Consider the following 115,343-nt stretch of genomic DNA (forward strand, 5'->3'; position numbering starts at 1 on the left):
TGCTGATCCCACGCATGGGCCTGATCGGGGCGGCGTGGGCATGCGCCCTCAGTTTTGGCGCGGGCCTGATCGGGTCGTGGCTATTGGGCCTGCGCACCCTGCCCTTGCCCGTCCCTGCTGCGGATCTCGCCAAAACAGCCCTGTGTACAGCCGCGATGATGGCCGTAATCGCCACTCTGCCGTCACATGGCGGCATCATCGAACTGGTGCTAAAATCAGCCACAGGCGCGATTATTTACGGATTTTGCGCGTATTTTTGCAATTTGCACGGTATTCGGGCACACTTACTAAGATTTTATAATCTATTTCGCGCTAAATTCGGCGTATGATCATGCACGACACCCGCCTCGATATCGAAGCGACGCTGATTTTCAACAGCGTGCATGAGCGCGTGACCCCGCGCCTGTCGGTACTTATCCCGTTTTTCCGCGAATCCCCTGCCGAACTGATGAAGGCGCTGAATGCCATTGCCGGTGACGTGCGCGATGAGGTCGAGGTCGTTCTGCTGGATGACGGATCACGCCGTCCGGACCTGAGCCTTGAGGTCATGGACCTGCTCGATACCCTGAATATCGCCATCTGTTTTATCGAGCTTAAGCACAATGTCGGCCGCGCCAAGGGCCGCAATCGTCTGGTGGATGCCGCGCGTGGGGCCTATGTGCTATTTCTCGATGCCGACATGCTGCCGGATCAGGACAATTTTCTGGAGCGTTGGGTCGATATGACCCGCGCTGAGGCCCCCGTCGTGTTTGGCGGGTTTTCGTTGCTGAAGGCCCCGAAATCCAAAGCCTTTGCCCTCCATGCCCAGATGGCCGGCCACAGCGACTGCCTGGATGCCGCTGAGCGCTTGAAATCGCCTGAAAAATATGTGTTCACGTCGAACCTGCTGGTGCGCAAGGACGTGTTTAAAACCCATGACTTTGACCCGGAGTTCCGTGGCTGGGGCTGGGAAGACGTCGAATGGGCCATGCGCGTCTCGGCCGATTTCGGCATTGATCATATCGACAACACAGCCACCCACATGGGCCTTGATACCGCCGATGTCCTGCTGTCGAAATATGAGCAGTCCGGCGCCAATTTCGCCCGCGTGGTGCGTAAGCACCCTGAGATCGTCACCCGTTATCCCAGCTATAAGATGGCCCGCCTGATCAAGGCGTTACCGTTTGGCAAGGTGCTGCGTGGCCTGCTGAAATCGACAGTGCAAAGCCAAAGCCTGCCGCTGAAAGCCCGCGCGTTTGCCCTGCGGCTCTTTCGCGCCAGCATCTATGCAAACGCCCTATGAGCGAGGCCATCTATAGCGCCGACCGCTCGCTGTACGGCAAATTGCGGCGGCGGGTATCAAAGCTGATCTATCGTAAACCGGCCCGCCTTGAAGGGCTGAAACGCCCCCTGATCACCTTTAGCTTTGATGATGCCCCGCAGTCTGCGCTCACCGAAGGGGCGCAGATTCTGGAAGCTTACGGCGCGCGTGGCACCTATTTTATCTCGACCGGTCTGATGGGTAATGAAAGCCATCTGGGAAAGTACCTCACCGGCAATGAAGTGCGCCAACTTGCCGATCGCGGCCATGAAATCGCCTGCCACACCTATGAGCATCTTGATTGTGGACGGGCGGATGCCAAAACCATTGCCCAAAGTCTGGCGCACAACCGCGCCGCGTTAGCGGCTTTGGGTATCACCGGCATCAGCACCTTCGCCTATCCGTATGGCGATGTCTCGCCTCAGGCCAAAGCGGTACTAAACAATACCTACACTTCGGCCCGCGCCCTGCATCACGGCCTGATCACCACCGGCACCGACCTCAATCAGGCCCCGGCCATCGGTATCGAAGGCGCTGATGGCGAAGCCAACGGCCTCAAATGGTTAGAGGCCGCCCGCGCCACTCCGGATAGCTGGCTGGTGCTCTACACCCACGATGTCCGCGAAACCCCAAGCACCTGGGGCTGCACCATCAAAACCTTTGAAAGCCTTGTGAAGGCCGCACGCGACCATGATTTTGAGATTGTCACCTATGCCAAAGGGATCAGGCGGGCGGCCTGATATGGCGGGCAAAAAAGGCCAGTTCAAACGCCACCAGCCGACGGTAGTTATCACGCAGTAAATCCGTCGCACACGGGGCGCCTGTATCCGTCAGCGCCACCAGCCCCAGTTCCACAGCCTCGCTGATCAGATGGGTCGTCTGCGTCTTTGACAGGCCAAACTGCGCGGCAATCGCCGACCGGCTGGGGCAAGGCACGTTGCGGAAATCAGCGTGCATGATGGCAAAAATCAACGGCGCCGCCCCTTCGCGGCCCCGGAAAAACGGATGGAACTGCGGCATGGCCTCCGCCATAGCCGGGCCCAGCGCAAACTCTTCTCCACCAGTAGCCCATACCCGCACCACCATATCTTCATCATCCAACAGGGTCTGGCTGTAGCGGGCACGCGGATGAAGAATATCAAGGCTGACCGCCGCGCACATGACCCGGCGCCGCACAAAGGCCAATAACCTCGGCGTCGGCACGTAGAATTTACGCCGCCGGTCTTGGGTATCCGGCATCTTGCTGACCAGCCCCATGATCTGCATCAGCCCCAGCATGGTTTTCAGGTGGCGCGGACTGCTGTTGAAGTTAGCGCACGCCTGAGCCAGCTCGGTATAGGTCGCGCCACCTCCAGCCGCAGCCCCATATCTCTGGCCGTGCAGATGCAGCAGGTGGCCGATGACCCGGAACCGGAATTGCTGAGATATGATCTTGTTGAAATGACGCTGGCTTTTGCGAAACCGGATAAGATCTCCGGTATATTCATACAGCGCAGCCTCAAACATCGGATGATGCCCCAAAGCCTGTGCCTCACGCGCAATCTCAGCAATAGTTTCAACCCCCACCGTCATCCCCATACCCAGACTAAACACAATCAGGTGCGTTTGTGATCACGCGCTTAACCCATGATCAAATTGAAAAGTCTAGCGATTTATAGGTGAAAGGGGAAAACAGCATGATGAAAACGCGAGGAGCACAGCCTGAAACGCTCAGCTTCAGCATAAGCATCACCGCATATGGTGCCTGTTGATGCGTCCAATGGCCGCCCTTGTCGAAGACAGCCCCACTCAGGCCCGGATTATTGCCCTGATGATCGAGGCCCAGGGCTGGCAATGCCAACACTTTGAAACCCTGCGCGAAGCGGGTCAGGTACTGGCACACACACCGGTGCAGGCGGTATTTCTGGATGTTTTTGTCGGCCCCTATAATGCCCTGTTACAGGTCGGCCGCTTCCGGCAACTGGCACCGTCTGCCCCCATCATCGTCATGACCGCCGGATCGCCTCAGGAAGACATCGAAGAGACCCTGACCAGAGCCAGACTGACCAAAGCCGATTTCGTCCTGCGCAAACCCTTCACCTCAGATCAGATGAGTGACATTCTTGACATCTCATTCGACAAGGGCGCTGCCGTGCGCCGCCCGCATATTCTTGTGATTGACGACAGTGACCCGATCAGAACCGTGGCGCGCAACACCTTAGAGGCCGCAGGCTATCGGGTGTCGGACGCGGCCAGCATGGAGGACGCCTTCGGTTATGTTGAACTGGCGCAGGTCGATCTGGTGCTGTGTGAACTGTTCATGCCGGGCATCGGGGGCCTGCGCGGGATCCGTGAGATCAAGGCCGCCTGGCCTCAGGTCAAGGTCGTGGCTATGTCCGCAGGCCTTGATACCAAAATCAGCGGCGAAGAGGCCTTAAGCATCAGCCGAAAGATGGGCTCCGATGCGCAATTGTCAAAACCCTTTGACCCGGCCGATCTGGCGCAACTGGTTGACCTGATGCTGCGCGATCCGGCCATGCTGGATTAATTGGCGACTCCGGAGGGATTCGAACCCCCGACCTCTGCTTTAGGAAAGCCTTGCTCTATCCTGCTGAGCTACGGAGCCACGCGCTCACGCCTTAGCACAGGCGCAAAGGCTTTGAGAAGTCCGCCCGGCTCGCCCGCGTGAAATAACTGTGCGCAGCCCGTCAATCTTCATATGGACTATAAGAACGACTCAGCGCAAAAGAGAACCAGTCATTTATGGTTAACGCCATTTCACGCCACCATATATAGTATAGAACAAATCAGGCATCTGTCGATGTCACTGATTCGGTCATGATTCGTTTCCATGCCGTTCCACTATCCGGTAATCCCTCATTAATCTTGCGCACAGCTGCCTATTGACGCACTTTCGTCTTTGCAAAGCCGCATAAGGGCACTACATCCTAATCGTGCCCGATACTCTGTCCCCCGCCCCCGCTTTCACTGCTCATAAGCCCTATGACGGGCGGCTGGTGGCAGTCCTTGGCCCGACCAATACCGGCAAGACTCACTATGCCTTAGAGCGGATGATGGGCCATGCGACCGGCATGATTGGCCTGCCGCTACGGCTGCTGGCGCGCGAAGTTTATGACCGTGTCGTCAAGGAAAAAGGTGTGCACGCGGTGGCCCTGATCACCGGCGAAGAGAAAATTATCCCTAAACTGCCGTCCTGGTTTATCTGCACGGTTGAGGCCATGCCGCTGGAGCGCAAGGTTGATTTTCTGGCCGTCGATGAAATCCAGCTCTGCGGCGATACCGAACGCGGCCATGTCTTTACCGACCGGCTGCTTAATGCTCGCGGGCGGTATGAAACCCTGTTTATGGGCGCAAAGACGGTGGCGCCTTTATTTCGCAACCTGTTCCCCAATGGCGAAATCATGTTCCGTGAACGGTTATCGCAGCTATCCTACACCGGCCCGCGCAAGCTGACCCGCCTGCCCAAACGCACCGCCATCGTCGCCTTTTCGACCGAAAAAGTCTATGCGATTGCCGAGCTGATAAGGCGTCAGCGCGGCGGGGCCGCGGTCGTTATGGGATCGTTGTCGCCCAAGACCCGCAACGCACAGGTCGAGTTGTTTCAGTCCGGTCAGGTCGATTTTCTGGTGGCGACCGATGCGATCGGCATGGGCCTGAACATGGACATCGACCATGTCGCGTTCTCCGGCCTGACCAAGTTTGACGGTAAACGCACCCGCCACCTGTTTGCCCAGGAAGCGGGCCAGATTGCCGGACGCGCCGGCCGCTTTACCAATACCGGCACCTTTGGCGTCACCGGCGATTGCGATGACATGGACGAAGATCTGGTGGCCGCCATTGAGAACCACCGCTTCGACAGCCTGATGGCCGCCCAGTGGCGCAATCGTGAGCTTGAGTTTGCAAGCATTGAGGCCCTGCTGCGCAGCCTGACACGGCCGACGCCCTCTGCGGCCCTGATGCTGGCCAAGGAGGCACTGGACGAAAAGGCCCTGCGCCATCTGGTGCAGATCGACGACATTGCGGATAAGGTTCGCAATCCGGTCAGTTTGCGTACCCTGTGGGATGTCTGCCAGTTGCCGGATTTCCGTAAGGTCAGTCTGGATGAGCACTTAAAGACCGTCGAATTTCTGTTCTGGTCGCGGATGCGGCCCGATGGCTTTGTGCCGGAGGACTGGTTTGAGGAGCAGTTAGGCTACCTCGACCGGCTGGACGGCGATATCGACACATTGGCGGGCCGGCTGGCGGGGGTGCGCACCCTGTCCTATATCGCCAACCGGCCTAACTGGCTGAAACAGATTGAGTTATGGCGCGACCGCACCCGCGACCTTGAGGAACGGCTGTCGGACAAACTACACGAAGGGTTGATGAAGCGCTTTGTCGATGCCCGTACCTCGGCCCTGCTCAAGGTGCTCAATACCGACGATGACCTGAAACCCGAAGTCTCCCCTGACGGCGAGGTGCGCCTTGAAGGGCAACTGGTCGGCACCCTGCGCGGGCTGGAATTTACCGTCACGTCCGGGGAGAGCCTGATCGAAGACAAAACCCTGCGGCAAGCGGCCCACCGCGCCATTCGCCCGCTGATCAATGAGCGGCTCAAAGCGCTGGCCCACGCCAAATCAGGTGAACTGCGCCTGAAAGACAGTGGTGTGATCACCTGGAAAAACCAGCCGGTGGCGCGGCTTGAGGCCTCCGACTGGTTCTCCCCACGTATAAGCCTGCTGCAAAGCTTTGATCAGGCTCATCTGGTTGAAATCGCCACGCGCCGCCTGAGTGACTATGTCCGCCAGACCACCTTTAAGGAACTGAAAGCCCTTAAGGGGGTGCTGGACGCCTCAAAGGATGAAGCCGTCACCGCGCCGGTGCGTGCCATTGCCTATCAGCTTTATGAGAATGGCGGCGTGTTATTGCGCAATTCTGATACCAAACTGTCACCTGAAGATAAGACTACCCTGCGCACCCTGCATATCGCCGCCAACCGCTTTGTCTACAGCCTGCCCGACCTGAACAAGCCCAATGCCCGCCGCCTGTTGCAAGCCTTTGGCAAGGTCGCCGCTAAGGGCGACCACCCGGCCCGCGCCCTGAGCCTGAAAGGTCAGATCGACCTGCCCGGTTATGGCGTGGTTGTACTTAAGGTTCTGGATGCTGCCGACAAGGCGATGGACAAAGCCGTCTGGATCAAGGGGGCAGCCTATGTGCGCGATCAGGATATGACCGCCATTCCCGGCAACGCCCGTCAGGGCGATAAGCTGATGGCCGCGCTGGGTTATGCCAAGACCGACACTCGCGATGTGGCTGAAGGTGATGCCCGCACCGGCTGGCGCCCGAAAAAATCGGCTGATAGCCGCAAACCCAAACGGCCTGAACCGGAATATATCAACCCCTATTCGCCCTTTGCGGTGTTGCGGCAAAAGTGACTATACCGCCTGCGGCCCACGACGCAGGGTGAGCAACAGAATTGTGCCCAGAATACAGGCCGTGCCGATCCATTCATAGGCCCCGAATGACACCCCAAGCCATATGACCGCCAGTACAGTCGCCGCCAACGGCTCGGCACAGGCCATAAGGCTTGAGATGCGCGCCCCGATGACCTTCACCGCCGTCAGGTAAGCGTAAAACGGCACCAAAGTCCCAAACACGATGATAAAGGCCATAAAGCCATAGGTCTCAGCATCCCACACCCCGCTTACCTGCCAGGGCGGATACACAACCGCCAGCGCTCCGCCCCCGATCAGCATCCCCCAGCCAATGACCAGTGGTGCCCGATATTTGTGCATCAGGGCGATCGGCTGGATCGAATAAAACGCCAGCGCCAGAGCTGAACTTAATCCCCAGAACAGAGCAATGGGCGATATGTTGAGGGTGCTCAAATCCCCATGCGTCACCAGAAAATACACCCCAGCTACCGCCAGCACGATCGACAGCACCTCAAGTGGGCTGGGCCAGCGCTTTTCCTTGAGCGCAAACCATGCGGCGATCATCACCGGCCCGACATACTGAATGACTGTCGCAGTAGCGGCATTGGAAGCCTCGATCGCCGCAAAGTAAGTATATTGAACCGCCAGCATCCCCAAAAGCCCGAAGGCCAGCATCCGGCGGGCATCCTGAGGGGTGCGCCATATCCTGAAAATATCCCGCGGGTGACGAGCGGCGACAAAACCTAAGAACAGCACACCCGCGATCAGCATCCGCACGGCGACCAGCCACCCGACATTGATGCCTTTGTGTTCAAACAAAAACTGCCCCAGCGTGCCGGATACCCCCCATAGCAGAGCCGATAAAAAGGCCAGACCATAGCCCTGCACTGGGGAAATTTTCATAACGCTTACCTGTTACTCTGTGGGCCTATCATTCCGCGGGCGGCATACTACGTCTCCGCCAAAAGAACAATTGCCGGGCGAGGCTAAGTCGCACGGGTTTGATTTGACATTTGGAACATCCGGCCGAAGATAAAACATCAACGGAAAGGATTTAATGTCAGCCGATTTATTACAAAGTTGCCGTATTGATGTCTGGCTGTGGCGCGCCCGCTTTTTCAAGACCCGCACCCTGAGTGCGAAGTTTTGTGAGACGGGCCATATCCGCCTGATCCGATTGGGTCACACTCAGCGTGTGAATAAGGCCGGGGCTTTTGTTAAGCCTGACGACCAACTGGTGTTTGCTTTGGGTACCCGGCTGATCGACATCACCGTGCTGGACATGGGCGAACGGCGCGGCCCCGCCAGCGAGGCCAGGACACTTTACCGGCCAAACATGGCAGAGGCCGGATGGCCATAGCTGCACTTGCCACACATTCGCAACCACATGCGCCCATTAGCAAAATTAAACTTAAGGCACCCCAATTCTGCCTTGACAGTTGCGGTTCAAAAAAGCCAAGACGACGCCTATTCAGATGACTGCGTATTCTTGATGAGGCTAAAAGCGTTCGATGACCTATATCGTCACTGACCCCTGCGTAAAGTGCAAGTTCATGGACTGCGTGGAAGTGTGTCCGGTGGACTGCTTCTACGAAGGCGAAAACTTCCTCGTCATCAACCCGGATGAGTGCATTGACTGCGGCGTCTGCGAACCTGAATGCCCGGTTGACGCCATCAAAGCCGACACTGAGGATGAGCCCGACGGCAAGTGGCTGGAGATAAACTCGAAATATTCGCGCACCTGGCCGAATATATCGGTTAAGGGCACACCGCCGGCTGATCGCGAAGAGTTTGAGCGCGAAGAAGGCAAGTTCGAGAAGTATTTCTCCGAAAAACCCGGCGACGGCAAGTAAGCCGGCAATCTAGAATAAGGCTAAAATAGGGCTAAGAATCCCCTAAAAATCTTAGCCCCTGTTAATAAATCTTGCCTGCAACGCTTTATTTTTGCGCATTTTTGTGATAGATACGTGTCTGTTATGTCGGCAGCGCGCTCTATGGTGCTCGCCTGATACTGTTTTCTTCACTCCCCGCGCCTCTTAAATCCTTTTAAGGACGCATCATCGACAAAGGTCGGATGACAGGCTTGTCTTAGTCAGGAATTGGCACATATCCGCATGTCTTTAAACCCCAAACGGTTTGCAGGCATCGGTTTTTCTGTGCCTTAATTGCCCTCAGCGCCGTTCACGCACTGAGTTTGCATAACTGATACCTCAAAGACAACCCCGATCTCCCGCCTTGCCTTAACGAAAGGACCGCAATGTCGAACGCCGCTGCAAACTCCGATTACAACGTAGGTGATAAGGTCGTATACCCCGCTCATGGCGTGGGCCAGATCTCCGCTGTCGAGGTTCAGGAAGTCGCTGGCATGACACTCGAAGTCTATGTCGTCACCTTCGATCATGAAAAAATGACCCTGCGCGTTCCGACAAAAAAAGCCAAGACCGCCGGCCTGCGCCATCTGGCCGCCGAAGCCGTCATGTCTCAGGCCCTGACCACACTCAAAGGTCGCGCCCGCATCAAGCGCACCATGTGGTCGCGCCGCGCTCAGGAATACGAAGCCAAGATCAATTCCGGCGATCTGGTATCTATCGCCGAAGTCGTACGTGACCTCTACCGTTCAGGCAACCAGCCGGAGCAGTCCTACTCTGAGCGTCAGCTTTACGAATCGGCCCTGGATCGCATGGCCCGTGAAGTCGCCGCCATCGAGCAGATCGATCGCGACGCCGCCGTCGCCATCCTGAACAAGTCCCTGCACAAGGTCGCGGCCTAAGCCTTACCTGTCAGGTTGTTGATTTTAAAAGCCCTTCGGATCACCGGAGGGCTTTTTTAATGTCGCAAACCGGGCTCAAATTAGAGCGGAATGCCATTTAATGGAAACATTGCGCTCAAGCCGCCACTGAGGCGGCGGCCAAGGTGGCGGAGCCACCGCCCGGCGAGGGCTAAAAATAAAACGATATCATTATGTTTTCTCCTGAAAACATAATGATATCGTATCAATTGATATCAATTTAGTTTCATAAAAAACATTATTGCATTGCCGCAAAGCTGTGCTATAGCTGTCTTCAGATACCGAACGTCACTCTTCGATATCTAATCCCCTTGGAGTCAGGCCGCCGCTTCCCCTGCAGGCGGCCTGCCCTTCCAGGACGTTTTTCAAGTCTTCGGATTTTCGGGTTCGCTCCATTTGAGCGGACTCTTTTTTTGTCCGGCGACTGACCGCCGTGTAAGCATTCGTCGTCTTGCAAAAATCGCTATTTTCACTTGACCAGACGACGGCCTTTGCCTATACACCGCACCTCTTGCGTGAGGGAGACATCTCCCGCCGCGCCTAACATTATTTTCGACGAAGGTGAATCCTATGTCGCGTCGCTGCGAACTTACGGGTGTAGGCCCCATGGTTGGCCACTCTGTGAGCCACTCTAACATCAAAACCAAGCGCCGCTTCCTGCCGTCGCTGCGTCAGACCGCGCTTCAATCCGAAGCCCTGAACCAATCTTTCCGCCTGAAGATTTCCAACGCCGCCCTGCGTACGCTGGACTTCCGTGGTGGCCTGGATGCGTTCCTCGTTAAGGCTGACGATAATGAGCTTTCGCTGCGTGCCCGTCGCCTGAAGAAGCAGATCAAGGCAAAGCTGGCGGAAACCGCCGCCGCTTAATTGCCGGATATTCGTTTCAAAAAAACCCCCGAAGCTTTGCGCTTCGGGGGTTTTTGCATTTTGGATCAGTCCTTAAACGCCCAGTCAAAACCAAGCAAAAGGGTATATTCCTCATCTTCTGCGATTGGATCGCTGATGAGGTAGAGCCTGTAGCCGACCTCGGTGCGAATGGCTGATACGCCTTCATAATTGGCATAGGGCATGGGCGATGCAACCGTCATCAGTTCTCCCTTTGACACCAGCCGACCGCCTTCAAAGCGCAAATGGGTGAGTTTTGTGCGTGGCCCGGTCCACGGCGTATAAAACCTGTACAGTGCCAGAATATCGTTCGGCCGATCCGGCAGCGCGCTCAGCGACACCAGAGCATAGCCAAACCCCGGCGTCTTCGGCCCGCGAATCGCGGCGCAGTTAAAGGTCGACAGCGGACACAGCCAGAAACCGCCCGATTCGGCTCCAAGCAGTAAGGACGCCGCCCCTTGCTCGCCCATCAGCAGGGTCATGGCCTCAAGGCCTTCATTATCGGGCAGCGACGGCAGGTTTTGCAATGGCAAGCGCTCAGCGGCACCCCGGAACCCGTTGGCCTTGTACCGTAAAACCCGCGGTTCGCCTTCAAAGGCAATGTAATGATCGCCGGTGTGCTCATCGACCGCCAGGGCTTCGGCATCGGCCAGCACCTTATTGCCCAGAACCTGCCCATCCGTGCCGCGCAACAGCTCAAACGTCAGGGGCCCCCGCCGCTCACCGTTTGCAGGGATTGTAAAGGTCGCAAAGGCGCCGGCATCCGACACAGCCTCAACCATCAGCCCGTCAGGCCCGTACCTTGCCTTCAGGTCGGACAGACCGATAAACAGGTCCGTACCGATCGGCCTCAGCTTATAGCCCACGGCATAGGTAACCGCCTGAGGTTTAGCCCCCTCAACCGGCAGACGCTCAATATCGATAAAGCGTTGCGGCGTATCATAGGGTTGGGGTTTAGGGGTCAACAGCCCCTTCACCGGCTTGGCCAGAGACGCATAGGCCGCCAGACACACAAAGGCCGACACAAACATCAGGCTTAAACGCATGACACGTCCCCAAAATCGATTCTAGAGCATTTTGCGAAAAAGTGGATACCGGTTTTTCGCTTAAAAAATGCGTCAAAACAAAAGGCTAGAGCACATTTCGATTCAATGTGAACGAAATACGCTCTAGCATCGATGGCTAAAGATCAGCGCGTCTTCCCTGCAGATTTTGTTTTTTCCTCAAACAACTCTGCCAGCTTTTCGACCAGGGCGCCACCCAGATGCTCGACATCAATCAGGGTCAGGGCGCGTTTGTAATAGCGTGTGACATCATGGCCAATGCCAATAGCCGCCAGTTCAACCCGTCCGGAGGTTTCAATGTCGGCAATCATCTTACGCAGATGGTTCTCAAGGTAATGGCCATTATTGACGCTTAAAGTGCTGTCATCGACCGGCGCGCCATCGGATATCACCATCAATATCTTGCGCTGCTCCGGCCGGGCCAGCAGACGCGCGTAAGCCCATTGCAGGGCCTCACCGTCGATATTTTCCTTAAGCAGGCCCTCACGCATCATCAGTCCGAGATTTTTATGGGACCGCCGCCACGGATTATCGGCGGCCTTATAGATGATGTGGCGCAGATCATTCAGCCGGCCGGGTTGGGCGGGCTTGCCTTCACGCACCCACTTTTCTCTGCTTTGCCCGCCCTTCCAGGTCTTGGTGGTAAAGCCCAATATCTCGACCTTAACCCCGCACCGCTCCAGGGTTCGCGCCAGAACATCGGCGCACACGGCAGCGACCATGATCGGTCGACCACGCATCGACCCGGAATTATCAAGCAGCAGGGTCACCACCGTATCGCGGAACTCAGTGTCTTTTTCCTGCTTAAACGACAACGGCGCTGACGGGTCGATAATCACCCGTGTCAGACGTGAGGCATCAAGCACCCCTTCTTCGAGGTCAAAACTCCACGACCGGCTCTGCTGGGCCAGCAGACGGCGCTGCAAGCGGTTGGCCAGACGCGACACGACATTGGACAGATTAGCCAGTTGCTGATTCAGGAAGCCACGCAGGCGCTCTAACTCTTCGGCATCGCACAAATCTTCGGCGGCAATAATCTCATCATATTCGCGCGTATAGACATCGTAATCCTTGACGATGGGGGCGTCGTTATCAGGCCCCTGCCCTTCGTGCGCCTCACCGGCCTCACCATCGACCTCCTGATCTGATGAGGTCTCCGACATGGATTGCGGATCACCGTCCATCTGGGTGTAGTCATCCTGCCCCTCGGCGGCCTGCTCCTGTCCGGCAGCATCCTGATCGTCCTGATCGGGCTTGGCCTGATCATCGTCTTCGGTATCAGCTTCGGGTTCGTTTTCGGCGGAATCGTCCTGACTGTCCGGCCCCTCTTCTTCCTGGCCCTCGTCGTTCTTTTCGTCCTGCGCGTCCTGACTGTCGTCAACCAGATCGAGCGCTTTTAAGATATCACGGGCCTTCTGGGTAAAGGCTTTCTGGTCGCTTAAGACCTCCGTCAGTTCCCCCAGCCGGTCCCCCAGCTTGGCCTCCAGTTCATCGCGAAACAGATTGACAACCCGCTGAGCTGACGCGGGCACCGGATCGCCCGTCACGGCTTCGCGTGCGATCAGACCCATGACATCGGCCAGATTAAGATCGGATTTCTCCTCCTTGCGCGTCAGGCCGCTTTTTTCGAGATCGCCTTCTAAGGCTGCCCGCAAATTCAGCCGCACCCCTCCCATAGCCCGCGCGCCCAAGGCTTCGAGCCGCGCCTGCTCCAGCGCATCAAACACCTCACCGGAACGCTCATCCGCCGGGCGGGCACGGGCATGAATCGGCTCATTATGGTGGGCGACCTTTAGCGCCATCCGATCCGCGATACCGCGCACTTGTGCCGCCAGACGCGGAGCCAGATCGCGCGGCGGATTAGGCAGAATCAGGCGGTTGCCGTCCCGGCGCGGGCCATCGGGGCCAAACACGACCTCAAGCTCGGCATCCTCGGCCAGAGCGCGGGTGGAATGCACCAGCGCTTTGCGGAACGGATCAGACAGGACGGTAGGCTTTTGCGCCATAACTTACCTTGAGCCCCTCCCCTGATTTCAGGGGAGGTACCGCCGACAGGCGGGGGTGGGGTTAAAAGCGGTGCAGGTTAACCCCACCCGCCCTACGGGCACCCTCCCCTGCTTCAGGGGAGGTTCTAAAAATCAGATCACCTTAACTTTCAGCGCGCTCTCTTTCACATCCGCCCCAAACGCGCGTTGATAGAACTCCGCAAGCGTCGGGCGCTCAAGCTCATCAGTCTTGTTCAGAAACGTCAGGCGGAAGGCCACCTCAGGGTCATTGCCAAAGATGATCGTGTTTTGTGCCCAGGTGATGACCGTCCGCGGCGACATGACGGTCGATATATCGCCATTGGCAAAGGCTGAGCGGGTCATGTCGGCCACACGCACCATCGCCTCAATCAGCGACCGGCGCTCAGGAGTCGCAAACTCCGGCAGCTTAGCCAGCACGATCCCAACCTCGGCTTCATGCGACAGGTAATTGAGCGTCGTCACGATCGACCAGCGGTCCATCTGGCCCTGATTGATCTGCTGAGTGCCGTGATAAAGGCCGGAGGTGTCGCCCAGACCAATCGTATTGGTGGTCGAAAACAGGCGAAAGTACGGATTCGGACGGATGACCTTGTTCTGATCCAGCAGGGTCAGGCGCCCCTGCGCCTCCAGCACGCGCTGGATGACGAACATCACATCGGGGCGGCCCGCATCATATTCATCGAACAGCAGGGCCACCGGCCGTTGCAGCGACCAGGGCAGAACGCCTTCTTTGAACTCGGTCACCTGCTGGCCGTCTTTCAGGACGATGGCGTCTTTGCCAATAAGATCAATCCGCGACACATGGCTATCGAGGTTGATCCGCACCATCGGCCAGTTTAGCCGTGCGGCCACCTGTTCGATATGGGTCGATTTCCCGGTGCCGTGAAAGCCCTGCACCATCACCCGGCGGTCGTAGGCAAAACCCGCGCAGATGGCCAGCGTCGTCTGCGGATCGAACTGATAGGTAGGGTCGATCTCCGGCACATGTTCATCACGGTGGGAAAAGGCCGGCACCTTCATGTCCGAATCGACCCCGAAAAGCTCACGCACACTGACGGTGATATCCGGCGTCAGGGACAAGAGCGGATCGTTGAGTTCAGACATAATGAAACTTTCCGTAAAACACGTCGCGGGCATACCCGGAATATGGGTTTTCAGCTAAGACTTTAAGGGACAGGAAACAACCTAAAAATTCAATGATACGGGGTTTTTTTGACGCAGGCACAGTCCGTGTCATCAATCCTTTTGACAGGGGCGGTAATTGCCTTCAGAAACCATGAACCTGTTACCCGCCATTAGATTATGCCCCCCCTCACCGACTTACGCCAAAAAATCCGCGCCCTGTTCGACCATCCAGCCCTGTCGTGGCTGAAAGGTGAAAACGCGCGCCGGGATGTGTGCGGATTGTTGATCGTCTTGATGGCGTGCATGACCTATCTGCATAACCTCAATGACCCAAACAAAGCCTTCTGGGATGAGGTCTATTATGTTACCGCTACCGAGCGGTATCAGGAAGGTGTTGCGTCATATGCCTCGCACCCGCCGCTGGGGCTGATGCTGATCGCCGCCGGTGAAGCGATCGCCGGTAAAAATGACAAAATCGATACCCACCCGCTGGCCCTGACCAAGAAAACCCAGAAGGAAACCCCTCTGCCGGACGGCTACAACTTCTACGGGGCGCGGCTGATGTCGGCCCTGTTTGGGGTTATGGGTGCTTTCGTATTTTACATGATCATGCTGACCCTGTGGAACCGGGCGATGACGGCCTTTGCGTTCAGCTTGATCTATGTGTTTGAAAACGCTTATATCGTCCATTTTCGTGCCGCGATGCTCGACAGCTTTCAGTATGTGTTCGTCATGGCCGCCGTGTGGGTATTTCTGCAATTGTTCCTGAAACGGATCGAAAAACCGGCCCAAAGACTTGGCATGTGGTATGCGGCGTTCGGAACGCTGATCGGCCTTGCGGTCATGGTCAAGGTCAATGTCGTGGTGTTTGCAGCCCTCGGCGGGTTCCTGATCCTGCGTGATGCCTATGATCATCGTGCCGAACTCAAGGCCTATATCCCGCGCGCGCTTAAGGCCTCGGTTCTGATGGCGGCGACCTTTGTGACTGTGATCGCCGCGGTCTTTACGCTGCATGTGCTGATCAATCCGAACAATCCGCCCCCCGAAAGTGCCGCCGGTAATTTCGATCGCCAGCATATGCCCCAAAGCTATCAGGACTATCTGGCCGGTGAACGCCCGCTTACGCCGCAGATCGTGTGGGATGCCACCCGCGGCTATTACAGCTTTATGAACAATGACTTCACCCATATCGTAAAGACTGAACCCAATGCGTCGCACCCCATTTTGTGGCCGCTGATGTCAAAGGCGATCACCTACCGCTGGGACTCCTCTAAGGGCATTACCTCCTACGTTCAGATGATCGGCAATGTCGCCCAGTGGCTGACGGCCTTTGTGGCCCTGTGGGTCGCGCTGGTGATGATCATGCGCCGCCTAAGCGGCACCAGTCGCTATCTGAAAGGGCCTGAATTTTCCCGCGATATGAACCTGCTGATGGCGTTCATGGCCATGTATGCGGTGTTTATGGGCGCGCACATGTATCTGGGCACCAAGCGGGTCATGTATATCCACCACTATATCCCGGCCCTGAGTTTAAGTTATTTCATTCTGGCCTTGGTGGTCAAAATCGGCTTTCAGCGCTTTAAGGTCGCCGTCAAATGGCAGGCCGCCAGCATCGCCGCTATGCTGGCCGTATTTCTGATCAGCTTTGCCTTCTACAGCCCCCTGACCTTCCATAAGCGGCTGACGTTAAAGCAGTGTGAGATGCGCAACGTGCCGCTCAAAGTCGTCAATTGCCACGTCCCTAAGGCGAAAAAACCGCCCACACCCGCGGTATCTTAAGGCTTTATTTAACATAGCACCGGCATAGTTAGCCTATCTCACAGACGGGCAACGGCGTCCGCGGTTCAGAGAAAACCTCCCCTCCCCACGCGAGTTTTTCCCATGCCCTCTATCGCCGCCGCCACTACGGGCGCGCCGTCAATGACGCCTGCCTTTTCCTCCACCACCCTGATCAATCTGGCTGGCCGCCAACGTATGCTGAGCCAGCGTATCGGCCTGCTGCTGATGTTGCGGGCTTCACAAAGCGCCACACCAGAGCTGGCGTTTGAAACCGACCGCACGCTTGATGCGGCTATCACCACTTTTGAAGCCAGTTACGCCCTGATCTGCGACGGTCGCACGGACGTAAGCCAGCCGGTCACCCCCTTGCCGCACCTGAAAGCGCTTCTGGCTTCCAACTGCCGCAATCATCCGCAAAAGACGGTGCATCAGCGCTTTTCAGACTTTATCGCAACGGCCCGCCGCTGGGCCGAAGACCTGCATAGCGGGCGGGAGATCAATCCGCTTCATCTCGGCTTTTTTGTCAGTGACATTACCGGCCCGATACTGGAGCGGATCGCCGATACCCTGACCGCTATTGAGGCCGATATAGCTGACATTGAAGCCGGTCAGGCCGCCGATGCCGCCAAAGACCGCGCTCGGGTAATGAAAGCAGCCGAACAGATCGCTACTGCCGCCAATGTGGCGCGCATGATTTCCTTCAATGCCCGTATTTCCGCCGCCCGCGCGGGTGAATTTGGCCGTGAATTCACAGCCCTGACCAATGAGATCAAGGCCATATCGGATGATATTCAGGCCGCGTCGAAAGACATCGTCGCCTATATGCAGGCCGGAACAGTTAGCCGGCAAACACGACCGTAACGCCGCGCTTTTTGAAGAAGGACTGCATCAGCTTGCGGCCCTGACGGTTGTTCTGGGCCAGACGGTTCGGTTCAAAGGTGGCCTCTTTTGCGCCTTCGCGCGCCATAGCGGCCTTGAGGGCGACGATATGCTCTTCCAGTCCGACATTGTCAGCGATCAGCGACGCATAGATGTTTTCGATCGCATCGTTCAGGCTCAGGTCGGTCATAAAGGGCTCCGTCAAAATATCAGTTGCCGCTCATAACGCAGGTTGCGCGCAAATCAAAGGTCATCATGTGAAATGGCCTTCTTTTTGTGATAGATGAAGCCCCAGGCCAGCGCCAGAATGACCAGAATAATCCCGGCATTCAGCCATGCCGCCTGCGGGCCATGCCCCACTACCGGCTCCAGCAGGTATTTGACCAGATGGAAAATATAATAGCTGACGGCAAAAACCGACAAACCTTCGACCAGCCCCTGCATCTTGATCTGCAAGGCCGAGCGCAGGTTCATGCTTTTGAGCAGATCCTGATTTTGCAGATCCAATCCGATGCTGATCTTGGCGCGCAGCAGGTCTGAGGCCCGGGCGATACGCGTGGAGAGGTCATCCAGCCGCCGGAACGCCGCCTCGCAGGTGCGCATGGCGGGCGTCAGGCGGCGCTCGATAAATTCCTGCATGGTCGAAAAGCCCTCTACCCGCTGCTCCCGCAGGGCGCTGAGGCGGTCCATGGTCAGGCGGTAATAGGCTTCGGTCGCGCCTTGGCGGAAACGCACATCATTGACGCGGGCCTCAACCTCTGCCGACAGGGCCAGAAGCTGATCCAGAATATCGGCGCGTGATGGCTGATCACCGGCCATGTCGCCGGTGATACGCGCCAGTCGCGCCTCGGCCTCCGGTAACCACGCAAACAATGTCCGCGCCACCGGAAAGCCCAACAGCGCCAGCTTGCGGTAATTACCGATCTCCAGCAGGGTCTGTAGCAAACGCGACAACTCGTCGTTTTTCAGCCCCTTGTCCTGTACATAGATGCGTCCGGCGCCCGGTTCGTTCTCTTTTGGGTGCAGCCTGAAATCGCTCCAGATACGGGCCGCACCTCCGAAGACATCGCAGCACACCGCCTGTTGCAAGCCGATGAATTGATTAAGATGTTCAGGCTTGGGCGCATGGGGCAGGACCGCGATTTCGACGCTGCGGAACACCTCACCCGCTGCCCCGTCTAGCCATGCAAAATCGGCCGCCGAGATCGCGTCAAACCCCAGACTGGAACGGCCATAGGCTTTGGGCGTGTCGTGGCTGAATTTCAGCCAGGTCGAAAACTCACCGTGGCGCTCCCACATCGCCCCGCCCACATCGTCCGTGGTCGCCAGCCGCCAGCGCTCGGCCGCACCGGAGCCCTCGGCATCAAGACTGTCGACCCATGCGGTTTCCGCCGCCCGCGCCGCAGGTGACACCAGATAAACCCACGACCGAAGCGTTACCGGCGAGCGGGTAATTGGGATTTCGCGCTCGTGCATCAGGTCGCTTAGGGGCTGACGCAAGGGATGGTCATCGGATACGGCGGGGCTTGGCATGGCTGACCTTATGGTTAGGTTCTTGAGGCCCGATATAGCCGCGTTTCACGGCAAGCACCCCATCACTTCCGGCTACGAAACGCAACAATTGTCTGACAATTATTGCGCCATCAGACTTTGCTGTGGCCCAAGATAATAAGGCTTCAGGCCGCCAGTATCGATCACCAGCTTCTGCACCACCACATTCCCATCAATGCGCCAGAATTTAAGCGTATGCACCCCAGCCTTAAGTCCTTTCAGCGGCACCTTGACCACATGGGCATTGTCGGACACCGCCTTGTTCCAATCCGGCTGATCGGGGATGAGATTAAAGCTTTGCACCAAGACCGGCCCGTCATCGATCGAAATGCCAAACTTCAGTCCGCCCTGCCCGCGCGTATCCAGCGTCGGCACCAGATAGATATGCAATTCAGTATCCGCATCCTTGTTCAGGGTCAGGTCGTATTCAAGGCGCATCCCCTTTTTCGGATCAGACGGCGCAGCATTCTGAGGCATGGTGATCACCGACGACAGGGTGCGCCCCAGATGGGGAATGACTGTCCATTGCGCGTCCCTGCCATCTACTTTACGCGCGAAATGCTCGGCCTCGATTGAGACATAGCCGTTGCTTTCGACAAAGCCCTTACCTTCAGGTTTTTTTATACTGACTGGGTCTAAGTCCTGCACATGATAAATCCCATAAGGGACCCGCTTGACGTTGGGCATGACCTGCGTATCCGGCTGCTGCCAGTTCGTATAACCAATATGGGTCTGAGACATCATATGGTTCCACTTGCCGCCATTCAGCATATGATAACGGGCGCTGAGTTCAGCATCCTTTACAAATAAGGCCTCAGCCTTGTCCGCCAGGTAATTCGCCCCAGCATCGTTATTGTCGGCCGCTTTGCGATTCCGTGCTACTGTCCAGTATAGATCATAGAGATTTTCAGTCGCTTCGACCGGATATCCGATCAATTGGTACCAGGCATCCGAATAATCCCCCGGCAGGTTCGTTGCCGTCTGGGCCGCCCGTTGGCTCAGGTCGTGCCAATCGTAATACAATCTGCCTGCATCCCTATACTGTGCCATGATATCCACATCCATCAATTCGGGCTTCCGGCGCGCCGCCAGTTGGCTATAGCGGGTCAGGATTTTGCCAACGCTTTGCGCATACTGCTGCCCAAACTGCTGGGCGGCCCAGCGTTCGGGGTAAGCTTTTAACGCTTCCGGTGTCATAGCCTGCGGGTTCCAGGCCATGTCCATAAAGAACGACAGCGGATATTCCATCGGCTTGATGTCACCGACATTGACGATCCACAGTTGATCGGCACCCGACGCATAGGCCAGATCCATCTGCTGCCAGGTCTTTTCGATCTGGTTGGTGTTCAGCCATTTGTAATTGCGCGGCCCACCTACATAGTCAAAGTGGTAGTACACACCGTAGCCGCCATTTCTTTTTGCGCTAACGCTTTGCTCCTTGAGCGCAGGCAGCCTCCTTATTTGCCCCCAGTTGTCATCGGCAAACAGCAGGATAACATCGTCCGGCACGCTCATACCCTGATCGTAATAGTCCTGCACTTCCTTATAGAGCGCCCACACCTGCGGCGTCTCTGAGGCCGGTTTGCCGGTGACCTCGGCAATGATTTTGCGCTGATCGGCCACTATGGTTTCCAGTAGTTGCGTGGCCGTGCCTTCGGTCATGGCTTCGTCGCCGTCACCGCGCATGCCTAAGGTGATGATATTGTCGCGTAAAGCGCCGTCACCCCGCTGAATGCGTTCAATCCCGCCCTTCCAGAAGGTGCGCAGATTGGCCGCATTGGTGTTATAATCCCACTTGCCGCCGGTAACGCCCTTGTCTTTATTCCTGTGCCATTCGTCGTGGGCGCGCGCCATAGGCTCATGGTGGGAGGTGCCGATAATCACCCCCATCTCATCGGCCAGCACCGTATTGCGCGGGTCGTCATCATTGAACGCCTTACCCCACATGGCCGGCCACAGATAATTGCCTTTCAGGCGCAGGTTCAGCTCAAACACGTGCTCATAAAGTTTGGCGTTGATACCGCCGAACTTTTCACGCGCCCAGTTGCCAAAGGCCGGTTCTTCGTCATTGATGAAAAAACCGCGATATTTGACCTTGGGCTGATCGTGCACCGCGCCCGCCGTCACATAAACTTCCGGCTTTTGCGCCACCGGTACATCGGCCCACCAGTACCAGGGCGCCACGCCAATTTTTGCCGACAGGTCATAGGTGCCAAAGATCGCCCCACGCCGATCGGAGCCCGCAATCACCAGAGCCTGCCTGACACCCGGCATGGGATTATCAACCACGATTTGGGTATAGGCTTCCCATTGGCCGCGCACATTATCAATATTGATTTTCTTGTCGGCAATCAGCTTATCAATGACCGGACTTTGCCCCATGACACCGATGATCACCACCGGCCCTTTGACCTTAGCCGCGTCGGTAATGAGGCTGGCCGCATTTCCACTCACCCGCCCCAGATCGGCCTGAAAATCGTCAGCCGCATGACGCACGGCGCTGTCAGCACCGGAATCAACATAGACGGCGACCGGCTGTCCTTTGCGGATCAGGGGGAAACTGCCCTTGGCTGTCTGCTCGCACACACTTACCGGCGCCTCGCACGCCACCGCCGCCCACGGCAACAATAACAACCCTAAGGATATCGCAGCGATCTTCATTGGCATTTTCCCTATTGTGTCTTTTTTATAATTTGCCCGCTATGTTGCGGATAAGCTTTTGAAAAAGCTGAGGCCTGACTTGCGGCGGCACCGGCCCTAGCGGCCCCTTCATATGAGGCGGCAGATGGGCGACCGGATCGCCGTGCGAGCCAAAAATGTAGTAATCAAACATCGCCTTCCACGCCTGTTTCTGGTTGTCAGGCATGTCCCGTATCGACAGGGCGGCGTGCAGAAGTGCGTCATAGGGCGAGCCCATATTGGGCGGGCCGTCCTTCCACCAGTAATTGACCAGAATATTTAACGGCGCCTGCGACTGAACGTGGTGCCACCAGAAATAGGGAATATAGAGCGCATCCCCCGGCTCCAGATCGGCCACTTCGGCGGCTTTCAGCGCTTCGGCAAAGCGCGGATAACGCGCGAAATCAGGGTTTTCCAGCGACACCATGCTGACCGGTGGCCCGGCCAGAGTAAAGTCAAACGGCCCGACATAGAGATTGGCCAGTTGCTCCGGCGGAAACAGCGTAAAGCGCCGCTTACCCGCCACCAGCGCCGCCACATTGTTGGACAGGTCATAGTGGGTTTGCACCCTGAGCGGATTGCCGATCCAGATGCGCGGCTGAATTTCCTTCGGGATAAAGGGGATGTGGTTGTCGGCCACAAACTGCGGCAGGCAGTCCGGTATCGGCACCGACTGGATATAGACTGACGGCGGGCTGTCCTCGCCGCGCAGGCTTAAGATCCGGTCAAGCGTGGCCGGTATCGGCAGACGCATCTTATCAAAATTCAGACCTTTCAGGTCGTCACTGTAGAAAAACGCGCCCTTAATCAGCGGATCGCCGGTCAGGGTTTCGGCCGCATAGCCGATATCAAAGCGTTTCAGGTAGTCGGCGACCGCCTCATCGCCCGCCAGCGCGGCCTGAACCGCTGGCCAGTCCCTGACCAGCCCGCGCATAATGGCCGGGCGGTTGGCGGGCACGATCTCCTGTGAGAACAGCTCAAACGTCACATTTTCATATACGCGGGTACGGGTATCAATCACGCTTTCAATGCCTTGTTTATCGCCGCCAGAGCCAGCGGCGCCATAGTCAAATATCCGGCCCGGTTAGGATGCACACCGTCGAGTGCCAGTTCAGATTTAAAGCCATTCTGACCATTGTTCAGCACCGGCCAGTAATCGACATAGCCCGCGCGCTGTGAGGCGGCATAGTCCCGAAGCCAGCTATTGAGTTTGAGGATCTTATCGGTTGGATTGCCCACCCCTTTGCGCCAGGGAAACTCAAGCGCGGGCAGAACTGACGCCAATACCACCTTGATATTATTAGCCTTGGCAATCGAACACATGGCGCTGATGTTGCCGGTCGTCGCAGCCGGATCATAGAGCCCATCGTTTTCCGCAATATCGTTGGTACCCGCCAGAATATGTACGACCTTGGGTTTGAGAGCGACCACATCGGGCCAGAACCGCACCAGCATCTGCGCAGTCGTTTGCCCGCCAATGCCGCGTCCGACAAAGCCATTGGGTAAGAAAAACTCCGGCTGATAGCCAAGGGCGGCCCAGTTGTCGGTCAGGGAATCGCCCATAAACACCACCCTGCGCTGAGACGCGGGCAAGGCGCTACTTACCAGATTGGCGGCACGATACCGCCCCAGATTTGGCCAATCGGTGGCCGGTTTACATACCGCTACCGGCACCCGCGCGCGCGCGGGCTCGGCCACCGTCAGATCGGTCACCGGCGGTTGAGGTGTATGGGTTTGCGGTGTGGCGATGGATTGCGCCATTGCTGTACTGCCAATAGCGGCTCCGCCGGTCACCAGTCCGGCCAGCAGACCTCTGCGTTTCAAATCTGTCATTGCACTCTCCCCATTCGCTTTGCGCCCATTGTCAGATAAGCGCAGGCGGACAGGTTTGTACAGAACCTGCCCGCCGTTTGGGTATTAAGCCACCGTCAGGGTCGTTGTCTTCAGATCGACACTGTTGGGGCCAGCCATGATGGTGAAGGTGCCGGGTTCAACCACCCGCTTCATCTCCATGTTGTAGAACTCAAGATCATGGGAGGTGATCTCAAAGCTGACGGTGGTTTTCGCCCCGGCCTCCAAGGTCACGCGCTTAAAGTGCTTAAGCTCCTTAACTGGACGGGTGATCGATGAGAAATCGTCGCGGATATAGAGTTGCACGACTTCATCACCTTTGCGGCTGCCGGTATTAGTGACGTCAATTTCGACACGCACACTATCGGTCGCCGCAATCGTTGATTTGGCCAGACGCGGCTCGGAGATATCGAACGTGGTATAGCTGAGGCCAAAGCCGAACGGATAGAGCGGCTTTGTGGTGTCATCCAGAAAGCCCCGGCGGGCGGTCGGTTTATGGTTATAGTAGATCGGCAGTTGCCCCGCGTGACGCGCAAAGGTGACCGGCAGCTTGCCGCCCGGATTGGCGCGGCCAAACAGCAGGTCGGCGGCGGCATGGCCCGTTTCCTGCCCCAGATACCAGCCTTCGATAATGGCGTCGGCGCGTTCCTGAAGCAGGTTGATCGACAGCGGACGGCCATTAAGCAGGAAGACCACGGTTGGCTTATTCAGATCAAAGATCGCCTTGGCCAGATCGTTCTGCTGCCCCATCAGGTCGAGGCTGGAACGATCCCCAAGGTGGTTGTCGGCCCAGGCTTCGCGTGAGGTTTGCTCATTGTCACCCAGCACCATGATGATGGTATCGGCGGATTTGGCGGCCTCAACGGCTTCGGCAATCAGCTTGGCATTAACGGCCGGATCAATGAACTTGACCTCATCGGCGGACCATTCGCGCTTTTCGGTGATGCGCACGGCCTCACTGTAGGCAACCTCAAAGCCCTGTTTCTTGCCCTCGGCCTGCAAGCCCTCCAAGACAGAGACCACATGCCGCGGGATTTCGGAATAGCCGCCGATCGGCGTGTCGCGGGCATGGGTGCCGAGCACCAGCACCTTGCCGACCTTTTTGGCATCCAGCGGCAACAGTTTTTTGTCATTTTTCAGCAGTACTGCCGACTTGACCGCCGCTTCACGGGCCAGCGCGATGGCTTCCGGCGTCGCCGTCAGTTTGGCGGCCTGCTTAGCGTCAACATAAGGCGCCTCGAAGAGGCCACCTTGGAACTTGAGCGTCAGAATACGCGCAACGATCGTGTCGATCTCTCCTTGAGAAACGCGTCCATCTTTTACCAACTGAATGACATTGGGATAGGTTTGGGTATCGGGCGTTTCGATATCAACGCCAGCCTTAACCGCCTTGAAGGCCGCCTCGATATCATTGGGCACCAGCTTGTGACGCGTGATCATTTCCTTGATGGCGAAATAATCCGACACCAGCACGCCCTTAAAGCCCCACTCTCCGCGCAGGATGGTCCCCAGCAGCCAGGTATTGGCATGGGATGGTACACCGTCAATTTCGTTATAGGACGGCATGACCGCCGCGATATTTGTTTCCTTCACCACCTTCTCAAATGGCGGGAAGAAGTCTTCGCGTAAGATTCGCTCCGAGATATTGGCTGGCCCAACATTGGTGCCGTTTTCCGGCTGACCATGACCGGTCATGTGCTTCAGGGTCGCAAACACCTTGTCCTTGGCCAGCGGCAGGCTATCTCCCTGAAAGCCGAGTACCGCCGCCTTACCCATCACGCCGCAGACATGAGGGTCTTCGCCGTAGGTTTCCTCAATCCGGCCCCAGCGCGGCTCACGCGCCACATCGACCACCGGCGCCAGCGCCAGATTGGTGCCGCGCGCGCGCATTTCCTTGGCGCACACCGAGAATATCTTTTGGGCCAGATCGGGATCGAAAGACGATGCCAGCGCAATCGCTTGCGGGAAGGAGGTCGATTCCCGCGCCACATAGCCGTGCAGGCTTTCTTCGTGCAGGAACAGCGGGATACCCAGACGGGTCTTTTCAACCGCCCATTTCTGCGCGGCATTACAATAGGTCGCCGTCTCCAGCGGATTGCGGTTGACGACACCGGCCTCGGCGCCGGCATTACCGGAGGTGGGCTTTACCCCCACGCGGTCGCTGGGGCGGGCAATCATGCCAATGCCATTGGGGAAAGTCTCAGACGCTTTTTTGGCGTCAAACTCACCGGCATCGGTCTGAATCTTGCCCTTTTCCTGCCAGATGCACATCATCTGACCAACCTTTTCCTCCAGCGTCATCCGCCCCAGCAGATCATTGACGCGGGCATCGAGGGCGGCCTTGGGGTCTTTATAGAGCGTTTTACCACCGCCCTGAGCCGCCGCATGGGTCGCTGCCGACACCATAAGCGCCACGGTCGATGCGCCGAACAGTCGGCGCGACATGCTGATTTTAGACATAGCTTCTTCCCTTATTTTATTGAACTTAAATAGGTTTTATCAGGCCAGTTGAGACATCACCTCAACCGGCGCATCCATCGCACAGTTGGCGCGAATGAAATCTTCGTGGGTCGGCATGTAGTCGCTCGATTTACGGATCGCGTCCTTGATGCCGAACAACTGCCGCTTAACGTCTTCATCGGTCATGACATCGGCGACCGGATCATAACCGCGCCAGGTCATGCCTTGGCCCACCATAACCGCGAACCATGAGGTGTCGTTAAACAGCTCCTCATTCTCACGGAAAATCCGTCCCCGGCTCTGGAACAGGTCGTATTTTTCCTGAAGCCTTGGGGGCAGTTCCATATTGCGGCAATAACGCCAGTATTCGCTGTCATCGCGTTCGGTCTGATTAAAATGCAGCACCAGAAAATCACGGATATATTCATATTCGCGCACGCTCATCATATTGTAGCGATTGATGTCGGCCTGTTCGAACCCCTTATCAGGGAACATCTGCAACAGCTTGGCGATACCAACCTGAATGAGGTGGATGGAAGTCGATTCCAGCGGCTCCATAAACCCGGACGCAAGGCCGATCGCCACGACATTCTTTTCCCAGAATTTATGGCGATGGCCGCCCTGAAACTTAATCAGCATCGGGTCTTTCAGCGGCTTGGCATCCAGATTTTGCAGCAACGTGTCCATCGCCGCCTGCTCATCGATGAAGTTGTTGGAAAAAACATAGCCATTGCCGGTGCGATGTTGCAGCGGGATGCGCCACTGCCAGCCGGCCTCGCGCGCGGTTGAGCGAGTATAGGGTGTCGGATTTGCATATTTATTTTGCCCTAACGCTTCGCTTCTTGAGGGCACCCGCTCAGTCGGCACCGCCCAGGCCCGGTTATTGGGCAGCCACTTCGACCAGTCTTCATAACCGACACCCATCTGCTGACCAATCAAAAGGCCGCGAAAACCGGAACAGTCGATAAACAGATCGCCTTCGATCCGGCGGCCATCATTAAGCACGACCGCCTCAAGAAAGCCCGTGTCAGCGTTTTTATCGGCACTGACGATGCGGCCTTCGATGCGCTGCGCCCCCAAACCTTCAGAAAACCGGCGCAGGAATTTAGCATACAGTCCGGCGTCAAAATGAAAGGCATAGGCGATGGTGCTGAGCGGCGAGTTTTCAACCTGAACCGGCCGCATGAATTTGCCGTCGCGCGCCGCCACCGCCTGCAGATTGTAATCAGAAATCGAGTCGCTGACGCCCAGCGTCTGGAGCTTTTGCCAGAAGGCGTGGAACGACACCCCCTTCATGTCAAAGCCGTAGGGCCCAAACGGGTGAAAATAGCTGTGGCCCTTGCGCGCCCAGTCGACAAACTCGATCCCCAGCTTGAAGGTGCCGTTGGTCTGGCGGATAAAATCGTCTTCTTTCAGCCCCAGCAGACGGTTGAAGATATTGATCTGCGGGATGGTCGCCTCACCCACGCCGACGGTGCCGATATCTTCGGATTCCACCAGCGTAATATCGGCATACTGCGGCCCAAGGATCTTGGACAGGGCGGCCGCTGTCATCCATCCGGCCGTTCCGCCGCCTACAATCACAATGTTCCGGATCGTTTCCATATTGAATTCCCTGATTACTCAAGCGCTTATGTATGCACTTTTAAGAAAGGTGTCGCTGGCGAAGACGTGGCGGATAAAGGCTGCCTGCGCCGGCATGGTCTACACTGTCCGGGCAACCGCCGATCTGATATTTTTAAGGTTGCGCCGGACATCGTCAAGCAACAGACCGTCCACCATCGAGTCATGCCGGCACTCCGGGCACGCCCGCCACAGATTGAAGCGGTGGCATGTTAGATACCGCCCGCGCCATGATATCGCGCATCCTTATCAATTGTTGATTCAAACGTTCAAAATCCATGCTATCGATGATGCGGTCATAGCGTTCCGGCCACACACCTTCCCCCAAAAAGACCGAAACCCAGAAAGCCTCCGAATAGGTTTCCTCGTCATACATGACCACCCGCCCCCGGCTTTTGAACTGGGTAATTTTACGGATCAGCTCGGGCGAGCCTTCCGTCTGCCCCCGCAGAACCTGTGGCAGCAGAACAAAATCCCTTACCCGGTCAAAGGTCTGGATCATCAGGCGGTTATATTCCCCTGCCAGAACCGCTGACATGCCATCATCCGGAAACAGACCGATCAACCGGATCAGGCTGGTGTGCAACAATTGCAGTTCATGGCCCATAAACGGTTGCAGCACGCCGCCTGCATGTCCCACGGCCAGCACATTGCCGGCCCAGAACTGTGCGCGGCGCCCCTGAACGAAAGCACGGCCCTCGCCATCGGTCGCGACATCATCGGTAATCGTCCCGCCCATAACCGGCAGCATCTGACCGGCGGCCGTCATCACCGGAACCACCGTATCGTGAGGCAAGGCCGGACGGATGCGATTGGCTTTCAGATAGGGATCAGCCTCAAAAGGTACGTCCATAGTGCTCATGAGACGCGCGGCCGCCCCTGTAGCATCAATATATAAATCCGCCGTCAGAGGCACGCCCTGATCACGATGAACCGAGGCAATCTGCGCACCGCCGTCAACCTTGGTCAAACACCCCTCAGCCACGTCCACGCCGCGCGATAAGGCATAGTGCCTGAGCAAATCACTGTATCGCCCGACATCCAGCACAAGGCCGTAACTGAACCCGGACAGCACGGAGTTAGGATCATTAACAGGTCGCGTAAACTTACCCTGTGCGGACATCAGGGCCGGGATTGAAAAGGCATCAATGTTGTCAATCTGCCCATGTTGCCGTCGCCAGGTCATGAAGTGATGAAAGGCGACCGCATTCAGCCGCGCGCCGTGATCACCGATGCCGATATGGTAGCTGCCCATATTCAGCGCCGTATAGGGCCATGCCCGCGTGGCCCTGATGACCTGATCTTCGGGGATTCCCAGTACGCTATGAAAGGCTCGCAGCGACGGCAAGGTGAGGACGGCCCGGCCCAGACATGCGCTGTCGCCTTCAGCCCCGTCATCCAGCACGGTAATCCGACAATTCTGGCCTTCCAGAGCCTTAGACAGCCCCGCAGCCATAAACCATGCCGCCACGCCAGAGCCGCAGATCAATATGGATTTCAGCCGCGCCATCAGACCGCTCCCGCCGTGGCGCGACGGGTGACAACCGCCGACGGGCAATATTGTTCCAGAAACGCCGCATGGCTGGGCATGGCCTGAACGGCAGCGGAGACCTTACCAGCATAATCTGCCATATAGCGCGTCAACGCCTCATCGCTGATACGCTCACTTAACGGGTCATAACCCTCCGGAATGACGCCCTGACCGATATAGACCGCCAGCCAGCTCGGTTCCAGAAAGAAACCATCCTTGTAGTTGACGATCACGCCACGCTCGCGAAACAGAGCCATCTTATAGGCCAGAGAGTCCGGAATGGTCATGGCCCGGCAATAATCCCAGAACGGCGTGTCATCGCGCTCAGTGGCGTGATAATGCAGGATCAGAAAATCCCGCACCCGCTCATACTCAAGGTGCATGATGCGGTTGAACTCATCGCGGTCATCATCACAGAAACGCATATCCGGCAGCATCTCGACCAGATTGGTCACCGCAAGCTGGATCAGATGAATCGAGGTTGATTCGAGCGGCTCCAAAAACCCGGACGCCAGCCCGATCGCCACCACGTTCTTGTTCCACTGCTGTTTGCGCACGCCTGTGGTGAATGACAGCATCTTGGGCTCGGCCTGCGCAGCCCCTTCAAGATTAGCCATCAGTGTGGCGCACGCCGCGTCTTCGCTCAAAAAGCCTGACGAAAACACATACCCATTCCCCACCCGGTGCTGAAGCGGGATACGCCACTGCCAGCCCGCGTCCCGCGCCGTAGCACGGGTATAGGGCGTATTGGCATCCGACGCTTTGCAAGGCACCGCCCACGCCCGGTCGCACGGCAGCCAGTGGCTCCAGGCTTCATACCCGCTCTTTAGAGTCTGCTCGATCAGCAATCCTCTGAAACCGGACGCATCTATAAAGAGATCCCCCTCAACCGTCTCACCGTTTTCCAGAACCACGGCCTCAACAAAGCCGGTTTGCGCGTTCTGCGTCACGCCCGTGATGCGGCCTTCGGTGCGCACAACACCGCGCGCTTCGGCGTAGCTGCGCAGGTAAGCCGCATAGAGCCCCGCATCAAATTGGTAAGCATAGGAAAAGGTTGATTCGACGCTGCGCATATCAGGAGATGGCATGGCAAACCGCGCCATGTGTGACATTTTTACCGGCAGTGAAAATTCATCGATCGAGCGCGTGTCACCGCGCTTTCGCATCCGCACCCAATGATGGTGAAATCCCACGCCGCCTAGAGGCTCGCCGTAAGCCCCAAACGGATGGACATAGGACTGGCCTTTACGATTCCAGTCGCAGAACTCGATACCCAGTTTGAAGGTCGCGGAGGTCTTTTGCATGAAGTCGCGCTCGTCTATGCCAAGTTTGACATTAAAATGACGAATGTGTGGCACGGTTGCCTCACCCACACCAACAGTACCAATGGCCTCAGACTCAACCAGACGAATACTTAAATCCTCAGACTTATAGAGCGATGATAATCCGGCCGCCGCGATCCATCCCGCCGTTCCGCCGCCGACAATCACAATACGCTTTATTTTTTCATCAGAGTTTTTAGACACTTAGACAAACTCCCCGACCATTTCATTCCCACGCCCTGTTTTCGGGCTTATTGTATTATAATTTGCCAATTTATAAGACATAAGTATTCATCGTCTGACAATACCGGTCACTACTGGCTATGTTTTTATATTTACACGAGTTTTCAGATTTCAAAGCCTCGCGATTACCTTGACATAGCAAATAACCTAACTTAAAAAAAGCCTTAATGATAGCGCTAACAAGTTATCATAACAGGGAAGAAACATTATGAAACAAACCAAACGTCATCGTGGCGGCGTATCCGCCATGCTGCGCTGCGGCGTGTCGGCAGTCGCTCTGTCGGCACTGATGAGTCCTGCTTTTGCGCAGACTCCGTCTGAAACCGCAGCGACCGCTAACGCCACGGCCAATGCCAGCGAAGATACAACCGAAGTCGTGGTGACCGCTATCCGCCGGTCGTTGCGTAACGCTCAGGCCATCAAGCGTGACTCCGACGTGATCGTCGACTCGATCACCGCCGAAGACATCGGCGCCCTGCCCGACCGTTCGGTTACCGAAGCGCTGTCGCGTGTACCGGGCGTTTCAATCAACCGCTTTGCCGCCGGGGTTGACCCTGACCACTTCTCGGTCGAAGGCTCAGGCGTTACCGTGCGCGGTCTGAACATGACCCGTTCGGAACTCAACGGTCGCGACGTGTTCTCAGCCAACAACGGACGCGGCCTGAGCTTTGCCGATGTGCCGTCCGAGCTTATGGGCGGTGTTGACGTGTTTAAGAACCCGTCCGCCAATATGATCGAAGGCGGCATCGCCGGCACGGTCAACCTGCGCACCCGTCTGCCGTTCGATTCCAAGGGGCAGGTTATCTCCTTCTCGGTCGAAGGTTCATATGGTGATTTCGCCAAGGAATGGACCCCGACCTATTCCGGCCTTTATTCCAACCGCTGGGATACCGAAGTCGGTCAGTTAGGCCTGCTGGTCAACTATGTGAATTCTGAGCTGACCACACGGTCTGATGGCGCGCAGATTTCAAACTACGCCTGCCGTTACCGCTCCGCCGACCAAAGCACAACCGATGGCGATGGTGTTGGCACACCGGGCGTTCTGATCAACGGTCTGGCGTCCGGCCTTGTGGCCACCTCAGCCGTTCAGTGTCTGGACGCAGGTACCGAAGCCAATACGTCGGACACCGCCAATGGCATGTGGTTCCCGCGCGGTGCGGCGCTGCGCTCGCAAATCTCAGAGCGCAAGCGTGAAGGTTACGGCCTGGCGGCGCAGTGGCGTTCAAACGATGACACCATGCTGGCCACGTTCCAGTATCTGCGCTCCGAAGCCACGCAGGCCTGGACCGAACATGCCATTGAAATCGCCACAGATAACGTATCCGCCGATGGCCGTGACGCTTTCCCGGTATTTGGCTCTGATGTAACGATCGACGATCAGGGGCGTTTCACCTCAGGCCTGATCTCAGGCATCCAGGGCTGGCGTTCCGACTCCAACACTACGGCACCTAACAACCGCACGCCGGTTTACGGCCTCCAGTCGAACAATATCCGCCGCGACCAGCAGCAGGAATATATGACTGAGGATGCCAGCTTCAACTTCAAATGGACGCCCAATGACCGCTGGGGCGTTACGTTTGATGCCCAGCGCGTCAAATCCACGGTTGACGTTATCGACAACACCATCTGGGGCTCGTCATTCCAGGATGCGTTTATTCAGATCAATGGCGATGATATCCCAACCATCCGCTTCCAGCGTCCGACCCTTGTCAACAACGCTGGTCAGGCCTGCCCCACGGTCTGTCCAAACGGCTCTGGCACCGCGCCACAACCGTATGCAGCCGGCGCCAACGCCTCATATGCCAGCCCGTACAACACCTTCTGGCGTTCGGCTATGGATCACTTCGAGCAATCCGAAGGCGAAGAAACCGCAGTTCGGTTAGACGCCCAGTACCTGTTCGAAGACAACAACTTCGTAAAATCGGTCGATTTCGGGGTGCGCTGGTCTGAGCGTGAGCAGACCACCCGCTTCTCCCAGTATAACTGGGGTGTGTTGTCGGAAATCTGGGGTGGCAGTGCGCCGGGCGGGCCCGTCTGGATGGATGATACCCTTGTCGGTGGGGGCACATCGTCAGGCATGGTCGAAGCCTTTACCTTCGATAATTTCATGCAGGGCGATATCGCCAATCCTGTCGGTGCGGACGGTTATCTGTTCTATGCCGGAAATATGGTTAAAGACTACGAGTCCTACCTGAACTTTGCCAACAGGGTGAGCACCACCTGGCGGCCTTACCGCGATGCCAATGGTGCCGTGATAACCGCAAATGCGGAAACCTGTCTGGACGGCACCACACGCTCGGCCAACTGGGACAGCGCGTTTGACCGGTGCGATACCATTGCGGGCACACCGTTCCGTCTGAACGAAATCAATCCGGTGGTTGAGACAAACCGTGCCGCCTATATGATGGTTCAGTTCCGTCATGAAATGGACAACGGAGGCAAGATTTCGGGTAATGTCGGTCTGCGTTACACCAAGACTGATCGGACGACCTCCGGCTATCAGGCCTTCCCAAGATCGACCTTCCGGACAGAGGCTGAATGCGCGGCCCCGCCTGTCGGGCAGCCGGTCACAGGCTTCTGTCTGCTGCCGCTGCAAACCCGCAACGATCTGCGTAACTGGAGCAACGGCGCCATCAGCCCTATAGATGGCGAGGTCAGCTATCGCTATCTTCTGCCCAGCTTAAACGTAAGATACCAGCCAAATCCTGAGTGGGTATTGCGTCTCGGCCTGTCCAAGACCCTCACCCCACCGGAAATGGGTCTGACGCGCGCCTACTACAATATTGCGGGTCTGACGGTTAACGACAACCGGGAAATCATCACCGGCAATACCACGGTCGGCAATCCACAACTGAAGCCTACGCAATCCAACAACATCGATCTGTCGGCGGAATGGTACTTTGCCCCGGTCGGTTCGGTGACCCTGGCCCTGTTCCACAAAGAACTGAGCAATGTCGTATCCAACGGCAACGAGCGTCTGAACTTCACCAATAACGGAGCGACGTTCTCAATCCCGGTGACGACGCCTGTAAACTCCGCAGACAAAGGCAAGATCAAGGGCTTTGAACTGGCTTACCAGCAAACCTACGACTTCCTGCCGGTGCCGTTCGACGGTCTGGGTGTCAATGCCAACTACTCCTACATCGAATCTGACGGCGTAAAGCAAACCACGCTGTCGGCAACCGATCCGGACGTAGCGGCTGGCCGCGTAGCCATCATCGATACCTCGCTTCTGCCGCTGCAAGGCCTGTCCAAGCACAATGCCAACGCGACGGTATTCTATGAAAAGTACGGTATCTCGGCGCGTCTGGCCTACAACTGGCGTGACGACTTCCTGGTTACCGTACGTGACGTGATCGTGCCGTTCCAGCCGATCATGCAGAAGGCATCGGGTCAGCTTGACGGCTCGTTCTTCTATAACGTCACGCCACAGGTAAAGATCGGCGTTCAGGGCGTGAACCTGACCAATGAGGTCACCAAGACTTTGGCGGTTATCGGCACCAAACCGAACGGCGAACTGATTACCGCTGGTCGTTCATGGTTCATGAACGACCGCCGGGTGACCTTTGTGATCCGCGGCACGTTCTAAACTAACGGCTTAAGGAGGACTTACGGGCGCATCGAATTTATTTGGTGCGCCCTTTTTTGTACGTTTCCAAGGAGACTTCCATGTCGACTTTATCACGCCGCCAGGCTCTGGCCCTCATGACCGCAGCCGCCGCCCTGCCCACATCGCTGTCAGCCCAAACGACCGCGTCTTTGGCCGAACTTGCCAAAGCCAAAGGGATATTGTTCGGCTCCGCCGTTGGCGCCGGTAATGCCAATGCCTTAACCGGATCGTTTTATGATCAGAAATATCTCGAAATTTTAAAACGCGAATGCGCAGTTCTGGTGCCGGAGAACGAGCACAAAATCTATGTGATCGCCGCCCAGCCGGATAAATATAATTTTGAGCCCGGCGACCGTATCGCGGCCTTTGCCAAACAAAACGGCATGAAGTTGCGCGGCCACACCCTGTTCTGGAACCGGGTAGAGTTTATGCCCCAGTGGATCAAGGACTACAACTTTGGCCCGAATCCCAAAAAAGAGGCCGAGCGTTTTTTACGTGACTACATCAAGGCGGTCTGTGAACACTATGGCGAAGCGGTCCATTCCTGGGATGTGGTTAATGAAACCATCGACCCGCAGACCGGCAATATCCGCAAAACGCCTTTTACCGAAATTCTGGGGCCGGACGCCCTGCGCATTGCCTTTGAAGCCGCCAAGGAACACGCCCCGCACGCGCAACTGGTCTATAACGACTATATGAGTTGGGAAAAGGGCAACGAAACCCACCGCAATGGCGTGCTGAAACTGCTGCGCTGGTTCCGTGATCAGAACATCACCATCCACGGCATGGGTATCCAGAGCCATATCGGCAATGACGGCCATATCGATCAGGTGCAGGACAAGGACTGGAAAGCCTTTGTCGATGAGATCGTGGGCATGGACTATGACCTGCTGATCACCGAATTCGATGTCAACGATAAGGACTTGCCGACCGATTCCAAAGTGCGCGATGCCGCCATCGCCAGGGCCGCGACCCGCTATGTCGACATGATGCTGGATTACAAACAGCTCAAAGAATTCCTGTGCTGGGGCATGTGCGACAAATATAGCTGGCTGCAAGGCTGGACGCCGCGGGCCGATAAGACCCTGCAACGCTCAACCCCCTACGATGTTGATTATAAGCCCAAACTTCTGCGCGAAGCTCTGGCCGCATCGTTTAAAAACGCCAGCGTCAGATAGGAGAAGAGGATCATGACCTTGTTGAAAACGGGTGCCATTTCTCTCGCGACCCTTCTCTGTGCGGCGTCGGTTCAGGCGGGCGATGCGCGATTTGCGTTCTTTGAATATTCCGGCACACGGCAGGAAAGCGCCATCGCCAAGCCTGCTGCCAATGAGTATATCAACCCGATCCTGTCCGGTTACTATCCTGACCCCAGTATAACGCGGGTGGGTGATGACTATTATCTGGTCAATTCGTCGTTTGCGCACTATCCGGGCCTGCCGGTATTTCACTCAAAGGATCTGGTCAACTGGACGCAGATCAGTAACGCGATAAACCGGCCATCTCAGTTGAATTTTGACAATCTGGGGACGTCGCGCGGGGTGTTTGCGCCGGACATCTCATACAACGACGGCACCTTCTATATCGTCAATACCTGCGTCGATTGCAGCGGGAACTTTGTCATCACCGCGACCGATCCCAAAGGGCCGTGGTCGGAGCCGGTATGGTTTGACTTCGAAGGCATCGACCCGTCAATCTTTTGGGACAAAGACGGCAAGGCCTATATCGTCAATAATGGCGCGCCCAATGAGACACCGCGCTATGACGGCCACCGCGCCATCTGGGTGCAGGAGTTCGATCCGAAAACCCTGAAAATGGTCGGTCCGCGCACCCAGATCGTCAATGGCGGGGTCGACATCACCCAGAAACCATCGTGGATCGAAGGCCCGCACCTGATCAATAAGGACGGCTATTATTACCTGACCGCCGCCGAAGGCGGCACCGGCGATCAGCATTCTCAGGTCGTGTTTCGCGCCCCGGCTATCACCGGCCCGTTTGTGCCGTTCGAGGGCAATCCTATCCTCAGCCAGCGCACGCTCGATCCGGCCCGCACTAACCCCGTAACCTCAGCGGGTCATGCTAAGCTGGTGCAGACGCAAAATGGCGACTGGTGGGCGACGTTTCTGGCCACCCGCCCCTATGGCCCCGACCTTTACAATATCGGCCGTGAGACATTCCTGCTGCCCGTGACATGGGAAAACGGCTGGCCGATGATCCTTGAGGGCGGCAAGCGTATCCCGTTCACCGCCGCCAAACCGAATCTGCCAGCCGGCCCAAAGCCGGCTGTGCCGATGAATGGTGATTTCGGCTATAAGGATGAGTTCGATACGCTTTCCCCCGCCTGGGTCGGTATCCGCACCCCGCGCACGGAGTTTTACAGTCTCAACAAAGGTGATCTGGTGCTGAAAGCCCAGACCGAGGCCATCGGCGACAAAAAGGGCGCCCCGTCATTCCTTGGCCGCCGTCAGCAGCATCATATCGCCACCGCCACCACTGCCGTGACCTACATGCCGGAAAAAGACGGCGACCGGGCGGGGCTTTTGGCCACCCAAAGCGATGACGCCTATCTGTTTTTTGGCCTGACTCAAATGGCAGGTCAGACCGTGATCGCGCTCAACATCCGCCAGACCGCCAATGATCCGGTCGCGGGTAAGCGCCTGATCATGGCGCAGATCCCGCACAAGCCGAAAACGCCGGTCTATCTGAAAATCACAACCAATGGCGGGACATTTGACCTCGCCTACGCTCTGAAAAAAGGCGAATGGGTGACGATCCGAAAGGGTCTGGACGCCACATTCCTGAGCACGCGTAAGGCGGGCGGGTTCGTGGGCACCCTGATCGGCCCCTATAACGAAGCTGCAAAATAAACACTACAGAGGGAGGAAACCATGAAGACTTTTAGTATTTTAGCCGCATTGACGCTCGGCCTGAGCGCGGGCGTTTATGTCAGCGCCCCGGCGCCCGCCCACGCGCAGGAAGACGACATCCTGAAAAAAGCGATCAATAATCCCAATGTCGCCAGCTACCAGATCTTCGGCAGCGTACAGACCAATGCCCCGATCAAGGATGAAACGGTACAGGGCGGTGATGCCCGCCGTGTGATTATCTCAAAGGCCGGGGCTAACCCTTGGGACGCCGCCGCCCAGATGCCGATTACCGGCAAGATCACCAAGGGCGACGAAATTGTCACGGCCATATGGCTCAAGGCCACGGCGACAGAAAATGGTGCCGCGGGCACCGTCACTCTGCGTCTTCAGCAATCGGGCGCGCCCTATACCGGACTGGTGCAAAAGACCATCACCCTGAAACCGACCTGGGAACTATATACCGTGACGGCCACATCGGCAGACACCTATCCCAAGGGGACGGCCAACTTTGCTGTTCAACTGGCCCACGCGCCACAGACCATCGATATCGGGCCAGCCTTTGTGCTGAACATGGGCCCTAAAAAACCGGCAGGCTAAACCATATTTTTGAGTTGAAGCTTATACTGGTTGAGTTGCGGGGAGGTCATATCTTCCGCAAACAGACTGTCGACCCTTGCCGGTACGCCCGGCAAGGGATCGCCGTGACTTTCAAAGATAAAATAATCGTACATGTCCCGCCACACCGCCCGCTGCTCAGGCGGCAAGCGTTTGTGGCTCAGGGCCGCCATATAGATGGGCAAAAACGGCGAAACCAGTTCCGGCCGGTTTTCGCTCCACCAGTAATTGACCAGCATATTGAGCGGCCCTGTGGTCTGCACATGGTGCCACCATAATTCCGGCATGTATAAAGCGTCGCCCGGTTCAAGACGGGCCTGCACAGCAGAATCCAGCGCCTGCCGGAAACGTGGAAATGTCTTAAAATCAGGCGCTTCCATCGACACCATGCTGATCGGCACGCCCGCAGGCGTGCGGTCCAGCGGCCCCGGATAAAGATTGGCCAGTTGATCGGGCGGGAACAGCGTAAATAATTTCTCCCCCGCCACATGGCAGGCAATGTTTTTGGCCAGATCGAAATGGGTCTGGGTACGCAGGGTGTTACCCAGCCACACACGCGGCACACCCTCATCCAGCAACGGCATATCCATTTCGCTTTCCAGGGCTGGCAAATGAACATCTACCGCCAATGCTTGCAGATAGACAGCTTCAACATCGGGTTTATGTTGATGGGCCAGCATCCAGTCGAGGGCGAAACTGACCGTTTCATTGAAATTGCGGAAATTAAACCCGTCCATCGTGTCGTTATAGAAAAACTGCCCATTGAGTTCAGGTTTACATACCGAAACCAGAGCGGGTTTTCGGCTATCGAACGGCTTTAAATAGGCGGCTAAGGCTTCGACAGACTCTTTGGCTTTTTGAACGCATGGCCAGTGGGCCACCAGTCCTTTGAGGATCGCGGGTTGCCCTTTGGGCAAGATTATAGTTTCGAATACATCACGAGTGACGTTTTCATAGGTATCGACACTTTTGAAATCCGTCATGGTCACGCCTGTAATAATCACGCTTTACGTCACTCAGCCCGATACATGCGGGCATCATAGTGAGTCCTTACTTTTAACGTCCCGGCCCGTCTCACCCGTCGCCAGAAGAGGTAAAATTGTAGGCAATTTATAGTATAAATATACCGCGCACAAATAAAGGGCTGGCTCCACAACCCATGAAAGGAGCCAGCCCTTGCCGCCTGCGGCTTCGATAGAGAGTGTCAAAACCGGTAAGCGGCTCCGACGGATACGACCCAAGGGTCGAGGGTCACGCCGGATTTCAGCGCGCCAGAATTGATCTTGGCGTCGGCTTAAAAACACCTTCTTGGCATCAAAATTCAATGCCCATTTGTGCTCGGAACAGGTGCCGCGCATCAACGCTTTGCCCGCCTTGTCCTTTGCTATATGACATAGAGAATAAGATATTGAGGAGCCCCGTATGGCGATTGTGAACCTGAGCCCGGCTGAGTTAAAAGCGGCACTTGACGCGGGCAATGTCGCCCTGATTGATGTCCGCGAACCGCAGGAATGGGATCAGGGCTATATCGAGGGCGCGATAAGCCTGCCCCTGTCCGTGTTTGATCCGGCCGCCCTGCCCGCTGACGGACGCGAAATTATCCTGTACTGCGCCGCCGGTGTCCGCTCAGCCCGTGCCCTCGAATATCTCCAGCATCAGGGATTTGAGATCAGCAAGCACTTAAGCGGCGGCACTTACGGCTGGGTGGCGGCGGGCTATCCTCTGACGGTGGATTAGGGCATGTTCGGACGCGGCCTGAAAGCCCTTGCGCTCACGATAGCTCTGACCATAAACGCGGGCGTGGCGCAGGCGGCCGATCTGATCACATTCTGGGATACTCCCCAGCATGGCGGCAATTCATTTAACGGTGCGCCGCCGGATCAGGCCTATTTCAATGCCCTGTCGGCCAGCGGCGCGACCTGGGTGCGGCTGACCTTTTCCAAGTGGAAGCCTGCGGGCAATAATCGGGATTTCCTGATCGGGAACGCCGATGACTATAGAGGCCTGTCGCAGCCTGATCTTAAAACCCTGACCGCCACCCTTGATCGCGCCCATGCCGCCGGTCTTAAGGTCGTGATCGCGCCGCTAAGCCTGCCCGGATCGCGCTGGGCTCAGCAAACCTCAGACGGTAAATATGATAACCGCCTGTGGCAGGAGGCGGCCTTTCAGCATCAGGCGACGCAATTCTGGGTCGATCTGGCGACTGCCCTCAAGGATCATCCGGCAGTCGCGGCCTATAATCTGATCAATGAGCCGGTTCCGGAGTTCAAGGCGGGCCTGCCTGAACATAGCGATCAGGCCGTCATGATAGACTGGTACGCCAGGCAACAAGGCACACTGTACGATCTGCCCGCCTTTTATGACCGGGTTATCACCGCCATCCGCGCAGTTGATCCGGCAACCCCGGTCATGGTCGATTCCGGCTGGTACGCCAATGCGCGCAGTTTCGACTACTGGCCGAGCGCCCTGAATGACACCCGCGTGCTGTACGCTTTTCATATGTACGAGCCTTATGAAGCGACCAGCGCCCCCAATATGAAGCGCAATATCCCCCACCGTTATCCGGGCGCGAATCTGCAGCATGGCCCCCGCAAAAAATTATGGGACAAAACCGCCGTCAAGGCGCATATCGACGCGCCCTACGCGTGGGCCGCCGCCCGCAGCATTGCGAAAAACCGTATCGTAGCCGGTGAGTTCGGCTGTATGCGGCAATGGACGGACTGCGCGATCTATCTGGAAGACGTGCTGTCAATTCTGGACGGCCACAAAGCGCACTGGGCGTTTTACAGTTTTCGCGAAGATGTCTGGGACGGTATGGACTACGAACTGAACCCAGCGGTCAAATCCGGCCAGTTTTACTGGTTGATGGAACAGGGCAAAGGCGATCAGCTAAAACGCGACGGGCCTTTGTTTGAGATTATCCGCAAGCGGCTAAAACCCACCCCCTAAAAATGTAAGGCGCACCTTACATGTAAGCTTGACCTGACATTTTCCGCATGTTAGGTTTACCTTACATCCGGCCAGATGTCTTATCAACGCGCCTGACAACCGGCGCTCAACAGGACACGCTCACATGAAAACGCTGAAACCCATAACCGAATATACCCTTGGCTTTGCCATATGGATGGCGGTCTATATCGCCGCTGTTTTTTTCGCAGGCTATTATTTCCGCGGCATGACCCCGCTCGGCGCACCGCAGGCGCCCCTGCTCTATGCAGTCGCACTTTTGCCGAGCATCCCGATCGGCGGTACTATACTGGTTTTCCTGCGCTTTATGGATCGCAGCGACGAATATATGCGCGCAATCATGACCCGGCGCTTTATTGTTGCCACCGGCATTACCCTGTTTATCAGCACCGCCTGGGGCTTTCTCAAAAACTACACAGAAACGCCGGGCAGTGGTCTGGATTACACCTACATGATCTTCTGGATCAGCTTTGCGGTCATTTCACCGTTCATCCGTGACAGTAAGGTTCGCACCGCGTGAAAACCAACCTCAAGGCTCTGCGTACCGAGGCTGGCCTGACTCAGGCCGACCTTGCCGCCAAAATCGGGGTCTCGCGCCAGGCGGTCATTGCCATCGAATCTGATAAGCATGATCCGTCACTGGATCTGGCCTACAGGATAGCCGCTGTGTTTGACCTGCCGGTCGAGGTCATATTTGAAAACCCTCACCGCTCGTCTGCGGCTACTACTGAATAAGCCGCATCTTGGTCAGGGGCTCAAAGGTAAACTCGCCCTTGGCCGGCACCCACATCAGGGCACGCGCGCAAAAGACTTCGGTGGCAAAGCTGCGCTTGACCTTGCTGCCGCAGTCGGCCCCGGCCACATCGACCCACAGCTTGGCGCCAGCGGCTGATTTGTCGAGATTGGCGGCATAGACATAACCGCCCCACCCTTCTTTATATCCCGCAGGTGTCGATACAAATACCGTAAGCGGCGATCCGGCATTGCCGCCGTAAAGCGAAGCGGCCCCGTCGCAGATCAGTTCGCCCTGATAAACACCATAGTCAGCGCGCCCGTCGCCGTTAAAATCCGCCACCCGCATGGCCGAGGCCGGATCCAGAAAGCGCCCGCCCACTTCGGCGCACATGCCAGATAAGGATTTCAGATGATCCTGCACCGGTTTGGGATAGGATTTGGGAGTCTGGGCCATAGCCGGGCCCGCCGCCATTACCACCACGGCCGCTACAGCGGCTTTGATCAGATATGTTCGCTTGAGCATCATCTCCCCCTGTGACTAAGATCATCAGCGGATAGCATATCATATCCGCAGGAAATAACCGTGTCGAAACGGCTACAGCTTTTACCGCTCACACCGCCTTAGACGACCTTATGATAGGTGTAAAAATCGGTGCGGGTGGCGACCTTATCATACAGGGCCTGAGCGTTAGTATTATGGGTATGAGTAACCCAGTAGACCCGCTCAGCCCCCAGCTCACGGGCCTGAGCGGTAACCGCCCCGATCAGGGCGCGGGCAATGCCTTGACCTCTGCGGGCCTCATCCACGAACAAATCCTCAAGATAAACGTATCCTCCGCGCGCCCAGGTCGAGCGATGGAACATGAAGCTGACAAAACCGGTCACGGCATCTCCATCACGGGCGATCAGCAGATACATATGCTCATCCGGGTTCAAAAACCGTGCCCAGGTCAGATCGGTGACCTCAGCCGGCAGATCCTGCTGGTAAAATTCAAGATAGGCGTTCCACAGTGGCAGCCACGCTGTCTTATCTTCGTCGTGCGCATAAGCGATATCAACCATGCCCCATCCCTTCAAAAGATCAGCATAGCGCGATATCGGGGTAGCGCACAGCCCCCCCATTCCACCCCCGTTTTCATAGATTTTGCTTATCCACATTTCAATTATAATTGAATTTCCTTATTCGCCTGATGGGCGCAATATCACTCCGCTGCCCGATACGTCCCCACACCACCGGCGGCTCTAACGACGGAGAGACACCCCCATGAGCGCAGATAGTTCCCAACCTTCGAAGTGTCCGGTGACGGGCCAAAGTGCTAAACTGACGACTACCGCCGGCGCACCGGTATCTGACAACCAAAACAGCTTAACCGCTGGCGCGCGCGGGCCGGTTCTGTTGCAGGACTACCAGTTGATCGAAAAGCTGGCTCATCAGAACCGTGAGCGCATCCCTGAGCGCGTCGTGCACGCCAAGGGCTGGGGCGCCTATGGGACGCTGACCATCACCCACGACATTGCGAAATATACCCGCGCCAAGGTGTTTGAGGTCGGCAAGCAGACCCCCATGCTGCTGCGTTTCTCAACCGTGGCCGGTGAGCAAGGGGCCGCCGATGCTGAGCGCGACGTGCGCGGCTTTGCCATGAAATACTATACCGAAGAGGGCAACTGGGATCTGGTTGGCAACAATACGCCGGTGTTTTTCATCCGTGATCCATATAAGTTCCCTGACTTCATCCGCACCCAAAAGCGCCACCCGCGCTCCAATCTGCGCTCGCCGACCGCCATGTGGGACTTCTGGTCGCTGAGCCCTGAAAGCCTGCATCAGGTGACCATACTGATGTCCGATCGCGGCATTCCGGTCGACCCGACCCATATGAATGGTTACGGCTCCCATACCTACAGCTTCATCAATGCAGCGGGTGAGCGCTTCTGGGTCAAGTTCCACTTTAAAACCCAGCAAGGCCATAAGCACTATACCAATGCGCAATCCGCCGACGTGATCGCCCAGTCGCGCGAATCCTATCAGGAAGCCCTGTTCGGTAAGATCGAACGCGGCGAGTTCCCGCGCTGGGACGTGCAGGTGCAGATCATGCCGGAAGAGGACGCCGATAAGACCTCATACAACCCCTTCGACCTGACCAAGGTATGGCCGCACGACGAATATCCGGTCATTCCGGTGGGTACGCTGGAGCTGAACCGCAACGCCGATAACTATTTCGCGGAGATCGAACAGGCCGCGTTTTCGCCGTCCAATATCGTGCCGGGGATCGGGTTCTCACCGGATAAGGTGTTGCAGGGCCGGATCTTCTCCTATGCTGATGCCCACCGCCACCGTCTGGGCACCCACTATGAAGCCCTGCCAGTCAATGCGCCGAAATGTCCGGTGCACCATTATCACAAGGACGGGGCCATGCGCTTCTTCCAGAACGATACTGGCAACCCCGATGTCTATTATGAGCCCAACAGCTTTGGCGGGCCGGTGCAAACTGAGACCTACGCCGAACCGCCTCTGAAAATATCAGGCGATGCCGACCGCTATAATCACCGCGACGGCAATGATGATTATGTGCAGCCGCGCGCTTTGTTCAACCTGTTCGATGCTGCCCAGAAAACGCGCCTGTTCGGCAATATAGCTGCGGCTATGGACGGGGTACCGGACTTCATTATTGAGCGGGCGCTCGGTCACTTCGACAAGATCCATCCGGATTACGGCAACGGTATCCGGGCAGCCCTGAAACGGCCCGTGAAGAATGACACGGTCACCACAGGGCCTGACGCCATTCCTGTACCGGCTAAATAAGAAGAAACCGCCCTCTCCCGACTTTCCCGCAGGGCCGCTAACCCTGCGGGACTTCAGGTTTCATCCGGCTTTCTGATTTTGGCCCAGAATTTTGGCCCAGACCAGATTAGCGGCCAGCAGGGCGATCCCGATCCCTGCCACAATATTCAGAATCCCGGCTTCGGGGCGATTGAGGTTGGCGGCGATAATGCCCTGCAACGCCCACATGCCGGCAATGGCGTAGAACATCTGCCCGCCAAGGCGCGTCAGAGTCAGCAAAAATGCCATAGATGTCAGCATAAAGCCCATAGCCACACCCGGTCTCGTGGGGTCGAGTTGGTCTATGCCGTAAAGGCGCACCGCCGAGGCCGCGTTGACAAAGGCCGCGGCACTCACCCATCCGGCCAGCAGGCTGATTGGCATCAGCACCAGCGTATCTTCGGCCCGCGTCAACAGAATTTCCGAACGCACAAGATTGAGCATGGCGGCACAGGCACAGGTGACACCTGCCACAATGATCAGGAAGCTGACGGCATCGACACCGTTTTGCGGCACCCACCACGACCAAAGCGTATTGGCGGCAAAGGCACCGGCTATCGGCCAGCCCGCACGCCTGACCACAGGATTATGTAACTGGCGCGGCAGTATCTGCCAGATCGCAAACGCCAGCGACCACAGATAGATCACACCCCAGATGGCAAAAGTATATCCGGCCGGCGTCAGCGGCGTTTCGACCAGACGGGCCTGTGAGGCCACCGTCTCCGGCCAGCCCATAATAAACGGTAACTGTGCGGATATGATCTGCGCCACCGCCAGTATCAGCAGACTAAGCGCCTGCAGTCCGTCCGTGGTGCGGTGTCCGGCATCGGAATAGTGCGATGAATAGGTTGTAATGGCCATGATACCACTCCGTGAGTACTTGGCCCCCGCTCTTTGGGATTATACACCCTATCGCCATAAACGGATCATACGAAAAAGCCTTTCCTCCTCCCTATCGAGCCTTTAGGCGAAAATGGGGAGGTGGCGCGCAGCGACGGAGGGGTACCATGACGGGCGGTTATACCCCTCCGTCAGTCCTGACGGACTGCCACCTCCCCACTGCGTAGAGAGGAGGAATATTCCGGCAAAACTCTCGCCGCTCAGCAGCCTAAGCCTTTTTCACAAACTCGGTGCGCAGCACCAGACCGCGAACTTTTTCGTGGCTGCACTCGATCTCGTCTTCATCAGGGGTCAGGCGGATATTCTTGATCAGGGTGCCACGCTTGAGCGTAACCCCGCCTGAACCCTTGACCTTAAGATCCTTGATCAGGGTCACATTATCGCCATCTGACAGCTTGGTGCCATTGGCGTCTTTTACCATAATATCGTCATCATCAGCCATGAGCAGGCTCCTTTGAATTCCAAGGCTTCCTGCTAACCGATCCGGCTACCCGCGGCAATAGCCTTCGCCGGTCATGACGATCAGGCAGTTGCTCTTATCGGCCAGCCATTTCATGCCGGTGTCTGCGCCACTGCCTGCACGGATGATGTGTTCCACGCCATCGCGGGTGAAAGCCAGCCCCCCCTGCTGAAATGCCGCCGGAAAGGTGCGCACGCCGTCAAGATTCTGGATCGCGACTTCAAAGGCCCCGTTCAAGGGTTTGATCTCCAGCCATGTACCTTCGGGGCCCGTCCATCGCCCTGCCCAGTTTTTTGGCCAATCGGGTACAGACGGCATTGCCGCCGTCGCGGATGCGGGCATCTCAGCACCGACAGGCGGTAATTCCGGCGGATTTTGCGGTGGCTCCGGCGCGCGTGAGCAGGCGCTGACCGCCACACAGAGTCCCACAATGACCGGAGCCATGTGCGCGCGTATAAGGGGTAATTGAGTCATGAAAGTCTCGTCCTTAAGTGCATAGCCTTGCCGACCATTCCCACTTCAGTGTAACATAATGCTACCGCCGGGATATGTTTTTTGAGGTCTCTCGCATGGCGGATTTTTTGCAACGGCGAAGATCATGGTCGATATGTGCGCTTTAAAACGGCACATCAGATAACGCGGGTCTTTGTGGCGCACACGCTACAGTATCAGTGTATCAAGGCCAGCGGCCAATTTAAGGTTGCTGATGGCCCGCTTTAAAACTAACTTGCCTATGGCGCAGTGCACAAATTTTTATTGATTATTTATGTGCAAAAGGGGTTATTTTATGAAATTCGATGCGCTTAAAGACATTTCCGCCGTGGTTCAGTCCCCGCCTCTGGTGGTCGATCTGGACGGCACCCTGGTCAAATCCGACCTGTTGATCGAGTCCGCCTTCGCCGCGCTCGGCAATAATCCCGCGTCATTATTTGGGATGCTGGGGGCTTACTTACGCGGCAAACCAGCGCTGAAATCCTATATTGCCGAACGCACGGATATCGATATCGCCCACCTGCCCTATGACGCCGAAGTGCTGGCCCTGATCCAGCAGGCGCGCAATAACGGCCGCGAAGTCTATCTGGCCTCGGCCACCCACAAGAAATATGTCGAAGCGGTCGCCAACCATCTGGGCATATTTACCGGCTGGTTTGCGTCTGATGAGACGATCAATCTGTCGGGTGCGAAAAAAGCCGCCCGTCTGGTCGCCGAGTTTGGTGAAAAGGGCTTCGACTATATCGGCAACGACGCCATCGACCTCAAGGTCTGGCCGCAGGCGCGCGAATGTATCGCCGTTAATGCGCCGGGTGCCGTGCGCGCAAAGCTTAAAAAACTTGAGCCCAACGCCGTCGTCCTCAAGACCCTGCCCAAGCAGGGCAAGGCCTGGATCAAGCTGCTGCGCGTCCACCAGTGGGCCAAAAACGGCCTTGTGATGGTGCCTGTTCTGACCTCGCAAAGCTTTAGCGTCACGTCGATCACTCAGGCGGTTGCCGCCTTTTTTGCCTTTTCTCTGGCGGCATCCTCGATCTATATTATCAATGATCTGGTTGATATTGACGCCGATCGTCAGCACCCGTCGAAAAAGCGCCGCCCTCTGGCCGCCGGCACGGTGCCGATCCTGCCAGCCATGATCGCCGCCCCTATATTACTGGTGGCATCTCTGGCCGGCGCGTTTCTGGTCAATCCGCTGTTTCTGGCAGTCCTCACCGGATATCTGGTGCTGACCACGCTCTATACCTTTAGCCTTAAGCGTAAACTGCTGGTCGATGTCATTGCTTTGGCCGGACTTTACACCATCCGCGTCGTCGGCGGCGCCGCCGCCATTTCAGTTGTCGTCTCCGAATGGCTGCTGGCCTTTTCAGTGTTCGTCTTTACGGCGCTTGCGCTCATTAAGCGCTATACCGAACTGACCGTGCGCTTTGATCAGGATCTGCCCGACCCGACCAACCGCAACTACCGTAAGGCCGATCTGCCGATCGTGGCGACACTGGCTGCGGCAGCCGGCTTTAACGCCGTCACTGTGTTTGCGCTCTATGTGTCCGATGACAAGATCAGCCAGCTTTATGCCAACCCGCAGCTTCTGTGGCTGATCTGCCCGCTGCTGCTGTACTGGCTGGGGCGCTGCCTGATGCTGGCCCACCGCCGCGACATGAATGATGACCCGATCGTGTTTGCCCTGAAAGACCGCAACAGCCTGCTGACCGTGGCCGCCTGCGGGGTGGTCATGCTGGCCGCCATGATCAGGTTCTGAAGGTTTTAAATTCAGATGTTTTCAGCCTTTTCAAATATTTATAGCAAATATTACGACAAATATGTCGAACCGCACCCCGTCAACAAACTATGGGATCGGCTCGACCGTAAGGTCGCGGGTAACGCCACAACCCTGACCCGCGCCGATATCATTTTATGCGCCGTCATGGGCATCATTGGCATCGTGGTCTCGCTGTGGGCCTTTGCCCAGACCGAGCGCGTGCCGGGTATCAACACCTATATGAGCATCTTCCTGCAATCGGATGTCGGGCGGGTCGCGGAAAATCTGGTCACCCCGTCGGGCAACCATTCGCGCACCGCTGTGCATCCGATTTCGTCCATTTTGCTGACCCCAATCGGTTATGTGCTGACCGCGCTTGGTCTGTCTCCCATCGCCGCCGCCAAGGCCATGACGGTTGCCATCTGCGGGGCCAATGTCGCGCTGTTTGCCGCCACCGTGCGTCTTTTGGGCCTGCCAAGATATGCGATGGCGCTATTTACCGCCCTGTTTATGGCCAGTGCCTGCTTCCTGTTCTGGGGCTCAGTGATCGAGCTGTTCCCGTTTGCGGGCTTCACGATCATCCTTAGCCTTTTTCTGCTGGCCTATACCCGCCCGCTCAAAGCCGTGTGGTGGGTCGTGCTGAATATACTGACGCTGGGGATCACCACCACCAACTGGACCGCAGGTCTGATCGCCACGGCCGCGCGCCACCGCCTGAAATCGTTTTTTGCCATCGCCACTATCGCTTTGGGGGCCGTCGGCGTGCTGTCGATCATCCAGAACCCGTTGTTTGAAAAGGCCGCCTACTTCTTCAACCCTATCCCGCTGATGCGCGAAACCAATTACACCCAGCCGTCGATGCAGGCCAAGGGTGACTACGAAACCGGCTGGAACCCGATTACCAATCTGCGCAGCATGTATATCACCACCGTCATTGGTATGCCCGATGAGGTTCAGCAGCAGAACACCATCGAACTGGTCACCAGCAACCAGACGTCCGGCTTCCCCAAAGGTGAGTTTTCGCCGGTGATCGCCACCGCCGCCTGGGTGGTTCTGTTTGGCTTAGGGGTCTGGGGCGCTATCAGCCACCGGCCTTTGCGCACCGTGGCCATCGGGGTCGGCGCTATGCTGGCGTTTCAGACCCTGCTCCATTCAGTCTATGGCGAAGTCACCTTCCTCTATAGCTGGCACTTTATGCCCATGATCCTGCTGGTCGCCGCGTTCTCATGGTTCAGCCGTTATCGCTGGGTGGCCGTGGGGCTTGCGGTCACCGTCATCATTTTTGGCGGCATCAACAATATTAACCGCCTGCAATCGACCATCGATACCGCTGGCTGTCTGGCGCAACTGGACTCGGTTAAGACCTATCAGTCCTGGGATCTGATCAAGACCGAACCCTCGCGTGATACCGCCAAGACCTATCCGCCCCTGCCCACCGCCGACATCGAACGTTGCCGCGCGCTTTGATAAACCTGAAAGATCCTCTGTGAACCTGCAACTTGTCGCCCCCATCCTGCTGAGTGTCGCCCTGTCGTCCGGCTCCCAGATCATCCTGAAAAAAGGCATGGTCGCCCCGGCCATGCAGGCCAGCCTGCAAAGCGGTAATATGCTGGCGATTGCGCTGGCGATTATAACGTCACCGCTGGTGATCGGGGGCCTGTTCTGCTTTGGCCTCAGCGCTATTGTGTGGCTGTTTGTGCTCTCTAAGGTGCCGCTGTCGTCGGCCTACCCGTTCGTAGCACTCGGCATTGTCGTCACGGTGGCGGCGGGCATGACGATATTTGGGGAAACCATCACCGTCACCAAAAGCATCGGCGTTGGGTTTGTGGTCTTAGGGATACTGTGTGTCGCGGCACAAGCCTAAGCCCGTTTCACTTCACGGGCGCGGTTATAGACCATACCCGCAAACTGTCCGCCCGCAGCCTCGATGTCGGCCTTAAGCGCCAGCCGTGCCGACAGGTCGCCATCCGGTTCTGACACCACCATCACCACCGCGTCCATCAGTGGTGCCAATTTCAGCGCCGCATCAGATCGCGTAACCGATGGCACATCGACAATAATGGTCTGGGCGTGCTGGCGCAGGGCCTGCCAGTAGGTCGTCTGTGGGAACAGTTTGGCGGTTTGCCCGCGTGCCAGATTTTGCTCACGAAAGCGCGTCACCCACAGCTTGCCGTCAAAGAACGGCCGCGCCACCAGAAACTTGGCATCCGCCACCATATGGCCGTCACGGTCACGGGCGGGAGGGGTAATGGTAAAAAACGCCGACCCATCAGGCGTCGCCGCACACAAAGGCCCCGCCGGACCAAAGCGCTTGGGCTCTGTCCCCATCGCCACCAACTGGCTTTGCGCCTTTAAATCCGCGTCCACCAACCAGACCGGGCGTTTGGCAAAGGCGGCTTCGGTGCGGGCAAATTCACGCGCCACGGTCGATACGCCTTCGCCGTCATAGGCCGACACAAACAGGATCGCGCGGCCCATCGTGGCGGATGGCTTACCCATCGCCCGATTAAGGCCCTGCATCAGTTCCGCCATTTCACGCGTCAGATCAACCATAGAAAAGCGCCATCAGGTCTATCTCCTCCCCATAAAATGGGGAGGAGATGATGTTAAAAACTCTTCGCCATCACAGCACAAAGCGCGAATCGCATAACCGCCATCCTAGGGACTTTTGAAGCGGTAAGAAACGCCCTTACGCCTTTTTCGCCCCCGCCGTGGTCAGCACCGGCAGATCCAGCATCCGTGAGGCCGAGCGCGCACTAACAAAGCCTTTACGGCTATAGGCCATAGCCAGACCCGCACACAGGGCGGTGAAGGCGGCAAACAGGAATGACCCGATCAGCACCAGTTTTTTCAGGCTCTTACCCGTCAACGGCGGCTCAGCGCGGTCAACCACCCGCACGGTTTCTTCGGACACCTTGGCAATTTCAGCGGCGGCTTCGGTATCCTGAATCCGGTTGGTGAAGGCGCGGATATTGGTTTGCAGGGCCTCACGCTCAGCCGACAGGCTATTATATTCGCCCTCAAGCCCCATCAGGCTCTGCATCTTGGTATTGACGTGATCGACCTGGGCCTTCAGTTGCGCCCGCCGGCCGCTCAAGGACGCCAGTTCGGCTTCCAGTCGCAGCTTTTCGGTCAGCAAATCCTGATAGATCGGATTAACCCCCAACCGGTGCTCACGCTCACCCAGCCCACGGCCGGACGCCATCATCTGTTCATACTGAGCGATCTGGGCTTCGATATCCTTGACCGGCGGGGCTGATGGCTGATAGCGCGCCAGCAGGTCCTCGCGCTGGGCCTTGAGCGCCAGAAGCTTTGACGGAATGGACAGATCCAGATCGCGCGACAGGCTGATTTCCGGCGCCAGTCTTTGCACACGGGCATTGAGCGCGCTCAGGCGGGCATTACCCTCGGCGATGCGTGAATCCGCATCATAAAGCTGGCCCAGCACAGTCTCGTGCAACTTGGCATAGGTGGCCTTGGCGGCCTGAAAATCACCGACGCCGTTTTGGGTCAGGAAGTTCTCGAACGCCACATCGGCGCTGTGCAGCCTACGGTCAAAGGCATTTTTCTGCTCAGTCAGCACCGGCGCCGTCACATCCGAAAACACCTGCTGGCGATAGCTGACATATTCGTCGATCATGGTATTGAGGATCAGGGCCGCACTATTGGGGTTGTCGTGTTTGAAGCTTAAGCGCACCACATTGATCTGCGGCGTCGTGCCGGTCTCAAACCCACCGTAAAGTATTTTCATGGCCTTTTTGTCGGCTTCAAGCTTATCGGCCTCGTTGCGCGGCACCCAGTCACGCGGCAGGTCAGGAATGATCGCGCCGTAGCCTAATTTGTCGATCACCCGACGTTTCAGGCCGTTGGAATTGAGGATTTCGACTTCGGACTGCACCACTTCGTCAATGGTGGCGATGGTGCCGCGCGACGGATCGCCGGTGCGCGGGACGTAAGCATAGTCCTCCCCGACCTTCATCAAAAGCGAAGCACCGGCGGTATAGGTCTGGTTCATACGCAGGGCGACAAACACGCCGGCCCCGAAGATGATCGCAAAGATGACCAGCATCAGCCAGATTTCGCGTCGCAGCAGGGCGAAAATATCGCTGACATCATATTGCATAAAGGCATGGGACTGGATTTTGGATACACGGCGGGCATCGACGGTTTTGGCCGTCTGCGTGCGCCCTGCCCTGTTACCTGTATCTGCCACCATTTGCCTGTTCTTAGCTCAACCCGGCGACTCAAAAAGTGGTCGCATTTTAGGCTTTGGGTGAAGTTTGGCGGCAAGCCATTAACCAAACCTTACCTATTTCTAAAGATTGTTAACGTCTGTGAATTTTCGATTCATTTTAGTTTCTTTGGGCAATCTCAATGCTTTCACGGCGGTACATTCTCAAAGGCGCAGTAGCCCTGCTGACCGTGACACCGGCCCTGACGGCCTGCGCCACCGGCCCGGCCAGCAATCGCACGCAAACGCAAAGCTTAGCCGAACCTATCGCCTTTTCCGCCTGGCTGGATACCGATGCCGGTTATGCGTTTTATCCGACCGATAAGCTGGATATTCAGGTGCCGTCCGCGCCGGAACTTAACCGTCAGGCCGTGGTGGGGCAGGATGGCCGCATTTCTCTGCCTATGGCGGGTCAGGTCATGGCCGCTCACAAATCCGTGCCGCAGCTAGAGGCCGATATCGCCCGCGCCTATGCGCCCTACCTTCGCAACCCTGCGGTCAATGTGTTGCCGACCGATACGCCGATGCGGGTGATCGTGGGTGGAGAAGTCAAGAATGGCGGCTGGATTGATATGTCAGGCGATATGGATGCCCTTCAGGCGGTGATGGCTGCCGGTGGCTTTACGCCCGCCGCCCGCCGCAAAGAAGTGGTTATCATCCGCCGCGGCCCCAGCGGGCAAGCCATGCGCCGGGTTATCAATCTGCAGAACGTCATCGACGGCAGAAGCGGCGAACTGTTTGCCATCCGCCGCAACGACATTATCTTTGTGCCGCGCTCCAATATTGCCGAAGCCGGTGTGTGGGTGCAGCAGCACGTCAACGACCTGATCCCGTCCGGCATCATGACCTATCTGCTGTACAACAGTAACTAACGCGCCCCAACCGCACTATGCGGTTTTGGGGCATATGTTTGCGATAGCCTAAGCCACCAGACCGATACGGCCCTGATCCAGCCACTGACGGGCGCAGCGCTGAGCTTCGGCCACATCTTCGCGTTCCATTTCCTTGGACAGTTCCCGGCGATAGACGCTGGCCTCTAAGCTGCCGCGCATGGCCGCCAGATTAAACATCATGTGTGCCGATACCAGATCAACCGGCGCGCCGCCGGAACCGGTGGAATACATCATGCCCAGACGCATCAGGTCGTCAGACCCCATATCCGGGGTCGGCAGAGGCAGCGGAGCCATTTCATTAGCCGCGATAGTCATTTGAACTTAAACCGCGCATTTTGCGCGTTCCCTTGCTGTTGATAAGTTGAGTTTTTCATCAGCAAGTGAAATTAAGGTTAATGGCGCATTTTTGATGAAATATTTTATGTAAAAACAAAGTTAATTTTAATACATTCATTTACAATTAAATACATAATCATTAAAAATTGCAAAATTTTAAAATATAGAATTAGAATTATTTGTAAATATACCAGAAATTATCGTTAATAATTTATATTAAGCTTGTTAACACATCTCAATACACACTGGAATTCGCAATACACCAAAGTAACCATCGCCGCTACCCCGAAGGTTTCATCCGCGATTCAGCTTGTGCGCGCGAAAAATAATACTGACGAAACCGTTCAGCTTCCGTTCAGCCACGCCCTGCCATAGTGGGCGCAATCCGGAAAAATATTTCCGCAGAACTGGTTTTAAAAGGCCCGAACCCGCAATCGCGCTGACACGGCTCCCTTTTTGACCCCGCATTGAGTGAGGACTTTTGTTATGAAGACCCGCAAAACCGCCGCCGCGTTTGCCTTCCTGATGGGGGTAGGCTTTGCCGTTGATGCGCTGGCCGGCTCTGCCATCGGCCCGTCCGAGCGCCAGCAACAGGAAGTGCGCCGCAACCAAAACCGTCAGGCGCCTGCCGTAACGGTGGCTCAACGCGACGATCGACCACAGCGTCAGGAAAATCGTGGCCCGCAAGGCCGTTCTGAGAACCGCCAAGAAAATCGTCAGGAAAACCGCGGTCAACGTACTGAAAACCGCCAGGCAGAGCATCCACGGATGCAGCAGGTGCAACGCCAGGATAATCGTCAGGATAACCGTCAGGACTTCAGGCAGGAGCGCCGCGATGACCGCCAAGACTTCCGTCAGGAACGTCGCGATGATCGCGGAGATTACCGTACCGAACGCCGCGATGACCGCCGGGATTACCGCAACGACCCCACCCCCAGCCGCCCGGACTATCGTCAGGATCGTCGGGACGACCGGCAAGACTACCGCGCTGATCGCCGCGACGACCGCCGGGATTACGCGCGCCAGCAACAGTGGACCCGCAACCACAACTGGTCGAGCTATCGCCGCCCGACCTATCGCAATGATCGCGACTGGCGCGACTATCAGGGTGCGCGGCGCGGCTATTATTACGCGCCGGGCTATGGCTACTACCGCCCGCCCGCCCAGTATTATGGCCACCGCTGGAACCGCGGTCAGCGTTTGCCGAGCTATTACTACAGCTACCGGGTCTATGATCCGTACTATTACGATCTGCCCGCCGCCCCTTATGGCTATGAATATGTCTATAGCGGCAGCGATATCATCCTGGTGGCTTTGACGACCGGCATTATTCTGGATGTGTTCTTCGACATATTCTGATCACCGCATCCTATGGGCAGGTCATGGCCCTAAACTTGAGGCTCCCGCAAATTGCGGGGGCTTTTCTTTTGTCCAAATGGCAATTTTATATATGCGTTTTGTGTATTCTCAGACTGGTTTTTACAAACTCATAAATATCCACTTCGTAACAAATCGATATTTTACAGCACTTCATTTAAATTACTCACCTTAGGCATCCGTAATATTTGCAATCAAAGGAGAATATCTATGAATGCTCGCAACCTTATGATTACCGCCGCTATGTTCGGTGCGCTTACCGCCCCTTTAGCCATAGCGCAAACCGCTGAGCCGACCACCGCTCAGGACAATGCCACTCAGAACGAAGGCACCGCCGCCCTGAACGCTCAGGCCAAGGCCACCGCTATGGCCACCGTCGCCGCCGGCCCAACCGGCACGGTCGCCCCCGAAGCGACCGAAGGCTCAGTCCCTGCCAGCACCGCCACCAGCGTTCCGGCGCCCGACACGATGAGCCCTGAAGTGCCTGATCAAAACATGAGCGATCCAACCGCCGCTCCGGCCCCAACGCCTCTGCCTGCAGAGCCTGAAGCGCAACAGCCCATGCCGACCGAACCCAAGACTGATGGCGGCATGTAGCAATAAAAAACCTCCCCGCAACGGGGAGGTTTTTTATTATGGCTTACAGCCCCAGCTTGGCTTTCAATATCTCATTGACCGCAGCGGGATTGGCCTTGCCGCCGGTGGCCTTCATGACCTGACCGACGAACCAGCCGATGGCCTGCGGTTTGGTGGCGACCTCTGCCGCCTTGTCCGGGTTGGCGGCGATGATATCATCGACGGCCTTCTCGATCGCGCCGGTATCGGTGACCTGCTTCAGGCCGTGGGTTTCCACGATCTCAGCCGGGGTAACCGCGCCCTTACCGTCCCACATATGCTCAAACACGGTCTTGGCGATCTTGCTTGAGATGACATTGGTTTCGATCAGTTCAACGAGGCCTGCAATGTGTGCGGGCGGCAACGGACTGTCGGTAATCTCATGGCCATCTTTCGACAGACGCGCCAGAAGTTCATTGGTGACCCAGTTGGCGACCAGCTTGGCGTCACGGCCCTTAGCCGCCGCTTCGAAATAGTCGGCGCGCGCCTGCTCGGTAATCAGCACGGTCGCATCATAGACACTCAGGCCGTACTGGCTGACCAGCCGTTGACGCTTATCGTCCGGCAGTTCGGGTAGAGACTTTTTGATGTCTTCGATCCAGGCCAGCTCCAGCTCTAACGGCAGCAGGTCGGGATCAGGGAAGTAGCGGTAATCATGCGCTTCTTCCTTGGAACGCAAAGACCGCGTCTCAACCTTGACCGCATCGAACAGACGGGTTTCCTGATCGACCTTGCCACCGTCTTCGATGATTTCGATCTGACGGCGGGCTTCATATTCAATCGCCTGCTGCATGAAGCGGAAGGAGTTGACGTTCTTGATCTCACAGCGCGTACCCAGCACCTTGAAATCGCCCGTCTCACGGAAGCGTTCATAATCGCCCGGACGGCACACCGACACGTTGACATCGGCGCGCATATTGCCCTTTTCCATGTCGCCGTCGGACGTGCCGAGGTACACAAGGATGGTGCGGATCTTTTTAAAGTAAGCCACCGCCTCCTCGGCCGAGCGGATGTCGGGCTTTGAGACGATTTCCATCAAAGCTGTACCTGCCCGATTCAGGTCGACATAGGTGTTGTTCGGATCAAGGTCGTGGATCGACTTGCCCGCGTCCTGTTCCAGATGCAGACGCTCGATGCGCACCGTCTTTTGTGAGCCATCGCCCAGATCAATCAGCACTTCGCCCTCACCCACAATGGGGAAGAACAACTGCGAAATCTGATAGCCCTGCGGCAGGTCAGGATAGAAATAGTTCTTACGGTCAAAGCGCGAATGGGCATTGATCTGCGCCTTGAGACCCAGACCGGTCTTCACCGCCTGCTCAACGCAATACTTATTGAGCACCGGCAACATGCCCGGAAAACCGGCGTCCACCAGCGAGACCTGTTCGTTCGGCCCGGCGCCAAAGCCTACGGCGGCACCCGAAAACAGCTTTGAGTTTGAGGCAACCTGCGCATGGATTTCAAGCCCGATGACAAGTTCCCACGGACCTGTGCGGCCCTGGATAGTTTTGGTGTTGGATTCTGTGCTCATCCAAACTCTATAGCCGAAACCAAATCCCAAGGCCAAGCCGGTTTGTTAAAAATTACACCGGCATTTATGCGAGAGCTTAGTCTTTTTTGATGTTCAGCAAAGTCGCCTGCTGGCCCTTGCTGAAGCCTGCGGATACCGTCTCGACCTTGACCTTGGCGGCCTTCGGTTTACGGACTTCCTTGTTGCTCTTTTTTTGTCCCTTGGCCATCGTCGTCTCCTGTTGTGAGGGCTGGATGCGAACGAGGCCGAACATTTGGCGGCGAACACAACACCTTGTGACAGGTTTCAAAGACAAAAGCGCGCTTATTATTTCGCCACCACCTCGCCGCCCTTCATAACAAAGGCGGGGCGTTCCATCACGGTCACATCGCTCAGCGGATCGCCCACAACGCCGATGAGGTCGCCGTAGTGGCCGACACGCAGCGATCCGACGTCTTTTTCCTGCCCCAGGGCCTGCGCCGCATTGACGGTCGCTGACTGAATGGCCTGTAACGGTGTCGCCCCATAGCGCACCATAACCGCAAACTGTTTGGCGTTATCGCCATGTGGGTAGACGCCGGAATCCGTGCCGTACACCATCTTCACCCCAGCCTTCAGGGCCTTCTTGAAGTTCTGGCGCTGGATTTCGGCAATATCGCGATCCTTTTTCAGGCTTTCTTCAAGGACGCCGTTTTTCGCCCCCTCGGACTGGGTGTATTCGGTGTTGTAGATATCCATCGAAAACCACGCGCCCTTTTGCACGGCCAGCTTGATGCCCTCATCGTCAACCAGCGATGCGTGCTCAATCGTATCGACACCGGCGCGTATGGCATCCCTGATCCCTGACGCCCCGTGGGCATGGGCCGCGACTTTGAGCCCCTGCATATGGGCTTCATCGACAATGGCCTTCATTTCTTCATAGGATAGCTGCTGACCGCCCGGTGTGGTGCCGCGTGAAAACACCCCGCCGGTCGCACAGATCTTGATGACCTGAGCACCGTATTTTTTCAAGGTGCGCACCGACCTGACCCCTTCGGCGGGACTGTCGGCATTGTAAGGGTTTTTCGACTGGAACGACGGCGGAAAGTAAGTCGAATCGCAATGGCCACCGGTCGCGCCAAAGCTCATGGCCGCCGTCACCACGCGCGGCCCTTTGACTACGCCCTCTTCGATCGCTTCGCGCAGGCCGACATCATTATAGTCACCGGCCCCGACATTGCGCACGGTCGTGAACCCGGCTTTCAGCGTCTTTTCAGCATTGGGCACGGTCATGATACCCCAGAACCGGTCGGTGAACTGCAAACCCGTATAGCCGCCGTAAGTCGGATCACTATCCAGATGAACGTGCATGTCGATCAGGCCGGGCAGCAGCGTCACGTCCGGCAAATTGATCAGTTCTGCATCCGCCGGAATATTAAGTTGCCCCTGCGGGCCGACCGCCGCGATTCGCCCGTCAACGATCATGACCGCGGGCTTTTCGACCACCTTGCCAGTTTCAACCTCGATCAGCTTGGCAGCGTTGACGACCACGGTTTTGGCGTCAGCCGCTCCGGTTATCGCCATCACAGCACACGCCGCCAGCCACAGATTTTTCATGATCACGTCCCCAAAAACTAAAGCCGGTCGAGAATAACCGGGGATAGCGTAATGAAAAGAGCTTATTTGCAGCGCACATAGAATGCAGTAATAAAACACCACATAACAGTTGTCATGAGCTTGTTTTATTTAACAAAAGACATGATCGACCCTGATTATTTCCATCATGCAAATAAGCCACACAAGATCGTATAAGATTTTTTACGCGCACTTTTGAGCAAAATTGCGTTTGAAAACCCCAGAATCCGTAATAGTGTGACAATTATTGCCCTCATAAGGCGATGAAAAACAAAAATCAGTAACAGCTTCGGTCATCAAAAGAACCGAAGCACCAGGGTCAGCCGCCTTATCCTTAATTGAGGCGGTTGTGTAAAAAGGAACAACAGGATGAAAAACACCCGTAATTACGGCGTGACCAAGGGCGTGCGCCCAAGCAAATCCACCATGATGACGGCCTCGGTTCTGGCCTTGGCACTGGCCGCAGGTGCCGCTATGGCGCAGGAAACGGCGCCGACACCAGCCGAAGATGACGTGACCGAAGTGGTCGTGACCGGCTTTCGCGGCAGCTTGAAAAGTGCGCTTAACGTCAAGAAAAACAGCGCCGGTACGGTCGATTCGATCCTGTCCGAAGATGTCGCCAAATTCCCGGATTCCAACCTGGCCGAATCGATGCAGCGCATCCCCGGCGTGACCCTGTCGCGCGGTGACGGTGGCGAAGGCCGCAACATTTCCGTGCGCGGCTTGGGCCCTGGCTACACCCGCGTGCGCCTGAACGGCCTTGAAGGCGCGTCACAGACCGGATCGTCCGACATTTACGGCGCCGGTAACTCTGGCCGCAGCTTTGACTTTAACGTCTTCCCGTCGGAAATCTTCTCGGCCCTGTCGACGCGCAAGACTGCCTCCGCCGATGTCGAAGAAGGCTCACTGGGCGCCACGGTTGACCTGCGTTCCCCGCGTCCGTTCGACTACCGCGAAGATCAGGTCTTAAGCTTCACCGCTAAGGGCGTCTATAACGAGGTGAGCAAATCTACCGATCCGCGCCTGTCGTTGCTGGCTTCCAAGAAATTCGCCGATGGCAAGTTCGGCATTCTGGGCACCCTGACCTATCAGGATCGCAATATCCGCGAAGTCGGCTATTCCGCTGTCGATATCCTGCCGTCCAACATCAATGGCTTTAATGCCGTCCGCCGCGACGCCGCAGGCCTTCCGGTCACGACGCCTCCGTTGACCGAAGTGCAGCCGTTCTGTACGCCGATCGGGTGGGTGTCACCGACCGGCGGCGCGTCGATCAGCCCTGATCCGGCTGTTCACGGTGCCAAGGGGGCCACAGCCACCAACTGCTCGACCAACAACCCCCGCACCGGCACAATTGCGGCCTATAACACCATCTACAACCTGCGTCGCGCCGATGCTGCGGCCGTTCCGGGTTCGGGCGCGTTCTTCCCACGTATTCCGCGTTATGTGAACTCCGAGCAGGACGCCAAGCGCACCGGCGGCAGCCTGACCTTCCAGTGGCGTCCGGACAGCGATACCGAAGTCTCGCTCGACCTGCTCTATTCCAAGTTCGAGGTTGAGCGCCGCGACAACTATATCGCTATGCTGTCTCTGGCCCGTAACATTGGTAACAACGGCCAGCCGATGGTTTCGGTCAAGGATGTCGAATTCGACGACAATGGCTCGCTGGTCTACGGCCTGTTCGACGGCATGGATATCCGCTCCGAAGGTCTGGTTGACCAGTTTACAACGGAGTTCAAGCAAGCCAACCTGAACTTCCGCCGCCGCTTTACCGAACGCTTTGAAGTGTCCGGTATGATTGGCGCGTCGGAATCGGTGTGGGATGGCCCGATGCGTCTGCAAACCTTTGTTGACATCATCGATGCCGACAATGTTTCGATCGACTATCGTGGCGGCGGCACGACGCCGATACTGAATTTCGGGGTCGATGTCTCCAATCCGGCCAACTTCCTCTACGCGCCGGGCGCGGCTGACGGCACGGTCACCGGCGGTTTCTCGGTTCAGGGCAAGCCCGCCAACAACAAGACCAAGATCACCACTATCAATCTTGATTCCAAGTATGAGCTGAATTCTGACATTACGTTCAAGGTCGGCGCGCAGTACCGCGAAAACGACTTCAACGCCTATAACCTCAACCTGATCCCAAGTCAGGTCGCGGTCAGAGCTTTGCCTGCCGGTGTAACCCTGGCCAGCATCACCAAGCAAATCACGGGCGTGGATGAGCTGTGGGGCAATGGTGCCCCCTCAAGCTGGCTGGCGGTCGATTCCGCCAAGTGGCGCGATGTCTTTGACTTCGACAGCTTCCAGTACTGCGGTATTGAATGTGGCGCCGGTAAGTCGCAGATCAAGGAAACGGTCAAGAGCGTTTACTTCATGACCGAATTCAACACCGACAGCCTGCTGCCGGTGCCGGTGCGCGGCGATATCGGCATTCGCACCGTCTTCACCGATCAGTTCGCGGTCGGCCATATTCCGGTAACCGCTCCCGCGGGTTCAACCTACCCGACCCGTGGCCTGCGCAACGAAGTCGAGCGCAGCTACAGCGACACCCTGCCGTCGGCCAACATCGTGTTTGAGATCACGCCCGACCTGCTGGCCCGCTTCTCGGCCGCCAAGGTCATGTCCCGTCCGGAACTGGGCGCCCTTACCCCGGCCAGCGGCGTGACCTTCACGACCCGCACCGGCACGATCAACAACCCGTTCCTCGACCCGATCCGCGCCACCACCTTTGATGCGGCTCTGGAATGGTACTTCCGTCCGGGCTCACTGGTGTCCGTCGCCTACTTCCATAAGGACATTAAGACCTTCGTGCAGCGCGTCAACGAACTGGTGCCCTATAACCAGCTCGGCCTGCCCGAAGAACTGCTGGTCGGCAATGCCAGTGGTGCCGTGGCCACCGATCTGTTCAACGTCGCCCGCTTCACCAACACACCGGGCGGCCCGCTCAAAGGCTATGAGTTGAACGCCCAGTTTGAACTCGACTTCCTGCCGGGCCCGTTTGCCAATATCGGGGTATTGGGTAACTACACCAACATCAGCTCCGAGATCACCTACATCCTGTCTCCGACGGTCACCACCACCAACGATCTGACCGGCCTGTCACGGGAATCGGCTTCGGGGACCATCTACTACGAAGACGATAAGTTCAGCGTTCGCGCCACCGGTTCCTATCGCGGCAACTACATCCGCGGCATTCCGGCGTCGGCGGGCAGCGATCTGCAAGGCAATGATGACACCTTCTATGTCGACGCCTCGGCCTCCTATGCCGTCAGCGATCGCCTGAAGGTCTCACTCGAAGCCCAGAACCTGACCGATGAGCAGAACCGCCTGTTTATCGACTCGACCCGTGAGGACACGCTGTTTGAAACGCGCATTGGCCGCACGGTCACCGTGGGCGTCACTTACAAATACTAAGTAAGCGTAACCCGTAAACTAAAAGCCGCCGGTGTCACCACCGGCGGCGTTTTTATAATCTCCTCCCTATCGAGCCTCTTGCGAGATGGGGAGCGGGGCGGCCCGTGCCGTGGCAGCCCGGAGGGCTGACGGAGGGGGACTTAATCCCTAAGTCTTAGGGCCACGCACGTATTTGAGGGTTTCTTTCAACTGCGCCTGCAGCATGTCATTGGCGTCGGTGCGGACATGGCCGTTGGCGAAGATTTTCGAGATCACATCGGCATATTCGCGGTAGTTGCGCAGTTCATAGGCCGCCGCCATCTTATCCGCGGTTGAGCCGTCCTTGCTGCCCAACTGTTCCATAATGGTATGAAAGCGTTGATAGCGCTCATAACGGTTGCGCTCGGCCTGCACATTGACAAACCACATGGCCGCCCAGGCCAGCACGATCAGGGGTAACACCAGTACGCCCCACGCAATCGCATCCTGCCATGTCGCTATCATCTTAATCACCATCCGCGCGAAATCTGCGCCGTTTTGACAACGGCTTAGGTCAATGGCGTTAGCATATGCAAAATCGGGGCCCGATCCCAATGTTTTTCATGCTTAACGCGAGTTTTGGATGTGAGCGACGGGGATAGATTTGTGGGAGGTTATACCCCTCCGTCTGATCGTTGTGCTCTCAGCCACCTCCCCACTCCGTAGGGAGGAGGTAAACCGTGTGATCATTCTCCTCCCTACCGCAGGTGGGGAGGTGGATGTGAGTGAAACGAGCAGACGGAGGGGTATCTTAACTTACCACCACTTCGACGGCTTGTGGGCAAACCCTGCGGCCTGTTCCAGCACCGAGGCGATGTTAAGAACCGTGCCCTCATCCAGCGCCTTGCCGATGACCTGAAGACCCAGCGGCAGGCCATGCTGATCGAGGCCCGCCGGTACGGAAAGCCCCGGCAAACCAGCCAGATTGGTCGTCACTGTAAACACGTCGTTCAGATACATCGACACCGGATCGGCAGCCTTTTTCTCATCGCCAAGTGCAAAGGCCGACGACGGGGTGGCGGGCGTCAGGATCACATCGCACGATTGGAACGCCTGCGTAAAATCATCGGCAATTTTCCGACGAACTTTCAAGGCCTTAACGTAATAGGCATCATAAAAACCGGCTGACAGCACATAGGTGCCGATCATGATGCGGCGCTTGACTTCCTTGCCAAAGCCCTCTGAGCGCGACAGCTCATAGGTGTCGGTCAGGCTGGTCGCCTCCGGATCGCGATAGCCAAACCGCATCCCGTCATAGCGCGCCAGATTGGACGAAGCTTCGGCCGGCGCCACAATATAGTAGCACGGCAGGGCGTATTTGGTGTGCGGCAGGGTAATGCGCACGATCTCGGCACCAGCATCCTTGAGCCAGGCAATGCCCTGCTCCCACAGGGCGTCGATTTCCGCCGGAATACCGTCAAGGCGATATTCGTCAGGGATACCGATGCGCAGGCCCTTAACCGACTTACCGATAAACTGCGTGAAATCAGGCACTTCGATATCAAGGCTGGTTGAGTCCTTCACGTCGTGCGAGCACATGACATTCAGCATGATCGCCGCGTCTTCGACCGTCTTGGTGATCGGCCCGGCCTGATCGAGCGAGGACGCAAACGCCACCATGCCAAAGCGTGAGGCGCGGCCATAGGTCGGCTTGATGCCGACCGTGCCGGTAAATGCGGCCGGCTGACGGATTGACCCGCCGGTATCCGAAGCGGTGGCCGCCAGACATAGATCTGCCGCGACTGCTGCCGCCGAACCACCCGAAGACCCGCCCGGCGTCAGGGCCTGATTGCTGTCTTTCGCTTTCCACGGGTTGACCACCGGCCCCCAGTGCGAGGTCTCATTCGATGAGCCCATCGCAAACTCATCCATGTTGAGCTTACCCAGCATGACCGCCCCGCCCTGCCACAGATTGGCGGTCACGGTCGATTCGTAGGTCGGCACGAAATTGCCCAAAATCTTGGAACACGCCGTCGTGCGCACGCCTTCGGTACAATACAGATCCTTGATGCCGAGCGGCGCGCCTTCTAATGCACGCCCCTCCCCCTTGGCCAGCAAATCATCCGACGCCTTAGCCTGAGCGCGCGCCTTATCAAAGGTCGTCTCGACATAGGCATTGAGCGCGCCGTTGCTGTGCTCAATCGCGCCGATAAAGGCTTCGGTCAGTTCCGACGACGAAAAAGCTTTGGTTTTCAGGCCGTCCAGCGCGCCTTTGAGGGTCAGTTTGGTAAGTTCACTCATGACTATTCGACCACCTTCGGCACGATAAAGAAGCCATCGACGGTTTTCGGCGCGTTTTTGACCACATCGGCGACCTTGCCGCCATCGGAGACCACATCGTCACGCAGCGGGGCGGCAGCGGCCACGGCTGTGGTCATAGGCTCCACGCCGGTCACGTCGATCTCGTTCAGTTGCTCGATCCAGCCCAGAATACCGTTCAGTTCGCCGGACAGGCTTTCCAGTCGCGCTTCGGGTTCCCGCAGGCGCGACAGGGACGCGACCTTTTTCACTGTTGCCACATCAATGGCCATGAGCTTAAGACTCCACGTAAATTTTATTGGATTGGGTTAGACATTACGCTTCGTCTTGACAAGGCCCCGCCGTGCAAAGTTTGCACAATTTATGTCGCCACAACTGGACAGGCCGCCAAAGCGCTATAAACATGCGGCGGCTTACTGCCTTGAATACCGGAGTTATCATGTCCGAAAAGGATCGCTTCATTACCCTGATCCGCGAGGCTTTGACGGCTCAGCGCGACGACCTGATCCGGCAGTGGCACAACCCGCAGGGCACAAAGACCCGCCATTTTATACTGGATGACCTGCTGCCCGCGGTTGACGCGCACCGCATCCATGACGCTTTTCCGCGCGATGGTGACGGCTTTTTCAACCGCGATACCTTTCGCGAAAAGAAACGCACCTCAACCGACCTGAGCGGCTACGCGCCCATCTTGTCCGATATCACCTATGCGCTGCAGGATAAGGCGATTGTTGAGCTGATCGCCGATATGGTTGGTTTTGAGGCTATCGAGCCCGACCCCAAGCTCTACGCCGGCGGACTATCGATGATGTTCAAGGGCGACTTCCTCAACCCGCATATCGACAACAGTCACGACGGCGACCGGCAAAAATACCGCAGGTTAAACCTGCTCTATTATGTCTCACCGGACTGGAGCCGCGATTTCGGCGGCAATCTGGAATTATGGGACGATGAGCGCAAAACCCCGGTGACGGTCACGGCCCGCTTCAACCGGCTGGCAGTCATGGAAACCACCAGGATTAGCTGGCACTCGGTCAGCCCGGTGGTTGCGGATCGCTCGCGCACGTGCGTCTCCAACTACTATTTTTCCGACATTTCGCCGGATCAGTCAGACTATTTCCACGTTACGTCCTTTTCCGGCAGGCCGGATGAGCCGCTGAAAAAGGCGATTGGCGTGGTCGATAATGCCGCCCGCAATCTGGTGTCCAAAACACTCGGCACCGGACGCGGCCGTGATCGCGTCAATAAAAAAACCGCCGATCAGTAAGATCAGCGGCTTTTTTTACAATCTTTAATTCAAAAATTACTGGCTGACACCTTTGGCCTTGGTGTTGTCAGCATAGACCGATTGCGCGGTGCCGGTCTTGGCTTCGTGCAGGGCCGTAAGAGTCGGCTGATTAAGCTCGCTCACCGCGCTGCTAAGTGCCGCCTTTGCGCACAGGCTGTCCTGAGCCGAACTGCTCTTATAACCGCTGTCACATTGCGCGTAGGCCGCTTTTTTGAGCTTGCGATAGACCTTGGCCACCTGGCCGGACTTATTGAAATCGACGCCTTCGACAGACACAACCGTCTTGGTGGCCTCGCGGCCCTCAGCCTGCGCCGCCGTAGCGCCCGCCCCCAATACAGCCAGTGACATCAGTGCTGCCATAAAAACCGAACGTACCATTTGAACTCTCCCTAATCGTTTGAGGCCCATCGCCCCGGTAATTTTGAAATACACTTAATACTCACTGCCTTAAACAACAAATTTATTAAATATTCGACATACATTACACTTAATTTATTTATTACATTGCGTTCATTTATTACAGATTTTTGACAGATTAACTTTTGGTAATTAATTAATTACTTGTCACAAAATTAACCACAAGCCAATTTGTTTATTTTGAAACCATAATACTGAATGGGCACCACTCACGACGCGTAAAGCCGTTGACTTTTCAGGCATTCCGGCTCACAGCACCCTCATGGCCGTTGTTGATGTAACCGAACTGAAACCGCTCCTGCCCGCGCGCACAGGGTTGCTGGGGCTCGATCTGGGTGAAAAAACCATCGGTGTAGCCGTCAGCGACATTTCACTGACCATCGCTTCGCCCCTGGAATTGGTTAACAAGACCAAGTTCACTAAGGAGGCCGAGCATCTGTTTTCCCTTATGAAAAAGCGCGATGCGTCCGGCATAGTCATTGGCCTGCCCGTCAATATGGACGGCACCGAAGGCCCGCGCTGCCAGTCGGTGCGTGCCTTTGCCCGCAATCTGCTACGTTTGCGTGACCTCCCCATAGCCTTTTGGGATGAGCGCTGGTCGTCATCGGTGATGAACCGCTTTCTGATTGAAGAGGCGGATCTGACCCGCGCCAAACGGGCTGAGGTGATCGACCGTTCCGCCGCGGCCTATATCTTACAGGGCGCGCTCGACCGCATCAGGGGTATGGAATGAGCGCGATTACCGGCTTGCGCCATGAGCGATATAAATGACCCCCGACATCTTCATCAACGGCATTATGCCGGTCTTTCTGATGATCGCGCTGGGGTACGGCCTCAAAAAATCAGGCTTTCTGCCGTTGCATGTCTGGAACCCGATTGAGCGGCTGGCGGTCTATGTCTTTTATCCGGGCTTTCTGATCCCGGCCATCTGGCACGCGGATTTGTCAGGCCTGTCGGCCGGGCCGGTCAGCATTGGCGTCACCGCCGCCATGATCCTGTCGGCAGGTCTTGGTTTCGCGCTAAAGCCCTTCCTGCGCCTGAGCGGCCCGACATTCACCAGCGTCTTTCAGGGCCTGATCCGGTTTAATTCATTTGTGTTCCTGCCGATTGCCACCGCTATTTTCGGCAATGAGGCTTTGGGGCTGGCGGCGATTGCCATGAGCGCGCTGATACCCTTAAGCAACATGGCCTCGATCATGGTGCTGGCGCGCTGGGGTGAACTGGACGGCGACAACCAGCCCGACCGCTCATTCAAAGCGATCGGGCTTAAGTTGCTCACCAATCCAATCTTTCTGTCGTGCCTGATCGGTCTGTTTCTGAACGTCACTCAGGCCCCCAGCGTGCCGTTTATCGACAAAGACCTTAAGATGCTGGGTGACGCGGCTATACCTACCGGGTTGATACTGGCGGGCGCGGGTTTGAGTTTTGGCTATATTTTCAAAAGCCCCGGACTGGTGGTCGCCACATCGCTGTTTAAGGTGCTGATCGTGCCGATCCTGAGTTGGGGCATCTGCCGCGCTTTGGGTGGTGACCAATTAGCGCAAGGCGTGGCTCTGTGCTGTGGAGCCGCCCCCTGCGCCGCCGTCGCCTATGTTCAGGCCCGTCACATGGGCGGCGACGCCGCCCTCATGGCCGGCATCGTGGCATTGACCACCTCTTTGAGCCTGATCACCCTGCCGATATTATTGTGGCTGTTTCATCTGGCCTAACAAAAGAACTCCCCCTGTTGCAGGGGGAGCTGAATTTTCAACGAAAATTCAGAGGGGGTAAAACGGAGAACAGCGCGTTGTTGTTACCCCACCACCGCTGCGCTGTCGCTTGCGGTCCCCCTCCCCTCCCAAGTGCTTGGCAAGAGGGGAGGTTCTAAATTCCATCTCCCCTTGCCACGTCCGCCATTGCGGCCTATAGCCCCCTTTTATGACCGATTTCACCGACCAGATTCGTGAGCGGCTGCTGCCGTTCCCCAAACGCCACTTTATCGCGTCGCAGGACCTCGATCCGCCCGACATCATGGCGCTGCTTGATCTGGCCGATCTGTTCGTCGATATGAACCGGCGCTCAACGAAAAAGCTCGACCTGCTGAAAGGCCGCACTCAGGTCAATCTGTTCTTTGAGAACTCCACCCGCACCCAGTCGAGTTTTGAACTGGCCGGTAAGCGTCTGGGTGCCGATACGGTCAATATGTCGGCCAAGACCTCAAGCGTCGCCAAGGGTGAAACCCTGATCGACACGGCGGTGACGCTCAACGCCATGAAGCCCGACCTGCTGGTCGTACGTCACTCAGCCTCAGGCGCGGCCGAGCTTCTGTCGCAAAAAGTCGGTTGCTGCGTTATCAATGCCGGCGACGGCCAGCATCAGCACCCGACACAGGCCCTGCTCGATATGTTGTCGATCCGGCGCGCCTTCGGTCATGTCGATGGCCTGACGGTGGCGATCTGCGGCGATGTCGGTCACAGTCGCGTCGCGCGGTCGAATGTCATTTTGCTCAATGCAATGGGGGCTAATGTTCGACTGGTGGGGCCTGCGACCCTCATTCCGGGCGATGCCGATCAGTGGGGCTGCGAAGTCTATCACGACATGCGCGAAGGGATTGCCGGGGCCAATGTGGTCATGATGTTGCGGCTACAGCTTGAGCGCATGGACGGGGCGTTTATCCCCTCGACCCGCGAATATTTCCGCTTCTTTGGCCTTGATCGCGAAAAGCTGCAAGTGGCGGCTAAGAACGTGCGCGTCATGCACCCTGGCCCGATGAACCGCGGCGTCGAAATCGACTCCGAAGTCGCCGATGACCTCAGTATTTCCCTCATTCAGGATCAGGTCGAAATGGGCGTAGCTGCCCGCATGGCGGTGCTGGCGTCCCTTGCCGCGCGTCTGGAGGCAGAAGGCAAATGACCCCAAATACTCATCACGCCATCGCCCTTGTGAACGCCCGCCTGATTGACCCTGAAAGCGGCTATGATGGTCCGGGCTCGGTCATCATTGCCGAAGGCGTCATTGCTGATGTGATCTTTTCCGACGTGCCGCCCTCCGGCAGTGCGGACTATAAGGTCATCGACTGCGACGGCAATCTGGTCTGTCCCGGCCTGATCGACCTGCGCGTCAAGACCGGTGAACCCGGCCATGAGCAGAAAGAAACCCTGAAATCGGCATCCTTAGCCGCCGCTGCCGGGGGCGTGACCTCGATCGTCGTGCAGCCCGACACCCATCCGGTGATCGACGAGCCGGCGATGGTCGATTTTATCCTCAGGCGCGCCCGCGATATCGAACTGGTGCATGTGTACCCAGCCGGGGCCGCCACCAAGGGCTGCGACGGAAAGACGATGGCCGAAATCGGCCTGATGAATGAAGCCGGTGCGCTCTATTTCACCGATGTCGATCAGCCGATCATCAATACCAAGGTCTTTGGCCGTGTTCTCAGTTACGCGGGCGGGTTTGGCGCTCTGGTCGCCCACCGCCCGAAGGAGCCGTGGCTATCGGACGGGGCCGTTGCCACCTCCGGTGAGATGGCGTCGCGCATGGGCTTATCTGGCGTGTCGGCTCTGGCGGAGCGCATCGCGCTGGAACGCGATCTGGCTATGGTTGAGTTGACCGGCGCGCGGTTACTGGTGGATCAGATATCGACCGCCGCCTCGGTTGAGACCTTGAAACGCACCAAGGCCAAGGGCTTGGAGGTCTACGCGTCGGTGAGCATCAACCATCTGGTGTTCAACGAATTTGACATCGGTGATTACCGCACATTTTACCGCCTTGATCCGCCGTTGCGGGCCGAATCCGACCGGGTGGCTCTGGTCGATGCGGTTGAGGACGGCGTGATTGACGTGATTGTGTCCAACCACTGCCCCGCTCCGGCTGAAGATAAACGCCTGCCGTTCTCTCAGGCCACACCGGGTGCCATTGGCCTGCAAACCTTGCTGGCCGCCCTGATCGGGCTTCATTTCGACCGCGAGATTCCGCTGATTGACCTGCTGCGGGCCGTGACCATCAATCCGGCCAATATTTTGGGCCTTGATGCCGGACGACTGAAAAAAGGCGCGCCCGCTGACATCATTCTGGTCGATGTCGATGCGCCGTTTGCGTTGCGCGAAAAAGACATATTGTCAAAATCCAAAAACTCGCCGTTTGAAAACCGCACCCTGCAAGGTAAGGTCTTAAAAACGCTGGTGGATGGACGAATAGTATATACGACGGAGTAATCGCCCTCCCTGCCCTGCGGGGAGGGGGGACCGTCGAAGACGGTGGGTGGGGTAAATCTGGTGGCAGTCAGAGAGGGCGCGAATATTCGCAGGGCACGGCAACTGCGTAAAGCCCTGACCAAACCTGAACTATGGTTATGGCTACGCTTGAAAGACCGCAAGGCGATTGAAATCGTCTTTCGCAATCAGCATCCCATCGGCCCTTATGTGCTCGATTTCTACTGCCCAAAAGCCAAACTTTGCATCGAGGTTGATGGCGAAATTCATACACATGACCATCAACAACAGCATGATAAAGCCCGCGACCTATGGCTTAACAACAAAGGCATCTGTATCTACAGAATAAAAGCCATTGACCTGCTTAATAATCCCGATGAAACCGCGCAGGGAGTTATTGACCTTGCCAGAGAACGCATAATAAATACCCCTCCCACCGCCTTCGGCGGTTCCCCCTCCCCATAAATGGGGAGGGTGTTTTAAGGACAAACCGTGCTGAGCCAACCGATCATCTATGCCCTTGCTATCCTCGGCGGCTACCTGTTGGGGTCGATCCCGTTTGGCGTGCTGACGACGAGGCTGGCGGGCATTGATATCCGCGAAGTTGGCTCCGGCAATATCGGCGCCACCAATGTCTTAAGAACCGGCCGTAAGGATCTGGCCCTCATCACGTTCCTTGGTGATACCGGCAAAGGGGCTATCGCGGTCGGGATTGCGTTTGCCGCCCTGCTGTCCGTCGATATCGCCACACGTCAGACCGGCATGGCTTTGGCGGGCGCGGCCGCATTCCTGGGCCACCTGTTTCCGGTCTGGCTTAAGTTCAAAGGCGGCAAGGGGGTAGCGACCTTCTTAGGCACTCTGTTTGCTGCCGCCTGGCCGATGGGGCTGGCTGCCGGGGCCATATGGCTGCTGGTGGCATTCACATTACGCATTAGTTCCTTAAGCGCGCTGGTGGCCGCCGCCCTGATCGCACCGGTGGGGTTCCTGATCGATCAGCCCTACCCGTTCGTGCTGATGAGCCTGTTTATGGCCGTGCTGATCTACATCCGCCATAAGGACAACATCAAACGGCTGATGAGCGGCACCGAGCCTAAAATCGGCAAAAAGGACAAGACGGCCTAGATGTCCCTGTTCGATGCGCCGCCCTTTCCGCCTGTGAAGTCCGAAGAGGAGCGCGTCGCCCGCCTGAGACTGGCCCGCACGAACCGCATCGGGCCGATCAATTTCCAGCAGCTTATCACCCGGTTCGGCAGCGCTATCCGTGCCCTGGAGGCCCTGCCCACTCTGGCCCAACGCGCAGGCGGCAGCACCACCCCGGCCCCGATGGCGATGATTGAAGCCGAGATCAACAACAGCCGCGCTGCCGGTGCGCGTCTGGTCACACTCGGCGATGCCGATTATCCGAAACTGCTGAGCCATATCGCCGCCGCCCCGCCCGTCCTGTGGCTTTTGGGTGAACACGCCCCGCCCCCCAAAGCTGTGGCCATCGTCGGTGCCCGTAACGCCTCGGCCGCCGGCATGAAGATGGCCCACACTCTGGCGGCAGACCTTGGCGAAGCGGGTTATACCATCGTCTCAGGTCTTGCCCGCGGCATCGACACCCACGCCCATCAGGGATCGCTTAAGACCGGCACGGCTGCGGTCTTAGGCGGCGGCATTGATGATGTCTATCCGCCGCAAAATCAGGATCTCTACACCGCGCTTAAATCCTACGGCGTGCTGATCTCGGAAAGCCCGGCGGGCTATAAGGCCCATGCGAGGGACTTCCCCCGCCGTAACCGCGTCATCAGCGGTCTGACCTTAGGCACGATTGTGGTTGAGGCTGAACTGCGCTCAGGTTCCCTGATCACGGCCCGGCTGGCGGGGGAACAAAACCGCGATGTCTTTGCCGTGCCAGGCTCACCGCTTGACCCTAGGGCGCGGGGATCAAACGACCTGCTGCGCCAGGGGGCGCACCTGTGCGAAACCGCCGAAGACGTGATCCGCATCCTTGAGACCCAGATGGGGTTGAATGACGGGGCGCGGGCCGGTTTCGATGACCATCGCCCCCATTACCTGACCTCGGCCCTGTTTGACGATATCGCCCCCGAAGCCATTGATGACCGGATTGATGACCTGCGCACCCAGATTCTCAACCTGATCAGCCACACCCCCAGCCATCGCGACGAAGTGCTCAGGCTTGCGGGGGCGTCGATGACACTGGGCTTTGCGGCCTTAAGCGAGCTTGAAATCGCCGGACTGATCGCCCCTCAGCCGGGCGGGTACTACACGCTTAGAAGTTAGTTGATTGGTCGCGCATCTGATCCAAAAACCGCTTCACACTTTTTGGAAACGAAGTTCGGCGCAGCCAATGCGCTGGTTAGTCCTTCCAGTCTTTCAGACAATCCTTGCGCCCCTTGAACATATCGCGCAGCCCCGGATACTGACCGGTGCCGTCGCGATAGCGCTGCCAGTCTTTTTCCCGTTCGGCAATGCACAGCTTGGTGGCGCGCGTTTCCCGCGGCTTGAGCGGCAGGGCCTTTTCATCCTTGGCCAGATCTTCCAGCGGGCAATCCTTATCCATCGGCTTTCCGGCCAGACGCTGCTGCTGGCACAGGTCACGTTTCAGCAGAGCCCGTGTCAGCGCCCCGCGTGCGCCACCACCACCATAGGCTTTGGGCGTCACCACGCCCTGCGCCGTGCCTGAGGCCGGGCCCGTGACGGAGGGTTGCGCCACGATCGGCGCCGGTATGATTGCAGGGGCAACAACCGGTTTCGGAGACGGCGCCTCACTCGGTGATGTCGGTTTCGCTGCGGCCACAGGTGCGTTTGTTTCAGACCTGACACGCGGCTCAGGCAGCGGCGGTGATGTATCCGTCGTTTCAGCCGTAGGTGTCTCTGGCGATGTTTCTTGCGGCGGCAGATCGATCATCACCGCCTCAATCGTCCGCATTGGCGGCACAACCAGCGCCACCCCCTTGGTCCATAAGGCCAGAGCGAACAGGACATGCACCGCAACCGCCACGCCAATGGCCGGAATATAAGGGTTAAGGCGCCTGGAAGTCCGTGCAGTCATGGCAGGACTGAACCACTGCCCTGTGGTGCAATTACGGCGGCGCTCAACTCTTTATAATACGGCCTGCATCATAGGCTTTGACCGTCGACTTCTTTGCCTGTGCCCGCCATACCCGCTCGATATTGGTGCGCACCCAGTCGATATCCAGCCGCTCAGGCCGCCCCAATATCATCGGCCAGGGCTTGTGGTGATCGGTGGTAAAAAAGGTGTCCGGATCGACCTCCAGCAGGAAATCACGCTCCTCAAAAGGCACCTTAAACACCGGGCAGTCATATTGCGGATTCCAGAACAATATAGCCTTTTTGTTCACTTTGAACGAGCGCGCGTCCCACGACATGCCCTCGGTCGTATCGGGAAAGCTGAGGATAATCACCCGCACATCTTCAAACGTGACCATGCTCTCTCCTTGCGTGCCGGATGCCTTTAGTCTTAGGCTACCACAAAAAGGGAGAGATTTATGAAACGCTTTATGTGGGCCGTAATGGCCGCTGCTTTTGCTTTGTCGTCGCCTGCCGCGTTTGCAGAAAAAGGGCCAGAGAAGTGGATAGGGACATGGGGGTCATCACAATATCTGGCCGAAGGTGACAACGCCCTGCCCGCAGGCACCACCGACATCACCCTGCGCCAGATCGTGCGCGTATCCCGCGGTGGTGAGCGGTTCAAGGTGCGTATCTCCAATGCGTTTGGCACTGAGCCCCTGACTATCGGTGCGGTCTCCGTCGCCCCTGGCACAGCGGGTTCCGCGCGCGTTGATGCTGACGCCGCCCGCGTACTTAGCTTTTCAGGCCGCTCAGCCGTCACTATTCCGGCGGGAGCGTCCTATGAGTCCGACCCGGTCGATTTGGCGCTCAAGCCCTTATCTGACCTCGCCATCAGCCTTTACCTGCCCAAGGTGCCGGCGCGTCAGACCGGCCATCCGGGCTCACGCACCACCTCCTACCGCGTTTCCGGCAATCAGGTCGCCGTCGCTGATTTCACCAACGCCACGGCGGTTGATCGCTGGTATCACATCGCCGCCATCGAGGTTGAGGCCAAAAAGGGTGCAGCCATCGTCACCATCGGCGATTCCATCACTGACGGGCGGGGATCGACCACCAATGGCAATGACCGCTGGCCTGATTTTCTGGCCAAACGCTTGCAGGCCGACCGTAAGCTAAAAAATCTCGGCGTGCTCAATATGGGCATCGGTGGCAACCGCATACTCAATGACGGCTCAGGCCCCAACGCAATGGCGCGCTTTGAACGCGATGTCCTCTCGCAAGCCGGGGTGAAGTATCTGATCGTCCTCGAAGGGGTCAATGATCTGGGCACCTTCACCCGCGACGGTGCCACCAAAGACGTGATCAGCGATGAGGCCCGCGAAGCTCATATTACCCAGATGATCACCGCCTATCAGCAGATCATCCGCCGGGCCCGCGCGCACGGCATCAAGGTCTATGGCGCCACCATCATGCCTTATAACGGATTTGACTATTATAAGCAGACCCCATTTAGCGAGGCCGACCGCCAGACCGTCAATACCTGGATACGCACACCCGGTAATTTCGACGGCGTGATCGATTTTGACGCCGCTACCCGCGATCCGGCCGATCCGTCCCGTCTTAAGGCCGAATATGATGTCGGCGACCATATTCACCCGTCGCCAGCAGGCTTTAAGGCGATGGCCGAGGCAATTGATCTGAAACTCTTCGCAAAGTGATCACAAACCTTAACGCCACCAGCAAATCCCCGTTACACGATGTGTAAGGGTGCGACACCTTCGCCCCTTAACTCTTTCGCACTTGCAACATATATAGACCCTGTAAAACACACAGGAGATTTTATTATGCGTAGCGAAAGACTTGGCCAAGCCTCAGTATTTGCCATACCGGGCACTTTGCTGGTCGCGTTTCTGATGGCAATTGCCGCCGCCGTGTAATCGGCTAGCCGATTACACAAATATATACTCAAAAAGGGCGACCGGATTCAGTTCCGGCCGCCCTTTTGATTTTTTACGCTCGGCTGTAAGGTTTGGCGGGTCGCAAACGTCTAACCTTTACAAACACACCACGAATGACAAAGGGCATGGGGTGACGGATAACGCCGATTTCAATGACTGGATAAGGCCGCATATGGGCGCGCTGATGCGCATTGCCCGCGCCTTTGCCGAGCCCGCCGATCAGCACGACCTGATGCAGGAACTGATGATCAGCACATGGAAAGCCATGCCCGCTTTTCGGGGTGATGCCGCGTCCTCAACCTTTATCTACCGCGTCGCTCATAACCGCGCCCTGACCTGGAAAAAGCGCCACAATCTCAATCTGTTTCGCGCACACACCGCCCACGCGGATATGGCGGTTCTGAATGACGGCAGCTCGGACGGGGCTCTAGCACGGCTAGACGCGCTTTATGCGGCCCTGCGCCAGTTATCACCCATCGACCGGTCGCTGATGCTGTTGTGGCTTGAGGAGACATCCTATGCCGATATGGCCGCCCTTCACGGCCTGACTGAGACCAATATCGGCGCACGCCTGACCCACGCCCGCACCCGTCTATCGGCCCTGATGCAGGAGACATCCGATGAATACTGAAGCCTTTGAGCGCCTGTGGCGCACCCATAACAACGACCTGAGCCAAACCGCACAGGCCTATTTACTGGAGGATATGATGACGACCTTAAAACAGCGCCGCGATGGCCAGAATCGCTTCTTCCTGTTGATGAGCGCGATACTGGGCACAATAACCTTTGTGGCCGGCTATGACATGATCAAGAACGACAGCCTTGATTTCACGCGCGAATGGGCGGTGCTGCTGGTGCTGGCCGCACCGTGGGTAGCGCTTCTTCTGATGCGCCGCCGCTTTAACCGCCACCTGAAGACCTTTCCCCACACCGAAGGCACCCTGCCCGACAGTTTGCGCGCAATGGCGGATGAGAACCGCGCCGCCCGCACTCAGGCCCTGATCCTGCTCACGATCATGACTATTTTTCCGGCCGTGACGGGTCTGGCCCTGTGGCAACTGATGCTGGTGGGTAAGATGGAGCTGGCCCATGTCCAGCAAGGCGCCCTGTTGTTCGGCGGAGCCTTAAGCGTTTCAGCCCTGTGGCAAGTCATCCGCTATGTCCGCGTCCTCAAGCCCGAAGGGGCGCGCCTGAACGCCCTTCTGCAAGACTATCAAAACTAGAGCGCATAAGACAAAGGGCGATTGCCACCCGGCAACCGCCCCTCATCTCCCCGTACCTCGCCCCATACCTCACCTGGCGCTATTGCCCCATATTCAGCACATAGACCGGCCCCAGTTCAATCGTCCCTTTCAGATGCCCCAGATGCAGGCCGACATTGGCCTTACCCGCCGGATAGTCGCCGCTGGCTACCCCTGAGAAACTCAGCGTATCCCATTCCGGCGTCACCGTAATCGTGCCGGACGTGATACCGGTATAGGGCGCCTCGTTCTGCTGGATCGTGGTGTATATCTGCGCTTTGGCTGCCGGATCCTTGCTATCGAGGCGCGCCATGACCGCAAACACCAGCTTATCGCCTTTTTTAATGTTGCCGGTGATGGCGACCGCCGCCCCGATATCCCACGGATTGGGACGCGGTGCAGGTACGGTCACCTTAAGCGCGGTCTTGACCATAGAGGATTTATCCTGCCGCAGAGCATGGGTTTTCCCTTCGCCATAAACAGTCCAGCCGCTGACCTGCGGACTGTTGATCAGGTATTTGAGAATATCGTCTTCTTCTTTAGCCGGTGCCGCAGCCGATGCCTTCTCAGGGATCAACGCCCCGTGGATCGGCGCGTTCCATTTGTCAGCCGGCACATCATAGACCACGAAATCGCTGTCGAACTGCCAGTAAGCCCAGGCAAAGCCGCGCGCTTCAGCAGCCCGCCCCACCGCTTCGGTATAGGCGATGCGCGAGGCCAGCGGTGCTTTGTCGTAGGCGCCGAACTCCCCCAGCAGGATCGGGCGGCCATTGGCCTTTGACCACGCCGCCACCTTATCGAAATTGGCCTCAAGCTGATCGCGGTCACCTTTTGAGCCCCACGTCACCCCAAGCTGTTTAAAGCCAGGCGTCCACGGCGCGCCCTGATGGGTGAACTCCATCGGCGTGTAATAATGGAAGGTCACAATCAGATGCCGGTCCGCTTCGGGCAGTTTCAACTTAGACAGCTTATCAAGGCTGTTCCACGATTCCGGCCCGACAATGACATTACGGGTTGGGTTAGTGGCGCGAATGACGGCCAGATTTTCCGCCACCATGTCATTCCACACCGCATCCACAGCCATGTTCGGCTCATTGAGGATTTCAAACACCACCTGCGGCGGCGCGTCCTTATAGACGTCGGAAATCTGCGTCCAGAAGGCTTTGAGTTTGACCCGGCAGGCTGGCACATCCTTGGCGCATTCGTTGAAATTGTGCTGATCAAGGATGACCGTTAGACCGGCATCAAGCGCCCCCTTGACTACCCCATCCAGCGTTTTCAGATAACCCGGTTTCAGGCGATTTTGGCCATCCATATGAGCAAAGGCGTGCAGATTGACCCGCACCGCATCAAAGCCGCCGTCCTTGATGATTTTGAAGTGTTTTTGTTGGAAACGCGCACTTGCCGGATCGCTCCAGATCGGGTCATAGCCGATGATATTGACCCCGCGCCGCATGGATTGGGTTTGCGCTTCGGGTGTCAGGCTGGCGGGTTGCGCCACAAGGGCTGCGGGCATCAGCAGCACGCACAGCATCACAACCAGACCTGATAAGGCCTTGAATTTAAACATGTACCGTCCCTGTATTTAATTTTTATGTTTAATTTGACTATTAACCTATCACAGGATTTTCGCCGCTCAAACAAAAATGTCAGCGCTGTCATGACGGAAACAGCGCACCCAACTGACAAAAACTGACAGCATAAGCGGTTACAGAATACGCCATCACGGAGAGACATTATGGAAACCCAAAGCCTGCATCGCGGTCGCCTGATTGACCACATCCAACTGGTCGTCAGAGACCTGCCCGCCAGCCAGCGTTTTTATGAAGCGGTATTTGCGGCGCTCGATATCCCGATCAGCGGTACCGGCCCTGACTTTTTCTGGGCTGATGAGTTGTTTGTCTCCAGCGCCGACAGTCAGGCCGCCCACGGCCACCTGACCGGCCGCCACCATCTGGCGTTTCAGGCCAGGGATGAGGCGATGGTTCAGGCTTTTTATCAAGCGACACTGGCAGCGGGCGGCACCGACAATGGCGGCCCCGGTGAGCGCCCCTATCATCCCGGTTACTACGCCGCCTTCGTGATCGACCCCGATGGCAATAATATCGAGGCCGTCTATCATGGCCCCGCCCGCCGCTCCGCCGACAGCGTGGTGGTCGAGTTTGATGAGTGATCCGGCTGAATATCTGAGCTTTGAAACGCCCGCGCACCTGTCCAACTGGCTGGCTGAGCATCATGCCACAAAGCGCGAACTGTGGGTGCGGATATATAAGAAACAGAGCGGCACGCCGTCCGTCACATGGGAAGACTGCGTGGTGGCGTCCCTGACTTGGGGCTGGATCGACGGCCTCAAAAAACCGCTGGATGAGGTGTCGTTCCTGCAACGGCTGACGCCGCGTCGGTCGAAATCAAACTGGTCAAAGAAAAACTGCGACCATGCTGAACGGCTGATCGCGGCTGGCCTCATGCAGGCGTCCGGCCTCGTCCATGTGGAGGCCGCCAAACAGGACGGGCGCTGGGATAAGGCCTATGCCGGGTCAGCAAACTTTGTCATCCCTGACGATTTTCTGGCGGCGCTGGCGGCGAACCCGCAGGCCAAATCAGCCTTTGACGGCCTAAAGCGCGCCCACCTGTTTGCCATCTACTACCGCCTGCACAGCGCCGCCCGCCCCCAGACCCGCCAAAAGCGCATGGACGATATCATCGCCAAACTGGCCCGCGGCGAGGGGGTTTCGCAAAGCGCTAAAGGTTCGATTTGAATCGCTTCAGTTCGCGGTCACGTAGGCGTTGCAAGAAAGACGGAACCTCTTTCAACGTCTCTGGCAGCCTTTCCAATCCTCCGTAACTATGGAATCTTACGCCAGCATTCCAAAGTATCTCGACCTTTTTCCACTGCTTCAAATCTGAGCTTTTGGGAGCCTTAAAAGATCGGCCCATCCAAGCAAGCGGACGACGACACATTGGACAAACCGCTTCTCGCAATTCCCAAAAGCCGACATTGATTTTAAATGATCGTCGACAATTGAAACAGGCATGCGCCACCAAGTAGCTAGCCGCAGGAACTGTAGCAGTTTGCTGCGTTTGCCGCCGAAAACCGCTTACACGGCGCAGTTCCATACGTCTGGCTTTTTCTGATAAGTTCGTCATGAGAGTTTAAGGCTCTGGAGTTTCACTGATGATAGATTAAATCATCGACCATTAGAACACTACCCTTGCCCATCCGATAAAAACACGCCTTAATTCCGCTACATAGACGGTTCAGTGTGCCGGTGTGGAGGTAGAGTTCATGCGTGCGTTCCCCGTTACCCTTGCGATCCTGATGGCAGCCTTAACCGGCAGCGCCTATGCCGACGCCAGCGAAGACGTGGTGGCCACCGCCCGCACCCTGCCTGCGGCGACCGAGATTGATGCCCCCCCTGCGCCTGAACCGGTGTCCGCTCTGGACGCCACAAAATCCCAGTTTCTGGCCACGCTCGATGGCAGCGCGCAAATTGAGCGCACCTCGGACGATCCGATTGGCTACCGCGACGGGCCGGTGACGCTAGATGAAAACCCTTATAAACGCCGCATTCAGACCGAGGTGAGCGTCAGTGTCGGCACCGGCGGTTACCGCAGCGGCTATATCGCCTCACTTATTCCGGTTGGTGAGCACGGCACGCTCGGCATCGCCATCGGCAAGACCGATTTCGGTAAAAACAGCGTCTATGGCTACGGCTATGATCCTTATGGTTACAGCCCGTATGGCTATGACGGTTATGGTTATGACCCAATGGGGTACGATCCGATTGGCTATGGATATGGCGGCTATGGCCACGCGGCCTATCGCGGCGGATATGGCTACCCCTACGGCTATGTGCGCAGAGGCGGCGAAAGCCAGAGCCTGTCTTTGTCCTATAGCTATGATGCCCGCAAATCCAACCGCTCCCGCGCCGAAGAGGCCTGCGACACCGGTTTTTATGATGGCGACCGTCTGATGGAGCCCCTTTGGGTCAGCCGTGTGCGTGGCCCCAGAACCTGCGAAGTCACGACGACAACTAACTTGCCGTAAGTTTTCTCCTCCCTATGCGCTCAAGCAGCGTAGCGTTAGCGCGCTGAAAAGCATGGGGAGGTGGATGTGAGCATAGCGAGCAGACGGAGGGGTACCTGCGTTCGCCAATACCCCTCCGTCCGCTTCGCGGCCACCTCCCCATTTTATGGGGAGGAGATTAACCGATAAACCCGCCGTCGCGATAGACCTGCTCTAGTACCTGAAGCGGCACCGGGCCATTGACCAGACCGCGATCATGGAAGGCCTTGATGTCGAACTTAGCCCCCTGATGGGCTTTGGATTTTTCGCGCAGTTCGGCCCACTTGATCTTACCGACCATATAGCTCAGGGCCTGGCCCGGCCAGACGCAGTAACGCTCAACCTCAGTGGTGGCGGCAGATTCCGCATCACCATTGGTGTCGACAAAGTATTTGATCGCCTGCTCGCGCGTCCACTTTTTGCTGTGCATGCCGGTATCGACCACCAGACGGATCGCGCGGAACAGGGCCGATTGCAGATAGCCGATATAGCCCGTAGGATCGGTGTCATACATGCCCATTTCCGCCGCCACCAGTTCCGTATACAGCGCCCAACCTTCGGAATAGGCCGAGAACCCGCCGATCCGGCGCAACATCGGTAACCCTTGGGCTTCCATCTGAATGGATATCTGCATGTGGTGGCCGGGCAAGGCTTCGTGATAGGTCAGGGTCGGCAACGACCACTTCGGCCATTCTTTGGTGTCGCGCAGGTTGATGTAATAGGCGCCGGGGCGTGAGCCATCCAGGGTGGGACGCTGATAATAACCGCCCGGTGCGCCTGCCTCGATTTCCTTGGGTACGCGCCGCACGGTGACGGCGGTTTTGGGCAGCACACCAAACCATTGCGGCAACTTGGCCTCAACGGCGCGGATCTGCACGTTGAGGTCTTCCAACAGCTTTTCCTTGGCGGCATCGGTATTGTCGTAAAGGTATTTGGGATCATCGCCCAAGGCCTTCATGCGCTCAGCCACCGTGCCCTTGGTCATACCCAGCGCCTTAAAGCGCGTATCAGCTTCGGCGGTCAGTTCGGCCACCATATCGAGACCGATCTTGTGAATCTCATCCGGCGTCAGGGTCGTGGTCGTGCCCGCGCGCGCCGCAAAGGTGTAATAGGCCTCACCGTCCGGCAAACGCCACACGCCGGCATCATGCACAGCCTTGGGGCGCGCCGCCTTGACCGCCGCCATTTGCGCATCCAGCGCCTTGGCGATCACGCCATCGACCCGTTTGGCTGCCTCACCCGCCCAGTCACCGGCAATGTTCTTGGCGGCGGTTTTGGTAGCTAAGGTCTTGGCCATCGAACTGTCGGCGCCCTTGATGGCGCGAATGGCGGCCATCTGCTCCAGGGTGCGATCCAGCGCAAAATCGGGCGCCATCACCCCTTTAGCCGCATCGGCTTTGAACCGCTCGGTTTCCTGATCCAGCAGAGTCGCAAACCCTTCCATACGGCTCAGGAAGGCCTCAGCATCGGCTTTGGTCTCAATGGTGTGCTGGTTATTGAGGAAATCCGGCACCGACCGGTAAGAGCCGGTCAACTGGCTCAGCACATAGGGTTGGCCAGAGCCCCAGCTTCCGAATTTGAACTTATCATAGCCGGATTTCTGGTTTTCACCGCTCCACAGGACGGTATCGTAATTGATGCGGTCCATGCCGGACAGTTTGGAGCGGTCAATGGCCTTGAGCGCAGTGATATACTTATCATTGCGGGCGGCATCGCGAGCTTCTTCGGCTTCGGACGCATCACCGAGCTTATATTTCAGCGGTGCGCGCTCACCTTTGTCGAGGCCGAGCGAGGTCGCCAGTGTCGGGGCATTATCGACCACTTCGTTGAAGATTTTATCGAACAGATCGTTAAGCGCCTTAACGGTCGCCGGATCGGAGGCCGACCCAGACGCGGATTGCGCCGCTACCCTCAACGGCAGCGCCGCCGCCCCTAAAACCGCGCCAGCACCGGTGAGTAATTTCCGTCTGTCCATGATCAAACCCCTGTTTCTGAAACTTCCTCCTCCCCTGTTTGCGGGGGAGGTGCCGAGCGATTAGTGAGGCGGAGGGGGATGCTGCTTGCCCCCTCCGTCAGCCTTACGGCTGCCACCTCCCCCGTAAACAGGGGAGGAAAAATTAAATCAGTCCCTTATCCTTATAGACCTGCTCCAGCACGGCCAGAGGCACTGCCCCGGCCAAAAGGCCCGTGTCGTGGAAGGTCTTGATGTCGAACTTAGCCCCCTGCTTTGCCTGCATTTTGGCGCGCAGTTCCAGCCACTTGATCTTGCCGACCATATAGCCCAGCGCCTGCCCCGGCCAGACGGCGTAGCGTTCGATCTCGGTCTCGTTCGGATCGCCCATATTGGTGGCCATGAAGGCCATAGCCTGCTCACGACTCCAGCGCTTATGGTGCATACCGGTATCGACCACCAGACGACAGGCGCGGAACAGGGCCGCTTCCAGATAGCCGATACGGCCATAGGGGTCGGTGGCGTACATGCCCATGTCATTGGCCGCGACCTCTTCCGAATAGAGCGCCCAGCCTTCGATATAGGCGTTAAAGCCTGAAATCTGGCGCAGCATCGGCAGGTTCTTGTTTTCCATCTGCAGGGAAATCTGCATGTGGTGGCCCGGCACCGCTTCATGATAGGTCAGGGTCGGCAGAGTCCAGCTTGGCACCTCAGCCGTATCGCGCAGATTGATATAATAGGCCCCCGGCCGCGAGCCATCCAGGGTCGGCGGCCAGTAATAGCCCCCCGGCGCCCCAAGCTCAGTGGCCACCGGCACCCGGCGCACGGTCACCGGCGTTTTGGCGCGCACCCCGAAATAGTCCGGGATCTTGGCCTCGATCACCTTGATCTGGGCATTCAGGTCATCCAGCAGCTTTTGCTTGCCGGCATCGGTATTGGGATAGACAAACTTCGGATCCTTGGCCATCGCTTTCAGGCGCTCACCGGTCGTGCCTTGGGTCAGGCCTAAGGGGCGCATCAGGCTGTCGATTTCCGCGTTGATTTCCTTAACCTTTTCAAGACCAATCTTATGGATTTCGTCGGGCGTCATGTCGGTTGAGGTATTGGTTTTCACACCAAAGGCATAATAGGTCTCACCGCCCGGAATATGCCACACACCCGCATCGTGTTTAGCCGTCGGCAGCACCGCCTCTAACGCCGCAATCTGGCGATCAAGCGCGGCCACGACTTCGGTCTCATACGCCTTGGTGGCCGCCGTCTGCCAGTCACCGGCAATGGCTTTTTCCTTGGTGCGGCGGGTGATTGAGGTCACCAGAACACTGTCGGCGGCCTTGGTATCGCGCTGGCCTTTTAGCTGGGTGATGGCTTTTTGCAGGGCGAAATCAGGTGCGATCACCCCCTTGGCAACATCGGCCTTGAAGTTGGCGGTTTCCTGATCCAGCAGGGTTGCATAACCGCTCAGGCGCGACATGTAGGCGTCGGCATCGGCCTTGGTCTCAACGCTGTGCTGGGTATCGAGGAAATCCGGCAGACTCTGGTAGCTGCCGGTCAACTGGGTCAGCACATAGGGGGCCGGATAGCCAGGCGTGCCGAAATCAAAGGCCTTATAGCCGCTCAGCGTGTTGGAATAGTCCCATAGCACCGTATCGTAATTGATCCGGTCCATGCCGGTCAGTTTCTCACGATCAACCTTTTTAATCGCCGCAATCGACTTTTCAAGAAAGGCCTGCCCGCGCGCGCGCTCAGCGGGTGTTGACGGATCAAGTTTGGCCTTAAGCGGCGCCAGATCGCCCTTATCGAGGCCCAGCCCCGTCGCCGTCATCGGCGAATTGGCGACCAACTCCTTAAAGATGGCATCAAAAGTAGTGGTTAATTGCGCCTGTGGGGAGACCGGCGTCACCGCATGTGCGCCGCCGCCCAGAGCCGCGCTCCCCATCAGAGCCCCCGCCCCCATCAGTACCGAACGCCGATCGACCATGTCACTCACTCCGTCATTAATCTGTTGCGGGGGAGCCTATGACCAAGTGTTTACATTCGCAACGGTTTTGCGACACCTCAACATGAAATTGTCGTAATGTTTAACCGGATGCTTAACTGGCGCATAAAAAAGCCGCCGCCCTGATTACTCAGAGCGGCGGTAAAGTCATGACACCAGGAGGACTAGTCGAGGGGCCAATCTCGGGGAGGAGATATTGGGTTGATTAGCGCTTAATCGTCACACCGACGAAGAAACGGCGGCCGGAATAGCCGGTATTGATCAGGCGGATATCGCCAGCCCAGGTCGACTCGTCTTCTTCGGTCAGGTTCTTGCCTTCCGCGAAGAACGACAGGCCTTCAGGCCCCGGCTTCCAGGTGATCTTGCCGTCCAGATAACCCGTCGGGTCCTTGAAGATCGGGTTGAGCGACACGTCCGCCGCCGTCACCAGATATTCCGAGCGATAGTTGTAGGCCAGACGGGCATTGATCGGACCCTTGTCGTACCAGAAAGTCACGTTATAGCTGTCCGACGACAGACCCGGATACGGCAGTTCCGAACCGTCAAGCTGGCTATAGACGCCGACATCCTTGGCTTCCTGATAGGTGTAGTTGGCATCGGCCCCAAAGCCCGACAGCCAGCCCGGCAGGAAGGTGAAGGCCGTCTTGGCCGTCAGTTCAAGGCCGGAAATCTTGGCGCCTGCGCCGTTGACATAGGTATTGTAGTCATAACGCACGCCATCACCGAACACATCCGTTGGCCCAAGGCTCGTGCGCGAAGAGATGTAGAACGAGCGAATGTTCTTATGGAAGAAGCCGGCCGAAAGCTGGGTATCACGGTTCGGATACCACTCGAACGACACGTCGAACTGATCGGCACGGTAAGGCTTTAGGCCCGGATTGCCGGCGTTGCAGCTATCGAGCGCGCCCGGATCGCTGACGTCGTTCGAATAGTTGATGGTACAATCGATGCTGGGTTGCAGGTAGTTGATCAGAGGCCGCGCCATCAGCTTGGCGAAACCAGCACGAACGCTCAGTTCATTGTCGATCAGCCAGGTATTGATGTTGAAGCTCGGCAACCAGACCGTATAGTCCTTGGTCATCGAGGTCAGGGTGTTGGACACAATACCGGTCTGGGCCGTGCCATTGACGTCGCGGGTTTCACGGCGGGTATTCTGGCCTGTAGCTGTGGTTTCGGTGTGGACGCGGCGGACGCCGAAGTTACCATCCACTTCATAACCAAAGGCCGGGAAGGCATAGTCAAAGCGGACGTACTGTGCATCGGTCTTTTCCTGAATGTTGTACGGGATCTGGTCGTAAGGCTTACCGTCGCTGCCGACAGTCTTATAAAGATTATCGAGGTTGAAATGCGAGGTATCCAGATATTGGGCCACACCGTTAAAGGTCGGGTAGAGCCAGTCTGTAGGCAGACCACCGCCACCATAATAGAATGAGGTTGGCAGCGGCGTCATAGCCGAAGCGAAAATCTGGTTCGAGAAACCGCGCGACCAGGTTTCGGTCGTGTTCCAGAAATTGGTTTCATACGGATTACCATACACGGCTTCGGTCTGATCGGCGGTAGCCCCGTTAGAAACCAACGCCGTCGAATTGACCGAGTTGGCATAGATGACGGTATTGTCGATCACGCTGCCTAGGTTTGCTCCGGCATCAACGATGAAGCCGCCGTAACCATAGCCCGACGTTGTGCTGTCGGTCATGCGGCCACCAAACTTGACGGCCTTCAGGAACGGCAGGTCGGCGCGGTAGTCGAAATCGATCTTATACTGATCTTCGCTATTAGCCGATTGCGACGGACGGTACTGAATCTGCCACTGGCTGACGGCGCTGGCGTCGGCAGGGCTAAACCCATCCGCAAAGGTGAAGAGCGGTGCAGAACCGTTCGGGTCGATGGAAACTTTAAGGCCCGGCGTATTATAGGTGACGCTGACATTGTTGGTTTCGCTCAAGGTCTCGGTTTCGGCATTGGCGCCCTGGAACTTCACCGTCCAGCGCTCACCATTATAATTGAAGCCGTAAGAGACATATTCCGATGAGGATTCATACTGGAAATCGCGCGACGAAATGCTGAAGGCATTGTTGCCACCGCGACCCGTCGTCCCAAGGCAATTACCCACGACATATTCGGTGACATTGTGATTTTCATCAACCACCACGCCCGGCACGGCACCGGCATTGGCGACGGTAACATTACAGGCCGTGCCATAATTCAAACGGTTCAGAGCCGTGAAATCCGTGCCATAATTGATGTCGTTAAGCACCTGAGTACGCTTGTTCTTCTGATAGGTGACAAAGGCGTCCATCTGATCGTTGAACTTATACTGCGCGGTAAACTCGCCTGAAGAACGATTATCATCACGGGTCCAGACGCGGTAACGTGGCACGCGCGGCTGATAGTCATACCACTGGCTTTCACAGGCGGTGCGGGCCTGTGTAGCGGTCAGGGTTCCGACGGCGGCGATGCTGGCACAGCTTGCCTCAGTCTGGAAACCTGAGATGTAGTCGCTGACGTCGCGGCCATAGGTCTGGTTGTAGTAACTGGCAGTCTTTTCCGCCGAATTATCGAAGTCGGCCAGACGGGCCCATGAATGGTCATCGTAATAGTCGCCGCGAGTGACGACCTTATCATAGTTGAGGCTGCCCATCAGGCCAAGCTTACCATCAAACAACTGGGTCGCACCAAACAGGCTGGTGCGCGGCTTCCAGCCGTCCATGGTATCCAAATTTTGCGCTGACGCCGTGATCGAGAACGTCGGTTTTTTGAAGTCGAGCGGCTTACGCGTCTGAACGCTGACCGTGCCGCCAATACCGCCTTCGGTCATGTCAGCCGTAAAGCCCTTAAATACGTCGATCGACTTGACCATTTCCGAAGGTAGTTCGCGGAAGTCATTGGATCGGCCGCCACCGCCGTACACATTCAGATTGCCCGCGGTCGACAGCACGCTCATGCCATTGATTTCGATGCGGTTCAGGTCGGGCTCAACGCCGCGGATCGAGACAGCGCTGCCCTCCCCCATGTCACGCGCCAACTGAACACCGGTCACACGACCCAGAGCTTCACCAACGTTTTTATCCGGGAACTGACCTATATCTTCGGCGACGATCGAATCGGAGACCGTGCCCGCGCGCTTCTTACGATTCATCGCCGATTGCAGCGATGAACGCGTACCGACGACCACCACTTCCTGAACCTGGTCATCAGCGGCCTCAGCCTGAGGGGCCGCATCCTGAGCCATAGCGGCACCTGAGGCCGACATCACGGCGACCGCCACCATCGCGGTGCTGACGTTCAGGCTACGGCGCAGACGCGCGCCAAATGTGTGCGAAATACGGGAAGTCATAGCTATTGCGGGCTCCTGGCGTAGGGTTACACGGCGCACCTCTGTCACGCCGATGATTATTAAGACTGACCGGAAGCGCCCCCGGACACCGCAAACGGCATCCAAAGTTCATATATCCGCCGCGACACCCTTAACGGCGCCATCGTCGGATCATCTCCCGTGCATGATCTTTTTTGATCGTTTCACCAATCTTATCTCATTCTATCATTAATGATCAATTACGATCAGTCAAGCCATTTTGACAAATTTGTAAATACAGATGTCATTTTTGACCGAACATTGATATTTCAATATTGATACATAAACAATCAAACCATACAATTGCCATATTTTTGACACCAATTAATTCAAATTTACAGCGACGAATACACAGTATTTGCAATTAAAATACATATTTTTTACTGTAATTCTCCAATAATACTAAATATTGTTCTTACAAAAACAAAGAATTGATTGCATTTTTTATCAATAAAAATAAAAATCCTCGCTCAATTTTTCATGAGTAAATATTTTATCGCAGTTGAAATATATAGATCATTTTCAATCATGTAGTTTATTATGTAACAGTGCTGATATCTATTCCATGTTAACGCTCACACTGAACATCGATCGCAAGCTCCGCAATGTGGCGGTGTTTTGGGCACGCGCAGTCCAGAGACGTCCACAAAATGCAATAAGATGTGAAATATATATGGGCCCGCCATGTCCGATGCCGTGCTAAAAACCATTTCTATAAAGAGTCGCAGCAAACCGCGGCCATATGTAATTTGTAACGGCGAGTATGTGTGTCATGCCAAAAGGGATTTTGCTGGGCTTTGCGGCCTTTGCGTCGTTTGCGATTTCCGACGCCTTTATCAAATCCATCCACGGCGCCCTGCCCGCCTATCAGCTTGGGTTTTTCAGCGCCGCTTTTTCGGTACTGCTACTGCCGTTTGTGTGGAAGCGCGGCACGTCGGCCATTGATCTGGTGCGCCCAAAGCGGCCCGCCTTGTGGGTATTGCGCGGCATTTTGTCGGTTATCAATATCCTGACCAGCGTGCTGGCCTTCACCCACCTGAGCATGGCCGAAGCCTTTGCCCTGATCTTCCTGATGCCACTGGCGGTCACGGCCATGTCGGTATGGACGCTCAATGAAAAAGTGACTTTGAGCGGCTGGGCGGCCATTGTGTTGGGGTTTTTGGGCGTGCTGGTCGTGCTGCGCCCAGGGTTTCGTGAGATTGAACTGGGCCATATCGCCGCCCTCACCTGCGGATTTACCGGCGCGGGTTTGTCGGTGCTGCTGCGCAAAGTTGGCCAGACCGAAAAGCCGATCAGCCTGTTCGGGGCCGGTCAGTTATTCCCGCTGGTCATCTTTGCCCTGCTGATGATTCCCGGTTTTGTACCACCGACGCCGATGCAGTGGGTCGCGATTGCGTTCTATGCCACGCTGTCCGCCGGCGGGAATATGCTGCTGATGTTTGCCTCGCGCCTGTCGCCCGCCAGCCAGATCGCCCCGACCCAGTATTCGCAAATGTTGTGGGGCATAGGTCTGGGCTATGTCTTTTTCCACGACCATATCGACCTGATTACCCTGATCGGGGTCGTCCTGATCGTCGGCGCAGGCCTGTGGCTGTTTCTGCCGAAGCGGCAGCGCATAACGAGCCCTTAGTCGCAATCTGCGCGGTGAATGAGCGGCTTCTTGCTCATTGCGGCCCTTAGCCGACATACATACGCTTCGTCCCTTATGTGGGGCCCTGACATGATCGGGGATTTCGCCGTACAGTGGAAATTGACGAAGGGATGCCGATGCCGCTCTTCATTATGTGTTCCTTAGTCGTATCTGGTCATTTCTTGCGCATACCAGCGCCGTTACTTAAAAAATATTTCAATCCGTCACTTGTAGGCTTGCTCTCGGACCCCATATGTTCCCTTGTCACAACAGAGGGTTGCACAATGGCAAAGCGTTTTCCTTGGAAGAGCAACTACCGTCAAATCCCTTCATTTGTGCTGGATGCGCTGGACGACATTGAGGGTGATCTCATCGCCGTCGCTGCAACCAAGAAAATCAATCGAAGTGATATCGAGGCGGGGCTGTATAGCCACCTTGGGTTGACGGCAGGCGACTCCGGGATTGCTACCGTCGGGCCAGCCTATCCTCCGGCAGATGCTGGAAAGTGGTCTGAGCGAAACGCGTACGGCTGGGATCGGAAGCGCGAGGATTGGCCGAAGGTCCAGAAGTCATGGACCTTCGAGTCTCCCAATTTCGGAGACGGAGGGCGCAACGGTTGGACAATGCGCTCGTGGACGAAGGACGTCTACCAGCATCAAATATTCGAGCCGCAGGGCATGACCATTGAGCCGACAGTGCTTGAGGACAAAGGCGGAGAGCAGGTGATCGTCAAGTTTGCTCTCAGCCCAATGCTGAGCCGTGACATGCCCGAGTTCCACCTAACGCTGCTTTGGGCGCTAAACGTCCTGCAAGAGAACACGGGGGTCACTGGCGTGTTCGCGAGCGATGCAACGCGAGCTGAATACATTTCGACTGTTACGCTTGATTGGCAGATTTTTCCGCCCGGCACCGCCGATGAGGTTGTTGCCCGTCTGCTAGCATCGGCGCACCCCTCAAACGCTCCCGATTTCGAGAAGCATGTCCGCGAACGGGTGCGATTGTTCGAAGGCTTCGAGCCGAAAGCCTACATTCGCGGACAGGGGAGTTTTGGTTCCTATTTCGGCGCGCAATTTGCCGAAGATCTAGTCGTGTTCGAGAACCTCAAATATGGCAACGCAGTTTATCTGCTGTACCAGGATTGGGACAAAGCATCACAGCGGTCGCGGCTTGATCTACTTCGCGATCAGGACGCTCATTTTGATCGCGTGGTGCATACCGATGGGTGGCAAGACCGCTTAAAATCCCTTCTTCATGATAAGCTCTATGAGCGTGGCTTGAGGCGGCGGCGGAGCGGCTATCGGTCAAAGCGTGACCGTCGCTGAAATTTTCGATTTCGGTCTAATCTGTCTAAATTTTCAAGCAAATTGATTGCGCAGAAAGGTGAGGAGTTCGAATGGCTAAATGTACTGCACCAAGTCAAGGACACCGTTCGGCGGCTGCGGCGGCAAACTGCCCCGCGTGCGGTAGCCGCTATGGACGATCCTATGGTGGCTACAGTAGCTACAGCAGCTATTCGCCCTCTCCCACTCCATCCACGTCAGGAAGTCGTGGTAGTGGCGGCTCAGGTCGGCGTAGCTCAAAGCCACGCTGGTCACCGTCCGGGTCTGGCGTCTGGTACACTCCCGAGCAAGTTCGCGCACTCACTCCTGTACGCGAGACAGTCGAAAACCTCGCGGTCGCGCAGCCCGATCTAAGAGATGTTTTCCTTTGCCACGCTTGGGATGACCGTCAGGGATCGGCCAAAGACCTGCACGACTTGCTTGAGGCGCGCGGTGTCCGTGTGTGGTTCAGCGAAAAAGACCTTGGCCTTGGCGTGCCACTGATGCGGGCTATTGACAAGGGACTGGTCAATTCCCGCGTCGGTATCGTGCTCGTTACGCCCGCTATGCTGCGCCGACTCCCGACAGAGGGCGTTGCAGACAAAGAGCTTTCGGCGCTCCTGCGGCGTGAGCGGCTCGTGCCCGTGGTGCATGGAACCACGTATGAGGAGCTTGAGAGGGTTAGCCTCCTCTTGGCTTCTCGTGCCGGGCTGAGCACCGCCGAAGAGTCGATGGCGGAAGTTGCGGCAAAGATCGCAGAGTTGGTAAAGGCGTAGCCAATTCGGGTGATAAGCCGAGACAATCGCTCGACTTTATTCGTTTAGTCTACGTTTACTGTTGCAGTTTGCCTCCCTCCCGTTGATCAGCTTGGTCAAAGAAAATTGAAATTCAATGACCGCTTACTGGCCCGGTGGTGGGATGCGCAGCCGATGTCCGGATTTGGGCGCAATACCGATATCTAGCTTATCCGCCGACAGCTCCTAAAATCACAAAAAAGCCCCCGCGATTAATCACGGGGGCTTTTCCATTTCTTAAAGGGGGCACATGGGGGAACGGGTTCCCCCATGATCCTTAGCCCTTGGGGGGAAGTTCGTTCCCCCATGAAATCAGTCGGCCTTCACGCGCTTCTTGCGGAACGAAGGGTTCAGCTCGCGCTTACGCAGACGGATGTTGAGCGGCGTCACTTCGACCAGCTCATCGTCTTCGATATAGGCAATCGCCTGCTCAAGGGTCAGCTTACGCGGCGGCGTCAGGCGCACGGCCTCGTCCTTACCCGAAGCCCGCACGTTGGTCAGTTGCTTGGCCTTCATAGGGTTGACATCAAGGTCGTCAGAGCGTGAGTTTTCACCGATGATCATGCCCTGATAGGTCTTTTCGCCCGCGCCCACAAACATGGTGCCGCGCTCTTCCAGGTTCCACAGCGCATAGGCCGCCGTTTCACCGTCCGAGTTGGAGATCAGCACGCCCTTACGCTGCTGATCGATCAGGCCCTTATAGGCTTCGTAGTGCGAGAACACGCGGTTCAGCACGCCCGACCCGCGCGTATCGGTCAGGAACTCGCCCTGATAACCGATCAGCGAACGCGACGGCGACTTAAGCTGGATGCGGGTCTTGCCGCCACCGGACGGGCCCATGTCCTTAAGCTCAGCCTTACGGGCCGACAGCTTTTCAATCACGATGCCGGAAAATTCATCGTCCACGTCGATCATGACGTCTTCGATCGGCTCCATACGCTCACCGGTTTCTTCGTTGGTCTGATAGACCACGCGCGGACGCGAAATGGCGACTTCGAAGCCTTCGCGGCGCATGTTTTCGATCAGAACGCCCAGTTGCAGTTCCCCGCGGCCGGCGACTTCATAGGCATCCTTTTCCGCCGTTTCGGTGATGCGGATCGCGACGTTGGATTCGGCTTCTTTCAGCAAACGGTCACGGATCACGCGCGATTGCACCTTTGAGCCTTCACGACCGGCCAGAGGCGAGTCATTGACCGACACGGTCATCGAAATGGTCGGCGGATCGATCGGCTGAGCGGGCAGCGCTTCGGTCAGCGCCATATCGCACAACGTATCGGCCACGGTTGCCTTGGACAGACCGGCAATGGCGCAGATGTCACCGGCTTCGGTGCCTTCGTCGATCGGCTGACGCTTCAGACCGCGGAAGGCCAGAACCTTGGTGATCCGGCCGCGCTCGATTTCAACGCCGTCACGGTTCAGCGCCTTGATGGCCAGACCCGGAACCGCCTTACCCGATTGCACGCGTCCGGTCAGGATGCGGCCCAGGAACGGATCGGATTCAATCAGAACGCTCAGCATCTGGAACGGCTGATCGACGTTCTTCTGCACCGCAGGCGCCGGGACGTGATCGACGATCAGGTCAAACAGCGGCGCCAGAGTTTCCGACGGCTGGTTCAGGTCCATCGTCGCCCAACCGGCCTTACCCGACGCATAGATGTGCGGGAAGTCGAGCTGTTCTTCGGAAGCGCCCATGATGGCGAACAGGTCGAACGCTTCGTTGTGAACGCGGTCAGGATCGGCGTGCGGGCGGTCAACCTTGTTGATGCACAGGATCGGACGCAGGCCCAGCTTCAGCGCCTTACCCAGCACGAACTTGGTCTGCGGCATAACGCCTTCTTCGGCGTCCACCAGGATCACACAGCCGTCCACCATGCCCAGAATACGCTCAACTTCGCCGCCGAAGTCGGCGTGGCCCGGCGTGTCGATGATGTTGATGCGCGTCTCACCGGCCTTACCGTTCCACAAAACGGAGGTACATTTGGCAAGGATGGTGATGCCGCGTTCGCGTTCCTGATCGTTGCTGTCCATGGCGCGCTCAACCGTGGCTTCGTTGGCGCGGAACACGCCGGACTGAGCCAGCAGCGCATCCACCAGCGTCGTCTTGCCGTGGTCAACGTGAGCGATAATCGCGATATTTCTTAAGTTCATAAAAGGCCTTTAAGCACAAAAAAGCCTCTCAGGCGTCAGAGAGGCGGCAGAGGTTGGGGCGCATCCAAACGGTTAAAGATGCGCAAAATCGTGAGCCCGCTTAGCACAGAAGGTGTCGAAACCGGCCCAGAATGTCTGAATCGCGCGCTGTATACCCGAAAGTGTGACTGAACGCCACCCCCGCCTGTGCATATTTTTTCGCTAGTGCAGCGTGGATGGGATGTTGAGACGGTAAGCAAAGGTTCGCAAGGGGCAAGCCCCCTGCACCCAGATGTCAGATAGGTTTGAATATACTTTGCGGGTTATCAGAGTGAAGACGAGCATAAAATTCCAACGCATAACGATCCGTCATACCGGCAACAAAGTCGCAAACCACACGCATTCGAGCACTTGCATTGGCTTCAAATTGCAACCACAAGCCCCGAACATCATCAGGCATTAATAAATAACCTTTTGGGCCGGCCAACGCCTCAAATATACGGGAAACAACTTCATAACCTCGATATTCAGCAACTTTTAATCTCGTTGAGAAAATTGTCGCTTCAAATGTGTAATTCTTTAGCGTTTCAACTTTCCTACGAACCCCCTTCTCAAGATAAACTTTTGAAAGATTTGGAAAATTATCATTAAATTTTAATCTTACACCAGAAATAAACTCTCCAACTAATTGAGACGTTAATTCAGTACGAAGATACCCATTCTCTGATATGCCACGAGATTGCTCGAAACCTTTAACAATATTAAAAACAGCAAGCTCAGGTGAACTATCTTGAGCCCCTCCAGTAGCTATATCTTGAAATATTTCAAAAAAAACATCCAAAACATCTTGACTATCGACACTAGTCTCGATCGACCTACCAACCTTTTCAGCAACGCGCTCAAGCAATCTTTGGTCTGATGACAATATAGAAGCCGGAGTTAAAAATCCAGCCTTCAAAGAATCTTCAAGATCATATGTTGAGTACGCAATGTCATCTGCTAAATCCATTATAGCACATTCTATAGTCTTAAAGCCTCCAGATTCTTTGAAATCAGGCGCGACCGAAAGCTTTACCCTTGACACAAGCTCTGCATCATCAGAGTAATACCCCTTTACCAGCCCATCACTTTCTTCTCTAATATTCGGAATTTCTCTATCGTATTTCAAAATTGACGCTAGAGAGCGATACGTTAGATTCAAACCTAAGCGGTCATCAATATCATCGCCGTTTAATGAACGCTTTTTCTTCTCTAGTCGTGAAAGAATTCTAAATGTCTGGGCGTTACCTTCAAACCCGCCATAGGCCCGCATTTTGTCATCAAGCGCATGTTCCCCATTATGCCCAAAAGGGGGGTGCCCCAAATCATGAACAAGCCCTGCTAAAGCGCAAAGCGTCGTATCAATGGGATTATCCTTAAAATAATCGTGCTGCTCATTTAACATATACGCAATCGACTCAGCTATTTGCGCCACTTCGAGCGAATGAGTCAGCCGATTCCTGAAAAAGTCAGACTCATGACCAGGGAAAAGCTGCGTTTTACCTTGCAGCCGCCTAAATGCAGGAGAATGAATTACACGGGCGTAATCCCGGCGAGTATCTGACCTCCACCTTTCAGTAACCGGCTCTTCAAGCTCTCTGGACCGGTCTGACTGAGCATATAATGGCTTCAAGTCGTTACTTTTTCTTTCGTTTTTTGAGTTCCCTGCTGAGTCGTTTGCTGGGATGCAACCCTTTTCTCTACCACCTGCTTCAGAACTACCAACCTCTTCTCTGCCCATTTGTTTGATTGCTCCATCGCTCTATACGTTGTCATCCTGCTCTCCCATCTAAGTCTGGCACAAAATAAATTTATGGCTTCATGATCATGATCAATTTGAAATTGGTATATAGTGTCAACTTAAACGTCAATATATGGTTATTCCCCGCTATGAAGGGAATTAATAAGAAAGTCGATTAAACAAATTTTCGTTTTCGCACCATGAAACCTTCCGAAGCCCTCCAGCCAAACGTGTTCAACTGCGCGGCCTTGTCTGCCGTTACAGCCTGTCGCGCCAGAGTCTTGCGTGAGGCTCAGGCCATCTAACTTCCCCTCCCTATCGCAGATGGGGAGGTGGCAGACCGCCTTCGGCGGGATGACGGAGGGGGATAGCGCCGCCCTGATGTCCACCCACCGTCTTTAGTTTTGCGTGATGCCTTAAAACCGGTGCAGACTACCTCGCCTCAGCCGCCCCCTCCGTCGCGGACTTCGCCGCGCCACCTCCCCACGCAAGCGTAGGGAGGAGAAGAAACACTCATTTGCCATAACCCGTCTGATCCGCTAAACTTCGCTCTATGAAACCGTCCGAAGCCCTTGATGCCAAACGTGTTCAACTGCGCGGCCTCGTCAGCCGGTACGGCCTGTCGCGCCCGCGGGTGTTCGGCTCAGTGCTGGCGGGCACAGACACGCACCTGAGTGATCTGGATTTGCTGGTTGATCCGTCCGAGACGACCACCCTGTTTACACTGGCCCAGCTACAGGACGAAGCCGAAGCCCTGCTGGGGTTCACGGTTTCCATACTGACACCCGACGCCCTGCCCGAAGCCTTCCGCACCAAGGTTTTGCGTGAGGCTCAGGCCCTTTGAGCAAACCTGAACGCACAATCGGCTATATTGGCCACATGATTGAGGCGATTGACCGCGCTTTGATTTACACCGCCCCTTTCGACACCGCCGGAGCCTTCGGCCAAAATTCGCAAGCGCTGGACGCCGTGATCCGTACCATAGAAATTCTGGGGGAAGCGGCCAACAAGATCAGCCAGCATGACCCGGATTTCATCAGCGCCCATCCTGACATCCCGTGGAAGTCGATGCGCACCATGCGCAATAAGATGATCCACGACTATTTCTCGGTTGATCCTCTGGTCGTCTGGCAAACCGTCAAAACCGACCTGCCACCCTTGCGCGACAGACTGAGCACGCTTTTAGGGTAACTTATCCCCGCACCGTCGGTTTCCCCCATGCTAAGGGGATGACATCCGACACGCACACCGCTGAACGCTACACACCGCAAGAACGGCGCGCGCGGCTGCGGGCGTTTGCCGACCGGATGCTGGAGCGGCTGGAGGATCTGCCGCCGCCGGAAGATGTCCCTGAACTTGAGCGCACCGTGCGCATCGGCCTGTTGATTGAGCGGCTCTATGCCCGCGTCGATATCGCTGAACGCCGCGCGCCCCCGCCGCCGCTCACCCCTGAACAGGAAGCGGCCGAGGCCGCGGAAGCCGAGCAAAGAGTTGCCGAACATCGCGCGCACTGGGCGGCCCTCGTGGCCCGCCTGCGGCGTGAGCGTGAAGCGGCGGAAACCAAAACACCTCGGCCCAAGCCTGAGCCGGTTCCGGCACCCCCACCGTCCGTGTATAGTGATTGGACTGAAGATTTCGAAGGCTACGGCCTCGAAGACGACGACCTGATCGATGACCCGTCCGATGAGGTCGTGGCCCCTGCGCCTATACCTGAGCCGTCCTTAGCGCGGGTTATTGATACGCAAGACCCTCTGCGTGCGCCGGTTCAATACTGGCGCCCTCCGGAGCGACCGGATTACGGCGGGGGTTAAAGTTAAAGCGAAGCCCCCCCTCCGGCGGCTTCGCCGCCACCTCCCCCAACAAGTTGGGGGAGTATAAAGAAAATATCAAATCCAATAATACTTATACCTCCCCAACTTGTTGGGGAGGGGGACCGCTTTGCGTAGCAAAGGGGTGGTGGGGGCTCTTTCTGTCCTGATAGTGTACCCCTCCGTCCGCTTCGCGGCCACCTCCCCATCTGCGCCAAACAGCTCGATAGGGAGGAGAAGACTACCCAAACAACTTCAATGCCGTCTGCGCGACCAGTTCGCCCTGATGACGCGCGCCCGCAAGCTCGTTTTCGGTCGGCTGACGTGATCCGTCGCCGCCGGCAATCGTCGTGGCGCCGTAAGGTGAGCCGCCGGTGATTTCATCCAGCGTCATCTGCCCCTGATGGCTATAGGGCAGGCCCACGATCACCATGCCGAAATGCAGCATATTGGTGATGATGGAAAACAGCGTCATCTCCTGCCCGCCGTGCTGGGTGGCGGTTGAGGTGAACGCGGCCCCGACCTTACCGTTCAGCGCCCCCCTGGCCCACAGCCCGCCGGCCTGATCCAGGAACGCCGCCATCTGCGAGGTGATCCGCCCAAAGCGCGTGCCCGTACCAATGATAATGGCATGGTAATCCGCCAGTTCGGCTACGGTCGCAATCGGGGCGGCCTGATCCAGCTTGAAGTGCGCGGCCTTAGCGACCTCGGCGGGGGCGGTCTCCGGCACGCGCTTGATATCGACCGTGGCACCAGCGCTTCGGGCCCCTTCGGCGATTGCCCCCGCCATAGTTTCAATGTGGCCGTAGGACGAATAATAAAGGACGAGTATCTTGGCCATGTAAATCTCCTGCTGTAAGGTCTGAAAATCGCCTCGACATTAGGTTCAACAGGGTGTTTAGCGTAGTGACAATTGCGTGATTTTTAGCCCCATGAAGTGCCCGCCGCCAGCATGAAACCACCCCCTAACCGCCCCTTAAGTGATGCCGAAATTGAGGCCCTGCCCGGCCGGATGGCCGATATGATCGACCTTAAGCGGGTGCGCCTGATTAATGGCCGCCACCCGGTCGGCTGGCTGGCGCGATACATACTGGGCCACCGGCATGTGATCGTGGTCAGAGGCTCATATATCTACTGGCCGCGCCTGCCTGACGACCTGTCGGCAAAACCGGAATTGCTGGGGCTGCTGGCCCATGAACTGACCCATGTCTGGCAGTACCAGAAGGGCATGAACATCTTCAAATACGCGTTTCGTGAGCGCGGCCGCTATAAGTATAAGTTCATCCCCGATCAGCCGTTCACCAAATACGGCTATGAGCAGCAGGCCGCGATGGTCGAAGACTGGGTGCGGCTGGGCCGGCAGTGTATGGCCCGCTATAATCACGGCTGTTCGGTGTGGGATCTGGCAAAGCTGGTGCCGTTTGCCGATGAGGCCGAACCCTTGATGCCGATCGTGATGGAAGCGCCTGCGCCGGTTGCTCCCAAAGCGGCCCCAAAGACGGCTCCGAAAAAGAAGACGCCTAAGCCCACAACAGAGGCGAAACCCACGCCGGCTAAAACAGTTCCGGCTAAAAAGACGGCGGCTAAAACATCGGCCCCGAAAACCGCAAAGCCCAAATCCCCAAAACCCAGAACCGCACCGAAAAAGCCTTCGGCCTCATCGGGAGCCCGCAATGCTTGATTCTCCAAGTTTTAAGAGGGGCGACAACAGCCCGGCCCTGTGGTCGGGGCAGCTTAACTGGCCACAGCCGGACGGCAACAAATATGACCGTGGCCATGCGGTCGTGCTGGGAGGGCCTGTGGCGGCGACGGGTGCAGCACGGCTGTCGGCACGGACCGCCTTACGCGGTGGCGCAGGTCTGGTGAGCATCGCCTGCGATCCGTCGGCCCTGATGGTCTATGCCGTGGCGTGTGAGGCCGTCATGACCAAACCGCTCAGGGACGCGGACGCCTTTGCGGCCCTGATCGCCGACCCGCGCGTCACCGGCGTGCTGATGGGCCCTGCGGCCGGGGTAAATGACCGGACACGGGCGTTAGTGTTGGCCGCGCTTGAAGCCGGTAAGGCCTGTGTGCTGGATGCCGATGCCTTGAGCGTGTTTGAAGGCGGGCCCGACGCGCTGTTTGGGGCGATCACCGCCCCCACCATCCTCACCCCGCACGAGGGCGAGTTTGCCCGCCTGTTTGGTGCCATTACTGATCGCGAAGCCGATGCCGTGGTCGCTGCTCAAAAAAGCGGGGCAGTCATGGTACTCAAAGGCCGCGATACGGTCATCGCCGCGCCCGACGGACGGGTGGTGATCAACAAAAATGCCTCGGAATGGCTGGCGACCGCCGGATCAGGTGACGTGCTGGCCGGACTGTGCGTCAGCCTGCTGGCGCAAGGCATGCCCGCGTTTGAGGCCGCCTGCGCCGCCACCTGGATGCACGCTGAGGCCGCCTATCTGTTCGGCCCCGGCCTGATCGCCGAAGACCTGCCCGATCAGCTACCGCGCGTCTGGCAGGGCCTGTCACTCGGCCATAACGGCTTCAATGTGCATGGGTAAGCATATCTTCTCCTCCCTATCGCAGATGGGGAGGTGGATCGGCGCGTTAGCGACGGGACGGAGGGGGCATTGCGTAGTCAGTAGCCCCCACCACCGCATCTCATCGCTATGCGATTTCGTGCGGTCCCCCTCCCCGGCAAGCCAGGGAGGTATAAACGTAAACACGCTAAATCACACAGACCACGCCGGTGCCTTTGAGGCCGCAATAGCCGCCGGGGTTTTTCTCTAAGTATCCCTGATGGTAATCCTCGGCATAGTAAAAGGGCGTATCCTGATCGGGCCCGAAGATTTCTGTCGTAATCTCACCCAGACCGCGGGCTTTCAGGTCTTTCTCAAACACAGCTTTTGACGTCAGCGCCGCCTGATACTGAGCGTCGGTACGGGCAAAGATGGCCGAGCGGTACTGGGTGCCGACATCATTGCCCTGACGAAACCCTTGCGTGGGGTTATGCTCTTCCCAGAACAGTTTCAGTAACTGCGTAAAGCTGATTTTGGCCGGATCATAAACCACCTGAACCCCTTCGGTGTGGCCGGTCTGACCGGAGCACACCTCTTTATAGGTCGGGTTCGGCGTATAGCCGCCAATATAACCCGCCGCCGTCGAATAAACGCCGTCCTGCTTCCAGAACAGACGCTCAACACCCCAGAAACAGCCCATCGCCATCACGACGGTCTCCAGGCCTTCGGGGAACGGTCCCTTGATCGGGGTGCCAAGCACCGCGTGGATATCGTCGGTGGGGATGGGGTCAGGGCGGCCGGTCAGGGCCTGATCTTTTGAAATCATTTGGGTTTTCAAACCGAACATGGGAAAACAACCTTGAAGCTGGGGATAATAAACTCGGATTTCTTATATAGGACGGAAAAAACGAAACGCCATAGCCATTAGGACTTGCGCTTTCCGGGCGGGTGAGTATAAACGCCGCCTTCCCGCGACAGTTCAGACCTTGCGGGTATAATGCGGACAGGTGGCGGAGTGGTCGATCGCGCACGCTTGGAAAGCGTGTGTACGTGCAAGCGTACCGAGGGTTCGAATCCCTCTCTGTCCGCCATTTATTCAATTAAATCATTGATTTAATTATTTTATCAAAATCAGAAAAAACGCTTACCCACGCATTTACCCACGCTTTTTGGTTCGGTACTCAGCGGCGCGTGGCGGTACTAGGCGGGGGTCACGTTTGAGTGACTAATTGCGAGACCAGCGTCAAGACCGGGCCGACTGGCTCAGCTTTCATATCATTTCTGGTTTGAAGACCTCATAGGTCGGCGCAAAAAGGGATGTCCGCACAATTCGCCTTCGTATCCTTTCGAGAGACAGGACGTCAGGTCGATCTGTAACACAGCGAAATGTGCGCTTGTCGATGCCGCAGAACTTCTGGAAACACCAAAAAAAATGAGCCGTAAAAAATGAGCCGTGAGTATCCGACGGATGAAATAGGGTCCTGTCTAAGTTTGGGGCCAGCGTCCTAGAGGAAGAGGGGAAGACCTACTTCGTGACGGGTTGAAGACTGGGAGAGAGTCTCCCGGGCCCGATCATAGGAGTTCCGACATGATGGATTTGGAAACAGACCGCGCCGGGATTGGCGCTCAAAACGGCTACAAGGTTGATGTCAGCCGAGGCACCCGAAATGGCCGCGTCTCGTCAGAGTGGTTCTCGCGTCCCGCCGATGAGCGATTTTTGTCGCTATCAACCCTGGCCGATCACGTTCGTGGCCGCGCCGATCACAGCCGGACACGGGTGGTGGACAGCGCCCGCCTCCACGTCGAGGCCCGCTCGTCAGATCCGGAAAGCCTCGCCCTCTATCTTCCGGATTCCCCCGATCCGGTCGTGCCAACCCACTGGAGTTTTGGCCAGTTGGCAAGTCTCGTGGGGGCTCCGGCGGGCTATTTGCGCCAACTCCCGGCCCCGCTCGCCGGTATAAACCTGCAATACGGGCTTGCCAGCCACCGGGCCGAACAGATCAAGACCCTTGAAACCCATACCGGACGGCGGGAATTGCGGGCAGTGACCGGCGCCGATTACGGCCGCATTTTCGACCACGAACTGGTCGAGGCCGTTCAGAAGATTGCTGGCGATGGCACCGGCGATACACGCTGGAAGGTGCCGGGTACGCTGGACTGGGCAACTGGCCGATATAATCCGAATGTCGATATTACCCGCGATACCACCACCCTCTACGCCTCCGACCGCGATATTTTCATTTTTCTGGTCGATGATCTCAACCCCATCGAAGCCGGGCGACTGCCCGATGGCTCACCGGACCTGTATTTTCGGGGGTTCTATTGCTGGAACTCTGAGGTCGGTGCCAAAACCCTCGGACTGGCCAGTTTCTTCCTGCGCGCCGTCTGTCAGAATCGCAACCTGTGGGGCGTCGAGGATTTTCAGGAAATCTCCATCCGTCATTCCAAATATGCCGCGTCACGATTTGCCTATGAAGCCGCCCCGGCCCTTGAGCGGTTCGCAAATACTTCTGCGCAGCCCTTTATCAACGGCATTCAGACCGCCCGCGCTAAAATCGTCGCCCGCACGGACGACGACCGCGACACATTCCTCAAGACCCAGGGTTTTTCGAGGGTTGAGAGCGCCCGAATTATCGAAACCGTCCTGACTGAGGAAGGTCACCCGCCTGAAAGCCTGTTTGATTTTGTTCAGGGCATAACGGCGGTGGCCAGAACCAGATGCCATCAGGATGCCCGCCTCGATCTGGAAGGCAAGGCCCGCAAACTTCTGCAAAAGATGACCTGAACCCTCAAGGCCCCAAGGTCCGCGCCGTCCCTCGAGTGAGTGGGCGGCGCTTGGCTTTGCGACGGGTTGGAGGTCAGGAGAGAGGCTCCCGACCGCCCGTCGGGAGTTCAGATCGTGACGACATCAAATCCTAAAATTATCCGATCGCAATCGCGCGACATTCCGTTTCACAAGTTGACTCTAAGTCAGTCCAACGTCAGGCGCATCAAGGCGGGCCAGTCCATCGAAGACCTGGCCCTGTCCATAGCCCGACGCGGCCTCATACAAGGTCTGCACGTTAGACCTGTGCTCGCTCCTGATGGCTCCGAGACCGGAATGTTTGAGGTTCCCGCCGGGGGACGCCGGTTCCGCGCGCTCGAGTGGCTGGTGAAGCACAAACATATGACGAGGCACACGCCGATCCCCTGCATTGTTTCCGACGCCGGTTCAGAGATTGCTATCGAGGAACTGTCACTCGTTGAAAATATCGAGCGCGCTCCGCTCCACCCGCTCGATCAGTTTCAGGCCTTCAAAGCCTTGCTAGAGAAAGGCATGAACGAGGAAGACATCGCCGCCGCCTTTTTCGTACCGGTTCAGGTCGTCAAACAGCGTCTGCGTCTCGTGACGGTGTCGCCCACCCTGCTGAACCTCTATGCCGACGACGCCATGACGCTGGAGCAATTGATGGCATTCTCCGTCTCGGACAGTCATGAACGCCAGGAGCAGGTCTGGCAGGCCGTCAGCCATAGCTGGCAAAAGGAGCCTTGGCAGATTCGCCGTATGCTCACCGAGACCACGGTTCCGGCAGCCGACAAACGTGCCATTTTTCTGGGTCTTGAAGCTTATCAACAGGCTGGCGGCGTCATTCTGCGCGACCTGTTCGAGCCCGACCGCGGCGGATGGCTGCAGGACGCCCTCCTGCTCGACCGGCTGGTCAACGACAAACTCGCCAAAATCGCCGAGGTGGTCGCCGGCGAGGGTTGGAAATGGATCGATGCCCGAATATCTCTGCCCTATGGTGTCAAGGACGACTTAAGAGACGTAAAGGGTCGCGCTCCCGAACTCAGTGGCGATGACCGTGCCCGCCAGACACGCCTGACCCAGGATTATGAACGCATCGAAACCGAATACGAAGGCGTCGACGAATTGCCCGACGATATCGACCAGCGCCTCGGCGAGATAGAATCTGAACTGGCCGCCCTTACCAACCGGCCAAGGATCTATGAACCTGCCGACATCGACATCGCCGGGGCCTTCATCTCCATCGATTCCGACGGCGAGGTCCTAATTGAGCGGGGTTTTGTCAGGCCAGAAGATGAACCCGCCCTTGAAATAACCGATGAAGGGGTCGCGGGTGGTTCTGATGACCCTGACGCTCCCCCCGACCAACACTCACACCACGCGCCGGCGAGCACCGCCATCTCGGTGGGCGGCACCCCTTTATTGGCGGAAGACGATGATGAAGACAATGCAAAGCCGTTGTCAGACCGCCTACTCACGGAACTGACCGCCTACCGTACGCTTGCCCTCAGGAATGCGTTCGCCCTTAGTCCGCACACGGCGCTGACCGCCCTCCTGCACCGCCTCGTCTCGGACGCTTTCGGCTATAGACGCGGCGGGAATGTCCTCGAAGTCCATGTCAACCCAGTCAGCTTTCCCGTCGCAAGTGACGACCTTAGCGACAGTCCGGCCGCCCTCGCCACCCGCCTGCGCCATGACCGATGGGCTGACCTCATCCCTGACGATGACGAGGCGCTTTGGGCGTGGCTTACAGCCCTTGATGACCTGACGCGCCTTGACCTGCTGGCCCATTGTCTGAGCTTTGGCATCAATGCGGTCTATGAGCGGCCCAATCCCTACGGGTCCGGGATCAGCGCCCAAGGCCTTGCCATACGGATGGCCCAGTCCGACCGTCTGGCGCAGGCGACCGGACTTGACCTTGTCGCGGCGGGCTGGCGCGCAACCGTCGGCAACTATCTCTACCGCGTGCCCAAATCGCGCATTCTTGAGGCCGTGCGTGAAGGCGTTGGCGAACGCGCCGCGCAGCGCATCGATCACCTCAAAAAAGCCGAAATGGCCGAGGCCGCCGAACGGCTGCTGGCCAAAACCGGATGGCTGCCTGAGCCCTTACGTCTGCCACCGGACCATCAGCCTACCATTGGTGATACCTGCGCAAACCCGGTCGTGCACGTCTTAGAAGCCAGCGATGATGATCAGCCGCCCTTCGATCCGGACATTAAAAACGACGACGATCCGAGTGCGGTCGCGGCCCAATAGAGACCTGTAGGGCCAAGGGGAGCGCGGAATAACCGCGCTCCCCGTCCCGCTAGCGCGAATCCGACGTCGTCCATCAGCGGCTTTTGCGCCCTTCACAAACGCCGACGTTCTTGGCCATGGTGTCCACCATCGACCCTGGTCTCGCCCGATCGGCGATCGGCGGCCTTCACAGAGGGCGATCGGCCGTCAAGTGTGGCGGCTCCGGCAATGGCGCAAGGCCATCCTTCGCTACGCTGCGGCCCGGCGCGGCCGCTTCGGGTGCCAGATCCACCCCATAGCCGGCGGCGTCGCCATGAAGGCCGCGACGGTCGCGGCCAGAACAGGAGAGCCTGTCAATGACGACACCCAGTCCATTCACGCCCGCGCGCCAGCCAGCGACGACCGGCCAGATCCTGGAGGAACTGCAACTTTATGGCTACCGGCCGTTTGCCGACGAGCCCGATTCCCGCCCCCTGCCTGGCGACAATCAGATCACCGGCGCACTCGCCGACCTGTTCGATGCGCTCGTCTCCCCCCTTGAGGATACGCGCCTTGAACCGGATCTCGAGCCGCTCCTCTGGTCAGCCGTCAACCTGTTTCATCGCGCACTCGAGCGGCTTGAACGCACCCTCGACAGCAATGAACAAGCCCAGCGCCGCGCTCAGGGGGCGCAAGACGGCTCCGAAATCCGCTCAGTGAAACTCGAAACCCTTATCCGGGAGGGCTTGTCACTCATTGAACGGCGTAACGTTTTTGAACTCATGCGCGATCAGGCTGCCGAGCATTTCGAACGCTACACAGGATCGCCCTGGTGGCCCCGCTCCGGCTCGAAGGTCAGCCACAGCCATCTGACCGCATCGGTCATAGACAGTCGCGAGTTCCTGAACGCCCGGGCGCGGGCAGCCGCTGAGGTCCTTCTCCCCGCAGATCCCAAAATCGCTTTTTCGGGGGGCGACACCACTGAGCACCGCCCCATCTGGGCCAAACTCGATCAGGTTCTGGCTAAATATCCCGATATGGTCCTGCTGCACGGTGGCAGTCAAAAAGGCGCCGAAAAGATCGCGGCTTGCTGGGCGGACAACCGCAAGGTCACGCAGATCGCCTTCCGGCCGGATTGGGCCCGCTTTAATAAGGCCGCCCCGTTCAGACGCAATGATGAGCTTCTGTCGATCCTGCCGATCGGCGTCATAATCTATCCGGGCACCGGCATTCAGGACAATCTGGCCGATAAGGCCAAAATACTCGGCATTCCGGTGTACCGCTTTAAGCTATCCCAGGATCAAGCCACGATTTCATGAACTTACACCAAAAATGCCGATACCGGGCTCGTTACGAAGGTACCGGTATCTGATCCTGCATCAGCTCCATGCCAAGGACACTCGATACATTCTTCGCATCGATGAATAGCATTTCGCCGTTAAATCCGACATAAATGCCAAGCGCCTGACCTTCAGGCGTAGTCGCCAAAGATCCGGCCGGAATACGACCGATATCCGTCAGAACCTGTTCTGATGGTTTGACACCAAATACCTCGAGTTCAACCGTCTCATGACTGTTGATCGAGACCGGCGTGTTCCAGAACAATGTAGACACGTCGCCGATGTATTTATCACCGATTTTCACACCAGCGTTACCCGTCACATAGTGCTCGGCCGCCGATGTAACCCCATTGACGAGGGTGTTTCCGACCGAATTCGAGCACAGTACGTTGTCAGCGATCTTAATGACGCTGACATCTCTCAGCACGGACGCATTTGATTTATTTCGAGTCTCGGCGATCGCTTTTTTCACTATTCCGTCATCGATATCGCCAAAGCGAAGAAGCTTACCGCCAACCTCAACATTCACCTCTTCGATTTCCGGGTCAAGTTCATGACGAACCGTCACGGCAAAACGTTCACTTCCGTAACTCGGGTCCGACGATTTCACAAACATCGACACTACCCCATGCGGATCGCTGTGGCGCGCCTCTCCCTGAAACAGGCCGCTGTTAATCTTAATTACGGGTACCGTGTGCTGTATCATGGCTTATGCCTCATAGGCTGGATCTACCGTTCGGAACGCTTAATGGTGGCTTCGACCTTCAAAACGCTAACTCCCATCCAACTATCTGGTATCTTCGTTAAAGAAGTTGTGCTTTCCCGGAAATATTCAACAACCAACACTGCATCCTGGATGCTGACATCGCGAATCGAGAGTCGAAGAGTGTGCTGGAGATAGGACTGCAGGCTCTGTGTCATCTCGAGTAACCGGCCAGCCTTGTTCGCGCCCTGAACACGATCATAAAATGACGTCAGCTGCGCGCTCAATTCAGGTGATGGGTTCGCATAATCCATGTAATTATTTGAATTCTTATTGAACTGATCGTCGAGATGACCGCCAAAAAAGTTAGTCAAAAGGTCGGAATGGCCCCTTAGTGGTCCAACTCGGCCAATTACCCTATCGTATTCATAGCCAAGCTTCCCAGCCTTGCGTTCTTTAAGGGAATATGTCCGATTTTTTTCATTATATTCTACACCGTTGATATCGGCAGGAAAATGCTGAACGAATGGTTTTCCATCAGACCCCTTTTCAACAAGCAGAAAAGATAGGATCGCTTTATGCAGAGGCGACGCACTCACCGAAAAAGGCTGAGACGTCCGACTGAAAAGGTGCACTGACGTATCGAACTCCATTTTCTGTCGGAGATACTTGATCGCGATGGCGTCGCATAAGGCCCCCTTATATATCTCATACTGTCGCTTTGCAAACTCCTCGGCCTTGGCTAAATCTTCGAAATCTGAAGGGCCCTCTAGCTTCTTGAGCTCTTCATCAAGCTGTATGATCTCATCCCTAACTGATGGCGAAATAAAGTCCCAGGCGATCATCCGGTAAATTTCGTCAAAATGCCGACTGCGCCAGAAACAGCGCATGATTTCGATTATGCCTCCGTCACCGTCACCAACTACGGCGATCTGGGGAGGACGCAAAGAGGACTTGATGGGTCGAACGCTGTAGTCCTCCCAATAACTGGTTACAAAGTAAGGCGAAATTATCTTTTCGGAATTAAAGCCGGTACAGAAGAACACACAGTCATGCTGTACCGTTTGCGTCGACTTCGCTCCCGCCTTACGGTCCAGATGCTCATATGTCACATTGAACTCGACACCATTATGGGGGGTTGCAACTTCTTTGACCGAAGTGACCTCACAGGACGTCTCGTATATTGGGCGATCGCCAAACTGCGACTCGAATGAATTATAAATTTGCAGAGCCACGTGGTCGGCGAAATCACAATGCCAGTTGAGGATTGGCAGCGAACTATGCGGAACCAGATCCAGTTGGGGCCAATTGATAGCCGTGGGATGTAGGTAACGCGTTCGACTGTAATACTGAAGGGGAATCAGACGTCGTTTACGTTCGTAGATCAGCACATTCTTTCCAATGAGCCTCAGAGCCGCTGCAAGAGTCACGCCGGCAATGCCACCGCCAATGACTGCCACGTTCCGGCATTTTTTGAATTTTTCGTCGGCGTATAGATCGTGAACGAGTTTGAAAGCGCGAAGTTGCTGTGTGTGGATGCTCACACGATATGCGCTGCCGCCAACGACGAAAGCCAATATGTTTGTTTTAGGCCGACATGCGGCAATTGCATCGGTCATAAATCATCCCCATGCGGAAGGTTAACAATAAGCATGCCGCCTTTGTCAACCATCGCGCGAGTCTCGCTCTACTTAACCCCGGGAAATCGAACCTTGACCTCTTAAGTCAAACCTGAGTCTGCTCATGCCTCATGTACCACCTCAGTTCACGGCGTTTACACAAAGGCCAGCCTCGCCCCCCCGCGCCGGGCCGTAACCGAACCGTCTGGACTGACCGTATGTGTAGGGCGAGCATGCCCTGTTGCATCTTCTAGGTGGTCGCACCCCAGTCAGGCCTCTCAATGGATCGATCTGGCCGAAGGCCGGCTACGCCTCGCCCGCTCTGGCGCAACGGCCAGCTCAACTTTCTTCCCCTGGGCAAAAGCCCATTCCTCGCGAACCAACAAAGTTTCGCCCTGCCGTCTCCCGCTTCGCTTGGTCCAAAGGATGCGCCCGCGGGCGCCTCCGGCTGCGGATCACCATCGAGGCCGCAATGGTGCGGCTCGACACTCAAAGGAGACTTTACAATGGCAAACATCGGCACCTTCAAAAAGACCTCGTCAAACGAATATTCGGGTGACATCACAACGCTCAGCGTCCAGGCCAGGGGCGTACGTATTGTCCCGGACGCCCGCGCCACCGGCGATAATGCGCCCAGCCACCGTGTTTTGGTCGGTCGCGCCGAAATCGGTGCCGCCTGGACCAAGAGATCTGGCGAAGGCCGCGACTATCTCAGCCTAAAACTCGATGATCCGAGCTTCAATGCTCCCATTTTCGCCAATCTCTTCGAGGAAGATGATCATGAGGCCTTTACCCTCATCTGGTCGCGCCCCAGCCGACGCAACGGGAACTGACCCCATAAGCCCCGGCCGGGTCACCGGCCGGGATCATAAATTGCCCGCAGGCCGCAGGGGCAGGTCCAAACAGTCACCGCCACGACGCCTGATTGTCGAAAATCAGGGAAAAAATCGCCTGCACTGCTAATCTCCGCGCCAGTCAGCTAGGTTTCAGATATGATCAAATGACGGTCGATCCGGTTAGATAGCGCTGGCCGGATCGACCGGCCTTTCAGCCGACACGAGGAGACGCATGAGCCGACCCGAATACCTCGACGACGTGCCCGATGGCCCGGCTTTAACCGCCTATGACCGGACCCATCTCAAGCTCTACATGCGCCTGCTTGATGCCGAGGCCGAAGGTGCCGACTGGCGCGAGATCGCAACTCACCTATTTGGTATCGACGCCAACGCTACCCCCGGCACCGCCCGAACCCTCTATGATCGCCATTTGTCGCGTGCCCGCTGGATGAGCGAAATCGGTTACAAACAATTGGCGATTTCGTCCGGTAACTGAGTAATGCGGTCGACAGGCGCCACTAATGCGCCCTACAGGCGATTACGGTTCCCACATACCGCAATTCTCAATAGTGTTTCCGCATCGCACAATCTTTGCGGTGAAAGGAGCGCCTATGCTACCTGATCCGTCCCAATGGCGGTCAGACCACGCCTATGCCTATTTCGACGACCTACCGCCCGAAGGCCTGGCCTGGGAATGCCTGAGACGTAACCGTCACTATCAGACCGAGGTCCGCAACACCCTGCTCGACCTCTCGCGCCACGCCCCGGTCCCTGAAGCGTTTATTGAAACCTGGGGGTTGCGAAGTCCCGGTGCCACCGAGCCTAAGCGCCCTTGAGGCGACCCTGCCCTGGACACCCCAGATAAATCCTGGCAGTGTCATCGTGGCGCCCGCCGGTAAGCCAATCGGTGGCCTGCACTATCCCGGCGCCAAGCCCATCAAGATCCTTCACCCGCCGACATTTTCCGATCATATGGGTGCGCTGTCAGTGATCCGCCACGGCACCGACGAGGTGCAGGTCTTTCGCCTTGATCCCACCGTGCCAGACGAAAACGCCACCTTCCTGATTCCCGCCGATTCCCATGTCGCTATACGTCTCGACGCCCTGTCGCGCCTTATCCGCCTGCTCACGCCCACACCGGCACCGGATACGCGCCTGACCAAACTCCAGCGACGACGGATTGCCGCGATGCTGCGCGCCAGTGACGGCCGGGCCGAAGACGCCTCCCAAAAATCAATCGCTGAAGCCATGTTTGGCCGTCGCCGTGTCAGTCAGGAATACTGGCCCCACGCCTCTCTGCGGTTCCATATTCATCGCTTGCTGACCGATGCCGCCCGCCTGATCGACGGCGGCTACCTGCATTTGCTAAGCCCCATCATCAAACGGCGATAAATCTTGTCCCCCCGCAGCACCTCATGTGTGCGTAAACACATCCTTGATTTGCGCACATCCCCAAGCCGCCGTCGCCCCGCCACACTGCCTTTCCGTTCCCGCTGACCTTCAGCCCTACCGAGAAAGGCTCCGACCATGGCTGCGCCCCTCCCCCCCATTCCCAAAGACCGCCTCCTGAGAACCCCGGAAGCCGCCCGTTATCTCGGCCTGTCCGACCGCACACTCGAAAAACATCGCTGCTACGGCACCGGTCCCGTCTATATCAAACTCGGCGGAAGAGTGGTCTACGACATGGCCGATCTCCAGGCATGGGCACGATCAGGCAGTCGTACCCATACCCGCGGCGAACGCCTACACAGCATTGGGGCACCGACGGGCCCGGTCAACCCTCTGAATCGCACTACATCTGGAGACACCTGATGGCCCCGTCTCCCCGCCGCTACCGCCCTGTGGCTGTCTGGTGTCGGTTAAAAGGCCTCTCGGGCCGCAACGCTCCAGCACGCACGACGCCAGAGCAGTCCCACTCTCCAGCCGACACTAAAGCGAAATCCGGACCGTCGCAAGCTCTGCAGATAGCGGCCTTAGCGACCGGCGCCATTGTCCTCATCGGCCTCTCAGCGAGCCTCTCACCGGTGCCGCGCCTGATCTTTAATCCCAGCGCCAGTGTAGCGCGCGGGCTTTACACCAATGATCCGAACGGTCGGCCAAGGCGCTACGATCTGCTGCTTGTCCGCCTTCCGGAGGCGATTGCCCAACTGGCCGATGCGCGCCGGTACCTGCCCACAGATATCCCGCTGATCAAGCCTGTAGCAGCCATTGCCGGTGACGACATCTGCCGTCACCACAAGACCGTCTTTGTCAACGGCGCGCCCGTGGCCGTCGCCAAGCTCACCGATCGCTATAACCGTCCCCTGCCCCAATGGCAGGGTTGCCGCCGTCTGCGCACCGGCCAAGTTTTGCTTATCAGCCCTGCCATGCCTGACAGTTTTGATGGACGCTATTTTGGACCGGTATCGTCATCCTATGTGCTGGGTGTTGTGCGCCCCCTTATCGTCGAAACCGATCACCCGTCCGCCCAAGACGGCGCCGAATTCCCATCGCCATCCGAACGCAACTCTGTCGCTGACCCAGGCAATCCACACGTACCCGGGCGGGCCAGACCATGACCCAGATTGGACAGTTCACCCGCCTGCGCGGCCTCTACAGCGGGCGTCTGCGGACCCTGACTATCGACGTTCACCTCGTACTCGTCCCCGCCCCGACCAGCGACCATCCCCAACAGCCCGATTACCGCATCCATGCCGGCGATGCTGACGGCCCGGAAATCGGTGCCGCCTACAAGCGCGTCAGCGACAAGGCTGGAGAATTCCTCGCCCTGTGGCTCGATGATCCCGCCCTGCCCGCGCCCCTGCGTGCCAGTCTGTTTCAAAATCCGTACGACAAAAAAGGCTGGAACCTGCACTGGACGCGTACCCCCAAAGCCAGTGGATTGGATTGACCCATGCCCAGACCGTGTTACCTCTTGAGCCTCATAATGGCCATTAACGGGCTTGAGGCCCCGCCCGCCACCGCGCAGACCTATGCTGCCGAAATCCACGCCGCCGCCCAGCGTTTTGGCGTGCACCGTGCCTGGATCGAGGCGGTCATCAGGATCGAAAGCGATGGGCGCCCTGACGCACGCTCGGCCAAGGGCGCTGTCGGTTTAATGCAGCTTATGCCCGAAACCTTTGCCGAAATCCGCCATCGCTACCGCCTGCCCAATGATATCGCCGAACCGCGCACCAACATACTGGCCGGCACCGCCTATCTGCGCGAACTCTTTGACCTTTACGGCGTCCCCGGCGCGTTTGCCGCCTACAATGCAGGGCCCCACCGCTATGATCAGTACCTGCTCGGGGTTAGACACCTGCCGCCCGAAACCCGCCTCTATGTCGACCAGATCGCAAGTTTAACCGGCATCTCAAACACAAGGTTAAAAGCCGATCCGGATCAGAACATTAGCGACAACTGGTCACGGTCAAGCCTGTTCCCGACACCAGAACCAGAGCCGAAGCCGCATTCGCAGCGTCAGCGTACGGTAAAAGCGGCCGACGACTCCGAAACCGAAGCGCCCGAGGATCCCGTCCCATTGCCGTCACCAGACCGTGCGGGTCTCTTTCCGCCAACCAGTATCGTCAACGGAAGCCACCACCCTTAATCCAAGAAAGAGATCAAATTCAGTGGATTTTTAGGATGAGTGAAGATGGCAAGATAAAAACGGCAAGGTGCGGGCGGGGTTAGGCTGGAGATATTTGAGCGAATTCAACCCCTTAACGGCGACCACCGCAAAGTGCACACAGATCGCGCCACATTTGATTTAGTTTTTTTGACATACAAACCAACATCTTATCGCAAGGTTCCATCATGACAGATGAAGACCACTTCACTATCAGACCCGGTACCATAAGATCGCGCGGGCGTCAGCGCCTCAGACCCGCCCTCCATCAGATACTCGCCGCCACCCGCAAGGCTGGCGGACAGGTTACCCGGACGGGCGCACCCAAGAACCGCGCACATGTGGGCCGAGGCGGCCGCCGAGGCGTGAGTGCTAATCGCAAGCTGATGAACGCCCACAGACGGGTGCTCGTCAAGGCCCGAATTGTCAGGCAGGGAAAGCGCGCGGGGGGCCTTGCCGCCCACCTGAGATATTTACAGCGCGAAGGCGTCACCCGGGATCAAAGCACAGCCACCCTGTTTGGGCCGGAGGCCACGCCCGAGAACGTCCGTGAACTTGCAAAGGCCTTCGCCGAGCGCTGCGCAAGCGACCGCCACCATTTCCGCTTTATTATTTCGCCGGAAGATGCGGCCGAACTGTCCGACCTCAAGAGATTTGCCCGCGACCTTATGGCTCAGGCCGCCAGCGATCTTAACACCCGGCTGGACTGGGTCGGCATCGCCCATTGGAATACGGCTCACCCTCACCTCCATATTATTCTGCGCGGCACCACCGATCTGGGCGAAGATCTGGTGATCTCGCGCGCCTACATTACCTCGGGCCTTCGTGGTCGCGCCCAGGACCTCGTCGAAAATGAACTGGGGCCGAAATCAGCCCACGAGATCGAACAGCAGTTGCGCCGCCAGATCACCGCTGAGCGCCTGACCAATATCGACCGGCAATTGATCCGTGAGGGTGAGCGTCATGGCCTCATCGACCTTGCCCCACCCTCGCCAGCCAAGCCGTCAGGTGATCACACCCACAAGATGGCCAGGATGCGGCAGCTTGAAGCCTTCGGCCTAGCCAACCAGGTCGCGCCCGGCCAATGGCTGCTGTCGAACCAGACCGCCGCCACCTTGACGGCCATGGGCGAGCGCTATGACATCATCAAACGCCTCCATAAGGGCCTGGCTTTGGCTGGCCAAAGCCGAGACGCCCACGAGCTTTACCTTGACCTTGACAGTCGGGGGACCGGGCGCGTGTGCGGCCGCCTGCTTGATTTCGGCCTTGACGATGAACTCGAGGGCACAGGCTTTGCCATTATCGACGCCACCGACGGCCTCGTCCATCATGTCCGTATCCGGGATCCGGAGGGATTGGCGGGAGCCCGACCAGGCGCCATTGTCGAGACCACTCCAGAATTTCACGCCCGCACCGGCGAGGCCGGGATTGTGGTGCGCAGCGACCTAAACCTCACCACTCAGATCGCGGCCGAAGGGGCCACATGGCTAGACCGAACGCTTGTGGCGGCAACACCCTTGGCGCTGTCCAGCCACGGCTTTGGCGCCGAGGTTCATGACGCCCAGAGACAACGCGTCGATAAACTGATTGCCATGGGCCTCGCGGAAAGAATTGAAGGCAAGATTCGCATTCGGGCAAACCTCATTGCCACTCTGACCCACCGCGAACTCCAGACAACCGCCGAAACCCTATCCCGGGACAGCGGCCAGACCTACCGACCAGAGGTGCCGGGAGATGAGATTAGGGGCACCTATCGCCGGCGTCTCAACCTGGCCTCTGGCCGTTACGCCCTCATTGACGAGGGCCTCGGCTTCCGGCTCGTGCCCTGGTCGCCATCGATTGAGCGCCGTCTGGGTCAGGAGGTTGGCGCGACCCTGTCACGCACCGGGCAAATCGCCTGGCATCCCAAGCGTGATCGGGGACTTGAGATTTGATCATATGACAATCATGTCACAAAATTGTTTGTTGCATGACGTAATACTTTACCGCCAACTTCGCAATTACTGGTTGCGAACCGGCGCGGCACAGCCCTCACCCAAAGCAACTGGATTTTGTCGAATGGAAATTCGGGACAGTTGACCCCTGCGCGTTGATACCGCCGATCGAACGTCCCGTCTTGTCCAGAGAGGGGATTTTCGTGAGCAAGGCGTATCTGACGCGTGACCGTGTCTATCATAAAATCAAATCCAGTCTGCTGACCGGCGCGTTCGCGCCGGGTGCCCATATCGATGTCGGTCTCCTTGAAATGCAGGTCCACACCAGTGGATCACCCATTCGCATGGCGCTGCAGCGCATGGTCGGCGAAGGCCTGGTCGAAGCCCATGCCAATGAAGGCTTCTATATGCCCCACCTCACCGAACCAGGATTGCACGATACCTATCTCTTTGCCGGAGCCACGCTCGACTTCGCCCTGAAAGAGGCGCTGAACCGGCAAGCCATGGTAAAGCCTGGGCGTGTGCCCGAGTTCGAGTTGACAACTGATGCAGAGATCGTCGCTGCGAGTGAATGGCTGTTTCTGGCCGTTGCCGACAGCGCGGACAATCGTGAAGCCGTCCGGGCCGTGGCGGGCCTGAATGACCGTCTGCATGTCGTCCGTTGGCTTAAGAACGGCCTCATTCCCAACCGAAAGACTGAAATCAGACATCTGCTCACCTTGTGGTCGAACGGCGACCTGATCGCTCTGCGTCGCGCTTTGTCGGTCTACCACAAGAAGCGCCTGAAGATGGTTCCCGCCCTCGTACGCTGTGTCCACACCGCAACTCATCATCCGGGAGCGT

At 57.1% G+C, this 115,343-nt stretch carries 104 protein-coding genes and 2 tRNA genes (2 of these 106 running past the window's edge); 63 read left to right on the forward strand and 43 right to left on the reverse strand.

The features are described from left to right. The 3 genes in view from PQU98_RS04705 to PQU98_RS04715 are tightly spaced (at most 2 nt apart) and all read left to right on the forward strand, a layout consistent with a single transcriptional unit that may run on beyond the window. A protein-coding gene (locus PQU98_RS04705; protein WP_272743724.1) for a lipopolysaccharide biosynthesis protein crosses the window boundary here: on the forward strand, nucleotides 1-329 show its 3' end. Its footprint begins 1,129 nt before the window's first position; the window shows 329 of its 1,458 coding nt (coding positions 1,130-1,458); its start codon lies off the left edge, out of view; its stop codon occupies nucleotides 327-329. Nucleotides 330-331: 2 nt separating this feature from the next. Further along, nucleotides 332-1,282 carry a glycosyltransferase family 2 protein gene (locus tag PQU98_RS04710; protein ID WP_272743725.1) on the forward strand — a complete coding sequence of 317 codons (951 nt, stop codon included), beginning with the start codon at nucleotides 332-334 and terminating at the stop codon, nucleotides 1,280-1,282. Beyond that, a complete protein-coding gene (locus PQU98_RS04715) occupies nucleotides 1,279-2,040 on the forward strand; it encodes a polysaccharide deacetylase family protein (protein ID WP_272743726.1) in 762 nt (253 codons plus the stop codon). Before PQU98_RS04710 ends, PQU98_RS04715 begins: the two co-directional genes overlap by 4 nt. On the opposite strand, the gene PQU98_RS04720 is transcribed toward PQU98_RS04715, so the two are convergent. Then, complete coding sequence (locus tag PQU98_RS04720) at nucleotides 2,024-2,872, reverse strand: helix-turn-helix domain-containing protein (protein WP_272743727.1); 849 nt, start codon at nucleotides 2,870-2,872, stop codon at nucleotides 2,024-2,026. The genes PQU98_RS04715 and PQU98_RS04720 overlap by 17 nt on opposite strands. Before the next feature lie 178 nt (nucleotides 2,873-3,050). Between PQU98_RS04720 and PQU98_RS04725 the strand changes: the two genes are divergently transcribed. After that, entirely contained in the window at nucleotides 3,051-3,827 is a 777-nt protein-coding gene (locus PQU98_RS04725; protein WP_272743728.1) for a response regulator, read from the forward strand. Between the two features lies 1 nt (nucleotide 3,828). On the opposite strand, the gene PQU98_RS04730 is transcribed toward PQU98_RS04725, so the two are convergent. Beyond that, nucleotides 3,829-3,905, reverse strand: a tRNA-Arg gene (locus PQU98_RS04730). Between the two features lie 328 nt (nucleotides 3,906-4,233). Between PQU98_RS04730 and PQU98_RS04735 the strand changes: the two genes are divergently transcribed. After that, nucleotides 4,234-6,714, forward strand: coding sequence for a helicase-related protein (locus tag PQU98_RS04735; protein WP_272743729.1), 2,481 nt, complete (start codon nucleotides 4,234-4,236; stop codon nucleotides 6,712-6,714). Here the strand turns inward: PQU98_RS04735 and PQU98_RS04740 are convergent, their stop codons facing one another. Next, nucleotides 6,715-7,617, reverse strand: coding sequence for a DMT family transporter (locus PQU98_RS04740; RefSeq protein ID WP_272743730.1), 903 nt, complete (start codon nucleotides 7,615-7,617; stop codon nucleotides 6,715-6,717). It lies immediately after the preceding gene. A gap of 154 nt (nucleotides 7,618-7,771) precedes the next feature. On the opposite strand from PQU98_RS04740, the gene PQU98_RS04745 reads away from it, so the two are divergent. From PQU98_RS04745 to rpmB, 4 genes are all read left to right on the forward strand, one after another. Further along, complete coding sequence (locus PQU98_RS04745) at nucleotides 7,772-8,074, forward strand: RNA-binding S4 domain-containing protein (protein ID WP_272743732.1); 303 nt, start codon at nucleotides 7,772-7,774, stop codon at nucleotides 8,072-8,074. A 151-nt stretch (nucleotides 8,075-8,225) separates the two neighbouring features. Beyond that, on the forward strand, nucleotides 8,226-8,567 hold the full coding sequence (fdxA, locus tag PQU98_RS04750) for a ferredoxin FdxA (protein WP_272743733.1): 342 nt from the start codon (nucleotides 8,226-8,228) through the stop codon (nucleotides 8,565-8,567). Nucleotides 8,568-8,971: 404 nt separating this feature from the next. Beyond that, complete coding sequence (locus PQU98_RS04755) at nucleotides 8,972-9,484, forward strand: CarD family transcriptional regulator (protein ID WP_272743734.1); 513 nt, start codon at nucleotides 8,972-8,974, stop codon at nucleotides 9,482-9,484. 588 nt (nucleotides 9,485-10,072) lie between these two features. Continuing rightward, nucleotides 10,073-10,369, forward strand: a complete 297-nt coding sequence (gene rpmB, locus PQU98_RS04760) for a 50S ribosomal protein L28 (RefSeq protein ID WP_272743735.1) — start codon at nucleotides 10,073-10,075, stop codon at nucleotides 10,367-10,369. 65 nt (nucleotides 10,370-10,434) lie between these two features. On the opposite strand, the gene PQU98_RS04765 is transcribed toward rpmB, so the two are convergent. The 3 genes from PQU98_RS04765 to cobS form a co-directional block, all read right to left on the reverse strand. After that, complete coding sequence (locus PQU98_RS04765; protein WP_272743736.1) at nucleotides 10,435-11,433, reverse strand: esterase-like activity of phytase family protein; 999 nt, start codon at nucleotides 11,431-11,433, stop codon at nucleotides 10,435-10,437. A gap of 143 nt (nucleotides 11,434-11,576) precedes the next feature. Further along, nucleotides 11,577-13,457, reverse strand: a complete 1,881-nt coding sequence (gene cobT, locus PQU98_RS04770) for a cobaltochelatase subunit CobT (protein ID WP_272743737.1) — start codon at nucleotides 13,455-13,457, stop codon at nucleotides 11,577-11,579. A gap of 132 nt (nucleotides 13,458-13,589) precedes the next feature. Further along, complete coding sequence (gene cobS / locus PQU98_RS04775) at nucleotides 13,590-14,582, reverse strand: cobaltochelatase subunit CobS (protein ID WP_272743739.1); 993 nt, start codon at nucleotides 14,580-14,582, stop codon at nucleotides 13,590-13,592. A 198-nt stretch (nucleotides 14,583-14,780) separates the two neighbouring features. On the opposite strand from cobS, the gene PQU98_RS04780 reads away from it, so the two are divergent. Next, nucleotides 14,781-16,382 carry a phospholipid carrier-dependent glycosyltransferase gene (locus tag PQU98_RS04780; RefSeq protein ID WP_272743740.1) on the forward strand — a complete coding sequence of 534 codons (1,602 nt, stop codon included), beginning with the start codon at nucleotides 14,781-14,783 and terminating at the stop codon, nucleotides 16,380-16,382. Between the two features lie 102 nt (nucleotides 16,383-16,484). Then, nucleotides 16,485-17,243 (forward strand): type IV pili methyl-accepting chemotaxis transducer N-terminal domain-containing protein, encoded by a 759-nt coding sequence (locus PQU98_RS04785; RefSeq protein ID WP_272743741.1) that lies wholly within the window; start codon nucleotides 16,485-16,487, stop codon nucleotides 17,241-17,243. On the opposite strand, the gene PQU98_RS04790 is transcribed toward PQU98_RS04785, so the two are convergent. From PQU98_RS04790 to PQU98_RS04830, 9 genes are all read right to left on the reverse strand, one after another. Further along, nucleotides 17,221-17,451, reverse strand: coding sequence for a hypothetical protein (locus PQU98_RS04790; RefSeq protein WP_272743742.1), 231 nt, complete (start codon nucleotides 17,449-17,451; stop codon nucleotides 17,221-17,223). The two genes, PQU98_RS04785 and PQU98_RS04790, sit on opposite strands and share 23 nt — an antisense overlap. A 53-nt stretch (nucleotides 17,452-17,504) precedes the next feature. After that, nucleotides 17,505-18,794: a DUF3422 domain-containing protein gene (locus PQU98_RS04795; RefSeq protein WP_272743743.1), complete on the reverse strand. Its 1,290-nt coding sequence runs from the start codon at nucleotides 18,792-18,794 to the stop codon at nucleotides 17,505-17,507. A gap of 99 nt (nucleotides 18,795-18,893) precedes the next feature. Beyond that, nucleotides 18,894-21,473: a glycosyl hydrolase 115 family protein gene (locus PQU98_RS04800; RefSeq protein WP_272743744.1), complete on the reverse strand. Its 2,580-nt coding sequence runs from the start codon at nucleotides 21,471-21,473 to the stop codon at nucleotides 18,894-18,896. A gap of 25 nt (nucleotides 21,474-21,498) precedes the next feature. Beyond that, nucleotides 21,499-22,512, reverse strand: coding sequence for a cupin-like domain-containing protein (locus PQU98_RS04805; RefSeq protein ID WP_272743745.1), 1,014 nt, complete (start codon nucleotides 22,510-22,512; stop codon nucleotides 21,499-21,501). After that, nucleotides 22,509-23,324 carry an SGNH/GDSL hydrolase family protein gene (locus tag PQU98_RS04810; protein ID WP_272743747.1) on the reverse strand — a complete coding sequence of 272 codons (816 nt, stop codon included), beginning with the start codon at nucleotides 23,322-23,324 and terminating at the stop codon, nucleotides 22,509-22,511. The genes PQU98_RS04805 and PQU98_RS04810 overlap by 4 nt, the downstream gene beginning before the upstream one ends. Nucleotides 23,325-23,408: 84 nt before the next feature. Continuing rightward, complete coding sequence (locus PQU98_RS04815) at nucleotides 23,409-25,802, reverse strand: glycoside hydrolase family 3 N-terminal domain-containing protein (RefSeq protein WP_272743748.1); 2,394 nt, start codon at nucleotides 25,800-25,802, stop codon at nucleotides 23,409-23,411. A gap of 39 nt (nucleotides 25,803-25,841) precedes the next feature. Then, on the reverse strand, nucleotides 25,842-27,407 hold the full coding sequence (locus PQU98_RS04820; RefSeq protein ID WP_272743749.1) for a tryptophan halogenase family protein: 1,566 nt from the start codon (nucleotides 27,405-27,407) through the stop codon (nucleotides 25,842-25,844). A gap of 181 nt (nucleotides 27,408-27,588) precedes the next feature. Beyond that, nucleotides 27,589-28,935: a tryptophan 7-halogenase gene (locus PQU98_RS04825; protein ID WP_272743750.1), complete on the reverse strand. Its 1,347-nt coding sequence runs from the start codon at nucleotides 28,933-28,935 to the stop codon at nucleotides 27,589-27,591. Continuing rightward, entirely contained in the window at nucleotides 28,935-30,482 is a 1,548-nt protein-coding gene (locus PQU98_RS04830; protein WP_272743751.1) for a tryptophan halogenase family protein, read from the reverse strand. Before PQU98_RS04830 ends, PQU98_RS04825 begins: the two co-directional genes overlap by 1 nt. Before the next feature lie 247 nt (nucleotides 30,483-30,729). Here PQU98_RS04830 and PQU98_RS04835 point away from each other — a divergent pair, with 247 nt between their 5' ends. The 4 genes from PQU98_RS04835 to PQU98_RS04850 all read left to right on the forward strand — a co-directional run bounded on the left by PQU98_RS04835 (nucleotide 30,730) and on the right by PQU98_RS04850 (nucleotide 37,595). Continuing rightward, nucleotides 30,730-34,110: a TonB-dependent receptor gene (locus PQU98_RS04835; protein ID WP_272743752.1), complete on the forward strand. Its 3,381-nt coding sequence runs from the start codon at nucleotides 30,730-30,732 to the stop codon at nucleotides 34,108-34,110. An 80-nt stretch (nucleotides 34,111-34,190) separates the two neighbouring features. Then, complete coding sequence (locus tag PQU98_RS04840; RefSeq protein ID WP_272743753.1) at nucleotides 34,191-35,309, forward strand: endo-1,4-beta-xylanase; 1,119 nt, start codon at nucleotides 34,191-34,193, stop codon at nucleotides 35,307-35,309. Nucleotides 35,310-35,321: 12 nt separating this feature from the next. Beyond that, nucleotides 35,322-36,998 carry a glycoside hydrolase family 43 protein gene (locus PQU98_RS04845; RefSeq protein ID WP_272743754.1) on the forward strand — a complete coding sequence of 559 codons (1,677 nt, stop codon included), beginning with the start codon at nucleotides 35,322-35,324 and terminating at the stop codon, nucleotides 36,996-36,998. 21 nt (nucleotides 36,999-37,019) lie between these two features. Continuing rightward, nucleotides 37,020-37,595 (forward strand): hypothetical protein, encoded by a 576-nt coding sequence (locus PQU98_RS04850; protein WP_272743755.1) that lies wholly within the window; start codon nucleotides 37,020-37,022, stop codon nucleotides 37,593-37,595. Here the strand turns inward: PQU98_RS04850 and PQU98_RS04855 are convergent. After that, on the reverse strand, nucleotides 37,592-38,596 hold the full coding sequence (locus tag PQU98_RS04855) for a cupin-like domain-containing protein (protein WP_272743756.1): 1,005 nt from the start codon (nucleotides 38,594-38,596) through the stop codon (nucleotides 37,592-37,594). The genes PQU98_RS04850 and PQU98_RS04855 overlap by 4 nt on opposite strands. Nucleotides 38,597-39,035: 439 nt before the next feature. On the opposite strand from PQU98_RS04855, the gene PQU98_RS04865 reads away from it, so the two are divergent. The 4 genes from PQU98_RS04865 (at nucleotide 39,036) to PQU98_RS04880 (ending at nucleotide 41,315) form a co-directional block, all read left to right on the forward strand. Next, nucleotides 39,036-39,350 (forward strand): rhodanese-like domain-containing protein, encoded by a 315-nt coding sequence (locus tag PQU98_RS04865; RefSeq protein ID WP_272743757.1) that lies wholly within the window; start codon nucleotides 39,036-39,038, stop codon nucleotides 39,348-39,350. Nucleotides 39,351-39,353: 3 nt separating this feature from the next. After that, nucleotides 39,354-40,562, forward strand: coding sequence for a glycoside hydrolase family 5 protein (locus tag PQU98_RS04870; protein WP_272743758.1), 1,209 nt, complete (start codon nucleotides 39,354-39,356; stop codon nucleotides 40,560-40,562). A gap of 124 nt (nucleotides 40,563-40,686) precedes the next feature. Beyond that, on the forward strand, nucleotides 40,687-41,100 hold the full coding sequence (locus tag PQU98_RS04875) for a hypothetical protein (protein WP_272743759.1): 414 nt from the start codon (nucleotides 40,687-40,689) through the stop codon (nucleotides 41,098-41,100). After that, nucleotides 41,097-41,315 (forward strand): helix-turn-helix transcriptional regulator, encoded by a 219-nt coding sequence (locus tag PQU98_RS04880; protein ID WP_272743761.1) that lies wholly within the window; start codon nucleotides 41,097-41,099, stop codon nucleotides 41,313-41,315. The genes PQU98_RS04875 and PQU98_RS04880 overlap by 4 nt, the downstream gene beginning before the upstream one ends. Here PQU98_RS04880 and PQU98_RS04885 read toward each other — a convergent pair. Continuing rightward, nucleotides 41,305-41,838, reverse strand: a complete 534-nt coding sequence (locus PQU98_RS04885) for a hypothetical protein (protein WP_272743762.1) — start codon at nucleotides 41,836-41,838, stop codon at nucleotides 41,305-41,307. The two genes, PQU98_RS04880 and PQU98_RS04885, sit on opposite strands and share 11 nt — an antisense overlap. A gap of 98 nt (nucleotides 41,839-41,936) precedes the next feature. Continuing rightward, nucleotides 41,937-42,377, reverse strand: coding sequence for a GNAT family N-acetyltransferase (locus tag PQU98_RS04890; protein WP_272743763.1), 441 nt, complete (start codon nucleotides 42,375-42,377; stop codon nucleotides 41,937-41,939). A gap of 202 nt (nucleotides 42,378-42,579) precedes the next feature. On the opposite strand from PQU98_RS04890, the gene PQU98_RS04895 reads away from it, so the two are divergent. Continuing rightward, nucleotides 42,580-44,115 carry a catalase gene (locus tag PQU98_RS04895; RefSeq protein ID WP_272743764.1) on the forward strand — a complete coding sequence of 512 codons (1,536 nt, stop codon included), beginning with the start codon at nucleotides 42,580-42,582 and terminating at the stop codon, nucleotides 44,113-44,115. A gap of 60 nt (nucleotides 44,116-44,175) precedes the next feature. Here PQU98_RS04895 and PQU98_RS04900 read toward each other — a convergent pair whose 3' ends face one another. From PQU98_RS04900 to PQU98_RS04910, 3 genes are all read right to left on the reverse strand, one after another. Further along, a complete protein-coding gene (locus tag PQU98_RS04900; RefSeq protein WP_272743765.1) occupies nucleotides 44,176-44,994 on the reverse strand; it encodes a TspO-related membrane protein in 819 nt (272 codons plus the stop codon). 247 nt (nucleotides 44,995-45,241) lie between these two features. Continuing rightward, entirely contained in the window at nucleotides 45,242-45,454 is a 213-nt protein-coding gene (locus tag PQU98_RS04905; protein WP_438263867.1) for an alkylphosphonate utilization protein, read from the reverse strand. A gap of 66 nt (nucleotides 45,455-45,520) precedes the next feature. After that, nucleotides 45,521-45,967: a hypothetical protein gene (locus PQU98_RS04910; protein ID WP_272743767.1), complete on the reverse strand. Its 447-nt coding sequence runs from the start codon at nucleotides 45,965-45,967 to the stop codon at nucleotides 45,521-45,523. 313 nt (nucleotides 45,968-46,280) lie between these two features. Here PQU98_RS04910 and PQU98_RS04915 point away from each other — a divergent pair, with 313 nt between their 5' ends. Genes PQU98_RS04915 through PQU98_RS04925 form a run of 3 tightly spaced genes read left to right on the forward strand, consistent with a single transcriptional unit; the run spans nucleotide 46,281 to nucleotide 49,605 of the window. Then, a complete protein-coding gene (locus PQU98_RS04915) occupies nucleotides 46,281-47,741 on the forward strand; it encodes a UbiA family prenyltransferase (RefSeq protein ID WP_272743768.1) in 1,461 nt (486 codons plus the stop codon). Between the two features lie 15 nt (nucleotides 47,742-47,756). Further along, on the forward strand, nucleotides 47,757-49,208 hold the full coding sequence (locus tag PQU98_RS04920; protein ID WP_272743769.1) for a hypothetical protein: 1,452 nt from the start codon (nucleotides 47,757-47,759) through the stop codon (nucleotides 49,206-49,208). Nucleotides 49,209-49,227: 19 nt separating this feature from the next. Next, nucleotides 49,228-49,605 (forward strand): DMT family transporter, encoded by a 378-nt coding sequence (locus PQU98_RS04925; protein WP_272743770.1) that lies wholly within the window; start codon nucleotides 49,228-49,230, stop codon nucleotides 49,603-49,605. On the opposite strand, the gene PQU98_RS04930 is transcribed toward PQU98_RS04925, so the two are convergent. After that, nucleotides 49,602-50,294 (reverse strand): P-loop NTPase family protein, encoded by a 693-nt coding sequence (locus PQU98_RS04930; RefSeq protein WP_272743771.1) that lies wholly within the window; start codon nucleotides 50,292-50,294, stop codon nucleotides 49,602-49,604. The two genes, PQU98_RS04925 and PQU98_RS04930, sit on opposite strands and share 4 nt — an antisense overlap. Before the next feature lie 136 nt (nucleotides 50,295-50,430). Further along, complete coding sequence (locus PQU98_RS04935) at nucleotides 50,431-51,957, reverse strand: GumC family protein (protein ID WP_272743772.1); 1,527 nt, start codon at nucleotides 51,955-51,957, stop codon at nucleotides 50,431-50,433. Between the two features lie 158 nt (nucleotides 51,958-52,115). Here PQU98_RS04935 and PQU98_RS04940 point away from each other — a divergent pair, with 158 nt between their 5' ends. Beyond that, nucleotides 52,116-52,844, forward strand: coding sequence for a polysaccharide biosynthesis/export family protein (locus tag PQU98_RS04940; protein WP_272743773.1), 729 nt, complete (start codon nucleotides 52,116-52,118; stop codon nucleotides 52,842-52,844). Nucleotides 52,845-52,892: 48 nt separating this feature from the next. Here PQU98_RS04940 and PQU98_RS04945 read toward each other — a convergent pair whose 3' ends face one another. Then, a complete protein-coding gene (locus PQU98_RS04945) occupies nucleotides 52,893-53,159 on the reverse strand; it encodes a sel1 repeat family protein (RefSeq protein WP_267526214.1) in 267 nt (88 codons plus the stop codon). Nucleotides 53,160-53,687: 528 nt separating this feature from the next. Between PQU98_RS04945 and PQU98_RS04950 the strand changes: the two genes are divergently transcribed. Both PQU98_RS04950 and PQU98_RS04955 read left to right on the forward strand, forming a co-directional pair. Then, nucleotides 53,688-54,560 carry an RcnB family protein gene (locus tag PQU98_RS04950; protein ID WP_272743774.1) on the forward strand — a complete coding sequence of 291 codons (873 nt, stop codon included), beginning with the start codon at nucleotides 53,688-53,690 and terminating at the stop codon, nucleotides 54,558-54,560. Nucleotides 54,561-54,788: 228 nt separating this feature from the next. Next, nucleotides 54,789-55,175 (forward strand): hypothetical protein, encoded by a 387-nt coding sequence (locus tag PQU98_RS04955; protein ID WP_272743775.1) that lies wholly within the window; start codon nucleotides 54,789-54,791, stop codon nucleotides 55,173-55,175. Nucleotides 55,176-55,218: 43 nt separating this feature from the next. Here the strand turns inward: PQU98_RS04955 and gatB are convergent, their stop codons facing one another. The 3 genes from gatB to PQU98_RS04970 all read right to left on the reverse strand — a co-directional run bounded on the left by gatB (nucleotide 55,219) and on the right by PQU98_RS04970 (nucleotide 58,299). Beyond that, nucleotides 55,219-56,724 carry an Asp-tRNA(Asn)/Glu-tRNA(Gln) amidotransferase subunit GatB gene (gatB, locus tag PQU98_RS04960; RefSeq protein ID WP_272743776.1) on the reverse strand — a complete coding sequence of 502 codons (1,506 nt, stop codon included), beginning with the start codon at nucleotides 56,722-56,724 and terminating at the stop codon, nucleotides 55,219-55,221. A gap of 76 nt (nucleotides 56,725-56,800) precedes the next feature. After that, nucleotides 56,801-56,932, reverse strand: coding sequence for a hypothetical protein (locus PQU98_RS04965; protein WP_229807620.1), 132 nt, complete (start codon nucleotides 56,930-56,932; stop codon nucleotides 56,801-56,803). A 98-nt stretch (nucleotides 56,933-57,030) separates the two neighbouring features. Then, a complete protein-coding gene (locus tag PQU98_RS04970) occupies nucleotides 57,031-58,299 on the reverse strand; it encodes a Xaa-Pro dipeptidase (protein ID WP_272743777.1) in 1,269 nt (422 codons plus the stop codon). Nucleotides 58,300-58,686: 387 nt separating this feature from the next. Between PQU98_RS04970 and PQU98_RS04975 the strand changes: the two genes are divergently transcribed. After that, the gene (locus PQU98_RS04975; RefSeq protein ID WP_272743778.1) at nucleotides 58,687-61,728 is read left to right on the forward strand and encodes a TonB-dependent receptor; all 3,042 of its coding nucleotides are present in this window, start codon (nucleotides 58,687-58,689) and stop codon (nucleotides 61,726-61,728) included. 147 nt (nucleotides 61,729-61,875) lie between these two features. On the opposite strand, the gene PQU98_RS04980 is transcribed toward PQU98_RS04975, so the two are convergent. From PQU98_RS04980 to gatC, 3 genes are all read right to left on the reverse strand, one after another. Continuing rightward, nucleotides 61,876-62,211 carry a hypothetical protein gene (locus PQU98_RS04980; RefSeq protein ID WP_272743779.1) on the reverse strand — a complete coding sequence of 112 codons (336 nt, stop codon included), beginning with the start codon at nucleotides 62,209-62,211 and terminating at the stop codon, nucleotides 61,876-61,878. A 291-nt stretch (nucleotides 62,212-62,502) separates the two neighbouring features. After that, entirely contained in the window at nucleotides 62,503-63,987 is a 1,485-nt protein-coding gene (gatA, locus tag PQU98_RS04985) for an Asp-tRNA(Asn)/Glu-tRNA(Gln) amidotransferase subunit GatA (protein ID WP_272743780.1), read from the reverse strand. A gap of 2 nt (nucleotides 63,988-63,989) precedes the next feature. After that, nucleotides 63,990-64,277: an Asp-tRNA(Asn)/Glu-tRNA(Gln) amidotransferase subunit GatC gene (gene gatC / locus PQU98_RS04990; protein ID WP_267526198.1), complete on the reverse strand. Its 288-nt coding sequence runs from the start codon at nucleotides 64,275-64,277 to the stop codon at nucleotides 63,990-63,992. Nucleotides 64,278-64,444: 167 nt separating this feature from the next. Here gatC and PQU98_RS04995 point away from each other — a divergent pair, with 167 nt between their 5' ends. After that, nucleotides 64,445-65,272 carry a 2OG-Fe(II) oxygenase gene (locus tag PQU98_RS04995; RefSeq protein ID WP_272743781.1) on the forward strand — a complete coding sequence of 276 codons (828 nt, stop codon included), beginning with the start codon at nucleotides 64,445-64,447 and terminating at the stop codon, nucleotides 65,270-65,272. 36 nt (nucleotides 65,273-65,308) lie between these two features. Here PQU98_RS04995 and PQU98_RS05000 read toward each other — a convergent pair whose 3' ends face one another. After that, on the reverse strand, nucleotides 65,309-65,671 hold the full coding sequence (locus tag PQU98_RS05000) for a UrcA family protein (RefSeq protein ID WP_272743782.1): 363 nt from the start codon (nucleotides 65,669-65,671) through the stop codon (nucleotides 65,309-65,311). A gap of 301 nt (nucleotides 65,672-65,972) precedes the next feature. Between PQU98_RS05000 and ruvX the strand changes: the two genes are divergently transcribed. The 7 genes from ruvX (at nucleotide 65,973) to dprA (ending at nucleotide 72,183) form a co-directional block, all read left to right on the forward strand. Then, nucleotides 65,973-66,443, forward strand: a complete 471-nt coding sequence (gene ruvX, locus PQU98_RS05005) for a Holliday junction resolvase RuvX (RefSeq protein ID WP_272743783.1) — start codon at nucleotides 65,973-65,975, stop codon at nucleotides 66,441-66,443. A 34-nt stretch (nucleotides 66,444-66,477) separates the two neighbouring features. Beyond that, nucleotides 66,478-67,419 (forward strand): AEC family transporter, encoded by a 942-nt coding sequence (locus PQU98_RS05010; protein WP_272743784.1) that lies wholly within the window; start codon nucleotides 66,478-66,480, stop codon nucleotides 67,417-67,419. A gap of 208 nt (nucleotides 67,420-67,627) precedes the next feature. After that, entirely contained in the window at nucleotides 67,628-68,602 is a 975-nt protein-coding gene (locus PQU98_RS05015; protein ID WP_272743786.1) for an aspartate carbamoyltransferase catalytic subunit, read from the forward strand. Further along, the gene (pyrC, locus tag PQU98_RS05020; protein WP_272743787.1) at nucleotides 68,599-69,903 is read left to right on the forward strand and encodes a dihydroorotase; all 1,305 of its coding nucleotides are present in this window, start codon (nucleotides 68,599-68,601) and stop codon (nucleotides 69,901-69,903) included. Before PQU98_RS05015 ends, pyrC begins: the two co-directional genes overlap by 4 nt. A gap of 42 nt (nucleotides 69,904-69,945) precedes the next feature. Next, on the forward strand, nucleotides 69,946-70,365 hold the full coding sequence (locus PQU98_RS05025; protein WP_272743788.1) for an endonuclease domain-containing protein: 420 nt from the start codon (nucleotides 69,946-69,948) through the stop codon (nucleotides 70,363-70,365). Nucleotides 70,366-70,392: 27 nt separating this feature from the next. After that, nucleotides 70,393-71,022: a glycerol-3-phosphate 1-O-acyltransferase PlsY gene (gene plsY / locus PQU98_RS05030; RefSeq protein WP_272743789.1), complete on the forward strand. Its 630-nt coding sequence runs from the start codon at nucleotides 70,393-70,395 to the stop codon at nucleotides 71,020-71,022. Continuing rightward, nucleotides 71,023-72,183: a DNA-processing protein DprA gene (gene dprA, locus PQU98_RS05035; protein WP_272743790.1), complete on the forward strand. Its 1,161-nt coding sequence runs from the start codon at nucleotides 71,023-71,025 to the stop codon at nucleotides 72,181-72,183. Nucleotides 72,184-72,259: 76 nt separating this feature from the next. Here the strand turns inward: dprA and PQU98_RS05040 are convergent, their stop codons facing one another. Continuing rightward, nucleotides 72,260-72,955 carry a hypothetical protein gene (locus tag PQU98_RS05040; RefSeq protein WP_272743791.1) on the reverse strand — a complete coding sequence of 232 codons (696 nt, stop codon included), beginning with the start codon at nucleotides 72,953-72,955 and terminating at the stop codon, nucleotides 72,260-72,262. 43 nt (nucleotides 72,956-72,998) lie between these two features. Further along, nucleotides 72,999-73,352 carry an MmcQ/YjbR family DNA-binding protein gene (locus PQU98_RS05045; RefSeq protein ID WP_272743792.1) on the reverse strand — a complete coding sequence of 118 codons (354 nt, stop codon included), beginning with the start codon at nucleotides 73,350-73,352 and terminating at the stop codon, nucleotides 72,999-73,001. Nucleotides 73,353-73,412: 60 nt separating this feature from the next. On the opposite strand from PQU98_RS05045, the gene PQU98_RS05050 reads away from it, so the two are divergent. The 3 genes from PQU98_RS05050 to PQU98_RS05060 all read left to right on the forward strand — a co-directional run bounded on the left by PQU98_RS05050 (nucleotide 73,413) and on the right by PQU98_RS05060 (nucleotide 76,117). Further along, nucleotides 73,413-74,654: an SGNH/GDSL hydrolase family protein gene (locus PQU98_RS05050; RefSeq protein WP_272743793.1), complete on the forward strand. Its 1,242-nt coding sequence runs from the start codon at nucleotides 73,413-73,415 to the stop codon at nucleotides 74,652-74,654. A 370-nt stretch (nucleotides 74,655-75,024) separates the two neighbouring features. Beyond that, a complete protein-coding gene (locus PQU98_RS05055; RefSeq protein WP_272743794.1) occupies nucleotides 75,025-75,525 on the forward strand; it encodes an RNA polymerase sigma factor in 501 nt (166 codons plus the stop codon). Then, complete coding sequence (locus tag PQU98_RS05060) at nucleotides 75,515-76,117, forward strand: hypothetical protein (protein ID WP_272743795.1); 603 nt, start codon at nucleotides 75,515-75,517, stop codon at nucleotides 76,115-76,117. Before PQU98_RS05055 ends, PQU98_RS05060 begins: the two co-directional genes overlap by 11 nt. A 79-nt stretch (nucleotides 76,118-76,196) precedes the next feature. Here the strand turns inward: PQU98_RS05060 and PQU98_RS05065 are convergent, their stop codons facing one another. Next, the gene (locus PQU98_RS05065; RefSeq protein ID WP_272743796.1) at nucleotides 76,197-77,705 is read right to left on the reverse strand and encodes a cellulase family glycosylhydrolase; all 1,509 of its coding nucleotides are present in this window, start codon (nucleotides 77,703-77,705) and stop codon (nucleotides 76,197-76,199) included. 168 nt (nucleotides 77,706-77,873) lie between these two features. Here PQU98_RS05065 and PQU98_RS05070 point away from each other — a divergent pair, with 168 nt between their 5' ends. From PQU98_RS05070 to PQU98_RS05080, 3 genes are all read left to right on the forward strand, one after another. Further along, a complete protein-coding gene (locus PQU98_RS05070; RefSeq protein ID WP_272743797.1) occupies nucleotides 77,874-78,308 on the forward strand; it encodes a VOC family protein in 435 nt (144 codons plus the stop codon). After that, a complete protein-coding gene (locus PQU98_RS05075; RefSeq protein ID WP_272743798.1) occupies nucleotides 78,256-78,894 on the forward strand; it encodes a YdeI/OmpD-associated family protein in 639 nt (212 codons plus the stop codon). Before PQU98_RS05070 ends, PQU98_RS05075 begins: the two co-directional genes overlap by 53 nt. Before the next feature lie 527 nt (nucleotides 78,895-79,421). Further along, nucleotides 79,422-80,183 carry a hypothetical protein gene (locus tag PQU98_RS05080; protein WP_272743799.1) on the forward strand — a complete coding sequence of 254 codons (762 nt, stop codon included), beginning with the start codon at nucleotides 79,422-79,424 and terminating at the stop codon, nucleotides 80,181-80,183. Nucleotides 80,184-80,340: 157 nt separating this feature from the next. On the opposite strand, the gene PQU98_RS05085 is transcribed toward PQU98_RS05080, so the two are convergent. From PQU98_RS05085 to PQU98_RS05095, 3 genes are all read right to left on the reverse strand, one after another. Beyond that, nucleotides 80,341-82,179 carry a DUF885 domain-containing protein gene (locus PQU98_RS05085; protein ID WP_438263868.1) on the reverse strand — a complete coding sequence of 613 codons (1,839 nt, stop codon included), beginning with the start codon at nucleotides 82,177-82,179 and terminating at the stop codon, nucleotides 80,341-80,343. 139 nt (nucleotides 82,180-82,318) lie between these two features. Next, a complete protein-coding gene (locus PQU98_RS05090; RefSeq protein WP_272743801.1) occupies nucleotides 82,319-84,130 on the reverse strand; it encodes a DUF885 domain-containing protein in 1,812 nt (603 codons plus the stop codon). Between the two features lie 223 nt (nucleotides 84,131-84,353). Then, nucleotides 84,354-87,485 carry a TonB-dependent receptor gene (locus tag PQU98_RS05095; protein ID WP_272743802.1) on the reverse strand — a complete coding sequence of 1,044 codons (3,132 nt, stop codon included), beginning with the start codon at nucleotides 87,483-87,485 and terminating at the stop codon, nucleotides 84,354-84,356. 790 nt (nucleotides 87,486-88,275) lie between these two features. On the opposite strand from PQU98_RS05095, the gene PQU98_RS05100 reads away from it, so the two are divergent. The 3 genes from PQU98_RS05100 to PQU98_RS05110 all read left to right on the forward strand — a co-directional run bounded on the left by PQU98_RS05100 (nucleotide 88,276) and on the right by PQU98_RS05110 (nucleotide 91,228). Continuing rightward, nucleotides 88,276-89,133: a DMT family transporter gene (locus PQU98_RS05100; RefSeq protein ID WP_272743803.1), complete on the forward strand. Its 858-nt coding sequence runs from the start codon at nucleotides 88,276-88,278 to the stop codon at nucleotides 89,131-89,133. Between the two features lie 284 nt (nucleotides 89,134-89,417). Next, a complete protein-coding gene (locus PQU98_RS05105; RefSeq protein WP_272743804.1) occupies nucleotides 89,418-90,455 on the forward strand; it encodes a hypothetical protein in 1,038 nt (345 codons plus the stop codon). Nucleotides 90,456-90,526: 71 nt separating this feature from the next. Beyond that, nucleotides 90,527-91,228 (forward strand): toll/interleukin-1 receptor domain-containing protein, encoded by a 702-nt coding sequence (locus PQU98_RS05110; protein ID WP_272743805.1) that lies wholly within the window; start codon nucleotides 90,527-90,529, stop codon nucleotides 91,226-91,228. 330 nt (nucleotides 91,229-91,558) lie between these two features. Here PQU98_RS05110 and typA read toward each other — a convergent pair whose 3' ends face one another. Continuing rightward, nucleotides 91,559-93,394, reverse strand: coding sequence for a translational GTPase TypA (gene typA, locus PQU98_RS05115; RefSeq protein ID WP_272743807.1), 1,836 nt, complete (start codon nucleotides 93,392-93,394; stop codon nucleotides 91,559-91,561). A 274-nt stretch (nucleotides 93,395-93,668) separates the two neighbouring features. Then, nucleotides 93,669-95,153, reverse strand: coding sequence for a dGTP triphosphohydrolase (gene dgt / locus PQU98_RS05120; RefSeq protein WP_272743809.1), 1,485 nt, complete (start codon nucleotides 95,151-95,153; stop codon nucleotides 93,669-93,671). 553 nt (nucleotides 95,154-95,706) lie between these two features. Between dgt and PQU98_RS05125 the strand changes: the two genes are divergently transcribed. The 3 genes from PQU98_RS05125 to PQU98_RS05135 are packed head-to-tail and all read left to right on the forward strand — an operon-like array spanning nucleotide 95,707 to nucleotide 96,964. After that, nucleotides 95,707-95,997: a nucleotidyltransferase family protein gene (locus tag PQU98_RS05125; RefSeq protein ID WP_272743810.1), complete on the forward strand. Its 291-nt coding sequence runs from the start codon at nucleotides 95,707-95,709 to the stop codon at nucleotides 95,995-95,997. Further along, complete coding sequence (locus PQU98_RS05130; RefSeq protein ID WP_272743811.1) at nucleotides 95,994-96,344, forward strand: HepT-like ribonuclease domain-containing protein; 351 nt, start codon at nucleotides 95,994-95,996, stop codon at nucleotides 96,342-96,344. Before PQU98_RS05125 ends, PQU98_RS05130 begins: the two co-directional genes overlap by 4 nt. Before the next feature lie 38 nt (nucleotides 96,345-96,382). Beyond that, nucleotides 96,383-96,964: a hypothetical protein gene (locus PQU98_RS05135; RefSeq protein ID WP_272743813.1), complete on the forward strand. Its 582-nt coding sequence runs from the start codon at nucleotides 96,383-96,385 to the stop codon at nucleotides 96,962-96,964. Between the two features lie 238 nt (nucleotides 96,965-97,202). Here PQU98_RS05135 and wrbA read toward each other — a convergent pair whose 3' ends face one another. After that, entirely contained in the window at nucleotides 97,203-97,802 is a 600-nt protein-coding gene (gene wrbA / locus PQU98_RS05140; protein ID WP_272743814.1) for an NAD(P)H:quinone oxidoreductase, read from the reverse strand. 111 nt (nucleotides 97,803-97,913) lie between these two features. Between wrbA and PQU98_RS05145 the strand changes: the two genes are divergently transcribed. Beyond that, nucleotides 97,914-98,642 (forward strand): hypothetical protein, encoded by a 729-nt coding sequence (locus PQU98_RS05145; protein WP_272743815.1) that lies wholly within the window; start codon nucleotides 97,914-97,916, stop codon nucleotides 98,640-98,642. Beyond that, nucleotides 98,635-99,504: an NAD(P)H-hydrate dehydratase gene (locus PQU98_RS05150; RefSeq protein ID WP_272743816.1), complete on the forward strand. Its 870-nt coding sequence runs from the start codon at nucleotides 98,635-98,637 to the stop codon at nucleotides 99,502-99,504. Before PQU98_RS05145 ends, PQU98_RS05150 begins: the two co-directional genes overlap by 8 nt. Nucleotides 99,505-99,670: 166 nt before the next feature. Here the strand turns inward: PQU98_RS05150 and msrA are convergent, their stop codons facing one another. Then, entirely contained in the window at nucleotides 99,671-100,309 is a 639-nt protein-coding gene (msrA, locus tag PQU98_RS05155; RefSeq protein WP_272743817.1) for a peptide-methionine (S)-S-oxide reductase MsrA, read from the reverse strand. Between the two features lie 154 nt (nucleotides 100,310-100,463). Here msrA and PQU98_RS05160 point away from each other — a divergent pair. The 4 genes from PQU98_RS05160 to PQU98_RS05175 all read left to right on the forward strand — a co-directional run bounded on the left by PQU98_RS05160 (nucleotide 100,464) and on the right by PQU98_RS05175 (nucleotide 105,780). Further along, nucleotides 100,464-100,553 (forward strand) — tRNA-Ser (locus PQU98_RS05160). Between the two features lie 497 nt (nucleotides 100,554-101,050). Next, entirely contained in the window at nucleotides 101,051-102,247 is a 1,197-nt protein-coding gene (locus PQU98_RS05165) for a DUF932 domain-containing protein (RefSeq protein WP_272743818.1), read from the forward strand. 114 nt (nucleotides 102,248-102,361) lie between these two features. Then, entirely contained in the window at nucleotides 102,362-104,503 is a 2,142-nt protein-coding gene (locus PQU98_RS05170; RefSeq protein WP_272743819.1) for a ParB/RepB/Spo0J family partition protein, read from the forward strand. 335 nt (nucleotides 104,504-104,838) lie between these two features. Beyond that, entirely contained in the window at nucleotides 104,839-105,780 is a 942-nt protein-coding gene (locus PQU98_RS05175; RefSeq protein ID WP_272743821.1) for a DUF2493 domain-containing protein, read from the forward strand. Nucleotides 105,781-105,811: 31 nt separating this feature from the next. Here PQU98_RS05175 and PQU98_RS05180 read toward each other — a convergent pair whose 3' ends face one another. Beyond that, on the reverse strand, nucleotides 105,812-106,507 hold the full coding sequence (locus tag PQU98_RS05180) for a hypothetical protein (protein WP_272743823.1): 696 nt from the start codon (nucleotides 106,505-106,507) through the stop codon (nucleotides 105,812-105,814). Between the two features lie 23 nt (nucleotides 106,508-106,530). Continuing rightward, a complete protein-coding gene (locus tag PQU98_RS05185; protein WP_272743825.1) occupies nucleotides 106,531-108,123 on the reverse strand; it encodes an NAD(P)-binding protein in 1,593 nt (530 codons plus the stop codon). Nucleotides 108,124-108,629: 506 nt separating this feature from the next. Here PQU98_RS05185 and PQU98_RS05190 point away from each other — a divergent pair. The 10 genes from PQU98_RS05190 to PQU98_RS05235 all read left to right on the forward strand — a co-directional run. Further along, entirely contained in the window at nucleotides 108,630-108,956 is a 327-nt protein-coding gene (locus PQU98_RS05190; RefSeq protein ID WP_272743826.1) for a DUF736 domain-containing protein, read from the forward strand. Nucleotides 108,957-109,191: 235 nt separating this feature from the next. Then, nucleotides 109,192-109,455, forward strand: coding sequence for a DNA -binding domain-containing protein (locus PQU98_RS05195; RefSeq protein ID WP_272743827.1), 264 nt, complete (start codon nucleotides 109,192-109,194; stop codon nucleotides 109,453-109,455). 115 nt (nucleotides 109,456-109,570) lie between these two features. Further along, complete coding sequence (locus PQU98_RS05200; protein WP_272743829.1) at nucleotides 109,571-109,795, forward strand: transcriptional regulator domain-containing protein; 225 nt, start codon at nucleotides 109,571-109,573, stop codon at nucleotides 109,793-109,795. Next, entirely contained in the window at nucleotides 109,770-110,351 is a 582-nt protein-coding gene (locus PQU98_RS05205) for a DUF2285 domain-containing protein (RefSeq protein ID WP_272743830.1), read from the forward strand. The genes PQU98_RS05200 and PQU98_RS05205 overlap by 26 nt, the downstream gene beginning before the upstream one ends. Nucleotides 110,352-110,486: 135 nt before the next feature. Continuing rightward, nucleotides 110,487-110,771, forward strand: coding sequence for a helix-turn-helix transcriptional regulator (locus PQU98_RS05210; RefSeq protein ID WP_272743831.1), 285 nt, complete (start codon nucleotides 110,487-110,489; stop codon nucleotides 110,769-110,771). Continuing rightward, nucleotides 110,771-111,517 (forward strand): S26 family signal peptidase, encoded by a 747-nt coding sequence (locus PQU98_RS05215; protein WP_272743833.1) that lies wholly within the window; start codon nucleotides 110,771-110,773, stop codon nucleotides 111,515-111,517. Before PQU98_RS05210 ends, PQU98_RS05215 begins: the two co-directional genes overlap by 1 nt. Continuing rightward, nucleotides 111,514-111,849 (forward strand): DUF736 domain-containing protein, encoded by a 336-nt coding sequence (locus tag PQU98_RS05220; protein WP_272743834.1) that lies wholly within the window; start codon nucleotides 111,514-111,516, stop codon nucleotides 111,847-111,849. The genes PQU98_RS05215 and PQU98_RS05220 overlap by 4 nt, the downstream gene beginning before the upstream one ends. Nucleotides 111,850-111,852: 3 nt before the next feature. Beyond that, nucleotides 111,853-112,548, forward strand: a complete 696-nt coding sequence (locus PQU98_RS05225) for a lytic transglycosylase domain-containing protein (RefSeq protein ID WP_272743835.1) — start codon at nucleotides 111,853-111,855, stop codon at nucleotides 112,546-112,548. Nucleotides 112,549-112,754: 206 nt separating this feature from the next. Continuing rightward, on the forward strand, nucleotides 112,755-114,500 hold the full coding sequence (locus PQU98_RS05230) for a relaxase/mobilization nuclease domain-containing protein (protein WP_272743836.1): 1,746 nt from the start codon (nucleotides 112,755-112,757) through the stop codon (nucleotides 114,498-114,500). A gap of 203 nt (nucleotides 114,501-114,703) precedes the next feature. Continuing rightward, nucleotides 114,704-115,343 carry the 5' portion of a GntR family transcriptional regulator gene (locus PQU98_RS05235; protein ID WP_272743837.1) on the forward strand. The gene runs 2 nt beyond the window's last position, so the window shows 640 of its 642 coding nt (coding positions 1-640); its start codon is at nucleotides 114,704-114,706; its stop codon straddles the right edge of the window (only 1 of its three bases is visible, at nucleotide 115,343).

It is taken from the genome of Asticcacaulis machinosus (assembly GCF_028550435.1).
Lineage (GTDB): Bacteria > Pseudomonadota > Alphaproteobacteria > Caulobacterales > Caulobacteraceae > Asticcacaulis > Asticcacaulis machinosus.

Excerpts from the sequence above, each read along its gene's own strand:
- PQU98_RS04865 (WP_272743757.1), top strand. The coding sequence starts at position 39,036 with ATGGCGATTGTGAACCTGAGCCCGGCTGAGTTAAAAGCGGCACTTGAC.
- PQU98_RS04815 (WP_272743748.1), bottom strand. The coding sequence starts at position 25,802 with ATGTCTAAAATCAGCATGTCGCGCCGACTGTTCGGCGCATCGACCGTG.
- PQU98_RS04790 (WP_272743742.1), bottom strand. The coding sequence starts at position 17,451 with ATGACCGACCTGAGCCTGAACGATGCGATCGAAAACATCTATGCGTCG.
- PQU98_RS05150 (WP_272743816.1), top strand. The coding sequence starts at position 98,635 with ATGCTTGATTCTCCAAGTTTTAAGAGGGGCGACAACAGCCCGGCCCTG.
- PQU98_RS05185 (WP_272743825.1), bottom strand. The coding sequence starts at position 108,123 with ATGACCGATGCAATTGCCGCATGTCGGCCTAAAACAAACATATTGGCT.
- msrA (WP_272743817.1), bottom strand. The coding sequence starts at position 100,309 with ATGTTCGGTTTGAAAACCCAAATGATTTCAAAAGATCAGGCCCTGACC.
- PQU98_RS05050 (WP_272743793.1), top strand. The coding sequence starts at position 73,413 with ATGAAACGCTTTATGTGGGCCGTAATGGCCGCTGCTTTTGCTTTGTCG.
- PQU98_RS04980 (WP_272743779.1), bottom strand. The coding sequence starts at position 62,211 with ATGATAGCGACATGGCAGGATGCGATTGCGTGGGGCGTACTGGTGTTA.
- fdxA (WP_272743733.1), top strand. The coding sequence starts at position 8,226 with ATGACCTATATCGTCACTGACCCCTGCGTAAAGTGCAAGTTCATGGAC.
- PQU98_RS04755 (WP_272743734.1), top strand. The coding sequence starts at position 8,972 with ATGTCGAACGCCGCTGCAAACTCCGATTACAACGTAGGTGATAAGGTC.
- PQU98_RS05215 (WP_272743833.1), top strand. The coding sequence starts at position 110,771 with ATGGCCCCGTCTCCCCGCCGCTACCGCCCTGTGGCTGTCTGGTGTCGG.
- PQU98_RS04810 (WP_272743747.1), bottom strand. The coding sequence starts at position 23,324 with ATGACAGATTTGAAACGCAGAGGTCTGCTGGCCGGACTGGTGACCGGC.
- PQU98_RS04795 (WP_272743743.1), bottom strand. The coding sequence starts at position 18,794 with ATGCCAAGCCCCGCCGTATCCGATGACCATCCCTTGCGTCAGCCCCTA.
- PQU98_RS04740 (WP_272743730.1), bottom strand. The coding sequence starts at position 7,617 with ATGAAAATTTCCCCAGTGCAGGGCTATGGTCTGGCCTTTTTATCGGCT.
- PQU98_RS04905 (WP_438263867.1), bottom strand. The coding sequence starts at position 45,454 with ATGGTAAAAGACGCCAATGGCACCAAGCTGTCAGATGGCGATAATGTG.
- PQU98_RS04840 (WP_272743753.1), top strand. The coding sequence starts at position 34,191 with ATGTCGACTTTATCACGCCGCCAGGCTCTGGCCCTCATGACCGCAGCC.
- PQU98_RS05190 (WP_272743826.1), top strand. The coding sequence starts at position 108,630 with ATGGCAAACATCGGCACCTTCAAAAAGACCTCGTCAAACGAATATTCG.
- gatA (WP_272743780.1), bottom strand. The coding sequence starts at position 63,987 with ATGAGTGAACTTACCAAACTGACCCTCAAAGGCGCGCTGGACGGCCTG.
- cobT (WP_272743737.1), bottom strand. The coding sequence starts at position 13,457 with ATGGCGCAAAAGCCTACCGTCCTGTCTGATCCGTTCCGCAAAGCGCTG.
- PQU98_RS05075 (WP_272743798.1), top strand. The coding sequence starts at position 78,256 with ATGGCCCCGCCCGCCGCTCCGCCGACAGCGTGGTGGTCGAGTTTGATG.
- dprA (WP_272743790.1), top strand. The coding sequence starts at position 71,023 with ATGTCCCTGTTCGATGCGCCGCCCTTTCCGCCTGTGAAGTCCGAAGAG.
- PQU98_RS05060 (WP_272743795.1), top strand. The coding sequence starts at position 75,515 with ATGAATACTGAAGCCTTTGAGCGCCTGTGGCGCACCCATAACAACGAC.
- PQU98_RS04970 (WP_272743777.1), bottom strand. The coding sequence starts at position 58,299 with ATGAAAAATCTGTGGCTGGCGGCGTGTGCTGTGATGGCGATAACCGGA.
- PQU98_RS04825 (WP_272743750.1), bottom strand. The coding sequence starts at position 28,935 with ATGGCGCGGCTGAAATCCATATTGATCTGCGGCTCTGGCGTGGCGGCA.
- PQU98_RS04945 (WP_267526214.1), bottom strand. The coding sequence starts at position 53,159 with ATGGCTCCGCTGCCTCTGCCGACCCCGGATATGGGGTCTGACGACCTG.
- PQU98_RS05195 (WP_272743827.1), top strand. The coding sequence starts at position 109,192 with ATGAGCCGACCCGAATACCTCGACGACGTGCCCGATGGCCCGGCTTTA.
- PQU98_RS04930 (WP_272743771.1), bottom strand. The coding sequence starts at position 50,294 with ATGGTTGATCTGACGCGTGAAATGGCGGAACTGATGCAGGGCCTTAAT.
- PQU98_RS04820 (WP_272743749.1), bottom strand. The coding sequence starts at position 27,407 with ATGGAAACGATCCGGAACATTGTGATTGTAGGCGGCGGAACGGCCGGA.
- PQU98_RS05110 (WP_272743805.1), top strand. The coding sequence starts at position 90,527 with ATGGCTAAATGTACTGCACCAAGTCAAGGACACCGTTCGGCGGCTGCG.
- PQU98_RS05010 (WP_272743784.1), top strand. The coding sequence starts at position 66,478 with ATGACCCCCGACATCTTCATCAACGGCATTATGCCGGTCTTTCTGATG.
- PQU98_RS04920 (WP_272743769.1), top strand. The coding sequence starts at position 47,757 with ATGTTTTCAGCCTTTTCAAATATTTATAGCAAATATTACGACAAATAT.
- PQU98_RS05015 (WP_272743786.1), top strand. The coding sequence starts at position 67,628 with ATGACCGATTTCACCGACCAGATTCGTGAGCGGCTGCTGCCGTTCCCC.
- PQU98_RS05230 (WP_272743836.1), top strand. The coding sequence starts at position 112,755 with ATGACAGATGAAGACCACTTCACTATCAGACCCGGTACCATAAGATCG.
- PQU98_RS04765 (WP_272743736.1), bottom strand. The coding sequence starts at position 11,433 with ATGCGTTTAAGCCTGATGTTTGTGTCGGCCTTTGTGTGTCTGGCGGCC.
- PQU98_RS04950 (WP_272743774.1), top strand. The coding sequence starts at position 53,688 with ATGAAGACCCGCAAAACCGCCGCCGCGTTTGCCTTCCTGATGGGGGTA.
- PQU98_RS05065 (WP_272743796.1), bottom strand. The coding sequence starts at position 77,705 with ATGTTTAAATTCAAGGCCTTATCAGGTCTGGTTGTGATGCTGTGCGTG.
- PQU98_RS05225 (WP_272743835.1), top strand. The coding sequence starts at position 111,853 with ATGCCCAGACCGTGTTACCTCTTGAGCCTCATAATGGCCATTAACGGG.
- PQU98_RS04855 (WP_272743756.1), bottom strand. The coding sequence starts at position 38,596 with ATGACGGATTTCAAAAGTGTCGATACCTATGAAAACGTCACTCGTGAT.
- PQU98_RS05100 (WP_272743803.1), top strand. The coding sequence starts at position 88,276 with ATGCCAAAAGGGATTTTGCTGGGCTTTGCGGCCTTTGCGTCGTTTGCG.
- PQU98_RS05180 (WP_272743823.1), bottom strand. The coding sequence starts at position 106,507 with ATGATACAGCACACGGTACCCGTAATTAAGATTAACAGCGGCCTGTTT.
- wrbA (WP_272743814.1), bottom strand. The coding sequence starts at position 97,802 with ATGGCCAAGATACTCGTCCTTTATTATTCGTCCTACGGCCACATTGAA.
- PQU98_RS04745 (WP_272743732.1), top strand. The coding sequence starts at position 7,772 with ATGTCAGCCGATTTATTACAAAGTTGCCGTATTGATGTCTGGCTGTGG.
- PQU98_RS05045 (WP_272743792.1), bottom strand. The coding sequence starts at position 73,352 with ATGGTCACGTTTGAAGATGTGCGGGTGATTATCCTCAGCTTTCCCGAT.
- PQU98_RS04955 (WP_272743775.1), top strand. The coding sequence starts at position 54,789 with ATGAATGCTCGCAACCTTATGATTACCGCCGCTATGTTCGGTGCGCTT.
- PQU98_RS05145 (WP_272743815.1), top strand. The coding sequence starts at position 97,914 with ATGAAACCACCCCCTAACCGCCCCTTAAGTGATGCCGAAATTGAGGCC.
- PQU98_RS04720 (WP_272743727.1), bottom strand. The coding sequence starts at position 2,872 with ATGACGGTGGGGGTTGAAACTATTGCTGAGATTGCGCGTGAGGCACAG.
- PQU98_RS05135 (WP_272743813.1), top strand. The coding sequence starts at position 96,383 with ATGACATCCGACACGCACACCGCTGAACGCTACACACCGCAAGAACGG.
- PQU98_RS04940 (WP_272743773.1), top strand. The coding sequence starts at position 52,116 with ATGCTTTCACGGCGGTACATTCTCAAAGGCGCAGTAGCCCTGCTGACC.
- PQU98_RS05000 (WP_272743782.1), bottom strand. The coding sequence starts at position 65,671 with ATGGTACGTTCGGTTTTTATGGCAGCACTGATGTCACTGGCTGTATTG.
- PQU98_RS04900 (WP_272743765.1), bottom strand. The coding sequence starts at position 44,994 with ATGGCCATTACAACCTATTCATCGCACTATTCCGATGCCGGACACCGC.
- PQU98_RS04895 (WP_272743764.1), top strand. The coding sequence starts at position 42,580 with ATGAGCGCAGATAGTTCCCAACCTTCGAAGTGTCCGGTGACGGGCCAA.
- PQU98_RS05095 (WP_272743802.1), bottom strand. The coding sequence starts at position 87,485 with ATGACTTCCCGTATTTCGCACACATTTGGCGCGCGTCTGCGCCGTAGC.
- pyrC (WP_272743787.1), top strand. The coding sequence starts at position 68,599 with ATGACCCCAAATACTCATCACGCCATCGCCCTTGTGAACGCCCGCCTG.
- PQU98_RS05070 (WP_272743797.1), top strand. The coding sequence starts at position 77,874 with ATGGAAACCCAAAGCCTGCATCGCGGTCGCCTGATTGACCACATCCAA.
- PQU98_RS05105 (WP_272743804.1), top strand. The coding sequence starts at position 89,418 with ATGGCAAAGCGTTTTCCTTGGAAGAGCAACTACCGTCAAATCCCTTCA.
- PQU98_RS04780 (WP_272743740.1), top strand. The coding sequence starts at position 14,781 with ATGCCCCCCCTCACCGACTTACGCCAAAAAATCCGCGCCCTGTTCGAC.
- PQU98_RS04715 (WP_272743726.1), top strand. The coding sequence starts at position 1,279 with ATGAGCGAGGCCATCTATAGCGCCGACCGCTCGCTGTACGGCAAATTG.
- PQU98_RS05165 (WP_272743818.1), top strand. The coding sequence starts at position 101,051 with ATGATGGATTTGGAAACAGACCGCGCCGGGATTGGCGCTCAAAACGGC.
- PQU98_RS04890 (WP_272743763.1), bottom strand. The coding sequence starts at position 42,377 with ATGGTTGATATCGCTTATGCGCACGACGAAGATAAGACAGCGTGGCTG.
- PQU98_RS04835 (WP_272743752.1), top strand. The coding sequence starts at position 30,730 with ATGAAACAAACCAAACGTCATCGTGGCGGCGTATCCGCCATGCTGCGC.
- PQU98_RS04870 (WP_272743758.1), top strand. The coding sequence starts at position 39,354 with ATGTTCGGACGCGGCCTGAAAGCCCTTGCGCTCACGATAGCTCTGACC.
- PQU98_RS05040 (WP_272743791.1), bottom strand. The coding sequence starts at position 72,955 with ATGACTGCACGGACTTCCAGGCGCCTTAACCCTTATATTCCGGCCATT.
- PQU98_RS04710 (WP_272743725.1), top strand. The coding sequence starts at position 332 with ATGCACGACACCCGCCTCGATATCGAAGCGACGCTGATTTTCAACAGC.
- PQU98_RS04995 (WP_272743781.1), top strand. The coding sequence starts at position 64,445 with ATGTCCGAAAAGGATCGCTTCATTACCCTGATCCGCGAGGCTTTGACG.
- PQU98_RS05175 (WP_272743821.1), top strand. The coding sequence starts at position 104,839 with ATGACGACACCCAGTCCATTCACGCCCGCGCGCCAGCCAGCGACGACC.
- rpmB (WP_272743735.1), top strand. The coding sequence starts at position 10,073 with ATGTCGCGTCGCTGCGAACTTACGGGTGTAGGCCCCATGGTTGGCCAC.
- PQU98_RS04965 (WP_229807620.1), bottom strand. The coding sequence starts at position 56,932 with ATGGCCAAGGGACAAAAAAAGAGCAACAAGGAAGTCCGTAAACCGAAG.
- PQU98_RS05210 (WP_272743831.1), top strand. The coding sequence starts at position 110,487 with ATGGCTGCGCCCCTCCCCCCCATTCCCAAAGACCGCCTCCTGAGAACC.
- gatC (WP_267526198.1), bottom strand. The coding sequence starts at position 64,277 with ATGGCCATTGATGTGGCAACAGTGAAAAAGGTCGCGTCCCTGTCGCGC.
- PQU98_RS05125 (WP_272743810.1), top strand. The coding sequence starts at position 95,707 with ATGAAACCGTCCGAAGCCCTTGATGCCAAACGTGTTCAACTGCGCGGC.
- PQU98_RS05220 (WP_272743834.1), top strand. The coding sequence starts at position 111,514 with ATGACCCAGATTGGACAGTTCACCCGCCTGCGCGGCCTCTACAGCGGG.
- gatB (WP_272743776.1), bottom strand. The coding sequence starts at position 56,724 with ATGAGCACAGAATCCAACACCAAAACTATCCAGGGCCGCACAGGTCCG.
- PQU98_RS04935 (WP_272743772.1), bottom strand. The coding sequence starts at position 51,957 with ATGGTGGCAGATACAGGTAACAGGGCAGGGCGCACGCAGACGGCCAAA.
- PQU98_RS04725 (WP_272743728.1), top strand. The coding sequence starts at position 3,051 with ATGCGTCCAATGGCCGCCCTTGTCGAAGACAGCCCCACTCAGGCCCGG.
- PQU98_RS04800 (WP_272743744.1), bottom strand. The coding sequence starts at position 21,473 with ATGAAGATCGCTGCGATATCCTTAGGGTTGTTATTGTTGCCGTGGGCG.
- PQU98_RS04875 (WP_272743759.1), top strand. The coding sequence starts at position 40,687 with ATGAAAACGCTGAAACCCATAACCGAATATACCCTTGGCTTTGCCATA.
- PQU98_RS04915 (WP_272743768.1), top strand. The coding sequence starts at position 46,281 with ATGAAATTCGATGCGCTTAAAGACATTTCCGCCGTGGTTCAGTCCCCG.
- PQU98_RS04885 (WP_272743762.1), bottom strand. The coding sequence starts at position 41,838 with ATGCTCAAGCGAACATATCTGATCAAAGCCGCTGTAGCGGCCGTGGTG.
- PQU98_RS04910 (WP_272743767.1), bottom strand. The coding sequence starts at position 45,967 with ATGACTCAATTACCCCTTATACGCGCGCACATGGCTCCGGTCATTGTG.
- typA (WP_272743807.1), bottom strand. The coding sequence starts at position 93,394 with ATGAACTTAAGAAATATCGCGATTATCGCTCACGTTGACCACGGCAAG.
- PQU98_RS04845 (WP_272743754.1), top strand. The coding sequence starts at position 35,322 with ATGACCTTGTTGAAAACGGGTGCCATTTCTCTCGCGACCCTTCTCTGT.
- PQU98_RS05080 (WP_272743799.1), top strand. The coding sequence starts at position 79,422 with ATGCGTGCGTTCCCCGTTACCCTTGCGATCCTGATGGCAGCCTTAACC.
- PQU98_RS04975 (WP_272743778.1), top strand. The coding sequence starts at position 58,687 with ATGAAAAACACCCGTAATTACGGCGTGACCAAGGGCGTGCGCCCAAGC.
- PQU98_RS04785 (WP_272743741.1), top strand. The coding sequence starts at position 16,485 with ATGCCCTCTATCGCCGCCGCCACTACGGGCGCGCCGTCAATGACGCCT.
- ruvX (WP_272743783.1), top strand. The coding sequence starts at position 65,973 with ATGGCCGTTGTTGATGTAACCGAACTGAAACCGCTCCTGCCCGCGCGC.
- PQU98_RS04850 (WP_272743755.1), top strand. The coding sequence starts at position 37,020 with ATGAAGACTTTTAGTATTTTAGCCGCATTGACGCTCGGCCTGAGCGCG.
- dgt (WP_272743809.1), bottom strand. The coding sequence starts at position 95,153 with ATGGGCAGAGAAGAGGTTGGTAGTTCTGAAGCAGGTGGTAGAGAAAAG.
- PQU98_RS05090 (WP_272743801.1), bottom strand. The coding sequence starts at position 84,130 with ATGGTCGATCGGCGTTCGGTACTGATGGGGGCGGGGGCTCTGATGGGG.
- cobS (WP_272743739.1), bottom strand. The coding sequence starts at position 14,582 with ATGTCTGAACTCAACGATCCGCTCTTGTCCCTGACGCCGGATATCACC.
- PQU98_RS05200 (WP_272743829.1), top strand. The coding sequence starts at position 109,571 with ATGCTACCTGATCCGTCCCAATGGCGGTCAGACCACGCCTATGCCTAT.